The sequence below is a fragment of the Pseudomonas sp. MWU347 genome, from assembly GCF_017947305.1.
GTDB lineage: Bacteria > Pseudomonadota > Gammaproteobacteria > Pseudomonadales > Pseudomonadaceae > Aquipseudomonas > Aquipseudomonas putida_A.
In genome coordinates this window covers 1-109012 of sequence record NZ_JAFGZB010000015.1, presented here as the reverse complement: position 1 = coordinate 109012, position 109012 = coordinate 1, and the positions used below count along the sequence as shown (strand labels likewise).

Sequence of the window (109012 nt, the reverse complement as noted above, 5' to 3'; positions counted from 1 at the left end):
GTCTTTCAGGTCGATGTACAACTCGATACAACTCCGTAGGCTCCCTCTCCCTCCGGGAGAGGGCTGGGGTGAGGGTCCTCGTCTACAGTGAGATTTCCAGCCACTTCACAAGGATCGTGAAGCATGCAAAATCGCCTCACTCTCGCTCAGTTCGCCCGCCAGTTACGCAGCAGCCAAACCGATTGCGAACAATTACTCTGGCAAAAACTTCGTTCACGCCAAGTCGCCAATCTGAAATTCCGCAGGCAGTTTCCATGTCCGCCCTATGTCCTGGATTTTTACTGCGTAGAGCTGAAACTGGCGATTGAGCTGGATGGGGGTCAACACTATGAAATAACGGGCTTGATCCACGATCAACGTCGGACGCTTTTCCTGGAACGTCAGGGCATTGAAGTTGTGCGATTCAGTAATCTCGAAGTAATGCAGCAGATGGATGATGTACTGGAGCAAATCACAAGAATTGCCGCGAATCGAAAAACACCCTCACCCTCCAAGCGGTCCGACATTTCGGGAGGGCCGGGGTGAGGATTGTTTTTGATCTTCAAACTGGCTGCAGTTTCTGCTCGAAAACCGCTACCCCATTCAAATCCCGCAACACCACACTCATCTCCCCGCTCTGCCCTTCGATGTTCACCTCGCCAAAGAACTGAAAGCCGGCAAACGGTGAAGCGTTCTGCGTGGGTGGGGCCTTCTGGAACACCACTTCCGGGCCGAAGGTCTTGTCCAGCGGATTAGGACCGAAACTCCCGGCATTCAGCGGCCCGGCGACAAATTCCCAGAACGGTTCAAAATCCTGAAACGCCGCGCGATTCGGGTGGTAGTGATGCGCCGCGCAGTAATGCACGTCGGCAGTCAGGAACACGAAATTGCGCACCTGCTGCGCCCGCAGAAAACCGAGCAACTCGGCGACTTCCAGCTCACGCCCCTGCGCCGGGCCGGGATCACCGTTGGCCACCGCCTCCCAGCGCGCCACGCCCGGGCTGACTTCACCGTCGGGCACGCCGAGGCCGATCGGCATGTCGGCGGCGATCACCTTCCACTGCGCCTTGGAGTGCTTCAAGCCACGCTTGAGCCAGTCCAGTTGCTCGCGCCCCAAAAACGGTTTGGCCGCGCCGAGGTTGTCGTCGTTGGCCCCGCGATAACTGCGCATGTCGAGCACGAACACATCGAGCATCGGCCCGTAGCTGAGCTTGCGATAAATCCGTCCGCCGCCGTCTGCCGCCTGCAAACGCATCGGCGAATATTCCAGCCAGGCCTTGCGCGCGCGGCCGACCAGGGTGTGGATATCTTTTTCCTGATAACGCTCGTCGAGCTGCTTGCCCGGCGACCAGTTGTTGACCACTTCGTGGTCGTCCCACTGCCAGATCTGCGGGACTTCGGCGTTGAAACGGCGGATGTTTTCGTCCATCAGGTTGTAGCGATAATTGCCGCGATAATCGTCAAGGGTCTGCGCGACTTTGCTCTTGGCCTCGGTGGTGAGGTTGCGCCAGATACGTCCACCTTCGGTGGTCAGTTGTGCCGGCACCGGGCCGTCGGCGTAGATGGTGTCGCCGCTGTGGATAAAGAAGTCCGGCAGGCGCAGGCGCATGGATTCGTAGATGCGCATGCCGCCGATGTCCGGGTTGATGCCGAAGCCCTGGCCGACGGTGTCGCCACTCCAGACGAAACGGATATTGCGCCGCGCCTTCGGAGCGCTGCGCAAATGGCCGAGCCACGGCTCGCTGGCGACGCCGGATTGTGCGTCCTTGAAATACACCCGGTAGAAAATCGCCTGATCAGGGGGCAGCCCGGTGAGTTCGACGCGGGCGGTGAAGTCGGTGCGCGCATCGGCCAGTGCCGAGACTACACGGCGCGGGTGGCGAAACTGGCTACGGGTGTCCCACTCGACCACCATCCGTGCCGGGCGATCGCTGCGGCTCCAGATCATCGCGCGGTCGCCTTGCAAGTCGCCGGACTGCACGCCGTCGGTGAGTTGCGGCCGATCCTTGACCGACGCGATGACCGCCGGCGCCAGCCCCGGCATCAGCAGCCCGGCACCGACCACCTGCATGACCCGCCGACGCCCCGGATTGAAATCGCTCATGCGTGTTCTCCCTGAAAAAAGGAAAACTTAAGCACGCTCACATGACCCGGAAATGACACCAGACACACCACACAACCCATGTGGGAGCGAGCTTGCTCGCGAATGCGTCCTATCAGTCGAAATCTTATTCGCTGACACACCGCTTTCGCGAGCAAGCTCGCTCCCACAGGGTTCTGTGGAGCCAGTTAAGCCTTCGCCGGTTCCAGCGCCAACTCAACGGCTTCCGGACGCTTGACCGTCGCATAGACAACGGCCGTCAACAGACTTCCCGCGACAATCGCCAGCAGATACAGCAACGCATGATTGATCGCATTCGGGATCGCCAGCACAAACAAGCCACCGTGCGGCGCCATCAGTTTGCAGCCGAAGTACATCGACAACGCGCCAGTCAACGCACCACCGGCGATGCTCGCCGGAATCACCCGCAGCGGGTCTTTGGCGGCAAACGGAATCGCCCCTTCGGAGATGAAGCACAGCCCCAGCACCAGCGCCGCTTTACCGGCCTCGCGCTCGGTCTGGGCAAACTTGCGGCGAGCAATGAAAGTGGCAATGCCCAGCCCGATTGGCGGCACCATGCCGGCGGCCATGGTCGCGGCCATCGGTGCATAACTCTGCGAAGCCAGCAGCCCCACCGAAAACGCATACGCGGCTTTGTTGATCGGCCCGCCGAGGTCGACGCACATCATGCCGCCGAGCAACACACCGAGCAGAATCGCGTTGGTGGTGCCCATGCTGTCGAGGAAATGCGTGAGCGCCGCAAGCATCCCGGCAACCGGTTTGCCGACCACGTAGATCATCACCAGACCGGTGATCAGGCTGGCGAACAACGGAATGATCAGAATCGGTTTCAGCGCTTCAAGGCTCTGCGGCAACGCCACATAACGACTGATCAACTTGGCCGCATAACCGGCGATGAAACCGGCGACGATCCCGCCGATGAACCCGGCGCCCAGCGTACTGGCGAGCAAGCCACCAATCATCCCCGGCGCCAGGCCCGGACGGTCGGCTATCGAGTAAGCGATGTAACCGGCGAGCAGCGGCACCATCAGCTTGAACGCGGTTTCGCCGCCGATCTGCATCAGCGCTGCCGCCAGCGTGCCCTCTTCCTTGAACGCGGTGATGCCGAAGACGAACGACAAGGCGATCATCAGACCACCGGCCACCACCATCGGCAGCATGAACGAAACACCGGTCAGCAGGTGTTTGTAAACGCCGGTTTTCTCTTGCTTGGCCGGCGCCTTGCCGTCGCTCGCAGCGCTCTCCACCTGAGCTTCGGCGAGGGCTTTTTTCAGCGTCGCTTCGGATTGCTTGAGGGCAATGCCGGTGCCGCAACGGTAGATTTTCTTGCCGGCAAAACGCTCGGTGGCGACTTCGATGTCGGCCGCCAGCAACACCACGTCAGCCTCGGCAATCGCCGTTGCGCTGAGCGGGGTTTTCGCGCCGACCGAGCCTTGGGTTTCGACGTGCAGTTCATAGCCCAGACGCTTGGCCGTCTGCTGCAACGCCTCGGCCGCCATGAAGGTGTGGGCAACACCCGTCGGGCACGCAGTGATGGCGACGATGCGTGGCGCACGTGGCGCAGCGGCAACCGGGACGGCTTCGCTGGCGAGGTAAACTTCGGCCTCTTGCGCACCACGGCGCAGCACCGCTTCGACATCCTGCAGCGCTTGCGCCGGGGCGATGCGGAACACGCGCTTGCCGACGAAACGGCGCATGTCGACATCACCGGTGGCGACCAGCAACACCCACTCCGCCGCTTCAATGGTGGCAGCCGACAATTCGCGCTCCGGGTGCGCCGCATCGACCACTTCAACGCTGGTGCTCCAGCCCTGACGCTGGGCCGCTGCATCGAGCAGGCGGGCGCACAGCACACTGGTGACCATGCCGTTCGGGCAGGCCGTGACAATGGCTAATTTCATGACAAACCCTCTTATTGTTCTGTCAGGGGACGCACGCGTACGCCCTGTTCGAGCTGCGCCAGTTGCGCCGCATCGTTGATGCCGAAACCGATCTGCGTCACCGCCATCGCGGCAATCGCCGTGGCCGTGCGCAGGGTCTGCTCGGGCGTATCGGCACTGAGCAGACCGTGGAGCATGCCGGCCAGCAACGAGTCACCGGCACCCACTGTGCTGGCGACCGTAACCTTGGGCGGCGTGGCATGCAGCGCCGAGCCGACGCTGAACCAGTTCACACCGTCGGCACCGTGGGAGATCACTACGTGCTCGATACCCTTGGTGTGCAGGCACGCCGCAGCCTGAGCTTCGGCGGCGTGCGAAACCACATCGCAATCGAGCGCATCGGCGAGCTCTTCGGTGTTCGGCTTGATCAGCCACGGGCGCGCTTCAATCGCCGCACGCAAGGCTTCACCGCTGCTGTCGAGGGCGACTTTCAGACCGAGGCCGTTCAGGCGTTCGATCAGCTCGCGCAACCACTGCGCGGTGACGCCACGCGGCAGACTGCCGGCGACCACCACCGCGTCATGCCCCGGGGCGATCTGCAGCAGACGCTCGAGCAACGCCTGCTGCGCCGCCGCGTCGACCACCGGTCCCGGGCCGTTGATGTCGGTGATGCGCCCGTCGTGCTCGGCGACCTTGATGTTGCTGCGCGTCTCCCCCGGCACACGGATGAACGCGTCAACAAAACCGCGCTTGGCGAACAGGGTTTCGAAGGCTTGCAGATTGTCTTCGCCGAGAAAGCCGCTGACCGTCAGTTGATGCCCGAGGTCTGCGAGTACCTGGGCGACGTTCACGCCCTTGCCGGCGGCATGGGTGTGCATCTCGTCGCTGCGGTTGACCTGACCGGCCTCCAGGCGTGGCAGCTCAACCGTGAGGTCCAGCGCCGGGTTGAGGGTCAGGGTGAGAATCTTGGCCATTACAGGGCCTCCACTAATGCACGCACTTCGTTCGCGCTGCCCACGGTGAGGGCTTGTTGAGCAAGGGTTTGCGCCTGGGTCAGGCTGAGTTCGCGGATGCGCGCCTTGACCTCGGCGATGCTGCGCCCGGACACGCTCAGCTCATCGACACCGAGGCCGACCAGCACCGGCACCGCCAGCGGATCCGCCGCCAGCTCGCCGCACACGCCGACCCATTTGCCATGGGTATGCGCGGCGCGCACGGTGATGTCGATCAGTTGCAGCACCGCCGGGTGCAGGCCGTCAGCCTGGGCCGAAAGCGTCGGATGACCACGGTCGATGGCCAGGGTGTATTGCGTCAGGTCGTTGGTACCGACGCTGAAGAAGTCGACTTCCTTGGCCAATACCGGCGCCAGCAATGCAGCGGACGGTACTTCGATCATGATCCCCAGTTGCAAGTCCGCGACCGGGATTTCCAGGCGCAGACGCTCGGTCATGTCGCGGGCCTGACGCCACTCTTCAACGCTGCCGACCATCGGGAACATGATCCGCAGCGGACGGTTGTCCGCCGAACGCAGCAAGGCGCGTAGCTGCGCTTCCATGACCTGCGGACGCTGCAAGGTCAGGCGAATGCCGCGCACGCCGAGGAACGGGTTTTCCTCCTTGGTGATCGGCCAATACGGCAGCGGTTTGTCGCCGCCGACATCAAGGGTGCGCACCACCAATGGCCGCCCGGCGAGGCCATCGAGAACGCGACGGTATTCGGCCTCTTGAGTGGCTTCGTCTGGCGCTTGCGGGTGAGCCATGAAAATCAGTTCGGTGCGTAGCAGGCCGATGCCCTCGGCACCCTGCTCCACTGCGGCGGTGACACCGGCGCTTTCACCGATGTTGGCGAACACTTCCACGGCGTGACCGTCAGTGGTGTGCGCCGGTTGATGGCGTTGTTCGGCGGCAGCCTTGAGGCGCTGCTCGCGGGTGTCGCGTTCTTCGGCGGCGCGTTGCAGGGTCGCGGCATCGGCGTCGACGTGCAGGCGACCGCGCTGGCCGTCGAGCAGCAACGGCGTGCCCGGTTCCAGCAGCAACACCGCAGCGCCAGCTCCGACCAGCGCAGGAATCCCGAGAGCACGGGCGACGATTGCACTGTGCGCGGTGGCGCCGCCGCGCGCGGTGAGAATCCCCGCTACCCGCGCCGGATCGAGCCGCGCCACGTCGGATGGGCCGACTTCGTCCATCACCAGAATGTATGGCTGCTCCGGCTCGTTCGGCGTCTGCACACCACAGAGTTGCGCCAGCACCCGGCGCCCGATGTCACGCAGGTCCGCCGCCCGCTCGGCGAGCAACGCGTCCTGCAGCGATTCCTGTTGTTTGGCCGCTGCTTCAATCACCGCCATCCACGCCGCTTCGGCGCTTTCGCCTTGCTTGAGACGGGTGTCGACTTCGTCGGTCAGTTCCGGGTCGTCGAGCATTTCCTGGTGGGTGATGAAAATCTCGCGAATCGCCTTGGCCTTGCTGCGTTCGATCAGACCCTGAATGTCACGGCGCACATCGCTCAACGCTTGCTTGAGGCGCTCGCGCTCGATGGCGGCGGACTCGCCGCGCAACGGGTAATCGATAGCCTGTTGCACCTGAATGTGCGCCGGGCCGATGGCGATGCCCGGTGCAGCAGGGATCGCCTGCAACTGCGCGCCGGACGCCGGGGCGATCAGCACTTCGGCGATATCGGCGATGACTTCGCGTTGCTGACTCACGGCCGGCAGCGGTTCGACTTCTTCGCCGAGGCCTTCTTCGATAGCGGCCAGCAATGCAGGCAAGGCGTCAGCAGCGATGCTCGGTTCAGCGATCAACTCCAGCACCTGACCACGACGGGCGCCGAGGCTCAGCAATTTGCTCAGGCTTTTCACCGACACTGCACTGTCCGCGCTGTCGACGATGCGCACGCGGATTTCACCGTCAAAACTCTTCGCCAGTTGCGCAAGAATCTTCGCCGGACGTGCATGCAAACCGTGGGCGTTGGCCAGGGCAATACGTGCGCTCGGCCAGTCGGCGGGCAGTTCGCCGCCGAGCACTTCGAGGACTTTGCGGCTGCTGGTGGCCCGGCCCAATTCATGGCCGCGCCCTTCGATGAGCAGCGCGCACAGACGTTCGAGCAGCGCCTGATGCGCCTCACCCAGACTGGCCAGACAGAACAGACCGCTGAGCGGCTGGCCGAGATAACGCATCGGTTTGTCCGGGGTGACAAACGCCAGGCCCGGGCGCTTCACAGTTTGCTCGCTGTGCAGCCACCACAGGCCATCGCCCAGCGGCAGCGCCTCGACCTGCTGCAACACACCGGCAAAACCGTTGCTCACGCAATCGGCCTGCCGCAGCAGTCGTGCGCCACGCCAGACCAGTTCTTCGAAATCGTCAGCCGACACGCCAAGGCCGATCATCTGCGCATCCAGCGCCAGTTCCTGTGGCGCGCCTTGCAGCAGTTTCAGCAGCGCTTCCGGCGAGCTGGCGCGGCGCAGGGCCTGGCCCAGATCGGTCTCGCCGAGGGCGCGGGTCAGCAGTTGCAGCAGGCGCAGGTGTTCGTCGGATTTGGCGGCGATGCCGATCGCCAGATAAACGATCTGACCATCGCCCCAATCCACGCCCTCGGGAAACTGCATCAGCCGCACGCCGGTGGCGAATACCTGATCGCGGGTCTCGGGCGTACCGTGGGGGATGGCGATACCTTGGCCGAGAAAGGTCGAGCCCTGGGCTTCCCGGGCCTGCAATCCAGCGAGGTAGCCATCGGCGACCAGGCCATCGGCCACCAGGTGATGGGCAAGCAATTGCAGGGCGGCGGGTTTATCCACAGCCGATTGGCCCATGGATATCTGCTCTATAGTGAGCTCGAGCATGCGATCTCCTTTTTGGCACATGGATGCGCCAGGATATTGTTTTGAATGGTCACAGCTTAGGCGCTGGTCAGCCTGCTTTTCAGCGGCAGTTTTGGCGGTTTCACGGCAGAACCGGCCAAAGGCGTCTAAAACGTAGAAAATACGCTTGCTGAAACGTTTAATCTAGATTGATCGGCACGTTACTCGATAATGTCTCATCCTTGAAGTCCAACTTGTCGGATGCGCTGCGACAATAGTCGTCTGCCCGAATCGGGTAGGATTGGCGAAAATGTGGCGGCAAGCTCGAAAAAACAAGGAAATCCCGGGTTGAAACTCAGTGATATCGCGCGGTTGGCCGGAGTGTCCGTGACCACCGCCAGCTACGTCATCAACGGCAAGGCCGAACAGCAACGCATCAGCAACGCCACGGTCGAGCGGGTGCGTGCGGTCGTCGAACAGCACGGCTTCACCCCCAACCCGCAAGCGGCCGGGTTGCGCAGTCGGCACACCCGCACGTTGGGTTTTATTCTGCCGGACCTGGAAAACCCCAGTTACGCGCGGATCGCCAAACTGCTGGAGCAAGGCGCGCGGGCGCGGGGTTATCAGTTACTGATTGCGAGCTCCGACGATGCGCCGGACAGCGAGCGCCAGTTGCTGCAACTGTTCAAGGCGCGCCGTTGCGATGCGCTGATCGTCGCCAGTTGCCTGCCGGCCGGTGACGACAGCTACCGCCAGTTGCAGGCCAAGGGCTTGCCGATCATCGCCATCGACCGGGTCATGGAACCCGAGCACTTCTGCTCGGTGATCAGTGACGACCGCGAAGCCAGCCTGCACCTGACCCAAAGCCTGCTCAACCCGCAGCCGAAACAGATCGTGCTGCTCGGCGCACGTCCGGAGCTGAGCATCAGTCAGGAACGTGCTGCCGGCTTCAAGCAGGCACTGGTCGACTTCAAAGGCGAAGTGCTGATCGAGCACGCCGAGTCCTTCAGCCGTGAATGCGGCAAGCAACTGATGGAAGAACTCCTGCAACGCCTGGGGCATTTGCCGGATGCGCTGGTGACCACGTCCTACGTGCTGTTGCAGGGCGTGTTCGATGCGCTGCATGACTTCCCGCTCAAATCCCGCCCGCTGCGTCTGGGCACCTTCGGTGACACGCAATTGCTCGACTTTCTGCCGCTGCCGGTCAACGCCATGGCCCAGCAGCACCAGTTGATCGCCGACAAGGCGCTGGAACTGGCGCTGGCCGCCGTCGAGCAATCGCAATACAAGCCTGGCGTGCAGGCCATCGCCCGTACCTTCAAGCAGCGTATTCATCGGGACTGAACCGTGGAGCTGATCGACAGCCACACCCACCTCGACTTCCCCGACTTCGACGCCGATCGCTCAGCCTTGCTCGCCGAAAGCCGCGCCCTCGGGGTGCGGCGGATGGTGGTGCTGGGGGTTTATCAGGGCAATTGGCAACGGGTGTGGGAGCTGGTGCAGAGCGATGCCGACCTGTACGCGGCATTTGGTCTGCATCCGGTGTACCTCGATCAGCATCAACCCGAAGATTTAAGCGCACTCGGCGACTGGCTGACCCGGTTACGTGGCCATCGGCAGCTGTGTGCGGTTGGCGAGATCGGTCTGGATTACTTCATCGAGACCCTCGACCGCGAACGCCAGCAGGCGCTGTTCGACGCGCAGCTGCAACTGGCGGCAGATTTCGAACTGCCGGCGCTGATCCACGTGCGCCGCAGCCACGCCGCGGTGATCGCCACGCTCAAGCGCTTCAAGCTCAAGCGCGCGGGCATCATCCACGCGTTCGCCGGCAGCCGCGAAGAAGCACGCGAATACATCAAGCTCGGTTTCAAACTGGGTCTGGGCGGCGCGCCGACCTGGCCGCAGGCGTTGCGCATGCATCGGGTACTGGCGGATCTGCCGCTCGATTCGATCGTGCTGGAAACCGACTCCCCGGACATGGCCCCGGCGATGTTTCCCGGAGTACGCAATACCCCTGCGCACTTGCCGGCGATCTGTGCAGCACTGGCCGAGTTGATGAATGTCAGTGCAGAACGACTGGCCGCCGCCAGCACCGCCAACAGCTGCGAAGTGTTCGGCTGGTAATCAGTCGCCGTGGACCTTGGCCGCTTCGAGAATCAAGGTCATGTGCTGACGTTGACGGACAAAGCGTGCCAGTGCGAAGTAGATAAAAATCACGATCAACGACGCATTCAACTGTTCCGTCACGCTGAGCAGCCCGATCCATTCCATGACCAACGCCACCAGCAGCGCAGTGCACACGGTTACCGACGCGCTGAAGCGCAGCAATCCCAGCGAATCGAGGGACTTGAAGCGTTTGATCTGCACCGGACAGCGCAACTCCAGGGTTTTCTGGCAGTGATTGCAGGTAAACGGTTCATTGATTGCGATGGCATTGAGTTGCCAGGGTTTGAGCACCTGCGTGGTCTGGCAATGAGCACAACGGCCCTGAACTCCCAGGGTTACAACGGACATTCGCGGCCTCCTCAGCGCAACTAACTGATCAGGGATACTGGCTCAATAATGACGAAAAGCCAGCCGCCGGAAGAAAACAGGAATTGGCTTACAAGCGTAAGCATCAATGCATTACAAAATGTTCTGACATTACCGCCCTTGTAGGAGTGAGCCTGCTCGCGATCGCGGTGTATCAGGCAACCATTGAGTTGACTGACACATCGCCATCGCGAGCAGGCTCACTCCTACAGCATTCGCGCTCGATCAGACGCGGAACGCGCTGATCAGCTGTTTCAGTTCCACCACCTGCGCTGACAGTGCCCGGCTGGCGTCCTCCGTCTGGTGCGCCCCCTGGGCCGTGCGCTCGCCAGCACGGTTGATCTCGACGATGTTCTGGTCGATGTCATGGGCCACGGCAGTCTGTTGCTCCACGGCGGCGGCGATCTGCTGGTTCTGATCAACGATCATGCCTACCGCGCCGAGGATGTTTTCCAGCGCCTGCTGGACCTTTTCCGACTGCCCGACCGTGCCGTTGGCCATCTGATGGCTAATGCCCATGGCTTTCACCGCCGCGCCCACGCCGCCATGCAGCTTGCTGATCATCTGCTCGATTTCTTCGGTCGATTGCTGGGTGCGCTTGGCCAACGTACGCACTTCGTCCGCCACCACCGCAAATCCCCGGCCCTGCTCTCCGGCCCGGGCGGCTTCGATGGCGGCGTTGAGCGCCAGCAAGTTGGTCTGCTCGGCAATGCTCTTGATCACTTCCAGCATGCGGCTGATCGACTGGCTGTCGCTGGCCAACTGGTTGATCACCAGCACCGATTGATCGATCTCACTGGCCAGCGCAGCAATGCTGCCCTGCTGCGACTCCACCAGTGTGCGACCGCTGACGGTTTCATCGTTGACGCTGTGCGCGCTGCTGACCGCTGCCGCTGCGCTGCGTGCAACTTCCAGCGAGGTCGCCGACATCTGGTTCATCGCGGTCGCCACTTGCTCGATCTGCGTGCGCTGCCCGGCCACCGCCTGATTGCTTTGCGCCGAGACAGTTTCCACCTGCCCGGCCTGGCGCTCGACCTCAGCCACGGTCTGCCCGACTCGCTCGATCAGGTCATGGATTTTCCTCACGGTGCCGTTGAACACCTCACCCAGCTCGCCGAGTTCATCGCGGCTGTTGGCCTTGAAGTTGACCGTCATGTCACCGGCCGCGACCTTGTCCATCATCGCGCCCAGGCGCTTGAGCGTGGTGCGGGTCGAGGCGTAGAACCCGCCGTAGAGATAGAAAATCAGCACGAACACCACCGCCAGCGCCACCGCCTGCAACACCATGTGCGTGCGGTTTTGCGCCAGGCGCTGCTGCAGTTGGGTATCGAGAAATTTCAGGGTCGCGTCATTGAGCTGGTAGGTCTGCGCCATCAGCCCGGTGACCTGATCGTAGAACGCCTGCCACGGGGTATCGAGGGTCTCGGCCACCACGACTTTCGCCTCAAACAGTTCACTGGCCTGTTTGAGCGAAGCCTTGCTGCTGTCGGCCGGCGCGCTGAGACTGGCGCGCGCGGCCTGGCTGGAGTCGAGGGCGTCCTGCAGTTTCAACGCGTATTCAGCCTGGAGCTTTTCGATCTGCGCCAGCAACTCGTCGAAACGGCTGCTCGACGAACTGTTGAGAAAGCCCTGCCCCAACGAATACGAACCGATGGCCCGACCTTCGCCAAGCGTCTGGGTCACGGCCGGAGTGATGTTGGTGAGCAGCTCGCTGAGCTGGCGGATGTCGCTCTGGTTGTCGCGGCTCAGACCGGCCTGACTGGTGACGATCTGGCTGAAGATCTGCGCATTGCCGAGCAGTTTGCCGATCATCGCGCTTTTGCTTTGCAGGGAGCTTTCCGCCTGTTGAGCCTTGAACGCGCTGATCATTTCATCGCGTTTGCCGTCGAACAGTTTGATCTGCTCGGGATCGTCGGTCATCGCCTGCAAACCTTGCAGGCGCGCCAGCACGGATTGCTCCAGGCTGCTGATCTGCGCTTCGAGGTTGTCGGCTTTGCCGGACTGGCCGAGGGTGACGTTGATCTGCACCAGATTGTTCAGCGTTTCCAGATCCCGGCGCAGGCTCAGGCTGCTGCCCAGCAGATCGAGGCTCTGCAATTCGACCCGGGTGCCCTGGAATTCGCGATAGGAATCGCGCACCAGATAAAAATTGGTCACCAGCATCGGCACCAGGAACAGCACGCTGATCAAGCTGAACTTCATGCCGAAGCTCAGACGGTTCATCAGCGAGACGGCGGGATAGAGCAAGCTCTTCACTGGAAGTCTCCCTTGGCTTTTCTTGTTTTTATTGGCAGGTGCGGGGCGACAGCAGATAGCCACTATCGGGCGCTGTCTCTGTATAGCTCAAATCGAGGGGAGGTTTTGTAACTTAAGGTTAACGACTACTCTGCGCCGGTCATTGACCTGTGGCGAGGGGATTTATCCCCGATGGGCTGCGCAGCAGCCCCATTAAGATATTGGGGCCGCTGCGCGCCCCATCGGGGATAAATCCCCTCACCACAATGAATTTCACGGGCGAGTATCAGTGAATCAACACTGTCCACAAGGCAAACCCGGCATACCACAACACCGCCGCGCGCAGCAGCAGTTCCCACAGGCAGTCGAGAGTGTTGATGCCTTCAGACCCGACCACCGGCGGCGGGATCTCACCCGCAGCCAACCCGACCTTGTTGATCAACTGCGCGGCGCTGATGTTCCAGTTCAGCAGCTCATGCAACATCACCCGGCTGACCGCGACGAAATTGCCGACCAGAGCCAGACTGGCGGCGAGCAAGCGCACTGGCAACCAGTCAAAGGCGTGACGTAACTGTCCGGCACGTTCGGCGAGCGCCGGGTTCTGGCTGTGTTCTTCCGCCAATGCGAGCAAGCGATAAGCCAGCGCCGCGACCGGACCGAGCACGAAGTACCAGAAGATCACCGCGAAGAAACTTTGATAGGCCTGCCACAACAGGTGCCCTTGGACCCGATCCAGCAATTGCTCACCACTGTCGGCGCAGATATCCAGATCACGCTTGGCCACATGCGCGGCCGCTTGCAGGTCTTCGCGACGCCAGGCGTCACGAAACGGCCCGAGACCGCCGAGCAGATCACCGCGCCCCAGCGCATAAATCACCACCAGCAAATGCACCGGCAGCGCCAGCAAGCCGTAAGCGACGGGTTCCAGTACCACCAGCAACAAGGCAAGCAGCGCCACCGGCAGCAACACCAGAATCGTCAGCACCAGCCATGGTCGCTGGGCCAGGCGCGCGCTGGTTTCGAGTTTGTGCAGTTCGCGGATCCATCCGCCATCGCGTTGAACCCGATGGCGCAGGGCCGAGAATTTCTCGATCCAGACCGCCAGCAGTAACACCAGAAAACTCATTGTCCTTCCTCTTGTGCCAGGGCTGCGCGGTAACGCGCCCAGTCGAATGCCGGGCCAGGATCGGTCTTGCGCCCGGGTGCGATGTCGCTGTGCCCGCAGATACGGGCGCCGGTGATAGCCGGAAATGCTGTTTGCAGCTGACGCGTCAACGTGATCAGCGCCTGATACTGCGCATCGGTAAAGGGCAGATCATCAGTGCCTTCGAGCTCGATGCCCACGGAAAAATCGTTACAGGTTTCCCGGCCTTCGAACATCGACACGCCAGCATGCCACGCCCGCTCAAGACAGGAGACAAACTGGGTGACGCTGCCGTCACGTTCGATCAGAAAATGCGCCGAGACGCGCAGGTCGGCAATCCCTGCAAAATAGGGATGCTCGGTGACATCCAGACGATTCTGGAAAAATTCCTGCACCTTGCCGGTGGCGAACTGCGCCGGCGGCAGGCTGATGTTGTGGATCACCAACAGGGAGATTTCGCCCGCAGGGCGTTCATTGAAGTTGGGCGATGGGCAGACCTGTACCCCATGACACCACCCGCTAGCGGGATCCAACTGCATACCGATTCCTTCAACGCCGACTGTGTTGGCGCCCAGTATGCCGTGATCGGGCCCCGGCGCGCGATCACTTGCCGCGATTGAGTCGCCGCAGATTCCCGAGCACCGACTCCAGCGCCCGATCGAACAGCAAGGTGTCATCCAGCGCCCGCACCGCGCCACGGCGGAACTCAAGGGCCAGCTCGACGCGGCTGCGCTCCAGCACCTTCATCCCGGTGCGGTCGACAAACACGTATTTGCCGGTGGCTTCGATGATCGCTGCCAGTTTGCAGCGCAGGCTGTGCTCGTCGTCTTCCTGGAACGCCACCCAACTGCCCAGGCGCAGTTGCTCCAACTGACGCAGCCCCGGGTCGTCATGCGCCAGGCCGCTGGCATTCACGCCGATCGCGCCCTCGTCGGCGCTACGCAGGGTGATGTGCTGCGACACCTCCACCAACGCCGGCGCATCGGCCGGCGGCTGCTCGGTGAGCGGTTCAAGCACCCGCACATGCAGCGCTTCCAGCTCGCTGAAAAATTCGCTGGTGGCGAACGGATCAAACGCCGAACTGCTCAGGCCATCACGCAATGATTTGAGCAACCCTGGCACCAGCGCCAGCAACTGCAGATCGGCGTCCACCTCGTCGTGACGCTGTACGCTCCAGATCAATTGCTCCATGGTCTGCACATCGGCCTGCCATTCAGCGCAGTGGTCGCCATGTTTGAGGCAGGTCAGCAGCAGCACTTTGCTCCACGCATCACGCACAAAGGTCACCACCGACGGCGGCAGGACTTTACCCAGCAACGCCTGGTTCAGCACATGCTCGACTCGCTGCCGAGCCAGTTCAGTTTTCGCCCGCCCTTCCTCGGCATCGCGCAAACGCTGCTCCAGCAACTCGCTGCGCCGCCGCTCATCACTGGTGAACGCCAGGAAATCGGCGAGCAACTCGGAGAAAATCGCCGGGTCGTCGACGAAGTCGCTCAACAGGCGCTGCACCACTTGTTCGATGCGCAGATACAGGCTGTCACGCGCCTCGCCATTGCAATCGCCCCAGCCCATGGCGGCATCGGCGATTTCATTGAGCAGGCGCCGCGCCGGGTGGCTGCTGCGGCTGAAGAAACTCTTGTCGAGTACTGCCACCTTGAGCATCGGAATCTGCAAACGCGCGATCAACGCCTTGAGCGAATCCGGCAGGTTACGGTCTTCGAGGATGCAATCGAAGACCATGGCGATCAGGTTGATCACGTCTTCATCCGCGCCGTCGACAATGCGTGATTTGCCGCTCCTCACGCTGACCCGCGTCAGCAGCTGCTCAAGCTGATTGCGCAGATCGAAATCGTCCTGCGCCGCCAGTGCCGGGACGTATTGCTGCAAGTGTGAAAGCAGGCGCAGTAGATCGCGGGTGCTGATCGGTTGCGCCGCCGCACTCGGCTCCAGGGTCGGCGCGACGCTGCCGCGCACGTGCAGCAGCAGTTCCTGCAACGCGGCGAAGACTTCCTGCACGCCTTCATCGGCGGGCGCGGGTTCGTCACTATCTTCGCTGCTGATGCTTGCTGCCGCACGCTCGATTGCGCGGCGTGCGGGGGCCGGTTTCAACTCAGGCAACACGCCGGTGGCGACCAGCAATTGATTGGCTTCGGCATACAACTGCTCGGTATCGGCCAGCACGTAGCGTTCGAACAGCTTGAGCAGGATCAGCTTGACCTTGATCTCCACGCCCAGGTTACGTCCGGCCTGCAGAAAGAACTCGCAGAGCATCGCCGGGCCGAGCGGGTTGTGATGGTTATCGAAATCCTTGCCCAGCAACACGTTGAGCCGCGCAGTCAGTTGATCAAGAGCAAAGCCATCACGCTTGAGCACCAGCCCGACCATTGTCTCGACCGCCACGCTGCGCTCCATGTCATCGGTACGCGGTGCCGAATCCTCGAATATCAGCGTGCCGGACAATGTGGGTTGCACGACTTCGTATTGAATCAGCGCGACAAAGGCTTCGAAGAATTGCTCGAGAAAACCCCGCTCGATGTTTTTGCGCTTGAGGCGCAGGTCGCGCATGGCTTCGAAAAAGATGTTTTGTTCGACGTCATTACGCGCCCGGTCAGCCATTTCGAACAGGGTGTCGTCTGCGTTATCGAACAATTCCTGCAAGCCGTGGCGCAGTTGCTGGGCGGCCTTGTCGCGGACCTGAAGCAGAATCACAGGCAGGCGGGCGAGCGGCGAATGATTCGCCTGATCGGTAGCGGCCTTGTGCAAAGGCACTACATTCCCGTCGTTGTGCATCCAAGCCTCCTGAAACGGTGATTTCACTGGGCATTTACCGCGCAATTCCCTGTGGGAGCGGGCTTGCTCGCGAAAGCGGTGTGTCGTTCGCCAAAACTGTCACTGACAAACCGCTTTCGCGAGCAAGCCCGCTCCCACATCGGCGTCAAAGCCATGACGTCAAATGCAAGGCGGATTATCTTGCAAAACTTGTCACCGGCGCTATAGCCGTCAGGGTTTCCCCTATGCCCGCGACACCTTCCAGTGACCACGAAAAACGGCGCTTTGCTCACAGAAAATCGACCAATTGCAGTCAGGCACGCGCGTTCTCGCCTTGGGTTGGCTCTCGCCATGCCCCTATAATCGGCGCACTTAGTTTGTGGAGCCCGTTATGCCGAATCTACGTCTCGCCGATCTGACCGCCGAAATCGAAGCCAACGTGCGCCGTGCGTTGCTCGAAGATGTCGGCAGCGGCGACATCACCGCACAACTGATCCCGGCCGAACGTCTGGCCAAAGCCACCATCATCACTCGCGACGAGGCGGTTATCTGCGGCACGGCGTGGGTCGACACGGTGTTTCGCCAGCTCGATCCGCGCGTCGCGGTGCACTGGCAGGTACGGGACGGTGAACGGGTCAAACCCAACCAGCCGTTGTTTCATCTGGAGGGCCCGGCCCGTTCGTTGCTGACTGGCGAACGCAGCGCGCTGAACTTCCTGCAACTGCTGTCCGGCGTGGCCACGCGTGCGCAATATCTGGCGGACTTCGTGGCGCAAACCCAGGTCAAGCTGCTGGATACCCGCAAGACTTTGCCGGGCCTGCGTCTGGCGCAGAAATACGCGGTGACCTGCGGTGGTTGCCACAACCACCGCATCGGCCTTTACGACGCGTTCCTGATCAAGGAAAACCACATCGCCGCCAGCGGTGGCATCGCGCAAGCCATTGCTGCCGCGCACAAGATCGCGCCGGGCAAACCGGTGGAAGTCGAAGTGGAAAGTCTGGAAGAGCTGAAGGAAGCGCTGACTGCCGGCGCCGACATCATCATGCTCGACGAACTGAGCCTGGATGACATGCGCGAAGCCGTGCGCCTGAATGGCGGCAAGGCCAAACTGGAGGCCAGCGGCGGTATCAACGAAAGCACGCTGCTGCCGATCGCCGAGACCGGGGTGGACTACATCTCGATCGGTGCGATGACCAAGGATGTGAAGGCGGTGGACCTGTCGATGCGTCTGAGCCTCTGAGGCTGTCACGCCATAAAAAACGCCAGCCCGGTTGAGGCTGGCGTTTTTGTTTCAGACCACCAGATTGTTCATCTCGCAGTACTCGTCCCACTCGACGCCCAACACCTCGGCCGCCTCCTTGTGCAGCTCCAGGCGCTTGGCCTCAAACTCTTCAGGGGTGCTGGTGTACTTGAGCGTCAGCTCCCACGGCTGCAAGCCCTGGGCTTCGGCTTCGTCCTCGAACGCCCACTGGATCTGATCTTTCTGATCATCAGGGCTCAGGTCCTTGATCTCTTCTTTCAAGTCCGGTACGTCCAGAATGTACTTTGCCAACGCTTGTTCGTGTCGTTGCTCTTGAGTTAATTCGGTCATGGCGTTCTCGCTGATCGTAAGAATGGAGGATGGATCTGGATCATCAAGGATCTCTCTGACGCGGATTGTCCGGCCTTCGGAACCATTCGGGATCATCTGAAAACTGCTAAGCGATGCTCATGCAGGCACCGAATATAGGACGTTTGCATGACGAATTACACGGCTCTTTACATCTCTCGCACAAAAACTTTGACCTGGGAGACACAAATCGGGGAATGAGGAGGATGGTGCCCGAGACAGGAATCGAACCTGCGACCTTCGCGTTACGAGTGCGCTGCTCTACCGGCTGAGCTACACGGGCGGTGGGCTAAACCTAGCACCGGTCTTGAAGTCCGGCAACTTCAAAGCCTGTCCCGGCATTTCGCAGACAAAAAAATGCCCCGCCGTTTTCACGGCGGGGCATTTCATTGCGCTAAAGCTGTGGGCTGATTAAACGCCCGAAGCCTTGGCCGCTGCCACGTCTTTGATGGACAGCTTGATACGGCCGCGGTTGTCCACGTCCAGTACCAGCACTTCCACTTCCTGGCCTTCTTTCAGGATGTCGGTGACTTTCTCTACGCGAGCGTCGCTCAGCATCGAGATGTGCACCAGACCGTCCTTGCCCGGCAGGATGTTGACGAATGCGCCGAAGTCGACGATGCGTTCAACCTTGCCGACGTAGATCTTGCCGATCTCGGCTTCTGCAGTGATGCTCAGAACGCGCTGACGAGCAGCCTCTGCGGCATCCTTGGTTTCGCCGAAGATCTTGATCGAGCCGTCGTCTTCGATGTCGATCGAAGCCTTGGTTTCTTCGCAGATCGCACGGATGGTCGCGCCACCTTTACCGATAACGTCACGGATCTTGTCGGTGTCGATCTTCATCGCGATCATGGTCGGAGCGTTGGCCGACAGTTCGGTACGCGACTGGCCGATGATCTGGTTCATCTGGCCGAGGATGTTCAGGCGCGCTTCCAGGGCTTGGCCCAGAGCGATTTCCATGATCTCTTCGGTGATGCCCTTGATCTTGATGTCCATCTGCAGCGCGGTAACGCCTTTGGCGGTACCGGCTACTTTGAAGTCCATGTCGCCCAGGTGGTCTTCGTCACCCAGGATGTCGGTCAGGACGGCGAACTTCTCGCCTTCTTTAACCAGACCCATGGCGATACCGGCAACCGGCGCCTTCATTGGCACACCAGCGTCCATCAGGGCCAGGGAAGCGCCGCAAACGGAAGCCATCGAGCTCGAACCGTTGGATTCGGTGATTTCCGAAACCACACGGATGGTGTACGGGAACACGTCAGCGGCTGGCAGCATGGCCGAAACCGAACGACGGGCCAGACGGCCGTGACCGATTTCACGACGACCAGCGCCACCCATGCGACCACACTCGCCCACCGAGAACGGAGGGAAGTTGTAGTGCAGCATGAACGGGTCTTTTTTCTCGCCTTCCAGGGTGTCCAGCAGCTGTGCGTCACGGGCGGTACCCAGCGTCGCAACGACCAGGGCCTGGGTTTCGCCACGGGTGAACAGCGCCGAACCGTGAGTCTTCGGCAGAACGCCGACTTCGATGTTCAGCGGACGTACGGTGCGGGTGTCGCGGCCGTCGATACGTGGCTTGCCGTTAACGATGTTTTCGCGAACGGTGCGGTATTCGATTTCGCCGAAAGCGGCTTTGACGTCAGCAGCAGAAGGCTGGCCTTCTTCGCCGGACAGCTTGGCAACGACCTGGTCTTTCAGCTCGCCCAGACGTGCGTAGCGGTCAGCCTTGACGGTGATGGTGTAAGCCTGGGAGATCGCTTCGCCGAACTCGGCACGGATCGCGCCCAGCAGTTCGGTGGCTTCTGGAGCAGGAGCCCAGGTCCAGGTTGGCTTGGCAGCTTCAGCGGCCAGTTCTTTGACGGCGTTGATCACCACCTGGAACTCGTCGTGAGCAAACAGTACCGCGCCCAGCATCTGGTCTTCGGTCAGCTCTTTGGCTTCCGATTCAACCATCAGTACGGCGTCGGAGGTGCCGGCAACGACCATGTCCAGGCTCGAAGCAGCTTGCTGCTCGTAGGTCGGGTTGAGCAGGTAGCCGGTGCTTTCGTGGAAAGCGACGCGGGCGGCGCCGATCGGGCCGTCGAACGGAATGCCCGAGATGGCCAGGGCAGCCGAGGTACCGATCATCGCAGCGATGTCCGGATCGGTCTTCTTGCTGGTGGAAACGACGGTGCAGACAACCTGCACTTCGTTCATGAAGCCTTCCGGGAACAGCGGACGGATCGGACGGTCGATCAGTCGGGAAGTCAGGGTTTCTTTCTCGGAAGGACGGCCTTCACGCTTGAAGAAACCGCCAGGGATCTTACCGGCAGCGTAAGTCTTTTCCTGGTAGTGAACGGACAGAGGGAAGAAGCCCTTGCCTGGATCGGCTTGCTTGGCACCGACTACGGTCACCAATACGCTGACGTCGTCGTCAACGGTGACCAATACTGCGCCGGAGGCCTGACGGGCGATACGGCCAGTCTCGAGGGTAACGGTCGACTGACCGAACTGGAATTTTTTGATTACCGGGTTCACGGTGTCCTACCTTCTTTGTGGCTCTTGGGGGAACTGGTTTCTTGCGAAATTCTTGGGCAATGTCGGGAATCGGCCCGCTGACTGTCCAGGTAAAACGGTAGTGCAGATAAAACTTGAGGCTGGGAGCCTGCCAGCCACCAGCGGAAAACCGCTGATGCCTGACAGACAACCAACCTCATAGCGCAATCGCTGATTAGCGACGCAGACCCAGGCGGCCGATCAGAGCGCTGTAACGGCTCAGATCTTTGCCTTTCAGGTAATCCAGCAGCTTGCGACGCTGGTTTACCATGCGGATCAGACCACGACGGGAGTGGTGGTCTTTACCGTTGGCCTTGAAGTGACCTTGCAGTTTGTTGATGTTGGCGGTCAGCAGTGCAACTTGCACTTCTGGCGAACCAGTATCACCAACAGCTTGCTGGTAGTCGGCAACGATTTGAGCTTTTTCTTGAACGTCGAGAGCCATGAGGCAATCCTTTTATCAGGAAACTGTTTCAAAAACAGTTTCAACAGGCCAGGGACAAATCCCTGTATCTATAAATGAGTAGTGACCGTGCCTGTTAACAGCCACACTCGTTCGGTCATTCTGACCGAATCAGTCGACGCGGCGCGATGCGCCCGTCTTCGCTCACTTCACCGATACCGATGAAGCGACCATTGTGATCCTGTACCCGTACCATGCCGAACTTCGGAGCATCCGGGGCGCGTACCGGCTGGCCGTTGAGCCAGTAGAACGCACTCGCTTCGGAGAAGTGCAGCAGCGGCCAATCCTGCAGGCCGCTGTCCGATGGCATCAGGAAGCGGTCGACCGCTTCGTTGCCGCCTTCGGCATGTACCGCTTCCAGCTCTTCGAGGGTCACGGTCTGCGCCAGGGTGAAAGGCCCGGCCTGGGTACGACGCAGTTCCGCGACGTACGCACCACAACCGAGTTGCTCACCGATATCCTCCACCAGGGTGCGGATATAGGTGCCCTTGCTGCAATCCACCGCAAGACGCGCAGTATCGCCTTCGAAGGCCAGCAATTCCAAGCGCGCAATAGTAACAGAACGCGGTTCGCGCTCCACTACTTCGCCTGCACGGGCCAGCTTGTACAGCGGCTGACCGTCACGCTTGAGTGCCGAGTACATCGGCGGTATCTGACTGATTTGCCCACGAAATTTCGGCAGAACCGCTTCGACATCGGCGCGACCAACGGTCACCGGGCGCTCCTGCAAAACCTCACCCTCGGCGTCCGCCGTGGTAGTGGTCTTGCCCAGTTGCGCCAGGGTTTCGTAACCCTTGTCGGAATCGAGCAGGTACTGCGAGAACTTCGTTGCCTCGCCAAAGCACAGCGGCAATACACCGGTGGCCAGCGGGTCGAGACTGCCGGTGTGACCGGCCTTCTCGGCGTTGAGCAACCAGCGAACCTTCTGCAACGCGGCGTTGGAGGTGAACCCCAGCGGCTTGTCGAGCAGGATGATACCGCTGACGTTACGACGGATACGTTTGACCTGAGCCACCGAATTACTCCTTGGTGTCTTCAGGTGCAGCGGCCAGGTGCTGATTGTCCTCAGCCACGGCGCGCTCGATCAGGGCCGACAGGTGCGCGCCACGCACGACGCTTTCGTCGTAGTGGAAGTGCAATTGCGGCACGCTGCGCAGCTTCATTTCACGGGCCAGCTGCATGCGCAGGAAACCTGCGGCAGCGTTGAGCACCTTGATGCTTTGCGCGATGTCTTCAGCGTTGTCCTGCCCCATCACGGTGATGAAGATCTTCGCGTGACCGACGTCACGGCTGACTTCCACAGCGGTAATGGTGACCAGGCCGACGCGCGGGTCTTTGACTTCACGACGGATCAGCTGGGCCAGCTCACGCTGCATCTGATCGCCGATACGTTGGGTACGGCTGTATTCTTTTGCCATGATTTTGTTACCTGTTACTGCCCCACGGTGAAACCCGCAAGGTCTGAAAGCGGCAAACGCCCGGCCTGACAAAAGCCAGACCGGGCGTTGCGTTTAGAGTCCTGACGCCGTGGCGCGCATCTGCATGCGGCGGTTCGGCGTGGCCCTTGAAGTGCGCGAGTCAGAGGCTGCGAGCAACCTGAACCTTCTCGAAGACTTCGATCTTGTCACCGACTTTGACGTCGTTGTAGCTCTTCACGCCGATACCGCATTCCATGCCGGCACGTACTTCGGAAGCGTCATCCTTGAAGCGGCGCAGGGATTCCAGCTCGCCTTCGAAGATAACGATGTCTTCACGCAGTACACGGATCGGACGGTTACGGTGCACAACACCTTCGATCACCATGCAACCGGCGATCGCGCCAAACTTCGGCGAACGGAACACATCACGCACTTCGGCCACACCCAGGATGTTCTCGCGAACATCGCTGCCGAGCATGCCGGTCAGGGCTTTCTTGACGTCTTCGATGATGTCGTAGATCACGTTGTAGTAACGCATGTCCAGACCTTCCTGCTCGACGATCTTCCGTGCGCCAGCATCGGCACGCACGTTGAAGCCGAACAGTACAGCGTTGGAAGCCAGTGCCAGGTTGGCGTCGGATTCGGTGATACCACCGACACCGCCACCGACTACGCGCACTTGCACTTCGTCGTTGCCCAGGCCGTTCAGAGCGCCCTGCAAAGCTTCCAGCGAACCACGGACGTCGGATTTGAGGACGATGTTGAGCGTCTTCTTCTCTTCCTGGCCCATGTTTTCGAAGATGTTTTCCAGCTTGCCGGCGTGAGCGCGAGCCAGTTTGACTTCGCGGAACTTGCCTTGACGGAACAGAGCCACTTCACGGGCTTTCTTCTCGTCGGCAACCACGCTCATCTCGTCGCCAGCGTCCGGAGTACCGTCAAGACCCAGGATCTCGACCGGAATGGCCGGACCTGCTTCCTTGATCGGCTTGCCGTTCTCGTCGAGCATGGCGCGCACGCGGCCATAGTTCGAGCCGACCAGCACCATGTCGCCTTGACGCAGCGTACCGTCCTGAACCAGCACGGTGGCTACCGGGCCACGGCCCTTGTCCAGACGCGATTCAACGACAACACCACGGCCAGGAGCCGATGGAGTGGCGGTCAGTTCGAGAACTTCGGCCTGCAGCAGAACCGCTTCGAGCAGTTCGTCAACGCCGGTACCCATTTTCGCCGAAACCGGTACGAATGGAGTGTCGCCGCCCCACTCTTCGGAAGTCACGCCGTGAACCGACAGTTCGCTGCGGATGCGATCGAGGTCGGCACCCGGCTTGTCGATCTTGTTCACCGCAACCACCAGAGGAACGCCAGCCGCCTGAGCGTGCTGAACAGCCTCGATGGTTTGTGGCATCACGCCGTCGTCCGCCGCAACCACCAGGATCACGATGTCGGTCGCCTTGGCACCACGGGCACGCATTGCGGTAAACGCAGCGTGACCAGGGGTGTCGAGGAACGTCACCATGCCGCGGTCGGTTTCAACGTGGTACGCACCGATGTGCTGGGTAATGCCGCCGGCTTCGCCCGCTGCTACCTTGGCGCGACGGATGTAATCGAGCAGGGAAGTCTTACCGTGGTCAACGTGGCCCATTACGGTCACGACTGGCGCACGGGAAACTGCCTCACCTTCAAACTTCAGGGACTCGGCCAGGGAATCTTCCAGGGCGGTGTCGCTGACCAGGGTCACTTTGTGGCCCAGCTCTTCAGCTACCAGTTGAGCAGTTTCCTGATCGAGTACCTGGTTGATGGTCGCTGGAGTGCCCAGTTTGAACATGAACTTGATGATTTCAGCAGCTTTGACCGACATCTGCTGAGCGAGATCGCCAACAGTGATGGTCTCGCCGATCTTCACTTCACGCACGACAGGACCGGTAGGGTTCTGGAAACCGTGAGCGTTGCGTTTTTTCAGCTTGGCCTTGCCGCGACCACCACGACGGAAGCCATCGCTTTCTTCGTCGGTAGTGCGTGGCGCCACACGTGGAGCCGGCGCTTTTTCTTTGACCGATGCGCGATGCGGAGCGTTTTTGCGCTCGCCATCGCCACCACCGCCGCGACGATTGTTATCGTCGGCACGTGGCTTGTCCGGACGGCGCTGTTCGTCACGCTTGCGAGTGTCGGCAGCCGGCGCAGCAGCAACCGGCGCGGCGTCGCGCACGGGTTCAGCGACTGGCGCAGGTGCTGCAACAGCTTCGGCAGGAGCGGACGGCGCAGCAGCAGGCTGGCGACGCGCTTCTTCTTCAGCGCGCTGCTTGGCTTCTTCTTCAGCCTTCTGACGAGCAGCATTTTCTACTGCGCGACGCTCTTCCAGTTCACGCTTGCGCTCGGCTTCGATTTCTTCCGGGCTACGCTGTACGAAAACTTTCTTCTTGCGAACTTCAACGCTGATGCTCTTGCTACCAGCCACACGCAGGGTGCTGGTGGTTTTACGCTGCAGCGTGATCTTGCGTGGTTCTTCCACTTTCGCCTTGTGGCTGCTCTTCAAGTGAGTCAGCAGGGATTGCTTCTCACTGTCAGTCACATTTTCTTCGGCGGCGGTGTGCGGCAGACCTGCCTCACGCATCTGCTGCAACAGGCGCTCTACCGGTGTTTTGACCTCATCGGCCAGTTGTTTCACCGTGACTTGCGTCATGCACTTCTCTCCTCAGGCCGCGCCTAATTACTCGAACCAGTGGGCTCGGGCGGCCATGATCAACTTGCCGGCACGATCATCGTCAATGCCGTCGATGTCGAGCAGGTCGTCAATAGACTGCTCGGCCAGGTCTTCGCGGGTAATTACGCCGCGCACCGCCAGTTCCATCGCCAAATCCTTGTCCATACCCTCAAGCGAGAGCAGGTCTTCGGCCGGATGGGCGTCTGCCAGCTTTTCCTCAGTAGCGATGGCTTTGGTCAACAAACGATCCTTGGCACGAGCGCGAAGCTCGTTGACGATATCTTCGTCAAAGCCGTCGATGTTGAGCATTTCTTCCAACGGTACGTAGGCAATCTCTTCCAGGCTGGTGAAGCCTTCATCTACCAGCACCTGAGCCAGTTCTTCGTCGACTTCCAGCTCGTCGATGAAGTTGCGCAGGATGTCGCCGGTTTCTGCTTGCTGCTTAGCCTGGATGTCCGATTCGGTCATCACGTTCAGGGTCCAGCCAGTCAACTGGCTCGCCAGACGCACGTTCTGACCACCTCGACCGATGGCCTGAGCCAGGTTGTCTGCGCCAACGGCGATGTCCATTGCATGGGCATCTTCGTCAACGATAATGGCCGCCACTTCTGCCGGCGACATGGCATTGATCACGAACTGCGCCGGGTTATCGTCCCACAGGACGATATCGACACGCTCGCCACCCAACTCGCCCGACACGGCCTGGACGCGCGAACCGCGCATACCGATGCACGCGCCCTGCGGGTCGATGCGTTTGTCCTTGGAACGGACAGCGATCTTGGCACGCGAACCCGGATCACGGGACGCTGCCATTACTTCGATCAGGCCTTCAGCGATTTCCGGCACTTCGATACGGAACAGCTCGATCAGCATTTCCGGCGCGGTACGCGACAGGATCAGCTGCGGGCCGCGGTTCTCGGTGCGGATTTCCTTGAGCAGTGCACGCAGACGCACACCGACACGGAAGGTTTCGCGAGAAATGATGTCTTCACGGGCCAGCAACGCTTCGGCGTTGTTGCCCAGATCGACGATCACGTTGTCGCGGGTGACTTTCTTCACGGTGCCGGAGATGATTTCTCCCAGGCGCTCGCGATAGGCGTCGACCACTTGAGCGCGCTCGGCTTCACGCACTTTCTGCACGATGACCTGTTTGGCGGTCTGTGCAGCAATACGGCCGAACTCGATGGATTCGATCTTTTCTTCGACGACGTCGCCGACCTTGGCGCCCGGATGCGTTTCGGCAACCTTGCTTGGCCAGGTTTCGATCGCAGGATCGTCGAGATCATTCTCTTCGACGACTGTCCAGCGACGGAAAGTCTCGTAGGAACCGGTGTGGCGGTTAATTTCCACACGCAGGTCAACTTCGTCTTCAAAACGCTTTTTGGTAGCAGTGGCCAGAGCCAGCTCCAGCGCTTCAAAAATCACGCTTGCCGGTACGCCCTTTTCATTGGATACCGACTCAACAACCAGCAGTACTTCTTTGCTCATCGTACGCCTCGCCTTTCGCAAGCCATTGGATCCGCGGGATCCGCGTCTCAGTCAAAACTGGGAATAATGTTGGCCTTGTCGATCATATCGATCGGCAACAGGAATTCATGGTCATCTACCTGCACCACGACATCCTGTTCTTCTACACCGCGCAGAAGGCCCTGAAAGTTGCGTCGACCTTCAAAAGGCGAGCGCAGCTTGATCTTCACTTGTTCACCGGCAAATTTTGCAAACTGCTCAAGAGTGAACAGTGGGCGTTCCATGCCAGGCGAGGAAACTTCGAGGGTGTATTCAACGGAGATCGGATCTTCAACATCCAGGACACCGCTGATCTGACGGCTGACAATGGCGCAATCGTCCACCAGCACGCCACCCTCTTTATCGATATAAACGCGCAACATCGAGTGACGACCTTGAGCCGAAAACTCGATACCCCAGCATTCATAGCCTAGGGCCACGACCACCGGGGCCAACAAGGCCTGCAACTCTTCTAGCTTGCTCGACACCTGAACCCCCTCGTGCATGTAAATGCATGCGCTGCAAAATAAAAAAATGGGCGAAACGCCCATCCTTGAAACGCCGTCGAACATCGGCGTAGAAAGTGTCCAGCTAACAAAAAGCCCCTGAAAAGGGGCTCCTTAAACTGGTTGCGGGGGCCGGATTTGAACCGACGACCTTCGGGTTATGAGCCCGACGAGCTACCAGACTGCTCCACCCCGCGACAAAGCTGGGGCGGAAGTATACGACCGATCCCTTATAGGGTCAATGTAACCTTCCACCTGCAAGAAAGCCCGCAACAGCGGGCTCTCCTGACTAATTGGTACCGAGAAGGGGACTCGAACCCCTACACCCTATGGGCACAACCACCTCAAGGTTGCGTGTCTACCAATTCCACCACCTCGGCAAAACTACGTTTGAAACCCTTCTTACTTCTGCTCTTGAGCTGGAGGTACGTCAGTCGCTGGAGTAGCCGACTTTTGCTCTTGAAGCACCGGGACATCATCAGAAGCCGGTTGTTGTTGCTTAGGCACTTCCAACACTGCTGGATCTGGCAAACCTGCTTGAGTCAGCTGATGAGCCTTCTCTTTAGCAAAGTAACCTAACCCCAAGCTGGTTATGAAGAAACCGGCGGCAAGTATAGCAGTAAACTTACTAAGAAAGGTAGAGGAACCTTGGCTTCCGAACACAGTATTTGAAGCACCTGCTCCGAAAGACGCGCCAGCGTCCGCACCCTTACCCTGCTGCAGCAAAACCAGAGCAACTACGCCCAATGCACCCAGCAGATGAAAAACGACTACGACTGTTTCCAGCATTTTTTCAGTTTCCCGCGGCGCGACAAATCGCACCGAACTCATCTGCATTCAGGGAAGCTCCACCAATGAGCCCCCCATCGATATCCGGCATGCCGAACAGTTCGACCGCATTGGCCGCCTTCACGCTGCCGCCGTATAGAAGGCGCACACCTCGTGCGACTTCAGAATTCTCTGCCGCCAACTGCTCGCGAATGGCTTTATGCACATCCTGAGCCTGTTGCGGCGTTGCAGTCAGTCCGGTACCAATGGCCCAGACAGGCTCGTAAGCAATGACTGCCTTGGCAAAGGCACCAACACCCAGCTCCTCGATGATGCTGCCCAGCTGACGCCCGACAACTTCAAGAGTTTTTCCGGCTTCGCGCTGCTCGAGGGTTTCCCCTACACACAACACCGGAATCAAGCCACATGCCTGTGCCGCTGCGAACTTGCGATTCAGCATCCCGTCTCGCTCGCCCATTATCTGGCGGCGTTCGGAGTGCCCGACAAGCACCAGGGAACAACCTGCATCCACCAACTGACTAGGAGCAATCTCGCCAGTCAACGCACCTTGCATGGATTCCACCGCAGAATTTTGCGCACCGACCGAAATCGATTTGCCTTTCAAGCCATCAATCACTTGATTGATATGCAAGCAAGGCGGGAATACCGCGACATCAACACCGCTTGGCAAGGCCAGATGACGAAGGCCGTTGATCAGCTCAGCGACGCTGGCGCGGGTACCGTGCATCTTCCAGTTACCAGCTACCATAGGGCGACGCATGCTGTACCTCGTCGGTCAAAGTGGGCGCAGATGTTACCCAACACAATCATGGCTGGCAAGCCGAATCAGGCAGAAACTTCACTTACCAGTTTTGCCAGTTCTTCGGCGTAGCTGCGAACCTGAGTTTCATCCTCACCTTCGACCATCACACGCACCAAAGGCTCTGTACCGGACTTGCGCAGAAGTACCCGGCCACGCCCCGCCATTGCCTGGGTGACACGCGCACTGGCTTCCTTGACCGCCGGATGCTCAAGCGGACTTTCACCGCCACCAAAACGCACATTGATCAGCACCTGAGGACACTTGCGCAAGGCCTGACGCGTTTGCGCAAGACTTTCATTGCGGGCCTTCAGTGCCATCAGCACCTGGAGCGCAGCAATGATCGCATCACCGGTGGTGGTGTGATTGAAGCAGACGATATGCCCCGAGTTTTCACCGCCTACCAGCCAGTCGCGCTCCAGCAGTTCGGCGATCACATAGCGGTCACCGACATTGGCACGAATGAATGGAATCGAGAGCTCTGCCAGCGCGAGTTCAAGACCCAGGTTGCTCATCAGCGTACCGACTACGCCGCCCTGCAATTTGCCCCGCCCGTGCAGATCGCGCGCAATGATGAACAGCAACTCATCACCATCAACGATGGCGCCAGTGTGATCAACCATCAACACCCGATCACCGTCACCATCAAAGGCGATGCCCAGATCAGCGTGCTCGGCCAGAACCGCGGCCTGCAGCTGACCCATATGGGTCGAGCCGCAATTGTCATTGATGTTCAGACCGTTGGGCTGCGCCGACAGCACGACCACTTCAGCACCCAGCTCACGGAACACACTCGGAGCAACCTTGTAGGTCGCACCGTGCGCACAATCGATCACGATCTTCAAACCGGAAAAACTGGTACCGGTCGGCACACTGCTTTTGCAGAATTCGATGTAGCGGCCGGAGGCGTCATTGATGCGCGACACCTTGCCGATCTTGCTCGACTCAACCACAGTCATTGGGGTATCGAGCAGCTCTTCGATCATCAGCTCCAGCTCATCAGGCAGCTTTGTGCCCTTGCCGGAGAAAAACTTGATGCCGTTATCGTCATGCGGATTGTGCGAAGCACTGATCACGATCCCGGCTTCAGCCTGGAACGTGCGCGCCAGATAAGCAATGGCCGGCGTCGGCATCGGACCGAGCAGCATCACGTCCGCACCAGCCGAGGTCAGGCCTGCTTCAAGTGCCGATTCGAACATGTAGCCAGAGATGCGCGTGTCCTTGCCGACCAGCACCTTGCAGGCGCCCATCTTGCGAAAGGCCATACCCGCCGCCCAGCCGAGCTTAAGCATGAAGTCAGGAGTGATCGGATATTCACCCACACGACCACGAATACCGTCAGTACCAAAGTATTTCTTGCTCATAAGTGCTCCATCATTTTTATTCGGCTGATTCCACGGCCGCGAGCATGCGCACCACGTCTACCGTTTCCGCCACATCATGGACGCGCAATATACGCGCTCCTTTAACCGAAGCGAGTGCTGCGAGAGCCAGACCACCATAAAGACGCTCACCCACGAGGCGGTTCAATGCGTGGCCAATCATGCTTTTGCGTGAGACACCAACCAATAGCGGACGCCCCAGCGCATGCAGGGCTTCCATATGCTTGAACAAGCTTAGATTGTGCTGCAGGGTTTTCGCGAAACCGAAACCGGGATCAAGAATGATCCGTTCGGCAGGAATACCCGCCGCCGCACATTGAGTCATGCGCTCTGCCAGAAACTCACCCACTTCCCGGGTAACGTCCTGATAATGCGGATTGTCCTGCATGTCACCCGGCTCGCCGAGCATGTGCATCAGGCAGACCGGCAACCCGGTCGCGGCCGCGGCATCCAGCGCGCCATCGCGGCGCAGCGAGCGCACATCATTGATCAACCCGGCACCCAGGCGCGCCGTTTCACGCATCACCGCTGGCGTCGAAGTATCGACCGAGATGACCACATCCAGCTCGCGATTGATCAACTCCACGATCGGAGCTACGCGCTCCAACTCTTCCAACGGCGAAACCGCTCGAGCGCCAGGCCGGGTCGATTCGCCGCCGACATCGATCAGCGTCGCACCAGCAGCCACCATGGCCTCGGCGTGACGCAAGGCCACGTCGAGCTGGTTGTATCGGCCACCGTCGGAAAAGGAATCGGGAGTGACATTGAGAATACCCATGACATGCGTCTGGGCCAAATCAAGAACCCGGTTGCCGCAAGGCAACCGGGTCAGGGACTGTACAGAAGTCATTTCAAGCCTTAAACGTCAGCAGCCGGACCGCCGATCGGTGTTTCCGGGCGCTCATCCTGAATCACTGGAGGCGGGGGCGTACCCGTGCCACCGGTCCAGTCACGCGGTTCGCGAGGCGTACGACCCGCCATGATGTCGTCGATCTGCTCGGCATCGATGGTTTCGTACTTCATCAGCGCATCAGCCATGGCATCCAGCTTGTCACGGTTGTCCGTGAGGATCTGCTTGGCCGTGCCGTAGCACTGGTCAATGATGCTGCGCACTTCGGAGTCGATCAGCTTGGCAGTCTCACCGGAGAAACTTGCATTCTGACCGCCACCACCGCGACCGAGGAACACTTCACCCTCTTCTTCGGCGTACATCAGCGGACCGAGCTTTTCCGACAGACCCCACTTGGTCACCATGTTCCGCGCAATCTGACTGGCACGCATGATGTCGTTGGAAGCGCCGGTGGTCACACCGTCGAAACCAAGGGTCATTTCTTCAGCGATACGGCCACCGTACAGCGAGCAGATCTGACTGATCAACGCACGTTTGGACAGGCTGTAGCGATCTTCTTCCGGCAGGAACATGGTCACACCCAGCGCACGACCACGTGGAATGATCGAAACCTTGTAGACCGGATCATGCTCAGGTACGACGCGACCGACAATAGCGTGACCCGCTTCGTGATAAGCAGTGTTCTGCTTCTCTTTCTCGGACATGACCATCGATTTGCGCTCGGCGCCCATCATGATCTTGTCTTTGGCCAGCTCGAACTCTTTCATTTCGACGATGCGCTTGCCGCTGCGTGCAGCGAACAGCGACGCTTCGTTGACCAGGTTGGCCAGATCGGCACCAGAGAAGCCCGGGGTACCACGTGCGATAACGGCCGGGGCAACGTCGTCACCCATTGGCACTTTGCGCATGTGAACCTTGAGGATCTGCTCGCGACCACGGATATCCGGCAAACCTACAACGACCTGACGGTCGAAACGGCCCGGACGCAGCAGCGCAGGGTCGAGTACGTCAGGACGGTTGGTAGCGGCGATCACGATGATGCCGTCATTCATTTCAAAGCCATCCATCTCTACCAGCAACTGGTTGAGAGTCTGCTCACGCTCGTCGTGACCGCCGCCCATGCCGGCGCCACGGTGGCGACCGACGGCGTCGATTTCGTCGATGAAGATGATGCACGGCGCATGCTTCTTGGCCTGCTCGAACATGTCGCGAACGCGGCTTGCACCAACACCCACGAACATTTCAACGAAGTCGGAACCGGAAATAGTGAAGAACGGAACCTTCGCTTCGCCGGCAATCGCCTTGGCCAGCAAGGTTTTACCGGTACCCGGAGGGCCGACCATCAATACGCCGCGAGGAATACGACCACCCAGGCGCTGAAACTTGCCCGGATCACGCAGGAACTCAACCAGTTCGCCGACCTCTTCCTTGGCTTCGTCGCAACCTGCAACGTCAGCCAAGGTGGTTTTCACCTGATCTTCGGAAAGCAGGCGTGCCTTGCTCTTGCCGAAGCTCATCGGTCCGCCCTTGCCGCCAGCACCGCCCTGCATCTGGCGCATGAAGAACATGAACACCGCGATGATCACCAGGATCGGGAAGCTCGCCACCAGGAGTTGAGTCCAGATGCTTTGCTGTTCAGGCTGCTTGCCCTCAACCACAACGTGGTTGTCGACCAGGTCGCCGATCAGGCCATTGTCCTGGATCGCCGGACGAATGGTCTTGAAGCTGTCGCCATCGTTGCGCTTGCCGGTAATCACATAGCCGTCAACGGCTACGCGCTCGACCTTGCCATCCTTGACCTGCTGGATGAAGTCGGAATAGTTGAGGGTCTGCGGCTCGTTAGGGCTGGAGAAGTTGTTCATCACCGTCACGAGGACTGCCGCGATGATCAACCACAGGATCAGATTCTTTGCCATATCGTTCAATTAACTACCCTCTGAAGCAAGCTCCGCTACTGGCGCGCGCTTCGCATGATATTCACCGGCCTAACTTACTACATTACCTACAACTCTGGCAGGCGCCGTCTGTAACCCTTTGTGAAACACTTTCTACACAATATTCGCTTATGCACGCGGGGCAAAATACGAAAAACCTATCGCCCCGGCAAAAAACCTCGTTTTACTCGTTACCACCGCGGTAACCCCAAGCCAGCATATATTGCTCGCGGGAGCTGCCTCGGGAAGAATCCGGCTTGATCATCTGGATCTTGTCGAATTTCTTGCGAGCATCCTTCAGGTAAACATCGAAACCTTCACCCTGAAAGATCTTGATCACGAAATTTCCACCCGGCTTGAGTATCCGTTCCGCCAGATCAAGCGCCAGTTCGCAAAGGAACATGGCTTTCGGCATATCCACTTCAGGCGTACCACTCATATTGGGGGCCATATCGGAAATCACAAGGTCCACCTGCGAATTACCCACGGCCTCAAGGATTCGCGCGAGCACTTCGTCCTCGGTGAAGTCACCCTGAATGAAGGTAACGTCCGGGATGCTGTCCATTTCCAGAATGTCCGAAGCGATCAGACGCCCCTGACCGCCGATCAGCCGACTGGTGACCTGCGACCAGCCGCCGGGCGCTGCGCCCAGGTCGACAACGCTCATGCCGGAACGGATCAGCTTGTATTTCTCCTGGATCTCCAGAAGCTTGTAACTTGCACGCGAACGGTAGCCATCCTTCTGCGCCTGCTTCACATAAGGATCGTTGACATGTCGTTTCAGCCAACCAAGGCTTGTCTTGGAACGCGCCATTGGGCACCTCGATGATTAGGGTCGTGATTAATTGGGCGGATCCACGAACCCTCGGGTAAAATGGCCGCCATTTTACAGAATCCAGACGAAAGGGTCAGATTATGCCGCTCACTCCAGAGCAGAAGAAACAGTACAAATCCATTGGCCACCACCTGAAGCCGGTTCTGACGGTGGCGGACAACGGTCTGACTGAAGGTGTATTAGCCGAACTCGAACGCGCACTGGCGGATCACGAGCTGATCAAGATCAAGCTCAACATCCTCGATCGCGAGTCGCGCCTGGCGCACATTGCAGAGTTGTGCAAGGTCGGCAAGGCTGACCTGGTTCAGGTCATCGGCAAGATGGCACTGGTATATCGCAAGAACTTCAGCGTCAACAAGCAGCTGTCGAACGTTCATCGCTTCAAGTGATGACAAGGGTCAAGGGTGTGCTTCGCGCACCCTGCCACTCCATCCCGGCAGTGGCTGCAACACCAACACCACACCGGAGAAGCCCAACAGCAGAAAACTGAATTCCTGCCAGCGCTGCGCTTGCGGCCAGCCGACACGCACTGCAATAAACATCGCACACGCATACAACGCCATCAGCAACACCTGCCCGCGAAAATCCCGCCATAGACTGGCAAGGCCATCGGCCTGTACCAGCACCAAAGCCTGAAAAATCACGCATGCCGCGGCAAAACCCGCCACCGGCACTTCGAATGCATCGGCAACTTCATCGATCAGCAACGGTGCCAGGCCAATCTTGCCCAACACCGGTCGCAAACCGAGATGTATCAACCAGAAGCCGCCGACCCACAACATCTGGGTCAGCTGCCAAAGCATGGCGCCCGCACGTAGCGGGCGCCTGCCTTCAGATGTGACGGACTTCGACAATCTCGTACTCGATAACGCCACTCGGCGTTTTCACGGCGACCACATCACCCTCTTCCTTGCCGATCAAGGCACGGGCCAATGGCGAGCCGACCGAAATCTTGCCGAGTTTGAAGTCAGCCTCATCCTCACCCACGATGTGGTAAGTGACGCTTTCATCAGTCTCGACGTTGGCGATTTCGACGGTAGTACCGAAGATCACTTTGCCGGTGTGCGGGATAGTCGTGACGTCGATGATGACCTGATTCTGAATCCGGCCTTCGATGTCACGGATCCGCGCCTCGACCATGCCTTGCTGTTCGCGGGCGGCATGGTATTCAGCGTTTTCCTTCAGGTCACCCAACTCGCGAGCGGTACCGATGTCCTGGCTGAGCTTCGGACGAACGACCTTGGTCAGGTGAGCGTGTTCTTCTTCCAGGGCTTTCGCGCCCTGGACGGTCATTGGGTATTTGATCATGCCTTCAATCCTGCGTGTAGATCCTGCAAGCGGCGCACGGTCTTCTCGGGACCGAACTTCAGCGCTTCGCAGATAGCTTCGCCCGCAGCAATGGTGGTGGTGCAGTAGATCTTGTGCTGCAGGGCATTACGACGAATGGAGTAGGAATCAGCGATCGACTGACGGCCTTCGGTGGTGTTGATGATCAGAGTGACTTCGTCATTCTTGATCATGTCAACCACGTGCGGACGCCCCTCGGTCACCTTGTTCACACGGCGCACTTTCAGGCCTGCAGCTTCGATCAGCTTGGCAGTGCCGGCAGTCGCGACCACTTCGAAGCCCAAGTTGATCAGATCACGGGCCACGCCTGCAACCAGCGGCTTGTCATCATCACGCACGCTGATGAACGCGGTACCGCCGGTCGGCAGCACTTCGCTGGCGCCCATCTGGGCCTTGGCGAATGCTTCACCGAAGGTGTCGCCGACGCCCATCACTTCACCGGTGGACTTCATCTCTGGGCCGAGGATCGGGTCAACACCAGGGAATTTGGCGAACGGGAACACCGCCTCTTTCACGCTGTAGAAGTTCGGGATGATTTCCTTGGTGAAGCCGATTTCCTTCAGAGTCTTACCGGCCATGACGCGAGCCGCGATCATTGCCAGGGAGACACCGATGCACTTGGACACGAACGGCACGGTACGCGAAGCGCGCGGGTTGACTTCGATGACGTAGATGTCTTCGCCCTGCAGCGCCAGTTGCACGTTCATCAGGCCGACAACGCCCAGTTCCAGGGCCATTTTCTTGACCTGCTCGCGCATCTCGTCCTGGATGTGCGCCGGCAGCGAGTAAGGCGGCAGCGAGCACGCGGAGTCACCGGAGTGAACGCCCGCCTGTTCGATGTGCTGCATGATCGCGCCGATCACCACGTCTTTGCCGTCGCAGACCGCATCCACGTCCATCTCGATGGCGCAGTTGAGGAAGTGGTCGAGCAGCACCGGGCTGTCGTTGGAGACTTGCACCGCGTCACGCAGGTAGCGCTTGAGTTCGTCTTCCTTGTAAACGATTTCCATCGCGCGGCCACCCAGTACGTAGGACGGGCGCACCACCAGCGGATAACCGATTTTCGCGGCAGCGCGAACGGCTTCATCTTCGCTGCGCACGGTGGCGTTTGGCGGCTGACGCAAGTTCAGGCGTTCAACCATTTGCTGGAAGCGCTCGCGGTCTTCGGCGCGGTCGATGGCGTCAGGGCTGGTACCGATGATCGGCACGCCAGCGGCTTCCAGGGCACGCGCCAGTTTCAGCGGCGTCTGGCCGCCGTACTGGACGATTACGCCTTTCGGCTTCTCGACGCGGCAGATTTCCAGCACGTCTTCCAGGGTTACCGGCTCGAAGTACAGACGGTCGGAAGTGTCGTAGTCGGTGGAAACGGTTTCCGGGTTGCAGTTGACCATGATGGTTTCGTAGCCGTCTTCGCGCAGAGCGAGGGCAGCATGTACGCAGCAGTAGTCGAACTCGATGCCCTGGCCGATACGGTTCGGACCGCCACCCAGAATCATGATCTTGTCGCGACCGGACGGCGCGGCTTCGCACTCCTCCTCGTAAGTCGAGTAGAGGTAAGCGGTGTCGGTGGCGAACTCGGCGGCGCAGGTGTCAACGCGCTTGTAGACCGGGAACACTTCCAGTTTTTGACGGTGAGTACGCAGATTCTTCTCGGTCACACCCAGCAGCTTGGCCAGACGCTGATCGGAGAAGCCTTTGCGCTTGAGCTTGAACATCAGGTCGCGGTCGATGGCGGACAGACCGAGGGTCTTGACCTTCTCTTCGTCCTTGATCAGATCTTCGATCTGCACCAGGAACCACGGGTCGATCATGTTCATGCCGAAGATGTCTTCGACGGTCATGCCGGCGCGGAAGGCGTCCGCCACGTACCAGATACGCTCGGCGCCCGGCACGGTCAGCTCGCGCTTGAGGATGCTCATGCTTTCCGGGTTGCTCAGGTCGAGCTTCTCGTCCAGACCGCAAACACCGACTTCCAGACCGCGCAGGGCTTTCTGCAGGGATTCCTGGAAGGTGCGACCGATGGCCATGACTTCGCCGACCGACTTCATTTGAGTGGTCAGGCGTGCGTCTGCGTTGGCGAATTTCTCGAAAGCGAAACGTGGCAGCTTGGTCACGACGTAGTCGATCGACGGCTCGAAGGACGCCGGAGTCTTGCCGCCGGTGATGTCGTTCGACAGTTCGTCGAGGGTGTAGCCCACAGCCAGCTTGGCCGCGACTTTGGCGATCGGGAAACCGGTGGCTTTCGAAGCCAGTGCCGAGGAACGCGATACACGCGGGTTCATCTCGATCACGACCATGCGGCCGGTGTCCGGGCAGATGCCGAACTGCACGTTGGAACCGCCGGTCTCGACGCCGATCTCGCGCAGTACCGCCAGCGAGGCGTTACGCAGGATCTGGTATTCCTTGTCGGTCAGGGTCTGTGCCGGAGCAACGGTGATCGAGTCACCGGTGTGCACGCCCATCGGGTCGAAGTTTTCGATCGAGCAGACGATGATGCAGTTGTCCTTTTTGTCGCGGACAACTTCCATTTCATATTCTTTCCAGCCGATCAGCGACTCGTCGATCAGCAGCTCTTTGGTCGGCGACAGGTCCAGACCGCGGGCGCAGATTTCTTCGAACTCTTCACGGTTGTACGCGATACCGCCACCGGTGCCGCCCATGGTGAAGGACGGACGGATGATGCACGGGAAACCCAGACGCTCGAGGACGGCGTTGGCTTCTTCCATGCTGTGGGCGATACCGGAACGCGGGCATTCCAGGCCGATTGACTTCATGGCCTTGTCGAAACGCGAACGGTCTTCAGCCTTGTCGATGGTGTCGGCGTTGGCGCCGATCATTTCCACGCCGAACTTTTCCAGAACGCCTTCGCGCTCCAGGTCCAGGGCGCAGTTCAGAGCAGTCTGGCCGCCCATGGTTGGCAGCACGGCATCCGGACGCTCTTTTTCGATGATCTTGGCCACGGTCTGCCACTTGATCGGCTCGATGTACGTGGCGTCAGCCATGTCCGGGTCGGTCATGATGGTGGCCGGGTTGGAGTTCACCAGGATGACGCGGTAACCCTCTTCGCGCAGGGCTTTGCAGGCCTGGGCGCCGGAGTAGTCGAATTCGCAGGCCTGGCCGATAACGATCGGGCCAGCGCCGAGAATCAGGATGCTTTTAATGTCTGTACGTTTTGGCATGGGTTTGTCACTCAAATCCGCAGGTCAGTCGGCAAGCCGTCTTGATCGATTTCTGAAGCCCTGAGGGGCGCCACCGGTGTCGGGGCCGCCCTCGAGGGCTTCTCGCTACAGTCTCAAGGCGAACGCTTAGCGTCGCTTGGCCATCTCGTTGATGAAGCGGTCGAACAGGGGCGCCACATCGTTCGGGCCCGGGCTCGCTTCAGGGTGGCCCTGGAAGCTGAACGCGCTCTTGTCAGTGCGCTCGATGCCTTGCAGGGTGCCGTCGAACAGCGACTTGTGGATCGCACGCACGTTGGCCGGCAGGGTCGCTTCGTCAACCGCGAAACCGTGGTTCTGGCTGGTGATCATCACAACGCCAGTGTCCAGATCCTGTACCGGGTGGTTGGCACCGTGGTGGCCGTGACCCATTTTCAGGGTCTTGGCGCCGGAGGCCAGAGCCAGCAGTTGGTGACCGAGGCAGATACCGAATACCGGAATCTCGGTTTCCAGCACTTCCTTGATCGCCTTGATCGCGTAGTCGCAAGGCTCCGGGTCACCAGGGCCGTTGGACAGGAACACGCCGTCCGGCTTGAGTGCCAGCACATCGGCAGCCGGGGTTTGCGCCGGCACCACGGTCACGCGGCAGCCGCGCTCGACCAGCATGCGCAGGATGTTCAGTTTGACGCCGTAGTCGTAGGCAACCACGTGGTATGGCAGTTCGGAGGCTTCGATGGTCGCGTGGCTGTCGGTCTTCAAGTCCCAGACAGTGGAGCGCCATTCGTACTTTTCCTTGGTGCTGACGACTTTCGCCAGATCCATGCCCTTCAGGCCCGGGAAGCCTTGCGCGGCGGCAATTGCAGCTTCTTCGGAGATGTTGTCGCCGGCCATGATGCAGCCGTTCTGTGCGCCTTTTTCACGCAGGATGCGGGTCAGGCGACGAGTATCGATACCAGCGATTGCCACAACGTTGTTGGCTTTCAGGTAGTCGGACAGGGACATCGTGTTACGCCAGTTGCTCGCTACCAGCGGCAGGTCACGAATCACCAGGCCTGCGGACCATACGCGGTCAGACTCGGCGTCTTCCGGCGTGGTGCCGGTGTTGCCGATGTGCGGGTAAGTCAGGGTAACGATCTGCTGGGCGTAGGAAGGATCGGTAAGGATTTCCTGATAGCCGGTCATTGCGGTGTTGAACACCACCTCACCAACGGTTTGACCGTCGGCTCCAATGGCTTCGCCGCGAAAAATGCTGCCATCAGCAAGGGCGAGTATGGCTGGCTTAGTCAAGAAGACCTCCCGTAAATAACGCATGAAAGGGCAATCGCAGGTTGTAAAAAAGCGGAGTGACGTATGGACACGTCACCCCGCTTCTTCACCGAATTATTCTGCGCGCTTTTAGTGGACACACTAAAGCTGTAGCTTACAGAAAAAGGCTTTTTTGGTCCACCGCTAAAGAGCCTAAAAGGCCGGAGAATGCGACAGGCCGTCGCGCGGTGCAGAAAAACCAGCGCAAACCGGGCGTTTGCGCTGGGTAAAGCAGTCAATTAATGCAGGTCGAGCACGTCCTGCATGTCGTACAGACCCGGCTCGCGACCATCCAGCCACAACGCCGCACGCACCGCACCCTTGGCGAATGTCATGCGACTGGAAGCCTTGTGCGTGATCTCCAGGCGCTCGCCTTCGCAAGCGAACAGCACGGTGTGATCGCCGACCACATCACCACCACGCACGGTAGCGAAACCGATGGTTTCCCGCTCGCGCGCACCGGTGTGGCCTTCACGACCATAGACCGCAACCTTCTGCAGATCACGATCCAGCGCATCGGCAATCACCTCGCCCATGCGCAGGGCAGTACCCGAAGGCGCATCGATCTTGTGCCGGTGATGCGCCTCGATGATCTCGATGTCCGCATCATCGCCCAGCACCCGGGCGGTCATTTCGAGCAGCTTCAGCGACAGGTTGACCCCGACACTGAAGTTGGCCGCGAAGACGATCGGAATATCCTTGCCCGCCTCGGCCAGCAGTTGCTTCTGCGCAGCATCCAGCCCCGTGGTGCCGATGACCATGGCCTTGCCAGCCTTGCGACAGAACGCGAGGTTTTTCAGCATGACTTCCGGCAGGGTGAAATCGATCAGCACATCGAACTCTTCAGCCACCGATTCGAGATTGCCGGACAACGGCACACCGATGCGACCCAGCGAAGCCAGCTCACCGGCATCCACCCCGATCAGCGTACTGCCGGGACGAACGATCGCCGCGGTCAGGCCGGTCAGCGGCGCGCGCTGTTGCACGGCCTCGACCAGAATCTTGCCCATGCGCCCGGCGGCGCCCATCACAGCTATACGTCGCATGCCGACTCCTTACAGATCGCCGAAGAAGCGCTTCACGCCATCGAACCAACCGGTGGTTTTTGGCGAGTGACTGTTGTCATCCGCCAGCGAGCTGCGGAACTCTTCGAGCAATTCGCGCTGACGACGATTCAGATTGACCGGGGTCTCGACCGCTACACGGCACATCAAGTCGCCCGCACCACCGCCCCGCACCGGCGCCACGCCTTTGCCGCGTACACGGAACTGCTTGCCGGTCTGGGTGCCTTCAGGGATTTTCAGTTTGACGCGACCGTCGAGGGTCGGGATTTCCAGCTCGCCGCCGAGCGCCGCATCAACAAAGCTGATCGGCACTTCGCAGAACAGATGTTTGCCATCGCGCTGGAAGATGTCGTGTTCGCGCACGTTGATCACCACGTACAGGTCGCCGGTCGGGCCGCCCTGGGTGCCCGCCTCGCCCTCGCCAGACAGACGAATGCGGTCGCCGGTATCAACGCCAGCCGGCACCTTCACCGACAGGGTCTTGTACTCTTCGACGCGACCGTCGCCGTGGCAGGAATCGCACGGATCGGAAATGATCTTGCCTTGGCCATGGCAGCGCGGGCAGGTCTGCTGCACCGAGAAGAAGCCCTGCTGCATACGCACCTGGCCGATGCCGCCGCAGGTCGGGCAGGTTGATGGCGACGAGCCTTTCTTCGCACCGGAACCATCGCATGGCTTGCAATTGACCAGTGTCGGAACGCGGATATTCACGGTAGTGCCGCGCACCGCTTCTTCCAGATTCAGCTCCAGGGTGTAGCGCAGATCGCTGCCGCGCTGGGCGCCGCCACGGGAACCGCCACGACCGCCACCGAAGAAGTCACTGAAGACATCGCCAAAGATGTCGGAGAAGTTCTGCCCGCCGAAACCGGCGCCACCGCCACCCATGCTTGGGTCGACGCCAGCATGACCGTACTGGTCGTACGCCGCGCGCTTGCTCGAATCGGACAATACTTCGTAGGCCTCGTTGGCCTCTTTGAACAGTTCTTCCGACGCTTTGTCATCGGGATTACGGTCCGGGTGATGCTTCATCGCCAGACGACGATAGGCCTTCTTCAGGTCTGCATCGCTTGAACCACGCTCTACACCCAATACTTCGTAATAGTCACGCTTTGCCATAAGTCTTTTGCACTCTTGAGGACGTTCGGCAAACCCCTCCTGAGGATGGCCAAACTCGTTGAGCCCCAATACAGGCCCGGACCCAACTCACGTCAATTCAACGATCCTGGTCTTTGTTTCTTTTGGTACTTGCGGCGCGAAAAGCAGGAGCATTCCCGGCCATACCAGCAGCAGGCGAACCTTGTCGCATGCTGTAAAAATTCGTGTATTCCAGATACGCCAACGCGGGAGCAAGCTCCCGCGCGGCGACATCCTACCAGTCACCGCCGCAAGGCAGTCAACCGGCCGACCAACAACTTACTTGTGGTCTTTGACTTCTTCGAACTCGGCATCGACAACATCGTCAGCCTTTTCAGCTTTCTCGTCGTGCGGCGCCGCGCCTTCAGCAGGCTGAGCCTGTTCGGCGTACATCTTCTGAGCGACCGGAGCCGAGACTTTCGACAGCTCTTCGATCTTCGCTTCGATGGCAGCCTTGTCGTCGCCTTTCACAGCGGCTTCCAGTGCAACCACAGCGGCTTCGATCGCGGTCTTCTCTTCAGCGCTGACCTTGTCGCCCGCTTCGGTAACCATTTTGCGAGTCGAGTGAACCAGTGCATCACCCTTGTTACGGGATTCAGCCAGTTCAGCGAACTTGCGGTCTTCCTCGGCGTTCAGCTCGGCATCGCGAACCATCTTCTGAATTTCTTCATCCGACAGACCGGAGTTGGCCTTGATGGTGATCTTCTGCTCTTTACCGGTCGCCTTGTCTTTCGCACCAACGTGCAGGATGCCGTTAGCGTCGATGTCGAAGGTCACTTCGATCTGCGGCACGCCACGTGGAGCTGGTGGAATGTCGGCCAGGTCGAACTTGCCCAGGGACTTGTTCTGTGCGGCTTGCTTACGCTCACCTTGCAGAACGTGAATGGTCACAGCGCCCTGGTTGTCGTCGGCAGTCGAGAACACTTGCGATTTCTTGGTAGGAATCGTGGTGTTTTTCTCGATCAGCGCGGTCATCACGCCACCCATGGTTTCGATACCCAGGGTCAGCGGGCTGACGTCGAGCAGCAGAACGTCTTTCACGTCACCGGCCAGAACGGCGCCCTGGATCGCAGCACCCATGGCAACCGCTTCGTCCGGGTTCACGTCTTTACGTGCTTCTTTACCGAAGAAATCGGTCACCAGCTTCTGTACCAGCGGCATACGGGTCTGACCGCCGACCAGAATCACGTCGTTGATCGCGCCAACGTCGATACCGGCGTCTTTCATAGCGATACGGCAAGGCTCGATGGTGCGCTGAACCAGGTCTTCAACCAGTGCTTCGAGCTTGGCACGCGAAATCTTCACGTTCAGGTGCTTAGGACCGGTAGCGTCTGCAGTGATGTACGGCAGGTTGACGTCGGTCGACTGCGCGGACGACAGCTCGATCTTGGCTTTCTCAGCGGCTTCTTTCAGGCGCTGCATGGCCAGCGGGTCACCTTTGAGGTTCATGCCGCTTTCTTTCTTGAATTCGTCAACGAGGTAGTCGATCAGACGAATGTCGAAGTCTTCACCGCCGAGGAAGGTGTCACCGTTGGTGGCCAACACTTCGAACTGGTGCTCGCCGTCAACTTCAGCGATCTCGATCACCGAAACGTCGAAAGTACCGCCACCCAGGTCATAAACGATCACGGTGTGATCGCCCTTGGCCTTGTCCATACCGTAAGCCAGAGCAGCTGCGGTTGGTTCGTTGATGATACGTTTAACGTCCAGACCGGCGATGCGGCCGGCGTCTTTGGTCGCCTGACGCTGGCTGTCGTTGAAGTAGGCCGGAACGGTGATTACCGCTTCGGTCACGGGCTCGCCGAGGTAGTCTTCGGCGGTCTTCTTCATCTTCTTCAGAATTTCAGCCGAGATTTGTGGCGGCGCCATTTTCTGGCCGTTCACTTCAACCCAGGCGTCGCCGTTGTCAGCCTTGGCGATTTTGTACGGGACCATCTTGATGTCTTTCTGTACGACTTCTTCGTCGAACTTGCGACCGATCAGACGCTTCACCGCGTACAGGGTGTTGTGCGGGTTGGTCACTGCCTGACGCTTGGCCGACTGACCAACGAGGATTTCACCATCGTTGGCGTAAGCGATGATCGACGGCGTGGTACGCGCGCCTTCGGCGTTTTCGATAACTTTGGCTACGCCGTTTTCCAGCACGGAGACGCAGGAGTTGGTAGTCCCCAGGTCGATACCGATAATTTTGCCCATGTTCACTCTCCCGAAACTTTGGATTTTGTTGCCGCAGCAGTGGTGGCTAACTGCGGTAATACTTAAACGCTTGACTTCTAAATGGGGGCCTTGCGGCTAATTTCAAGCCTTCTCGTCAATCGAAGGCGAAATTGGCGCCGGCGCCTTGCTGACCACAACCATGGCCGGACGCAACAGGCGGCCATTGAGCTGGTAGCCCTTCTGGAACACCTTCAGAACGCTGTTCGGTTCGACGTCGGCGCTTTCCTGCATGGCCATCGCCTGATGGTGAACGGCATTGAACGGTTCGCCATGCGGATCGATCGCTTCAAGCTGGTAACGCTTGAGGGTGTCGTGGAACATTTTCAGGGTCAGCTCGATGCCTTCGCGCATCGGACGGATGCTTTCGTCGTCCGGGCTCGACAGTTCGAGGCCGCGCTCCAGGCTGTCAACGATCGGCAGCAAGTCACCGGCGAACTTTTCCAGCGCAAACTTGTGCGCCTTCTCGACATCCTGCTCGGCACGACGGCGGACGTTCTGCAGATCGGCAGCTACGCGCAGCGACTGATCCTGCGCGGCGGCCAACTGCTCTTCGAGCACTTGTACACGGGTCGCCAGGTCGTCACCCAAAGTTTCGGGCGCCTGATTGGCTTCTGGATTTTGCGTATCTACTGTCTGTTCGTCAGCCATAGAATTCTCCTTTCAATTACGTCCGCGAGCTGTACTCGCGCTTCTGCCCCGATATATGGGGCCGCAAAATCAGGCTTCAAGGGCCTGCAATGATTAACCCTACAAAAAAGTGCTGCATTGTCATTCCCGCTCGGACTAAGCATTTGATCGGATCAAGCAAATCGAGCTAAGCGAGGGCATTGTCAGCCTGAAACAAAACACTGTATAAATAACCAGACCTAAAGCCTGGGAGCGGCCTTTATGCTGGTGCACCTGTCCGTACATAACTACGCCATCGTTGAACATCTCGATCTAGAACTCGATCGCGGGATGAGCGTGATCACAGGGGAAACCGGCGCCGGCAAGTCGATCATGCTCGACGCCCTGGGCCTGACCCTGGGCGATCGCGCCGACAGCGGCGTGGTTCGCCCAGGCGCCGACAAGGCCGACATTCTGGCCACCTTCGATCTGGTCGACATTCCCGAAGCCCATGCCTGGCTGGCCGAACGCGATCTCGAAAACGACGGCCCATGCATCCTGCGTCGGGTGATCACCGCTGAAGGCCGTTCACGCGGCTATATCAATGGCACGCCCTGCCCGCTCGGCGATCTCAAGGCCCTCGGCGAACTGCTGATCGATATCCACAGCCAGCACGAACATCAATCGCTGCTGAAAACCGATACCCATCGCCGCCTGCTCGACGAATACGCCGGCGCTACCGACCTGGCCCGTCAGGTCCAACTCGCCGCGCAGCGCTGGCGTCAAACCCGCCAGGAGCTGGAGCGCCTCTCCAATTCTGGCGACGAACAACGCGCGCGCCACCAACTGCTCAGCTACCAGCTTGAAGAACTGGAAAACCTCGGCCTCGGCGACAACGAGCTGGAACAGCTGGAGCAGGAACACAAGAATCTGACCAATGCCGAAACCCTGCTCGGCATCTGCCGACAGGTGGTCGAGCAGTGCAGCGAAAGCGATTCCGGCAATGTGCTGAATGCACTGACCGCCAGCCTCAATCGCCTGTCGAGCGTGAACAACTCGGTTGGCGCACTGGGCGAAGCCAGCAGCCTGCTGACCAGCGCGCAGATCCAGGTCGAAGAAGCCGTGGGCGAACTCAATCGCTTCCTCGACAACTTCGATGCCGATCCGGCGCGCCTGCAGTATCTGGAAGAACGCCTCGACGCAATTTACACCCTGGCCCGCAAGCACCGGATCCAGCCAACCGAAGTCGCCGAGATGCAGCAGAAGTTGCTGGATGAGATCGAAACCCTTAACGCCAACGACGAATCTATCGAGCGCCTGGGTGAAGAACTGGCGTCCTACGCACGCCATTATCAAGAGAAGGCCCGAGAGCTGAGCGACTTGCGTCACCAGGCCGCCGGCAGCCTTGCCAGCGCCGTGGAGCAGGAAATCCAGCGCTTGGGCATGCCGGGCGGGCGCTTCACCATTGAATTGCGCGCCAATAGCAGCGACGAACTGCTGCCCAATGGTCTGGAACAGGTTGAACTGCTGGTCAGCGCCAACCCCGGCCAGCCACTGAAGGCGCTGGCCAAAGTGGCCTCCGGCGGCGAGCTGTCGCGGATCAGTCTGGCGATTCAGGTGATTACCGCGCAGACCTCAAGAGTGCCGACCCTGGTATTCGACGAAGTGGACGTGGGTATCGGCGGGCCGACCGCCGAAATCGTCGGCCAGTTGTTGCGACGTCTTGGCGATCGCGGGCAGGTACTGACCGTGACGCACTTGCCGCAAGTGGCAGCGCAGGGTCATCAGCATTTGTTCGTGCACAAGGTACGGGGCGAACAGGCGACTCACACCGCCGTGTCCAAGCTGAGCAAGAACGACCGTATAGAAGAAGTGGCGCGGATGCTGGGCGGCATCGACCTGACCAAAGAGTCTTTGGCTCACGCAAAAAAAATGGTGGTTACCGCAAAAGTTTAAGCACAGCAGAAAGCACGAAGGCGACCCTTGGGTCGCCTTCGTTCGTTTCGCGAACCTGAAATTCGCGCGACATGCTTACTTTTTCTTGCGTACGTACAGCACCAGATTGTGATCTACCAGATCAACACCGTGCTCCTCGGCAATTGCCTTCTGGAGCTTTTCGATTTCCGGACTGACGAATTCGACGACTTCACCGGTTTCCACGTTGACCATGTGGTCGTGGTGGCCACCGTCGGCCAATTCGAATACCGCGTGGCCACCGTCGAAGTTGTGACGGACCACGAGGCCAGCGGCTTCGAACTGGGTCAGAACACGGTAAACCGTGGCCAGACCGACGTCCTCGCCCGCTTCCATCAACGCCTTGTAGACGTCTTCGGCACTCATGTGACGCTGCTCGGTAGAGTCGAGCATTTGCAGGATCTTGACCCGTGGCAGGGTCACTTTGAGGCCGGCTTTGCGTAGTTCGCTATTTTCAACCATGGTCAGCTTTCTCGCGATGCTGCTTCGCAGCTTCTCTTAATGCGGGTATGATCGGCGTTTACGTTGTCCCAGCCAAGATAGTGGAAGTCGCCCACCGATGCAAAACACCAAGCTCTTGCTAACCAGTTTCACCTTTGTGGGACTGCTCGCACTCGCCGGTTGTTCATTCCCCGGGGTTTACAAAATCGACATCCAGCAGGGCAATGTCGTCACGCAGGACATGATAGACCAGTTACGCCCGGGAATGACCCGTCGGCAAGTACGGTTTATCATGGGTAACCCTCTGCTGACCGACACGTTCCATGCCGATCGCTGGGATTATCTGTACAGCCTGCAACCTGGTGGCGGTGAACGCCAACAGGAACGCGTGAGTGTTAACTTCAACTCCAACGACCAGCTTGTCAGCCTGTCCGGTGACTTCATGCCGGGCGTGAGCCGTGACGAAGCCATTCTCGGCAAGGACAGTGGCACCAGCGTGACCGCCCCTGCTGAAAACGCCGAGAAGCCGAAGCCGGAACAACCAGCCAAACCGGGCTCCTTGCTGGATTCGATCCAGAAGGATGTGGACGGTGTTGAAACCGTTCCGGTTCCGACGCCTGAACCGCTGGACACCTCGCCGCAGTAATGTGCGAGGCAATAAAAAACCCGGAATTTCCGGGTTTTTTATTGCCTGCGATTTGCTCGTCCTACTGATTTCGCGCCTTGGCTTCGGCAGCCTTGGCCGCCCGCAAGCGCCGAACCTCTTTCGGATCTGCCAATAGCGGCCGGTAGATCTCGATGCGATCCCCTGCCTGAATCAAGCGAACCTGTGAATCAGCCACCACCTTGCCGAAGATTCCCAGCGGACATTCGTTCAGGTCCAGCTCCGGAAATTCATCGCCAATACCTGACTTGAGCACCGTCTCACGCACTGTCGTCCCTTCAGGAACGCTCAAAGTGCGCAAGATCTGACGATCCACGGCGGCATACACCACCTCAATCTCGATCACCGGCTCAACCATGCATCTGCTTGGCGCGCTGGCAGAACGCATCCACCAACGTATTCGCCGCCTGATTGAACAGCGGGCCGAGCGTCGCGCGCACCAGCGGGCCGGCGTAGTCGAAAGACAGGTCAAGACTGATCTTGCAGGCCTTCTCGTTCAACGCTTTGAAGACCCAGACGCCATGCAGTTGGTTGAACGGGCCTTCTTCCAGGTTCATCTCGATCGATTGCCCCGGCACCAGCGTATTGCGCGTGACGAAGTGCTGACTCAGACCGCCCTTGGCCACGCCAACGCTGGCACGCATGTGCTCGGGCGAACTCTCCAGCACCTCGGCGGACGAGCACCATGGCAAGAATTCCGGGTAACGCGCGACGTCGTTGACCAGGTCGTAGAGGAATTGCGCCGGGTATGGCAGCAACGCCGAACGTTGAATATGTGTCGTCATGTAAGCGTTACTTCCAGAGCTGAGCGGCAAACACTACAAGAATGCCGATAGGCGCCACGTAGCGCATCAAGAACAAGGACAGGGCAAACAGCGCCGGGTTACGAATCGACAACTCGTCACGCACCGCCTCACGCCCCATCACCCAACCGGCAAACAGCACGAAGCACAAGCCACCGAGCGGCAACATGATCCGCGAGGTGAAGAAATCGATCACGCCGAAGAAGTCCAGACCGCCTGCCGCCCCCCATTGGTAGAGATGAAACAGCCCGCCATCGTTCACGAAAAATTTGGCTTCCTTCCAGATATTGAAGGAGAAAACCGTACCCAGACCGACGAACCAGCAAATAAATGCCAGCCAGAAAGTCACCCAGCCACGGCTGATTTTCGTGCGTTCAACCAAATAGGCAACCATCGGTTCGAGCAGGGAAATCGCCGAGCTCCAGGCGGCAATTGCCACCAGGACAAAGAACACCACGCCCATCAACTGGCCGAAAACCACGTTACCGAAGGCAAATGGCAGACTGACGAACATCAGGCCCGGACCTTCGCTAGGGTTCAAACCGCCAGCAAACACAATCGGAAACAATGCCAGACCGGCCACCAGCGACACGAAGGTGTCGAGCAGTGCCACACCGACCACGGTGCCGGACAACGAGGCCTCCTTGGTCATGTAAGCGCCGTAGATCATGATCGAGCCGACGCCCACGCTCAGGGAAAAGAACGCATGGCCCATGGCGGGCAGCAAGCCGTCGAGGACTTTTTCCGGGTGGAAATCGAACATGAAATGCACGCCTTCCATGAAATGCCCGGTGGTCATGCTGTAACCCAGCAACACCAGCACCATCACGAACAGCAGCGGCATCATGATCCGCAGACTGCGCTCAAGCCCGGCAACCACGCCTTTGGCGATCACCACGGCCGACAACAGCATGAAAACTGTGTGCCAAAGTGTCAGGCGCCAGGGATCGGAGATGACATTGCCGAAATAAGCGCCGACCTGCTCCGCCGTGGCGCCCTGGAAGTCGCCGCGCCCCATGTCGATGATGTAATCCAGCGACCAGCCGCCAACCACACTATAGAAAGACAGGATCAGCAACGCCGTGATCATCCCGGCAAATGCGCCCCACGACCACTTGCCCGAATGCCCGGCTTCCAGCGCCAGCACCTTCAGGGCGTTCGCCGGACTTTGCCGTGCGCGGCGGCCGATCAGGGTTTCAGCCAGCATGACCGGGATCCCGATCAGGGCGATGCAGGCCAGAAACATCAGCACGAAGGCGCCGCCGCCGTAGACCCCGACCATGTAGGGGAATTTCCAGATGCTGCCCAGTCCCACGGCCGAACCGGTCGCGGCGAATATGAAAACCCAGCGGCTAGCCCAACTGCCGTGGACAGAAACCTTGTCTGTCGACATTGAATATCACGCCCAAGCGTTAGAAAAAGAGGCCGCATTGTCCGGGATTCACTCAACGTGCTCAAGCACGCAGCATCACCGTAGCCGAGGACCGTTTATCTCCATATAATGCCGCCCCTATGGCTAAACAGAAGAAACACCCAACAGGGACCATCGCGCAGAACAAAAAGGCGCGACACGATTACTTCATCGAACATCGTTTCGAGGCTGGTCTGGTCCTGGCCGGCTGGGAAGTAAAAAGTCTGCGGGCAAGCAAGCTGCAACTGGTCGACAGTTACGTGCTGCTCAAGGATGGCGAAGCCTGGCTCCTCGGCAGTCACATCACGCCGTTGATGACCGCCAGCACCCACGTCATCGCCGATCCGACCCGCACCCGCAAACTGCTGCTGAACAAGCGCGAGCTGGAAAAACTCGCCGCTGCCGTGCAACAGAAAGGCTACGCCTGCGTGTGCCTGTCCTTCTACTGGAGCAAGCACATGGTCAAGTGCGAAATTGCTCTGGGCAAGGGCAAGAAGGAATACGACAAGCGTGACACCGAGCGCGAACGCGACGCTGGTCGAGAGCTGCAGCGCGCCGTGCGCAACAAGGGCAAGGAAGAATAATTTTCCTGCTTTAAAAGATCGCAGCCTGGGGCAGCTCCTACACAGGAATGAGAATTTCCCTGTAAGAGCTGCCGAAGGCTGCGATCTTTTTGCCTCTAAAAGCTACATTCCCTTGCGCCGCTCCGCCCGAGCCATGCGCTGAACTTCCTGCCGTACCTCCTCCAGCACTTCCTGCACATACAGAATGTGCCGACTGGAAACCTCCCGCGCCTGCTCCGCACGCCCCTCGATAATCGCCAGATACAGCTCCCGGTGCTGAGAGATCAGCATGTCGCGGGTTTCCGTGCGCTGCTTGTACATGCCGCCAATGTTGGTCACCACGTTGCGCTTGAGCAGATCGAACAACCCGCGAATGGTGTGCAGCAGCACTGCGTTGTGGCTGGCTTCGGCGATCGCCAGATGAAACTTCGCATCCGCCGCGCCCTCTTCCGCCCGGCTCACTTCGTCATGCCGCGTATAGCAATCCTGCAACTCATTGAACGCAGCAGTCAGACGCTCCCGATCCACATCCGTGGCGCGCAATGCTGCGTAATAGGCGCACGATGCCTCCAGAGTGTGCCGAAACTCAAGCAAGTCGCGCTGCGCCTCGGGATTGCTCTCCAGCAGCAATAGCAGAGGATCACTGAAGGTCGAGCCGAGCGTTTCCACCACATAATTGCCGCCGCCCTGGCGACTGACCAGCAAGCCCTTGGCCGCCAGTTTCTGAATCGCTTCGCGCAAAGACGGACGCGACACGCCGAACTGCTCGGCCAAAGCGCGCTCGGCCGGAAGCCGCTCACCGGACTTCAGCGTGCCCTCGAGGATCATCCCCTCGAGGCGCTCGACAATATCGTCAGACAAACGGCGCTGACGAATCTGATCAAACCCCATAACTCATTTCTCCACGATCCCGACCGCTCGCCGGGCTCTCTATTCTGGCCTATCGGCGCCCCGCCGACACCTGTCAGCGCACATTCGCCCGACCGGATCAGATGCCCTCTGCACCGCTTATTCGACAAAAGTTTCAGGGCGACAAATTGACACACCGACATCAAGGCTTTTACCCTAGCCAACAGCGATTGTAAATTGGTATTACCAATTAACCAAGAACGCTGACAGTGCCTGACCAACAACAATTAGGGGCCACCCCATATGCAAACCTGGCAACAGCTCTATACCCCGCTCGGCAGTCTCGGCGTCTCCGCTCTTGCGGCCGTCATCCCCATCGTTTTCTTCTTTCTCGCGCTGGCGGTGTTCCGCCTCAAGGGTCACGTGGCCGGCAGCATCACGCTGGCCCTGTCGATTGCCGTGGCGATTTTCGCCTTCCACATGCCGGTCGACATGGCCTTCGCCGCGGCCGGATACGGCTTTGCCTACGGTCTGTGGCCGATTGCCTGGATCATTGTCGCGGCGGTGTTCCTCTACAAACTGACGGTCAAGAGTGGTCAGTTCGAGGTCATTCGCAGTTCGGTGCTGTCGATCACCGACGACCAGCGTCTGCAGGTGCTGCTGATCGGTTTCTGCTTCGGTGCATTTCTTGAAGGTGCCGCCGGCTTCGGCGCGCCAGTGGCGATTACCGCTGCGCTGCTGGTCGGTCTCGGGTTCAACCCGCTGTACGCCGCCGGCCTGTGCCTGATTGCCAACACCGCGCCAGTGGCGTTTGGCGCACTGGGCATTCCAATCATTGTTGCCGGGCAAGTGACCGGCATCGACGCGTTCAAGATCGGCGCCATGACCGGCCGCCAACTGCCACTGCTGTCGCTGTTCGTGCCGTTCTGGTTGGTGTTCATGATGGACGGCCTGCGTGGCGTGCGTGAAACCTGGCCGGCAGCACTGGTCGCAGGCCTGAGTTTCGCAGTGACCCAGTACTTCACTTCGAACTTCATCGGCCCGGAGCTGCCGGACATCACCTCGGCCCTAGCCAGCCTGATTTCCCTGACTCTGTTCCTTAAAGTCTGGCAGCCAAAACGCACCGCCGGTGCACAGATCGCCGGCGCCACCTCGAGCGCAGCGATTACCGCCAGCGTCGGCGGTTTCGGCCAGAAGCGCACCACCGTGGCTTCGCCTTACAGTCTTGGGGAAATTTTCAAGGCGTGGTCGCCGTTCCTGATCCTCACCGTGCTGGTGACCATCTGGACCCTCAAACCCTTCAAAGCCATGTTCGCCGCCGGCGGATCGATGTACGCCTGGGTATTCAACTTCGCCATCCCGCACCTTGATCAACTGGTGATCAAGACCGCGCCGATCGTCGCCACCCCGACCGCGATTCCGGCGGTGTTCAAGCTCGACCCGATCTCGGCGACCGGCACCGCGATTTTCTTCTCGGCGCTGATCTCGATGCTGGTGCTGAAGATCAACTTCAAAACTGGTCTGACCACTTTTAAAGAGACCTTCTACGAACTGCGCTGGCCAATCCTGTCGATCGGCATGGTGCTGGCCTTCGCCTTCGTCACCAACTACTCGGGCATGTCTTCGACCATGGCTCTGGTATTGGCCGCGACCGGCGCAGCCTTCCCGTTCTTCTCACCGTTCCTCGGCTGGCTCGGTGTGTTCCTCACCGGTTCCGATACTTCGTCGAACGCCCTGTTCAGTTCGCTGCAAGCGACCACCGCACACCAGATCGGCGTCAATGACACCTTGTTGGTAGCCGCCAATACCAGCGGCGGCGTGACCGGCAAGATGATCTCGCCACAATCGATCGCCGTGGCCTGCGCCGCGACCGGGCTGGTAGGTAAGGAATCGGATCTGTTCCGCTTCACTCTCAAGCACAGCCTATTCTTTGCCACGATTGTCGGCCTGATCACTCTGGCCCAGGCCTACTGGTTCACCGGCATGCTGGTGCACTAAACCTATAAACAAAACGGAAATAACCGACGCCGGCTGGTGATTCCGGCGTCAGCAATTCACACCCCGGTCTGTAAGGCTGCTGAAAGCAAGGCTCTTTATATTCAGCAGTCTCAACAGACGGATAACCGGGCCCACCCGGAGACACGCCTGATGAGCGAGCTTTTTTACAACGCTGTGCCCAACGCCACCCGCGTCGCACCGCCACTGCCCGAACCTCGGCAGTACCCCAGCGAGAAACCGTCGCGGGTCTATCTGTTCGGTACCTGCGTGGTCGACCTGTTCTACCCCGAAGCCGGGATGGACGCGATCCACTTGCTCGAGCGTGAAGGGATCAAGGTCGAGTACCCGCAAGGGCAGAGCTGCTGCGGACAACCGGCCTACACCTCGGGTTACACCGAGCAGGCGCGGACGGTAGCGCGCTCGCAACTGGCGCTGTTTGCCGGGAATTATCCGGTGGTGGTGCCGTCCGGCTCCTGCGCGGGCATGCTGCGCGAGCACTATGCCGACTTGTTCAAGGACGAGCCGGAAACACTGAAACAGGTTAAGGCCCTCGCGGCCCGCACCTATGAGCTGGCCGAGTTCCTGCTGTTCGTCTGCAAGGTGCAGCTCAAGGACAGCGGCGAGCCGGTCAAAGTTGCGCTGCACACCTCGTGTTCGGCACGCCGCGAGATGAACACCCACCTGCACGGCCGCGAGTTATTGGCGCAGTTGAGCAACGTGGAACGGGTCAACCACGACCACGAAAGCGAGTGCTGTGGCTTCGGTGGGACATTCAGCGTCCGTATGCCAGACATTTCCGGCGCGATGGTGGCGGACAAGACCCGCGCGTTGAAGGATTCCGGCGCGCACAAAGTGTTGAGCGCCGACTGCGGCTGTTTGATGAACATCAATGGCGCATTGGAGAAACAAAAAGAAGCGCTGCGCGGGCAACATCTCGCCAGCTTTCTGTGGCAACGAACCGGAGGTGCGCAATGAGCACCTCGACGATTATTCCTACGGTTGCCGTAGAAGAAGATTTCCGTACTCGGGCGCACAACGCCCTGGGTGATCAGCAGCTACGGAACAACTTCCGCACTGCGATGGATTCACTGATGACCAAGCGGGCAGCGGCTTTCAGCGATGCCCACGAAAGAGAACACTTGCGCGCCCTGGGCAACTCGATCAGGGCGCGTGCGCTCTCCAAGTTGCCCGACCTGCTCGAGCAACTGGAACAGAACCTGACCCGCAACGGTGTGACAGTGCACTGGGCGGAAACGGTGGACGAGGCCAATGGCATCGTCCTTTCGATCATCCGCGCTCACGAGGCGCGGCAAGTGATCAAGGGCAAATCGATGGTCAGCGAAGAGATGGAGATGAACCATTTCCTCGAGGCTCAAGGTGTTGAATGCCTGGAGTCCGACATGGGGGAATACATCGTCCAGCTCGACCACGAGAAGCCTTCACACATCATTATGCCGGCGATCCACAAGAATGCCGGTCAGGTCGCGTCCTTGTTCCACGACAAACTTGGCGTGGAGTACACCAAGGACGTTGACCAACTCATTCAGATCGGTCGCAGGGTCCTGCGGCAGAAATTCTTCGAAGCGGACATCGGCGTTTCCGGCGTCAACTTCGCCGTAGCCGAAACCGGCACCCTGCTGCTGGTGGAAAACGAAGGCAACGGACGCATGACCACCACCGTGCCGCCGGTGCACATCGCCGTCACCGGCATCGAAAAGGTCGTGGAAAACCTGCGCGACGTGGTGCCGCTGTTGTCGCTGCTGACCCGCTCGGCGCTGGGCATTCCGATCACCACCTACGTCAACATGATCTCCGGCCCGCGCAAGGAACATGAACTCGACGGCCCGCAAGAAGTGCATCTGGTGCTGCTCGATAACGGTCGCAGCCAGGCCTTTGCCGACAGCGAACTGCGCCAGACCCTCAACTGCATCCGCTGCGGTGCCTGCATGAACCATTGCCCGGTCTACACCCGCGTCGGTGGTCACACCTATGGCGAGGTGTATCCGGGACCGATCGGCAAAATCATCACGCCGCACATGGTCGGTCTGGCGAAAGTCCCGGATCACCCGAGCGCTTCGTCGTTGTGCGGTGCCTGCGGTGAAGTGTGCCCGGTGAAAATTCCGATCCCTGCCCTGCTGCGGCGATTGCGCGAAGAAAACGTCAAAGCCCCGGACAGTCCGCATCAAGTGATGCGCGGTCAGGGCAGCAAGTATTCGCGCAAGGAACGTTTCATCTGGAACGCCTGGGCGAAACTCAACAGCTCGCCGACGTTGTATCGGTTGTTCGGTTTCTTCGCCACGCGCCTGCGTGCGTTAACGCCGAGCAATGTCGGCCCGTGGACACAAAACCACAGCGCACCAAAACCCGCCGCCCGCTCACTGCACGACATGGCCCGCAAGCATCTGGGCAAACAGGGAGACCGCTGATGAGCGCCAAGCAAAATATCCTCGCCAAGCTACGGAAAAGTCTGACCGGCACCACACCGATTGCCGACGACTTCGACGTCGATCTGGTGACCCAGCCTTACACCTACAGCGCCGAGCAACGCATCCCGCAGCTGCGCAAACTGATGGAAGCGGTACACACCGAGATCCATCTGACTACCGGCGCAGACTGGCCGACGCTGCTCGCGCAATTGCTGCGTGACCGGCAGCTACCGAGCCTGCTGATCGCACCGACTACGCCTCACGGGCAGCGCATCTCACAACACTGGGCGAACAATCCTGATCTGCCGACACTGAAATCCTACAACCGGCCGATGGAAGAATGGAAAGCCGAGCTGTTCAACGACACCCCGGCCAGCCTCACTGGCACTCTCGGCGCCATCGCCGCGACCGGCAGCCTGATTCTCTGGCCCACTCGTGAAGAGCCGCGATTGATGAGCCTGGTGCCGCCGGTGCATTTCGCCCTGCTCAAGGCCAGCGAAATCCGCGACAACTTCTATCAAGTGCAACAGGAATTCGAGTGGGCCCAAGGCATGCCGACCAACGCGCTGCTGGTGTCCGGCCCGTCGAAAACTGCCGACATCGAACAAGTACTGGCCTACGGCGCCCACGGCCCGAAAGACCTTGTGGTGCTGATCCTGGAGGACCAATGACGCTTCCAGTGAATTTCCTGCGCGACGCGCAGCAACTGATTCCAGCGGATCGCCGCTTCGACGATCCGCTGTCGACCTTGGCCTTCGGCACCGACGCCAGTTTTTATCGGCTGATTCCCAAACTGGTGATCCGCGTCGAGTCCGAAGATGAAGTGGTAGCGCTGTTGAAACTGGCCCAGCGCGATCAAGTCCCGGTGACCTTCCGCGCCGCTGGCACCAGTTTGTCCGGGCAGGCGATCAGCGATTCGGTGCTGATTGTGCTGGGGGATAACTGGAACGCTCGCGAGATTCGCGACCAAGGCATGCAAATCCGCCTGCAGCCGGGCGTGATCGGCGCGCAGGCCAACGCATGGCTGGCACCGTTCGGGCGCAAGATCGGTCCGGACCCGGCGTCGATCAACGCCTGCAAGATCGGCGGCATCGTCGCCAACAACGCCAGCGGCATGTGCTGCGGCACGGCGCAAAATACCTATCACACCCTGGCCGGGATCCGTCTGGTACTCGCCGACGGCACCCGTCTCGACACCGAAGACGCCGCCAGCGTCGCCGCTTTTCGCGTAAGCCACGAAGATCTGCTGGAGCGCCTGGCAGCATTGGGCCGCGAGACCCGCGCCAATGCCGAACTGGCTGCGCGAATCCGCCACAAATATCGTCTGAAAAATACCACCGGTCTGTCACTCAACGCCCTGGTGGATTTCGACGAGCCTGTGGATATCTTGAGCCACTTGCTGGTCGGTTCCGAAGGCACCCTTGGCTTCATCAGCGCGGTGACCTATGACACGGTGATCGACCATCCGAACAAGGCGTCGGCGCTGATCGTGTTCCCGGATGTGGAAACCTGCTGTAACGCGGTCACCGTGCTGAAAAGCCAACCGGTGTCGGCGGTGGAATTGCTCGATCGGCGCAGTTTGCGCTCGGTGCAGGACAAACCGGGCATGCCGGATTTCGTACAGCATCTGTCGAATAATGCCTGCGCGCTGCTGATCGAATCCCGCGCCGCCTCTTCCACTTTGCTGCAAGAACAACTGGCGCAAATCATGGCTTCGCTGACCCGTTTCCCGGTGGAAAAACAGGTCGATTTCACTGAAGACCCGGCCGAGAACGCCAAGCTTTGGGCCATCCGCAAGGACACCTTCCCCGCCGTCGGCGCCGTGCGCAAAACCGGCACCACGGTGATCATCGAAGACGTGACCTTCCCGGTCGAGCAACTGGCTATCGGCGTCAATCGCCTGATCGCGCTGTTCGACAAACACGCCTACGACGAAGCGATCCTTTTCGGACACGCTCTGGAGGGTAATCTGCACTTCGTTTTCACCCAAGGCTTCAACAGTCCGGAAGAAGTCGCACGCTATCAGGCGTTCATGGACGACGTGGCGCAACTGGTGGCGGTGAAATTCGGCGGTTCGCTCAAGGCCGAACACGGCACCGGGCGCAACATGGCGCCGTTCGTTGAGCTGGAATGGGGCAGCGATGCCTATCAGTTGATGTGGCAGCTCAAACGTCTGCTCGACCCCAACGGCATCCTCAACCCCGACGTGGTGCTCAGCGAAGATCCGCAGATCCACCTCAAACACCTGAAGCCGCTGCCGGCGGCTGACGAGATTGTCGATAAATGCATCGAGTGCGGCTTCTGCGAACCGGTCTGCCCGTCGAAAGGTCTGACCCTCAGCCCGCGCCAGCGCATCGTGATCTGGCGTGACATTGAAGCGAAGAAACGTGCCGGCGTTGACACCACCGAGCTGGAACAAGCCTACGAGTACCAAGGCATTGAAACCTGCGCCGCGACAGGCCTGTGCGCGCAGCGTTGCCCCGTAGGCATCAATACCGGCGAACTGGTGAAAAAGCTCCGCGCCCGCAACGCCACGCATCAGAAAACCGCTGACTGGATCGAAGGAAATTTCGCCAAGACCCTGCAAGGCGCACGCTTCACCCTGCACGTGGCCAACGGCGCACGGATGCTGCTCGGCGCACCGCGCCTGGCGAAGCTGTCGGCAACCCTGACACGTTTGTCCAAAGGCCAGGTGCCGCTGTGGACCAGCGCGATGCCGCAACCGGAAAAAGCCATTCGCTTCAGCCCGAGCGTGTCCGACGAACGCCCACGCGTTGTGTATCTGGCCGCCTGTGTTTCACGGGTGATGGGCCCGGCAGCGGGCGACAAGGAGCAGATGTCGCTGTACGACAAGACCCGTGGCCTGCTGGAAAAAGCCGGTTACCAAGTGGTATTCCCGGACAATCAGGACAACCTCTGCTGCGGTCAGCCGTTTGCTTCCAAAGGCTACGCCGAACAGGCCGAGCACAAGCGTCAGGAGTTGATCAGCGCGCTGCTGCACGCCAGTCGCGGTGGACTCGATCCGATCTATTGCGACACCAGCCCGTGCACCTTGCGCCTGGTGCAGGACGTGGGAAATGTTCGCCTGGATCTGTATGACCCGGTGCGCTTCATCCGTACGCATCTTCTCGATCGACTGGAGTTCACCCCGCAAGAAGCACCGATTGCAGTTCATGTGACCTGCAGCACCCAGCATCTGGGCGAAAGCCAGGCGCTGATCGAACTGGCACGCAAATGCAGCAAAACCGTGGTGATTCCGGAAGGTATTCATTGTTGCGGGTTTGCCGGTGACAAGGGTTTCACCACGCCGGAGCTGAACAGCCACTCGCTGCGCACACTCAAGGACGCGGTGCAACATTGCAACGAGGGGATTTCCACCAGCCGCACCTGTGAGATCGGCCTGACGCAGCACGGCGGCATCGACTATCACGGACTGGTCTATCTGGTGGATCGGGTCACTCGAGCGAAGGCCTGCTAAAAGAAAGTTAGAACCCTTGAGCGAGGCGGTAGTCCACAGAACAAGCCCCGAACACGCGGGGCTTTTCCTCCTTTCGCAGGCCTGCTCTGACGGTCAGCGAGAGTCTGGATTCCTCAGTGCAAGGAGATACTCATGAAGCATTCTGTACTGTTTGGTCTGTTCGTTACTGCCTCGATGATGGCTTCTACTTCGTTCGCCGATGGCAAACCTGCCGACTTGTGCGAGGCGAATCTGCAAAAGATCGAAAGCGCCAAGACGCAATATCAGACGTCGCCGGATCTGAATTCGCGCGTCTCGGCAAGCGTCAGCAAAGCCCAGGCCCTTAAGGCTCAGGGCAGGATCGACGACTGCCTGGCGGAAACCCAGCAAACCCTTCTGGTAATCCAGAACTCGACGGGGGATACCAAGAAATAAACCTCGGGACGACCAGTCTTCAGGTGGCGTGATGCAGCGCGGTTCGGGTTGACGGGCCACGATGTAAAAAAAACCGAATTCCTGCGTGCGGCCGCGGTCGATTGAACAGGCCCACTACCAAACACGGCCTGTTACGACCTCGGCATCGCCGCCAGACCGTCCGGCAGCACCGAGACCAACCGTTCAAGGAGATACCCATGAAGCATTCTGCAATTGCTGGTTTGTTCATCGCTGGTGCCCTGCTGACGTCGCCGGTGTTTGCGGCAGACAAAGACCTTTGTGCCGGGAATCTTCAAACCATCAAAGACTTCGTTACCAGTCAGCCGTCAATTCCCGAGACGTCCATGAACAACGTCAAGGAAGCGCAGAAAAAAGCTGAAGACGCGCAGGCGGCCGGCAATGACAAGGATTGCGTTGAGGTCACCTCTTCCTTGATAACCAAAATGCAAATCCGCAATCCAACGCGCAATTGATATGCCACGAGGCCAACCTTCGGGTTGGCCTCGCCGGCCGTTTGGCGTACACTGCGCAGGCTTGTTGCCTCACCTGATGTACGAGGCAATGAGTTCGGGGCCGATTAGGATTCGACGCCGGTGACGAAACTTTAGGTGCATGCCGACTTGGTAACAGAAGTCGTAAATCCACTGTTGCAACTTCTTATAGTTGCCAATGACGACCAATACGGTGCTGCTCTCGCTGCTTAATTGCAGCTGACATGCACTCCTGGTGCCTTCGGGCCCAGCAATCATCAGGGGATGTCTGTAAACCCGAAATGATTGTCATATAGAACAGAATCGCCGTGCAGTACGTTGTGGACGAAGCGGCTAAAACTTACACAACTCGCCCAAAGCACCCTGCCCGTCGGGTCGCTGAGGGTTAACTTAATAGACACGGCTACGCATGTAGTACCGACAGCGGAGCACTGGCGGACGGGGGTTCAAATCCCCCCGGCTCCACCAACTCTCGACGACAAAGCCCGCCTTGTGCGGGCTTTGTCGCATTTGCACATCAGCCAAACCGGGCACACAAACCCACAGCCTGCAGGCGATCAAACTCGATAACCCTGGCAATGCTCTGCCTACTCACAAAAAAGGACGACACGATGTCGTCCTTTTTCGTACCCGCATTCATCAAAATCAATGAACCGCGCTGAGCAGATCCGGGCGGCTGGATTTGAGCATTGCCTCATTGACCTTGCCTTGAATCGAGCAGGTAAACATCCCCTTGCTGCCAGTCGTCAGCTCTTGCGGAGCAGGCTCGATCAGGAACACGCGCTCGGCACTGTCGACAACCAGCTTGCCCGCCGTTGCGGATGGGTCTTCCGGCTGCCAGTTGGATTTGTCGTGGGACCAGATTTCCGCGCGTGCGTAGAGTCCCTGCGACATGTCCATACGCGGCCCACCCGCTTTTTCCAACTGGGTGTGGAGTTCATTCGGCGTCTGTTTGGCGTAGAACCCCCAACTGATGATGCGAGTGCCCATCAGGTCTGTATCTTCGGCGTAGAAGCCGGTCAACGACATGCCGTCAATTTCGACCGGCTTGGCGAACATCCAGCGCTGCCCCATATCGCTCTTGGTGCCGCCGGACAATTTGATCTGGCCATTTTCGACAGTGCTCGGCACCAGATTCTTGAACAAAGGTGATTGCACGACTGCCAGGGAGTGATCGTCACAAGCGGCAAACGACGCCACCGGCGAAGGTGCAGCGGCAACGCTGAAAGCAGAAAAAAGGGCCGCAATGGGCAACAGCAGGAAAATTGGTTTCATGGAATGACTCGAATGAAAGACTGAAGAAATCGACAGAGACGATATCACAATGACATCAATCAACAGACTTCAGAGTTTCAATCAATGCCCATGCCGATGATGCACATCCGGAAAATGCGCATGACTGTGCCGCATCGGCGTGTGCACATGCGGATGGCTATGCGGCTCCACCCCATCCCACTCAAACCCATGCGTATGTTGATGATGCTCATCGTGTGTATGCCGATGATCATGCTCAAGCGGTTCGTGCTGATGCTCATGAACATGGTTTTCCATCAGATGAATCCATACCCCCACGGCCATTAACGCCGCTGCGAGCAGAAACATCAGCGATATCGACTCGCCGAGCAGCAGAATCGAGATGCCTGCGCCGAGAAACGGTGCGGTGGAAAAGTAGGCGCCGGTGCGTGCGCTGCCGAGGCCGCGCAGGGCGAGGACGAACATTACCAGGCTGACGCCGTAGCCGAGAAAGCCGACCAGCATGATCGGCACCAGCGAGGTGGCGACGGGTAGTTGGGTGCCGATGAACAGGGCCAGTGTGCAGTTGACCAGCCCCGCCACCAGGCCTTTGCTGCCGGCGATGAACAGTGCGTCCGAGGCCGAGACTTTACGGGTCAGGTTGTTGTCGATGGCCCAGCAGAAGCAGGCGAAAGCGACGGCCAACGGGCCGCTCCAGTCTTGCGCCGAGACGGCCTCTTGTGGCCAGGACAGCACGACGCCACCGGCGACGATGGCGAGCATGCCGATCACGATTCGTCGGTCGGCATTTTCCTTGAACACCACCCACGCCAGCAGCGCCGTGAGCACTGATTCAAGGTTGAGCATCAGTGACGCGCTCGCGCCGGACGTTCGGGTCAGACCGAACATCAGCGCCACCGGCGCCAGCACTCCGCCGAAGCCGATGGCGCCGAGCAGCCATGGCCATTCACCGGTGCCGAGCCCGGAGGGCTTCCAGCCACGATCGCGGACAAAACGCAGGGCGGTCAAGCCCAGACCGCTACCGAGATAGAGCAACCCGGCCAGCAGAATCGGCGAAACCTGTACCCCCAACAGTTTGGCGAGAGGCGTACTGGCGCCAAACAGCGCCGCCGCAATCAATGCGTGGAGAACGCTCACATTCATGCTGGGATCACTCGCTGGGGCCGATGGAATACCGGCGCCCATCATCGCAAAACTCAGGTGAGAATTATGTGAACAGCTGATTCGTGTCAGCGAACATCATCTCTGGCTTGTGCTCAAATCCAGCAACATTTAATCCGCGCAATCTCTGGGCGGTCGCTCGAAGCAGGCTCTATGCTGCGAACATCGAGATGCAATGGAGTTGAAGATGAAAAGCTGGATTGCCGTAGCGCTGGCCGCGCTGATTTCCTTGTCCGTCCATGCGGCCGACGCCCCCACTGTGCGCGTCGAACCGATCGCGTTCACAACCAGTGCCGACAGCATCCAGCGCAAACAGTCGATCAAGGGGGACCAGACCGCGCAGTACACATTCAACGCCAAGGCCGGCCAGATACTGACCGTCGACTTCAAACCGTCCAACACCTCCGCTTACTTCAACATCCTCGCCAAGGGTGCGGATTACGCGCTGTTCAACGGCTCGATCATGGGCAATCACTTTCTCGGTCCACTGCCCGGCGATGGCGAGTACACGGTTCAGGTCTACCTCATGCGCAACGCCGCCCGGCGTAATGAAGTGGCCAACTATCAGTTGTCGCTGAGGCTGCTCGATGGCGATGCCATCAGCCGGCAGCAGCCATTCGATCAGACGCTGGAATTGCACGGCATCGCTTTTCACGTCAGCACCGAGCAGGTCGATGGCAAACCGACGCTGCGCATCGCTCCCAAGGGGCTGGAGATCGACAACACGGTCATCAGCCAGGCGCTAACGGGTGATGTGGTACGCGCCGAAGTCGCCGACATCAATAACGACGGCTCCCCCGAACTCTACGTTTTTACCCGCTCGCCCGAGCGCGGCATGCCGGGCGAACTGATCGCCTATTCAGCCAACAACAAGAAGTCCCTGAGCGCAATCTACTTGCCTCCGGTCAGCGACAACCCGAAGACCGCGTCGGGCTATCAGGGCGAGGACTCGTTTGCGGTGGTGGAAAGCACCCTGGTGCAACGTTTCCCGGTGTATGACAGTGCCGACGCTGGCGCCGGGCGTACTGGGAAGATGCGTCAGGTTCAGTACAAGTTGGTGGCGGGTGAAGCCGGGTGGATTTTGCGCGAGGACAAGGTCACGGAATTCTGAAATGACCTGGCTCGTTACGGCCGACCCGGAAGCCGATTTCGCCGCGGATCATCTGCCCTGAGGCGTTGCAGAGCGGTCGCCGCCGAGATGAATTTTTCTTCACTGCCCCCGTTCGATCAACACGGTACAGTCCGCTCGCTCATTCAAGAAACTACGGTTCGCCCGCGCTCTCCCGCGGGCTTTTTTTTGCCTGGCATTTGCTGCTGAAGCGATACACCCAAGTGTCCTGCACGCCGCGCTGCTGCAATTGCCGCGCCTGTGGGTGAACCCTGATCAGCGCAAACCCCGCCGCTTCAGCCAGACGCTGACTGCGGCTGTTGGCCGACGATGTGGTCAGGTAAAAGGTGCACTCAGGCAGGCGCCTGACCAGTTGCTGGAGCACTTCGCGCATGTAGCCCTTGCCGGCAAACGCGCTGTTGGCCCAATAACCGACGACATAACGCTTGCGCCGACGCGGCACCAGGCCGATGCAGCCAACGACGGTTTGTCCGTCTTCAGTCACGATGAATAGGCGCCGCTCACCGGTCTCGCTAGCGAAATCATCCCTTGCTCGCAGCATGGACGACAGCGCCCGCCCCTCACTGGTGTGTTCAACCGCCCACTCGAGAAAAGGCGCATGCTCGCGGTAACTGGCGTTCAACGCCTCGCGCACCGGAGCGACCAGCGCTGGGTCCGGCGCCCGAACACGCAGCGCCAACCCGTTCACCGTCAATGCAAATTCCATTGCTTGTTCCTCCAATCCCGGAAATGCCGCAGTCGATAACCCTGTGCACTCAACCAAAGAAATTTACAGAGCGCCAGCGCGGTTTGTTTTTTTCCATCTCCTAGGCAATCCTGTCCCTCGACCCTGCCAACCGGAGCCGCCGATGTCACTGCTGAGCCTGCCCTGCCAACGCCTGACGCTCGCCATCCTCGCCCCGGAACAGGCCGAGCTGGAAAGTGACTTCTATGCACGCAACCAGCGCCATCTCGCCCCTTGGTCGCCGATTCGCACCACCGAATACTTTTCCAGCGAGCAGATTCGCCGACGCCTTGAAGTCCAGGCCAGTGCCTACGAGGCCGGGCTGGCGATGCATTTCGCTCTGTTGACGCCGGATGGCCAGCAAATGATCGGCGCGTGCAATTTCAGCGGGATCATTCGCGGAGCGTTTCAGGCCTGTTATCTGGGTTATCACATCGACCACGCGCATCAGGGCCAAGGCTTGATGCAGGAAGGTCTGGAGGCTGGCATCGGCTATATGTTCGACACGCAGAACCTGCATCGGATCATGGCCAACTACATGCCCGGTAACGAGCGCAGTGCGCGATTGCTGGAGCGTCTGGGTTTCGAGCGCGAGGGCTATGCCAAGGCTTATCTGAATATCGCCGGACGTTGGCAGGATCATGTGCTGACGGCGCTGGTCAATCCGTTGTTCGAAGCACCGGAACAGCGCTGGTCGCGCCAATTAGCGTGAGTTTCACAATTTGTTAAGCATTGGCGAAGTATGCTCAAGGCTCCTGCCCTTTCCGGTTGCCTGAAATCCATGCCGCGTGCCGCCACTTCACTGTTTCTACTCGCCGCCCTGCTGTTTTTTTTCGCTTTGGGTAACCACCAGTTGCAAGGCTCCACCGAAGCTCGGGTCGCCGGGATCGCCATGGAGATGCATCTGGACGATGACTGGGTGACGCCGCGCCTGTTCGGCGAACCATTTCTGGAAAAACCACCGCTGAGCCTGTGGCTGGATGCCGGCGCCATGCGCGTATTCGGCGTTTCGCCGTGGGCGGTGCGGCTGGCGTCGGCGGTAGCCGGGCTGCTCAGCGTGATGCTGCTGTACGGCATGCTGCGCCGTTTCGGCCGCCCGAAAGCGGTCGCCTGGACGGCGGGGATTCTGCTGGCGACCATGGCCAGTTACTGGAGCAACGTGCGCGGGGTCGGCGAAGATGCGTTGCTGGCGCTCGGCGTGACCACGGCGCTGCTGGCGTTCTTTCAGGCACAACGCGCACCGAACGCGGCTAACTCGCTGCTGTTTATCGTCGGCATCGCCGTCGCCACTTTGAGCAAGGGCGTGCTCGGCCTGGCAATGCCGGGGGTGGTGATTTTTGCCTACCTGCTGGCTGATAACCTGATCGACAAACGCCTGAAGGTCGGCGCGTGGCTGCGTCCTGGCCTGCTCACGGCCGTAGGCCTGATTCCGTTGCTGATCTGGCTCGCCGTACTCTATCAGCGCGGTGGCTCGCACGCCGTCGCTGAAGTGTTGCTGACCAACAGCGTCGGTCGCTTCAGCGGCTCGTTCGTCGAGGCCGGGCATTATGAGCCGTTCTATTACTATCTGGCCAAACTGCCGGAAGCGTTTCTGCCTTGGAACATTCTGGTGTACCTGGGCCTATGGCATTTCCGCAAGGATCTGAAGGCCAACCGTTACCTGCTGTTTTTCAGCCTGTGGATCGTTGCGCAGTTCATTATGCTGACCCTGGCCTCGAGCAAGCGCACGGTGTACCTGATGTCGATGACCCCGGCGGCTGCCGTGATCGCCGCGGAGTACGCGCGCGTGTTGTTCGAGCGCTTGCAGGCGCGCGAAACCACCGACCGCTTCATCGGAAAAGTCGCCCGTCATCGTCAGGCGATTGCCGCAGGACTGCTTACGGTGGTGATCGCCAGCTACCTCGGCGCGGCCCAGTGGGCACTGCCCAACGCCGACAAGGAGTTGTCGTTCCTGCCTTTGACCGAACACATTCAGAGCTTGCAGGCCAACGGTCAGCAGGTCGCACTGTTCCAGGCCAATGAACGGGTCGGCGGCGCCAGCGTGTTCTACACCCAAAGCGTGCTCAAGGGGCTGGATACTGACGCGCAACTGCACGACTTCCTCAGCGCTTCCCCCTCGAACGTCGCGGTGATCTCGGCAGACAGCGAACCCGCCGCACCACTCAAAGTGCTCAAGACCATGATGGTCGGGCGTCAGGCGTATTACTTCGTCGGCTACTGACGTCCTTCGCACCAGACAATAAAAAACCCGCCGTCACTGGCGGGTTTTGTTTGCGCTGAAGCTTGGCAAACGTCAGTTCATCGGGTGCTCACGGAGTGCCAGTCGGAGGCTTCGATGAAGCCAAGCACCCGCGGGTCTGCTTTGTTTGCGGCAGACACAAACAGTGAGGAACCGTAGCCAGGGTCAGAAACCGGTGTATTCAAGTCCTTTTCCAGCTCCGCCATGCATTCGCTGTGGGTCACCAGGATCAGATTGCGCCCGGGGAGCTTGTGCGCCAGCGCTTCCTGCAGGATGTGGCCCTTGCAGCTGATTAGCCAATCTTCGCCGCTGGCCGCGCGGTTGAACATGTAACCGGCGGTCTGCACCGTGCGCAGCATCGGGCTGTTGTAGATGTCAGCGTTATTCAGGCCCAGATGCTCAAACTGTGCACCGACACCGACCGCAACACTGCGCGAGCGGTCGGTGATGCCGTCGTCGCCACTCAGGCACGGCGCCGGCGAGTGATCGCAGCGCTCGACGTGACGCACCAGCACAATCATGTCGCCCTTGGCCCACCCGGCCGCCAGCGCGCGGGCTCCGGACACATTGCCATGGGCCAGATCCGGCACCGCCGCCGGGGCGAGCAGCCACAGTGTCAGCGGAATCACCAGCAGCGACGCGCCGAGCACCACCCAGGTATTGCGATAGCGGGCCAATCCGCTCAGGGAAATCGAGCGTTTGACGCCGAACAGACTCAGTCTCAACTCCACATCGGGCCGCCTCGTCGGCATGCATCAAAGTCAATACGATGCGGCGAGAGTAAGGAAGCGGGCGTAAGTGGCGAGTGAAACGCATGTGAAAAAAGTCTTGAAGCGCCCTTGTTACAAATTCCGTAGGACAAAAACCTTTCAGCTCTCGTGTTTGCGGCCGATACAGACCTGCTAACACCCTTGCTGGCTCAAAAAAACAACAATCTTCCAGCCTGACCGACGATCAAGTAGCTCTACGTTCCTGGAGGAATTGTGATGAATAGCTGGTTCGGCAACATCAGCGTGAACATGAAATTGGGCCTGGGCTTCGGCCTGGTCCTGGCCCTGACCTGCGTGCTGGCCCTGACGGGCTGGACCAGCCTCGGCGGCCTGATTGACCGCAGCAACTGGATGAGCGACATCACCCAGCTCAATGCCGGTCTGACCAAGCTGCGCGTGGTGCGCCTGCAATACATGCTGACCAACGGCGACGAAACCGCCGCGCAGAATGTACAAACCACCCTCGAAAGCTTCGCCGCGCAACAACAGGCGCTGATCAACAAGTTCAAGAGCCCGGAAAACGTCAAACTGCTGAAAGAGCAGGCCGCGACTATCGCCGAATACCAGACCTCGCTGAACAAGATGCGCAACGCCTACCGCACCGGCAACAGCGCCCGCGACGTGATGGGCACTAACGCCGACACCGCTTACAACCTGATCGAAACGATCAGCAAGCGCGTGCAGCAAATGGACATGAGCGAGCAGCGCTTCGAGCAGTTCCAGGCCATCACCCAGGCCAAGGAAGCCTTCATCCTCGCGCGCTATGAAGTGCGCGGCTACACCGCCACCACCAACGCCGAAACCGAGCAGAAAGCCGTCGGCCAACTGGACGCGGCGATCGCCAGCCTCAAGCAGCTGAACGTGCATTTCGCCGCCACCCAGCAAGACGCCCTGCGTCAGCTGGAAACCGCTTTGACCAACTACCGCAGCGCGTTGCAGGCGTACAAGAACGCCAACAGCGAAGCGGTGCAGGCGCGTAAAGAGATGACCGATCAGGGCACCGCGATCGTCAACACCAGCGAGCAGCTGTACCAGATCCAGCTCGACCGCCGTGACATCGAAAGCGCCCAGGCCCGTACCTTCCAGCTGATCAGCACCCTGCTGGCGCTGTTCGTCGGTGTGATTGCCGCAGTGATCATCACCCGTCAGATCACCCGTCCGCTGCAAGAAACCTTGGCCGTGGTCGAGCGCATTGCCAGCGGCGACCTGACCCAGAACGTCACGGTCACCCGCCGCGATGAACTCGGCGTGCTGCAACAGGGCATCGCGCGCATGGGCGTGACCCTGCGCGACCTGATCAGCGGCATCCGCGACGGCGTCACCCAGATCGCCAGCGCCGCCGAAGAACTCTCGGCCGTGACCGAGCAGACCAGCGCCGGTGTCAACAGCCAGAAGGTCGAGACCGACCAGGTGGCCACCGCCATGCACGAGATGACCGCCACCGTGCAGGAAGTCGCGCGCAACGCCGAGGAAGCATCGCAAGCCGCAGCCGCCGCTGACGGCGAAGCCCGTGAAGGCGACAAAGTGGTCAACGAAGCCATCGCGCAGATCGAACGTCTGGCCAGCGAAGTGGTGCGTTCCACCGAAGCCATGAGCGTGCTGCAACAGGAAAGCGACAAGATCGGCAGCGTCATGGACGTGATCAAAGCCGTGGCCGAACAGACCAACCTGCTCGCGCTCAACGCCGCGATCGAAGCGGCGCGTGCCGGTGAAGCCGGTCGCGGGTTTGCCGTGGTCGCCGACGAAGTCCGTGGTCTGGCCCAGCGCACGCAGAAATCCACCGAAGAAATCGAAGGTCTGGTCGCCGGTCTGCAGAATGGCACCCAGCAAGTGGCGGCGGTGATGAACAACAGCCGCGCCCTGACCGACAGCAGCGTGGCCCTGACCCGCAAGGCTGGCGACTCCCTGGAAAACATCACCCGCACGGTGTCGAACATCCAGTCGATGAACCAGCAGATCGCCGCCGCGGCCGAACAGCAAAGCGCCGTGGCCGAAGAAATCAGCCGCAGCATCATCAACGTGCGCGACGTGTCGGAACAGACCGCCGCGGCCAGTGATGAAACCGCCGCGTCCAGCGTTGAACTGGCGCGCCTGGGCGGTCAGTTGCAGCAGATGGTCAGCCACTTCCGCGTCTGATCTTCAGTCAGCGCCAAAGGGTAAATCCAATCGCGGGCAAGCCCGCTCCCACAGGAAACGAGTCGAACACGGAATATGTGAACGACCGAAAAACCTGTGGGAGCGGGCTTGCCCGCGATTGCGTCAGATTTACTGCCACTGAAAATTGGCGATGCCGAGAAAATACTGGCTTCAGCGTGAAGGCACATCCAATTCAACGTCACCGACATTATTAAATCGTCTATGAATTCGAGTCCCCAAGCCAGCGGCAGATTGATTCTGCTCGAGCGCTTTCTGCAACATCACACGCGCGTGCTCTTCAATCGAACGATTATTAATATCTGCCGCTAACTGCAGTTCTTCATAGAGCTGAAGGTCAAGATTGCTGATAGTCAAACTCGCCACAATGTACTCCAGCGATACAGCCATCGAAGCAGCGAGACTACCACTCGATTTACGAATCTTCGTTTTCAGGTTGTAACGCCATTTGATCGAGCCTTTGTAGGAGCTGCCGCAGGCTGCGATCTTTTGATCTTGTTTTTAAAATCAAAGTCAAAAGATCGCAGCCTGCGGCAGCTCCTACAGGGGTTGCGTTGGATCAGCAGGCCGGTGCGCGTGTTGCCTGACTCTAGCGTGTCCCGCGCTGGCGCAACGCCGAGGGCATGAAATACGCGTCTTCCGGCACCGGTTGCGAGAAGTCCACGGTGGAGGCTTCTTCGTTATCGAGGTTCTGCACGTAGTAACGGCGGGCCTGCAGGTCGTGGAACACGTCCAGTGCGCTCCAGGTGGTCGGCAGGTCGTAGAAGTTTTTCAGGTAGGCCATCGACACCCGCCACAACTCCCCTCGCCCATCGTATTGATCAACCAGCGCCGCGCCCCAGCTGTCCTCGTCGAGGAACAGCACGCGCTTGGAATAGATATGCCGCGCGCCCGGTTTCAGGTTGCCTTCAACCACCCACACGCGGTGCAGTTCGTAGCGGGTGAATTGCGGGTTGAGGTGGCCGGGGGTCAGCAGTTGGGCATACTTCACGTCGGGGCTGCCGACCTTGTAGTTGTTGTAGGGAATGTAGATTTCCTGCTTGCCCTTGAGCTTCCAGTCGTAGCGGTCCGGCGAGCCGTTGAACAGGTCGGTATCGTCCGCCGTGCGCAGGCCATCGGATGAGGCGATCGGCGTGTCATATGCCAGGTTCGGCGCGCGGCGCACACGGCGTTGGCCGGCATCGTAGACCCAGGCCTGACGCGGGTCCTTGAGCTGATCGAGCATCTCGTGCACCAGCGCCGCACCGCCGGCCAGCCGCGCCGGACTTTTCACGAAGGCGAGGTAGTAGAACAGGATGTTTTTCAGGTCGGCGTACTGCCCGCCCGGACGGTAGAAGTTGAACAGCGCTTCCTGCTGCGAGGTCACCAGCGCAAAGCTGCCGTTGCGCTGCACCGGGGCTTCGGACGCGCGACGTACCACGTAGATTCCGCGATAACGGGTGATGTGGTTCCACAGCACTTCGATGCCGTCCTTGGGCACCGGGAACGGTACGCCGCCGTAGGCATCGGCGAATCCGCTGCCGCCCTCCAGCAGCTTGGCCGAGGTCGCGTTCTTCAGGGTGTTGTCATACAGCCACTGCGGCGCCGAACCCGAGCGACGCGACGGGTAGACCGGCATCTGGAACGTGTCCGGGTAGCTGTTGAACAGCGCAATCTGACCGGGGCTGAGGTGGGCCTTGTACTGGTCGAGATTGGCCTTGGTAATGGTGAACAACGGCTTGTCCGCCGCATATGGATCCGGGTGATGTTGGCCCGGTTTGTAGCCGGCGGGCGCCTGGGTGATGCCGCCGGTCCAGGCGGGAATGGTGCCGGCGGCGTTGCCGGCGCGCTCGGCGCCCATAGGCGTGAGGGTGGTTTTCAGTTGTTCGGCTTGTTGTGGGGTGATGGCGGCGAGGGCGCTGCCGGCGGTGAGGCCCAGAACCAGCGCCAGCATGGTTTTGCTGAATCGTGATGCGTAAAACATGATCGATCTCCGAGATGGGAGTGAGGTCTGAGAATCACCGCAAGTCCCTTGTAGGAGTGAGCCTGCTCGCGATAGCGGTGTGTCAGACAACATTTACCGCGACTGAAAATCCGCTATCGCGAGCAGGCTCACTCCTACAAGGGGGTGCGCCTGTGTTCTGGATATCAAAGAAAATACTTGAGATTGAACCCGACGTTGTCGCGGTCGCGAATCCCGTTGTTCTGTCCGCCGCCCCAGAAGTTGGTGTATTGCACCTCGGCTTCGAGCTTGTTCTGGTAGTTGGCCTTGATCCCCAGGGTGTAGGCCTTACGCCCGTCGATGGTGTTGCCGGCTTGATAGCTGTTGCCCTTGAAGTCGTCCTTGTAGACGACGTAAGGCGAGACGTTGACCCCGGCGTACACGTCGTTCCAGGTGCCGTTGAACATCACCGTGTAGCTGTAGGAGTTGCGGTTGACCTGATCATCACGATCACCGCCGGAGACATAAGAGGTGTTGCCGGTACCGGCGTAATAACGCGTGCTGCCGTCGTAGGCGGTGTATTGCAGACTGCTGCCGCGCAGGTGTTCGGAGGCCAGTTCGAAGATGCCGAACATCGAGTCGAACGACAGCGTCGGGCCGAAGTTGTAGATGCTGCCCAGCGAGGTGTTGAACGCCTCGACGCGCTCGGCGTTGTTGATCTCGCTGTCGAGGGTGACCATCTGCCCGCCAACGTTGACCGCCTTACCGGTCACCGCCACAGCGGCACCGTTGGCCAGATCGCCGATCAAGTCGTTAGTCGCGGCGATGCCGATCGGCAGGTTCGGCCGGTAGGCAATCTCGCCGAACACCGAGGCCTGGCCCAAAGTGGTATTGAAGCTGAAACCGTACATGCGGATGTCTTCGGCATAGCGCCGATGCGCCTGAATATTGCCCATCACGTCGGCTGTCGCCAGACCATTCGCCAGCGCCCCAGCCTGACTGCCAGCGACGCTGGAGAGCATGTTGGTCAGGGCATTCATGTCGATGCCTTTGTAGCCACCGAGATCAGCGGCGATGGTCGGTTCCTTGGCGTGGTAGTTGACCAGGTACAGGCCGAACTCGGTGCTGTTGAGTTCTTCGGCGATGTAGCGGAAGGCGAAGCCGAACTGGCCATCGTTGCGCGCGTTGTAGTCCTTGCCGATCGACGCCACTTTCAGCGTGTTGCCGTAGGCCGGGGTCACACCGTTGGCGTACAGGCCGGTGCTTTTCAGCGCCGGGCCGAGCAACGGATTGTTGCCCAGTGCGCTGTACAGGCCGATGACGTTGCCGAAGCCCGGCACAGGGGTGTCGAGCGCAGTGCCGCTGAAGTTGTTGTAACCGGTGTTGCCGCCATCGGCGAACAGGTCGGTCTGCGAGTAGAACGTGCCGACCGGGTCGATGCGGGTTTCCTTCCAGTTGGTCTGGTAGAAGCTCTCGAGGGTCAGCGAATCGCTGAGGCCGATGTTGAAGCTCACGGCCTCCACCGGCATCAGCACTTCCTTGACCTCGGCGCCGGGCAAACGGTATTTCGCCGCGTCCACCGGGTTGGTGGTGTTGATCCCGCCGCGATAGAAAATCCCCTCGCCCCAGTTGAACACCTGACGCCCGACCCGCGCGGTGACCGGCATCTGCGCCACGTCCCAGTTGCCGTAGACATAGGCGTCGAGCATCTCGATCCGGCTGCCGGCGATGTCGCGGGTCTGGCTGGTGAAGCGGTCGTCCTGCGGGTAACTCTGGCTCGGCTGCGACGGGTTGTTGTTGCGGTAGTAATCGTTGCGTTTGTCCATCAACTGGGTGTCGTAGAACGCCGTGCCGCGCAGGAACATCCCGTAGTTCTGGTAGTTGGCTTCCAGCTCCGAAGTGATCTTGTACACCTCGGAAACCAATCCGGTGTCGAAGTTGCGATTGCCGTCGTTGGTGTTGACGTCATCGTTGTTCTTGTCGCGGCCCTGCACCCGCCACAAACGCCCATAGGAAAGGGTCGTGTCAATCGAGCCGGTGACTTGATTGTCCAGCACGCTGAACTCCGCAGCCTGCAGCGCATCCACCGCGCAGAGTTGCAGCAGCCCTGCCAGGCCGACACCGGGAAGTGCCACGCCGGTGAGGCGCAATCGAGTGTTGATCATGGGTTCCTCCTTCCTTGTTCTTATTGTTTTTTGCGTGGCCGCGATGGCTACGGTGCCAGTCCCGCACGGACATAAGTCCGGCTGTGCGCGCCGAAATGGCCGAGCAGTTTGAACAGCTGCTGATTGAGTGCCGGATGCTCGAACGTCTCGCGCTGCAACTGATTGCCGCTGCTGAAATCGCTGGTCACCGGAGCCGTCTCCAGCCACTGACCGATGGCTTCATCGAACGCTGTCGAGTCCTCGACCGACTCGGCGCTGACCACGTCGCGCAGGTAGTCCACCGAGTACGGCGGATAGTGTTGGTCTTGAGCGACATCGGCGTAGGCCGCGAGCATCGGATGCGCCTGACCGGTACGCAGCACGCGGCGCAGCCAGGTCGACTGGTACTTCTCGATTTCCATATGGCGGGTGGCGACGCGTTCGATCGAGGCTTTTTTATCATCGGCAAAACCGGCCAGCGCCTTGCCTTCCAGCAACAACAGACTCGGCAGCTCGACCCCGGGCAGCGGCTTGGCGTGATACGGCTGGGTCAGGTCCTGCACGTGGTGCACGCCCCATCCGAGGAACCGGTAGCCCCAGTAAGGATGGCCACTGGCGAACGCCAAACGCGCCAGCCCCAGGTACTGATAGGCGCGCCAATCCGGCCAACTGCGCTGAAGAAATCCGGCAGCGGCATACACCACCGGGCTTTCATGGAAGAATCCCATGTGGAACGGCGCCTGCGAGCTGTACTGAAAACGCGCATCGCCAAACGGCTGCGGGCCGAAGCCATACAGCGCGCCGACCTCGCCGGGGTTATCGCTGAACAGGTTGATGTCGTGACCGTAATCCGGCTCGTCGGCGGCGCTCGCCAGTACCGCCAGCGCCGCGACTTTATCGCCGTCCGCCACGCAAATGAAACGCTGACGATTCCATGGCGAAAGCGTCTGTTCGACCATCACCTGATCGGCACTGAGATGTTCGCGCTCGGGCAGGTCTTGACCCGGCAGCGGTTGAATGACCATCGCCAGATGAATGCGCGGATTGAGCCGCAACGCGGTGAGAAAGTCGTGGCGCAGATTGTCACTCGGCACCGCAAGCAGCTTCAGGTTGTCGGGGCGCGGCGGGTACTGGGTGAAGTGTTCACGGGCGAAGCTTTCCTGTTGCTCCAGCAATGCGGCCACGGCCGGATATTGCTCGGCGAGAAAACGCTCCAGCGGCTCGACCTCGACCAGCGGCGCATCGCGCAGCGCCGGCAGTTCCTGCAACGCCAGATAGCTGCCCACCGTGTGGTTCGACCAGCCCCACGCCGTCGGGGCCATTGCACAAAGCAGCAACAGGAGAAATGTCAGCTTCATTGCTTTTAATTCTTATTGGATGTGCTGTGGGGGTTGAGCCTAACAACCGCGCCCGGCGCTGACACTGTCCGATCTCACCAGAAAAAGTCTCCGATAGCGCCATGTGCGAATCACCACGCCCCCTGTAGGAGTGAGCCTGCTCGCGATGGCGGTGGGTCAGTCAAACAGGTGCAAGCTGACACACCGCCTTCGCGAGCAAGCCCGCTCCCACAGGGGATTTCTGGTGTCTGGTCAGGCGGGGTAACCGGTGATTTTGCGGATGCTCTGATACAACGGCTTGAGCTGGCTATACATGCGCAGGTACACCTCGTTGTACAAACGCTCATAGACCTGCTGCGCCTCGGGCTGCGGTGTGAACACCGCGCCCACCCGCGTCATCGCAGCGATCGCCGTGGGGAAATCCGCATACAAGCCCAACCCCACCGCACAACAGATCGCCGCGCCCAGCCCGGACGCTTCGTACACATGCGGACGCTCCGCCGGCAGACCAAAAATATTCGCCGTCAGCTGCATCGCCGCATCACTCTGCGAACCGCCACCGGCCACTCGCAGGCGCTTGATCGACACCTTCGAGCGCTTCTCGATGTTCTCCAGGCCTTGGCGCAACGCATACGCCAGCCCTTCCAGAATCGCCCGGTAAATATGCGCGCGGGTGTGCACGTCGCCGAAGCCGATCATCGCGCCTTTGGCTTCGACACCCGGCTCACGAATCCCTGGCGACCAGTACGGTTGCAGCATCAGCCCCATCGATCCCGGCGGCACCGCGTTGACCAGCGCATCGAACAGTTGCTCGGGTTCAATGCCCTGCTCTTGCGCCTGCTGCATCTCGCGCAGGCCGAACTCGTTTTTGAACCAGCTGACCATCCAGTAACCGCGATAAATCATCACCTCGCAGTTGTACTGATCCGGCACCGCCGAGGGGTACGGCGGGATCAGCGGGACAATTTCCAGGTAGCGCGAGCGAGTGCTGGTGATCGTCGCCGTGGTGCCGTAGGACAGGCACACCGTGCTCGCATCGACCACGCCGGAGCCGACCACTTCGCAGGCCTTGTCAGCGCCCGCAGCAATCAGCGGCAAGCCCTCCGGAATCCCGGTGTGACGGCTAGCTTCGGCGCTGATGTAGCCAAGGGTTTCACCGGGTTTGTGCAAGGTCGGCAATTGCGCGGGACGCACCGCCAGCGCCTGCCATTTCCAGTCACTGGGCGCGGCCCATTTCAGGCGTTTGAAGTCGAACGGCAAATAGCCGACGCAGCAACCCACCGAGTCGACAAAGCGCCCGCACAGACGATGAGTGAGAAACCCCGAGAGCAGCAGAAACTTGTCGGTCGCCGCCCATACTTCAGGCTGGTGTCTGGCGATCCAGTTGGCCTCGGCCTGAGCGCGAAAATAATCCACGGTGGCCTGCGCGCCGACCAGTTTGAACAGCCAGCCCCACGGCCCCTTGATCCCGCCCTCGACTTCGCTCTGGCGCTGATCGAGCCACAGAATGGCCGGGCGCAGCGGCTTGCCCTGAGCATCGACGTTTATCACCGTGCCGCGCTGAGTGGTCAGCGACACCCCGGCAATCTGCGAGCGATCAATCCCGGTTTGCGCCCATACCTGCTGACAGGCTTCGCCGAGTTTCGCCCAGTAATATTCCGGGTCCTGTTCGGCCCAGCCCGGTTGCGTCGAGTAGTACGCCTGCAACTCGACCTTGCCTTTACCGAGCAGATTGCCCTGCAAATCGAAGAGCAATGCGCGCACGCTCTGGGTGCCGTTGTCGATCGCCAGCAGGTAGCGCTTGTTCGCGTGGTTATCCATGGCGCTCTCTTCAAGGGGCATCAAGGCGTGGCATCCGGCAGACCGTGATGGCGTTGCCACAACGCCCGGTAACGCTGCAGCTCTTGCTGCCAGTGTGCATCGTCCCAGCCCAGTCTTGGCTGGCAGAGTTGGCGGATAGCAGCGAAATATTCTTCACCACCGCGCGCCAGCAACAGGCCCAGACGGGTGCGGCGCAGCAACAGATCATCGAGGTGCAGCACCATTTCCGCTTCGCAGGCAAAGGCCAGCTCTGCCCACAAGGTGTCGGTGTTGCCGACCGTTTCGTGACCCAACTCGGCGATCAACTGCGCCAGTCGCGGCAGGTCACGCCCGTGGCGTCCGGCCAGACGTCGCCACTGTTGCGGGCTGAGTCCGGGGATCGGCAGTGGCACTACAGCGGCAAAAACCGCTGCGCCGTGATCTTCGAAATCGCGGCCAAGCATGTCAGCGCAGGCCTTGAGCACTTCGATGGCTTGCGGGCGAAACGTCGTCAGTTTGCCGCCAGCCAACGTGACGCACCCCGGCTCCTGCCACAGCACATGTTCACGGGTTTCATTCGACGGTTTGCCTTGCTGCTCACCCGCCGCGCTGCCCACCACCGGACGTACGCCGGACCAGGTCGACAGCACATCGCTCGCCGTCACTTCGGCACCTGGAAATTGTTGCGTGCAGGCCGCCAGCAGATAGTCGAGTTCGTCAGCGCTGATGCTCGCGCTCTGGTCCAGATTCTCGCGATGATCGAGGTCGGTGGTGCCAACCACCGTCGCCCCTTCCCACGGAAAAACGAACACTGGCCGACGGTCGCGCGCATGCAGAAACGTGAAGGCCTGCGCCACCGGCAAGCGCCAGCCCGGCAACAGCAGATGGCTGCCGCGCAATGGCCGCAACTGTCGTGGCGCCTCGGGCAAACGCAGGCGCTCAGCCCACGCCCCGGTCGCCACCGCCAGCACGCCGCAACGCAATTGCAGCGATCCACCCGCTTCGCAGTCCTCTATCTGCACCCCACACACCCGACCGTTTTCGCGCAGCAAATGTTCGACGCGCACCCCGTTGAACACCGCCGCGCCATCGGCCCGCGCTTCGTGCAACACGCGCATCACCAGCCGTGCGTCATCGGTCAGCGCATCGACAAAACAGGTGCCGCCGAGCAGGTGATTTTCCTTCACCCCCGGCGCCAGAAAACGCAGTTGCTGCGCGTCATGAAAACGATGGCTGCGGCGTCCGGCCAACGCGTCGTACACCGACAACAAGCCACCGAACACACGCGGCCCGGGAAAGCCACCGCGATAGTGCGGCATCATGAAACTCATCGGCTCCACCAGCCCCGGCGCTTCGTCGAGCAGACGCTGACGCTCGCGCACCGAATCGCGGGTCAGGCGCCACTGGCCCTTGGCGATGTAACGCAAACCGCCATGAACCATTTTCGACGATCGGCTGGAGGTGCCCCAGGCGAAATCCCGTTGTTCCAGCAGCAGACAACGCCAGCCACGCCGTGCCGCTTCGCGCAGGATGCCGGCACCGCTGATGCCGCCGCCGATGACGATCAGATCCCAGCTTACGTCGGCCAATGTCGGCAAGGTTTGCTGGCGCCACGCGGCGTTCCAGTCCGGGTGCATGACCGTCACTCCTGCAACAGCGTGCCGGGGTTGAGGCGCCCGGCCGGATCGAAGTGCTTGCTCAGCGCCTGCAAAGCGTCCATCGCCAGCGCGCCTTTTTCGCGCGGCAGGTACGGCGCGTGATCCTTGCCGACCCCATGCTGGTGGCTGATGGTGCCGTGATTGTCGACGATGGTCTGGCTGGCCGCGTGCTTGAGTGCCTGCCAGCGCGCCAGCGTCGCCGGATAATCCGCCGCCGGGCGAAACACGTAAGTGGTGTAGATGCTCGAGCCTTCGCCGTAAACGTGGGACAGATGGGTGAACACATGCACCCGCTCGCCCTGCGCTGCCAAGGCATCGCGCAGGCTGTTTTCGATCAGGTTGAGCAGGTGGTCGACGTTGCTCCAGTCGGTGGCGGTTTCCAGGGTGTCGACCACGTAACCGGCGTTCCACAGGTTCTCGCGCAGGTAGGGGAAACGGAAGCGGTTCTGCGCCCATTTCTTGCCGAGCAAGGTGCCGGTGAACACGCCACCGAAGGCTTTCAGATGCTGGCGCGCCTGGCTCAGCGACAGCGCGTTTTGCCGACGGTTGCCGGTCACGCCGAAGGTCAGCAGGCATTTGCCTTCACCGGCACCGCGCAGGCTCAGGTACTTTTCCAGCCAGGCGATTTGCTGCGGATGCCCAGACAGCGCCAGTTGGGTTTCGGTCTCCACCGCGTTCGACAGGCGCAGCATCGACAGCGGCACCCGCGCCTGGGCCAATTGGCGAATCGCTTGCAGCGCCTTGCTCCAACTGGGCAGGAACACTCCGTAAAAACGCTCATCGGCCGGCAGCGGACTGACCCGCACTTTGACCTCGGAAATGATTCCGAAACGACCCTCACAACCGAGCACCACTTCGCGCAGATCAGGCCCCGCCGCCGAGGCTGGGAACGTCGGAATTTCCAACGGCCCGGCGAAAGTTTCCAGGGTGCCGCCAGCGAACAATTGCTCGATGCGCCCGTAGCGCAACGACTGCTGACCGCTGGAGCGACTGGCCACCCAACCGCCCAGCGTCGACAACTCCCACGACTGCGGGAAATGCCCCAGCGTATAGCCGCGAGCGCGCAGCTGACTTTCCACCTGCGGGCCACTGGCGCCGGGGCCGAACGTCGCCAGTTGGCTCTGCTCGTCGAGGTCGATCAGGCGATTCATCCGCGCCAGCGACACGGTCACCACCGGTCGCGTCGAATCCGGCGGGTTGATGTGCCCGGCCACCGAAGTGCCGCCGCCGTAGGGAATCAGGCACAGGTCCTGCTCATGGGCAAGCGCCAGCAACTGGCGGATCTGTTCGGCAGTTTCGGGAAACGCCACCGCATCGGGATAGTTGCCCAGCGCGCCTTCGCGCAGCGCCAGCCAGTCCGGCAGGCTCTGGCCCCTGGCGTGCAGCAGACGGTCATGGGCGTCGACGCTGTACAAGGTGTGCGCCGCCAGCCGCGAGAGCGGCACCCGCGCCAATGCCGACTCCAGCGTGGCATCGGGCAATACGTGCCCGGCCCCCAGTCGTTCATGGAGAAAACTCGCGCCCTGGGCCGGCAGTTCGACCACCGTTGTTGCCTCTCCCCAGCCGTTCCAGCGTCGCATGCGTGTGTCCTTCTTATGCAGTCTGATCAGTGATGTGGCAGGCCTCCATACTAGTCAGCGGCCAAAAAGTGTCACGGTCGCATCCGGCCAGTTCGAGTAGCCAATTGAGTCAAACGTCGCGCAAGTGCCAGCCATTTACTTTAGTCGGGGTTTCAAATTACCTTTCAGGCATTCATTCGCTCACGCAGGCCTTGATCAAGGGATTCGGATCATGCAATCGCTCGGCTTCACCTCGGTTCCGCCGCTGCTCAAATACGTGCGCCATGCCGAGCAACTGGGCATGGCCATCGAGCCGGCGTTGGCGGCAGCCGGATTGCAGGCGCAGCAACTGAGCGACAACAGCCTGCGCCTGCCGGGCGAAACCCATGAACGCCTGCTCGATTATTTCTGCGAGCACTCGGGCGATCCGCTGTTTGGTCTCAACGCGGCCAATTTCGTCCTGCCCAATTCCTGGAGCGTGCTCGGTTACATCACCATGAACTGCGCGACCCTGGGCGATGCCATGAGCCGGATCATGCCGTTCGAAAAACTGGTGGGCGACATGGGCGTCAGCCGCGCTGAGGTGCAGGACGGTCATGTGCACCTGATCTGGACTTGCCGCTATCAACGCCCCAGGATTCGCCGGCATCTGGTGGAAAACGTCCTTGGCTCGTGGCTGCAATATGCACGCTGGATTGCCGACACACAGATGTCGCCCGCCGCTGTGTGGCTGGAACATCCATGCCCGACAGACGCCACCCAGGCGCAGTACGAAGCTTTTTTCGATTGCCCGGTGCTGTTCGAGCAGGCCTATTCAGCGCTGATCGTGCCGTTGGCGTATCTGCAATTACCGCTGCGCCAGGCCGATGCGCAATTGCTGCGTACGCTGGAAGAACACGCGATGGGCTTGATGGCGACGCTGGAGGATGCGTCGCTGGAACAACGGGTCAAAAGCATCCTGCGCCAGTTGCTCAAGGAAGGCTTGCCGCGCAAGGAACAGGTGGCCGAGCAGCTCGCGGTGTCGGTGCGCACGTTGCAGCGCCAGTTGCATCAGGCGGGGACGTCGTATCAGCAGATTCTGGATGATTTGCGTCAGGAGCTGGCGGAGCATTATTTGCTCAACAGCACGTTGCCGATTCAAGACATTGCGCAGTATCTGGGGTTTACCGAGCCGAGGTCGTTTCATCGCACGTTCAAGAGCCGGCGCGGGATGCCACCGGGGGAGTTTCGGCAGATGCATCGGGGATGACGGGACTGGCCTCTTCGCGAGCAAGCCCGCTCCCACAGGGGATTTGTGTCGTACACAAAATCTGCATTCACTGAAGATCCACTGTGGGAGCGGGCTTGCTCGCGAAGGCGCCAGTCGCCTCACCTCAATCCGACAGACAAATCCTCCGCTCCTGTAGTGCAATAAACACTTTCCAGCACGCCTGTTTAAAGACACTCAGTGTTACGCCCTACTGCCTACAATTCCTTGCGCCGCTACCTACGGCTAAGCCAGAATCCGCCGGCTTGTGCGCCCCGGAGGCCGTCGGTAACTTGAGTCCGTCACTGATTTCCAGTGATCGGGTTTAGTAGCCCGAGGTTTTTGGGGCGTATCGCTCATCAGACAGTCAGGTCTTTGCCTGAACGTTATGGTGGCTGTGCGCAGGGCGCCCTCGGGCGCGCCGGTTTCCCAGATCCCCGGTCTACTAACCTGCGCACGGCTGCCTCCATTTCTTTTAGTAGGGAAACGGTGGCCAGCCCTCAATGAGGATCTGGCAAATGTTCAAAGTTACACCCAACCCGCCGCCCACCGACGCGGCCTCCCCCTACGAATCCCCCGAATCAAGGAAATTCCACGAAGCCGCCGAGCGCGCCCTCGACCACTACCTCGGCCCACCGAGGCCCGCGATCATGGCCACCCCGTACCAGCCCAATCGTCTCTACATGGCCAACCCGGCCAGCGGCACCGAACCGTTGCTGGCCGACGCCAGCGAAACCCTGGGCTCGGCCACCGTGATGCTCAACGACTTCGCCGGCCTGCTTGAAGGCTCACACCGCAAGACCCTGCAAGGCATCGCTCAGGTGGTGATGGTGGCGGAAATCGCCGTCAATCGGGTGCTGGATCAGTTAGTGCCAACCGAGTAACGAAAAAGCCCGCGGCAAAACCTTAGTGGTTTGGCAGCGGGCTTTTTTGTATGGCGTGAATCTTTTTCCCTCACCCCAACCCTCTCCCGGAGGGAGAGGGGGCCGATCGAGGGATGCTCGCGAGACACACCGACCTGAAAATGCTGCTGTGAATGCACAATCGCAGCGGATCATTCAGGTCGATGTACAGCGCAAGACACCTCGGTCAGTCCCCTCTCCCTCTGGGAGAGGGTTAGGGTGAGGGGCTCTTCTCAGCTCAAACACTGATCGCATTGGTAAACACCAACCGATTACCAAACGGATCAGCAATCGTCATGTCCTGACTGCCCCACGGCATCGCCTGAATCTGTGGGTGCGAGAACTTGTAATCCTTGGCTTGCAACTGCTGCTGAAAAGCCTCCAGTTCGTCGGTCTCGATACGCAACGCCGAACCCGGCGTCGCATCGCCATGATGCTCGGACAGGTGCAGCACGCACTCACCACGGGACACCTGCAGATACAGCGGGAAGTTCGCTTCGAAACGATGCTGCCAGTCGATCTTGAAGCCGAGGAAGTCGACGTAAAATTCCAACGCCTTGGCTTCATCGAAGATCCGCAGGATCGGGGTGGTTTTGCCGAAGCTCATGGGGTGCTCCCTGACTGGTTGGCCCAAAAGTGTAGACGGGCTGGATGTCAGCAATTCGGCTTGGCGGTGGCTTTCTTTAATTGCAATGTGCCACCACTGTGACGCACTCCGCGAAACGTCAGCGAAAGTTGTTGCGCAAATCCCCGTCCCGCGCCAGAAACCGCCCTTCCCGGCGACCATTCGCCTGCCCATCGCGATAACTCAACACACCATTGACCCACACCCCATCAATCCCCTGTGCCGCCCGCTGCGGATCAGTGAAATCCGCCACATCGCGCACGGTCGCCGGATCAAACAGCACCAGATCCGCCCAGTGCCCCTCGCGAATCTCGCCGCGCTCTTTCAAGCCAAACCGCGCCGCCGACAGGCCGGTCATCTTGTGTACCGCCGTGTGCAGCGGAAACAGCCCGAGATCGCGACTGAAATGGCCGAGCACTCGTGGGAAAGCGCCCCACAGGCGTGGATGCGGGAATGGGTCTTCCGGCAGTCCGTCAGAACCGACCATCGACAGCGGATGCGCGAGGATTTTTCGGACGTCCGCCTCGTCCATGCCGTAGTACACCGCGCCCGCCGGTTGCAGGCGTTTGGCGGCGTCGTGCAGTGGCACGTTCCATTCGGCGGCGATGTCGATCAGGTCGCGGCCGCTGACTTCAGGATGCGGCGTCGACCAGGTGATGGTGATGCGGTGGGCGTCGGTGACCTGCTTCAGATCCAGCGTCGAAGAACTCGCCGCGTAGGGATAGCAATCGCATCCTACGTGCTGGGTTTTCGCTGCTTCCTCCAACGCCGCGAGCAACTGCGGACTGCGCCCCCAATTACCGACACCGGCGCATTTGAGGTGGGAGATGATCACCGGGGATTGTGAGTGACGGCCGATGCTGAACGCTTCCTCCATCGCCTCCAGCACCGGCTCGAACTCACTGCGCAGGTGGGTGGTGTACACCGCGCCAAATGCGGTCAGTTCTTCGGTCAGTTGCTTCACTTCGTCGGTGGAGGCGTTAAAGGCGCTGGCGTAGGCCAGGCCTGTGGATAAACCGAGCGCGCCGGCTTCAAGGCTTTCACGCAGTTGCTCACGCATGGCGGCGATTTCGTCTGGCGTGGCAGTGCGAAACAGGTCGTCGAGGTGATTGCTGCGCAGTGCGGTGTGACCGACCAGTGCGGCAACGTTTAACGTGGTGTTCGCCGCTTCGACGGCGGCGCGGTAATCGCTGAAACGTGGATAGACGAACGCCGCTGCGCTGCCGAGCAGGTTCATCGGGTCCGGCGGATCGCCTTTCAGACTGACCGGCGAAGCACTGATCCCGCAGTTGCCGACAATCACCGTGGTCACGCCCTGGCTGAGCTTGGGCAGCATCTGCGGCTGGCGAATGACCACGGTGTCGTCGTGGGTGTGCACGTCGATGAAACCCGGGGCGAGCACGCGGCCGGTGGCGTCGATTTCTTCGGTCGCACTGGCATCGCGCAAGTCGCCGATGCGTTCGATGCGCCCGTCGAGAATCGCCACATCGGCACGGTAGCCGGGCGTATTGTTGCCATCGATGACGGTGGCGTCGCGGATCAGCGTGTCGTACAGCATGTCAGTCTCCCAGCGGCAGGTGATCGTCGCCGCCACGGTATTCGTCGAGGGCGAGTTTGATCCGCCGCAGACGTTCTTGATTGTCTTCAGGGTTGGCCAGCGCCAGCTCGGTGGCGAGCACATCAATAGCGAGCAACATGCCGTAGCGCGCCGCCGTCGGTTTGTAGATGAATGAGGTTTCCGCGCCTTGCAGCGGCAGGACGATGTCGGCCAGTTCGGCCAGCGGCGAGTCGGCGCGGGTGATGGCCAGAATGCGCGCGCCATAGTTGCGCGCCAGCTCGACAGTTTCCAAAAGCTCCGGGGTGATGCCGGTCAGCGAGCAGACGATCAGCACTTGCTCGGCGTTCAGGCTGGCAGCGGTGACGCGCATCATCACCGCGTCGTGGCACACCGCAATCGGGTAGCCGAGGCGCACCAGGCGTACCTGCAATTCATCGCTGCACAGGGTCGAGCAGCCGCCCATGCCGAACGCGTGAATCATCCGCGCCTGGCCGAGCATTTTCACCGCGTCGGCGAAGCGCGATTCGTCAAACCCGGCCAGATGCTGGCGCAGCGTGGTTTCGATATCGCCGACAATCTGGCCGTAGAACGCCGACTGTTCAGGTGTGCCCGCCGGGTCGAGAAAACGGCTGCCGACGCCGCTGGCCTGAGCCAGTTGCAGCCGCAGATCACGCAGGTCGCGACAGCCCACCGTGCGGGCAAAACGCGACAACGTGGCGGTGCTGACTTCGGCCCGTTGCGCCAGCTCTTCGAGGCTGGCAGAGGCGGCAAAACCGACATCGTCGAGCATCAGTCGGGCGATACGGCCCTCGCCGGCGCTGAAGGAGTCCTGACGGGCGCGGATCTGATAAAGGATGTCCATGGCGGCTGGCTCCGGTTACAGCAAATAAGAAAGGCCGACGGTCAGAGCGAAAGCGACCAGCGAGATCAGGGTCTCAAGCACGGTCCAGGTCTTGAACGTCTGCGCGACCGTCATGTTGAAGTATTCCTTGATCAACCAGAAGCCGCCGTCGTTGACGTGGGAAAAGATCACCGAGCCGGCGCCGGTCGCCAGCACCAGCAATTCCGGGTGTGGATAACCCAGACCAATGGCCACCGGTGCGACCACGCCGGACGCGGTGGTCATCGCGACGGTGGCCGAGCCGGTGGCAACCCGCATCAACGCGGCGAACAGCCAGCCCATGATCAGCGGCGACAGGTGAAATTCGTGGGCCAGCCCGACGATCTGATCGGTGACTCCGGCATCCACCAGAATCCGGTTCAGGCCGCCACCGGCGCCGACCAGCAAGGTGATACTGGCGGTCGGTGCCAGGCACTCGTTGGTGAATTTGAGGATCGATTCACGATTGAAACCCTGGGCGATGCCCAGCGTCCAGAAACTCAGCAAGGTCGCCAGCAACAGCGCAATCACCGAGTTGCCGATGAACAACAGGAACTGGTTGAAACCACTGCCCGGCGTGGAAATCAGGTTGGCCCAGCCACCGATCAGCATCAGCACCACCGGCAACAGAATGGTCGCCATGGTGATGCCGAAACCCGGCAGCTTGTCGCGCGGTTCGCGGTCGAGAAATTGTTTTTCCAGCGGGTTATCCGCCGGCAGCTGAATGCGCGGCACGATGAATTTGGCGTACAGCGGCCCGGCGATGATTGCGGTGGGAATACCGATGGCAATCGCATACAGCAAGGTCTGCCCGACCGAGGCCTGATACGCCTGCACCGCGAGCATCGCCGCCGGGTGCGGCGGCACCAGCGCATGCACCACCGACAGACCGGCAACCATCGGCAAGCCGACCATCAGAATCGACACGCCCACCCGCCGCGCCACGGTAAAGGCGATGGGTACCAGCAACACAAAACCGACTTCGAAGAACAGCGGCAGCCCCACCAGAAACGCGATGCAAACCATCGCCCAGTGCGCGTTCTTCTCGCCGAATTTTTCGATCAAGGTGCGGGCCATCTGCTCCGCGCCGCCGGACTCGGCCATCATCTTGCCAAGCATCGTCCCCAGCGCCACCACCAGCGCAATATGCCCCAGCGTCTTGCCCACCCCGGCCTCATACGCCCCCACCACGCCCGACGGCGGCATCCCCGCCACCAGCGCCAGACCAATGGAAATCAGGGTGATGACAATGAACGGATTGAGCCGGTAACGCGCGATCAGCACGATCAAGGCGATGATGGCGACGGCGGCATACATCAGCAGCCAGTAGCCGAAGGAAGGCGTCATGCGGTACTCCTCGAAAGGGTCACGTTCGAATGGGTTGTGAAACTCATAAATCATTTCGAGATCGAGTTTTCAAACACCATGAAAGTAATTTTCGTGGAGAGGTAAGGCGTGTCGCTGTTGGATATGTCTTGTCGCGATTAATGAAAATCGCGGGGTGGGATTTACATGGTTCTCAGGCAAACACAAAAACTTGTGGGAGCTGGCTTGCCAGCGATGGCGGCTGCCCATTCAAGATCTCTGCCGACTGATCCACCGCTTTCGCGAGCAAGCCCGCTCCCACAGTTTGATTGCATTCCTTCAGCAAGAATGCGGTCATCAACCTGTGGGAGCGAGCTTGCTCGCGAATGGCTTCACACGGTGTAGCGCGGGCTCACACCATCTCGTTACGAATCCAGTCCACCACCGACGTACGCTTCGGTACCCAGCCCAGCAGTTCACGAGCATGTTTGCCGCGTACCCGGCTGTTGGAGCCAAGGCCGTAGTTGGCCATTTCGTAACCCCACTCGGCTTCGGCATCTTGCAGTGGCCAGTCTTGTGGTTCGCCGAGATTCAGCGCTTCAGCCATGGCAGTGGTCATGTCGATGAACGAGGCCTCACCGCTTTCAACGAAGTAGAAGGTACCCGGTACGTTTTTGGTCAGCGCCAGCAGGTACAGGGCGACGACGTCTTCGATGTGCACGTTGGACCAGATGTTCTGGCCAGTGCCGACATGGCGCACCACGCCGCTTTTGCGCGCTTGTTTGAGCAGACGCGGCAACTGCACGCTGTCGCGATTGACGCCCAGGCTGTGACCGTAGATCAGGGTGTTGCAGATCACCGCCGAGTTCACGCCGTCCTGTGCGGCAGAGAGGATCAGGTTGTCGATGGCCACACGGGCAGCCTTGTCGACGGTGGGTTCCGGCAGGTTGTCTTCGTAGTAGATGACGTCGCTGGACTTGCCGCCCGAGGCATCGCCGACGATGCTCGAACCGCTGGTGTGCAGGAACACTTTGTTCGAACCGCGCAGGGCATCGAGCAACGCTTCGACCGCGCCGCGATGGTCGCTGCTGGCGGCGTTGATCACCGCATCGGCGGCGCGGGCCTGTTCAGCCAGCAATGTGCTGTCTTCGAGGGTGCCGATCACCGGGGTGATGCCCAGTACTATCAGCTCATCAGCCTGTTCGGCGCTACGCACCAGACCCGTGACGGTGTGGCCGGCCCGAACCAGACCGGTGGCGATGGAACCGCCGATGAATCCGGCAGCGCCGGTGATGAATACGTTCATGGAGAAACTCCCTGCGTGAATAAGTGATGCAGCGAGTATCGACCGCTAACCCCGGTGGAAAAACCCGCGATCACCCAAATCACTGTTGCGCAGGGATCACGAATCAACCCTTGAAATCGGCGCTGGCGTAGGCCGCAAGTTTGCTCTGGATGAAGTCGAGGAAGCACTGAATGCGCAGCGCCAGTTGCGAGTTCCGGTAGTACACCGCGTTGATCGGCTGGCGATAACCGCTGTTGAATTCCGCCAGCAGCACCTTGAGGCGCCCGGCGCGGATGTCGTCGATGGTCATGAAGTGCGACAGGCAGGCAATGCCCTGGCCTTCCAGCGCCAGATGGCGCACGGTCTCGCCGCTGGAGGCGCTGATGGCCGGAGTGATTGGCCAACGGTCGCCATGCACGTAGCGCAAAGGCCACTGGTTGAGGCCTTCGTTGTGGGTGAAACCGAGCAGGGTGTGGTCACTCAAGTCGGCGACCTGCTGCGGCGCGCCGTGCTTTTCCAGATACGCCGGACTGGCGACGATCAGCAACGGGCTGCAACCTAGCGAGCGCGCATGCAAGGTCGAATCGGCAAGGGTGCCGATGCGGATGGCGACGTCGGTGCTTTGTTCCAGCAGGTCAATGATCAGGTCATTGCTGTTGAGTTCGAGCTGGATGTCCGGGTACAGGCCACGGAATTCGTCGATGTACGGCACGATGGCGTGCAGCATGAACGGCGACGCGGCGTTGATTCGCAGGCGTCCGGACGGGGTTTGCTGGCGTGAGGACAGTCGCTCTTCGAGGGCGTCCATCTGATCGAGAATCAGCTTGGCCTGCTCGAAGAAATACTTGCCCTCCTCGGTCAGGTCCATGCGCCGCGTGGTGCGGTTGATCAGCGTGGTGTCGAGCTTGGCTTCCAGCCGCGACAGTGTGCGGCTGACCGCCGAGGGGGTCTGGCCGACCTGCTCGGCAGCGGCGGAAATCGAACCGCATTCGATCACGCAGACGAAAATCTGCAACTCATCGGATCTGGCTTTCACGGGTGTTCCTTATTGATCGGCTGCACAAAATCCATTGTGGAGAGAGAACACCCCTGTGGCGAGGGGATTTATCCCCGATGGACTGCGCAGCAGGCCCCGCTTTTCGAGATCAAGATCGGGGGGCCGCTGCGCGACCCATCGGGGATGAATCCCCTCACCACATTTAAAACCCTCACCACAGTTACAACCGTAACCACATGAAATCACTTCACGCCTTGAGAGCAAACACCTGTTTCAGATGCTGCTCATACCGCGCCACATCATTCTCGATGTTCGGGCGCTTCATCACGTCCACACAGAGGAACGTCGGCAGCCCGCTCATGCCCAAGAACTCATTGGCCTTGTGGAACGGGAAATACACCGCATCCACACCCTTTGCTTCAAAGAAATCGCTCGGGTCATCAAACGCCTGCTGCGGTGCGTTCCAGGTCAGCGACAGCATGTATTGCTTGCCCTGAATCAGGCCGCCGCTGCCGTACTTCTGCGACGCATCGGAACGGGTCCGACCATCGCTGGCATAGAGGCTGCCGTGGCCTTCGGTGAAGACTTCGTCGATGTACTTTTTCACCGTCCACGGCGCGCCCATCCACCAGCCCGGCATCTGATAAATGATCACATCGGCCCAGAGGAATTTGGCCACTTCTCCGGCGACGTCGTAGCCCTCGTCGATGAACGTGGTTTTGACATCCAGACCACCGCGATCCAGCACGCTCAGCGCGGTTTCGTGCAGGGTGGCGTTGTAACGACCGTCGGAGTGGGCGAATTTCTTGCCACCATTGAGCAACAACACTTTTTTCATCGGAACGCCTCGCGCAGCCATTGGGCTGGAGAAAGATGGGAAAACGAATGGCGGCAGGTTAACCATCCATCTCGCGCGGAATAAGCCGCGTCGGCGCAAAATACATTTGATCAAAAAGCACGAATCGAATGCCGATTGTTGCAATAGCATTCCCGGCCATCTGCATTTGAGGAGTTGTTTCGATGAGTGAACGCCACGGTTTCATCCTGCATGCCAAGACCCGCCCGGAAAAAGCCGAGACTTTCGAAGCGCTGTTTCGCGCCTATGTCGAGCCGAGCCGAGCCGAGCCAGGCTGCATCGAGTACCACATGCTGCGCGACAAGGAAGACCCGACGCTGTTCATCTTTTACGAGATCTGGGAAAGCCAGGCGCACCTCGACGTGCATTCGAACCTGCCGCACATGCGCGAGTTTTTCGACAACCGCATGACGTATCTGGAGCGCGATTTCGATATCCGCCGGATCGAGATGCTCAGCGCCTCGTCGGCTAGCCGCTGATCAGCAGATGGGCGCCGAGCGCGCCCAGTCCGACGAAAAATACTCGCTTGAACAGCACGGCACTGATGCGCTGACGCAGCCATTGGCCGAACCCCATGCCCAGCATCGCCGGGATCAGCACCAGCAGCGACGCACTCAATTCGCCACTGCCCAGTGCGCCACGCCAGAACAGGCCGCCGGCTAGCGCCAAGGTCGACACGGTGAACGACAGGCCCAGCGCCTGCACCAGCTCATCGCGACTCAAACCCAGCGCCTGCAGGTACGGCACCGCCGGAATAACGAACACACCGGTGGCCGAAGTGATAACCCCGGTGATCAGCCCGCACAGCGGGCCGAGCCACGGTTCATGCCGGGGATTGACCTGCAGCGTTGGCAGCAACAACCCGCTCAACGCATACAGCAGCAACGCCGCGCCCAGCCCACGCACCACCCAATGCCCGCCTACCATGCCGATCGACAACGTGCCGACGGCGGTGCCGAGGAAGATCATCAGCAACAGCGGCCACAGGCGTTTGAGCAGCCCTTTCAGATGCCCGCCGAACGCCAATTGCCAGACATTGGTCAGCGTCGCCGGAATGATCAGCAACGCGGCTGCCTGTGACGGCGCCATAGCCAGACCGAGCAGGCCCATGGCGACGGTGGGCAGACCGAGGCCGATCACGCCTTTGACCAGCCCGGCCATGATGAAAGTGGCGATGACCAGCAGGGACAGAGCCAAGCCGAGGTTTTGATAGAAGTCTGCAAATGCGTTCATGGCGCTACTGTGCGCTTTGGCGGGTGCGTTGAAAATCTGCCATATACTGAGGCTGCCTCTGCCGGTACAAGAGGCTGTTAATTGCGTTGCGGCTGATGGCCCCTTCGCGAGCAAGCCCGCTCCCACAGTTTTGGATTCACCACTGATCCACTGTGGGAGCGGGCTTGCTCGCGAAGAGGCCCGCCCAGACACCACAACAACCACAGGCGGCCCCATGCACTTCGACCTCACCGACCTGCGCCTCTACCTGCACATCCTCGACACCGGCAACATCACCGCCGGCGCCGCCCGCAGCCATCTTTCGCTCGCCGCCGCCAGTGCGCGCATTCGCGCCATGGAAGCCTCGCTGGGCACCGAGTTCCTGCATCGCGGCCGCCGTGGCGTGAGCCCGACGCCCGCTGGCAAGGCACTGGCCCACCACGCGCGCATCCTCCTGCAACAGGCCGAACGCATGCAGCAGGATCTGGCCGACTACGCGCAGGGCGTCAAAGGACAGGTGCGACTGTTGTGCAACACCACGGCGATCACCGAATACCTGCCGGAAGTGCTCGCGGACTTTTTGCGCGAGCATCCCAACCTCGACATCGATCTGCAGGAACTGCCCAGCGCCCGCATCATCCACGCCTTGCGCCAGGGCGCAGCCGATATCGGCATCGTCTCCGATGCAGTGGACACCTCCGATTTACAGACTCAGCCCTTTCGCGATGATCCGTTAGTGCTGATCGTGCCGCGGGAACATCCACTGGCCAACGCCGCCGAAGTCAGCTTCAGCGACGCCCTGCATCACGATTTTGTCGGCCTGAGCACCGACAGCGCGCTGGCGATCTACCTCGAAGAACAGGCGCTGCACAGCGGCTCGCGCATGCAGGTGCGGATCCGCGCCGACGGTTTCGAAGGGGTGCTGCGCATGGTCGCCCGAGGCGCCGGCCTCGCCATCGTGCCGCTGGCGGCCATTGAACGCGCGACGCCGCGCTCATTCAACAGCATCACCCTCAACGAGCCATGGGCGCGCCGCACGCTGATGCTCTGCGCCCGGGATTTCAGCGCCCTGCCCGGTTATGCCAAAGCCTTGCTGCAAGCCTTGACTCTCCCCTGAGGGGCAGACTTCATCCTTGGCGTTCAACGGCAAGGAGCATGACCATGGGCAAACGCATTCTGCTGATTCTCGGCCATCCCGGCGCGACGAGCTTCTGCGCCGCACTCGCCGAGCGCTATGCACAATCAGCGCTCGATGCCGGACACCAGGTGCGTCAGCTACGCCTGGGAGAGATGGCTTTTGACCCGGTGTTGCGCCAGGGGTATCAACAGGTTCAAGCGCTGGAAGAAGACTTGAGCCGCGCGCAATCCGACATCCTTTGGGCCGAACATCTGACGCTGGTCTACCCGATCTGGTGGGGCGGCATTCCAGCGCTGCTCAAAGGTTTTTTTGATCGGGTGTTGCTGCCGGGATTCGCTTTCAAATACCGAAAAGGCAAACCCTTTCCCGATCAGTTGCTCAAGGGGCGCACCGCGCATTTGCTGGTGACGATGGACACGCCACTCTGGTATTACCGCTGGATCTACCGGATGCCGGGACTGCATCAGGTGCGCAAGACCACCCTGCAGTTCTGTGGTATCAACCCCCTGCGCACGCTGACCTTCGGCCCGCTGCTTGAGTCCAGCGACCGGCAGCGCCAGCGCTGGCTGCAACAGGCGCACGCTATCGCCCGCCGCTAAGTCTGCCGATAATGCGCCGCACGGATTCACATTGAAAAAGGACTTTTATGTACATCGGCCAAGCCGCGCAACGTGCCGGCACCACCATCAAAAGCATTCGCCACTACGAGTCGATCGGTTTGCTGCCCACGCCCCGGCGCCAAGGTAAATATCGCCTCTACGACCAACAAAGCATCGAACTGCTGATCTTCATCAAATGCGCAAAAGAGATGGGCTTCAGGCTCCGGGAATTGCAGACGATTTTTGCCGCGCATCATGGCGAGGCCATGCCATGGGATCTGGCCCAACAGGCTATCGAGGCAAAAAAACGCGAGATCAACAGCAGCATCGCTGAGCTGACGCGGCAATACGCGCAACTGGAAGGTTTCGAAATCGACCTTGAACGGGCGCGGGTCGAATGCCCGCTGGAAAACCTTTGACGGTTTGCGCGTTTCTGAGCAGCTCGATGTCGAGCACAGACAACTGAGCGGCAACCGGGCGCTATAGGGTGCGAGTTGGTTTCTTTGCCATCCGCCCACTGCCCGGAGTTCTCATGACCGCGACCGCCCCCATCACCGTTCTGCGCGACACCCACCCGCTGCCGGTACTCGATGCCTGCAAATGGGAAAAACTCGAAGGTGACCCGCACACCGTCAACCTCAACGCTTACACCAGCGAAGACGGCAGCAAGATCATGGGCACCTGGATCTGCACCCCGGGCAAGTGGCGGGTCGATTATGTGAAGTGGGAGTACTGCCACTTCCAGGAAGGCTACTGCATCATCACCCCGGACGGCATGGCGCCAATCCACCTGCGAGCCGGCGACATCTTCGTGGTTGAACCGGGGATGAAAGGCACCTGGGAAGTGGTCGAGACCGTACGCAAATATTTCGTCTTCGCCTGATGCAAAAAAAGCCGGGAAACCACCCGACGTGATTTCCCGGCAACACCTACTGCATTCTGGCTGACGCCATGGTTGTGGCGCCTGTGAGATTTGTGGCGAGGGGATTTATCCCCGATGGGCGCAAAGCGCCCCCCCGCATTGTGTCAGTTGAAACGCAGGCTCAGTGGTTGCGACTGCTACACAGTCGATCGGGGATAAATCCCCTCACCACAAAGTCTCCGTTGCCACAAAAAGTATTGATGTCCAAGTTACTGTGGCTTGCGATAGCTGTTGATAATCGCCGAGAAGTCCTTGCCACCCTCCCCGCGCTGGCTCATCGCCTGATACAACTGCTGCGCCACCGCGCCGAGCACCACCGGTTGATGCGCCTGACGCGCTGCTTCGGTCGCCAGCCCCAGATCCTTGAGCATCAGTTCGGCACCAAACCCACCGGTATAACCGCGCGAGGCCGGCGCCGTTTCGACGATGCCCGGCCACGGGTTGTACATTTCCGAACTCCAGCAACGCCCGGTCGAGCTGTTGATGATCCCGGCCAGCACCGAGGTGTCGATCCCCAGTGCATCGCCCAGCGCCATGGCTTCGCTGACGCCGACCATCGAGATCGCCAGCAGCAGGTTGTTACAGATCTTGGCGATCTGCCCGGTGCCGACTTCGCCGCAATGCACGATGTTGCGGCCCATCTGCGCCAGCACCGGTTGCAGGGTGACGAACAGTTCCGGAGTGGCGCCGACCATGAAGGTCAGCGTGCCGGCGGTCGCGCCGCCAGTGCCGCCGGAGACCGGTGCATCAGCCATGGCCACGCCTTGTTTGGCAGCAGCGGCGGCCACATCGCGGGCGGTCTGCGGATCGATGGTGCTGCAATCCACCGCCGGCACACCTTTGCCGATACCGGCGAGCACACCGTCCTCACCGAGCCAGACGCTGCGCACATGCACCGCCGCCGGGAGCATGGTGATCACCAGCTCGGCGTCTTCGGCGGCCTCACGGGCCGAGGCGCGGATAGTGCCGCCCAGTTGCTCAAGCTCCGCCAGCACCGTCTTGTTCAGGTCGACCAGATTCAGTGAATGGCCGGCCTTGATCAGGTTGCGCGCCATCGGCGCGCCCATGTTGCCCAGACCGATAAATGCGATTTTCATGGCCAGTCCTCAGCGCAGGTTGATGGTGGTGTTCACGCCGTCGTTGACGCTGTCGTCATCGAACCAGCGCGCTGTAACCGTTTTGGTCTGGGTGTAGAACTGCACCACTTGCTTGCCGTACGGACCGAGGTCGCCGAGTTTCGAACCACGGGAACCGGTGAAGCTGAAGAACGGCACCGGCACTGGAATCGGGATGTTGATGCCGACCTGGCCGACGTCGATTTCCGTCTGGAATTTGCGCGCCGCCGCACCGCTCTGGGTGAACAGGCCCGTGCCGTTGCCGAACGGGTTGGCGTTGACCAGTGCGATGGCCTGATCGAGGGTGTCGACTTCCAGCACCACCAGCACCGGGCCGAAGATTTCCTGGGTATAGATCTGCATGTCAGTGGTCACGCCCGAGAACAGGGTCGGGCCGACGAAGTTGCCTTGTTCGTAGCCCGGCACCTTGATGTCGCGACCATCGAGTTCAAGCTTGGCGCCTTCCTTGATGCCGCTTTCGATCAGATCGAGAATCCGCGCCTTGGCTTTCTTCGAGATCACCGGGCCGACATCGGTGCCCGCCTCGCTGCCGGCGTTGACCTTGAGTTTCTGCGCCAGCGCTTTCAGATCCGGCAGCCATTGTTTCGCCGCACCAACCAGCACCACCACCGAGGTGGCCATGCAGCGTTGCCCTGCCGCACCGAAACCGGCGCCGACCAAGGCATTCAGCGCTTGCTCGCGGTTGGCGTCCGGCAGCACCACGGCATGGTTCTTCGCACCCATCATCGATTGCACGCGCTTGCCGTGCTTGCCGGCCAGGTCGTAAACGTGCGTACCGACGGCGGTCGAACCAACGAACGATACGGCTTTGATGTCCTTGTGGGTGCACAGGCCATCGACGACGTCCTTGCCACCGTGCACGACGTTGAGCACGCCCGCCGGAACGCCCGCCTCAATCGCCAGCTCCACCAGCAGCATGGTCGACAGCGGATCCTGTTCCGAAGGCTTCAGGACGAAAGTGTTGCCGCAGGCGATCGCCATCGGGAACATCCACAGCGGAATCATCGCCGGGAAGTTGAACGGGGTGATGCCGGCGCACACGCCGATTGGCTGGCGCAGGGTGTAGGTATCGACGCCGCCGGCCACGTTTTCGGCGAACTCGCCCATTTGCAGGGTGCCGATGGAACAGGCGTGTTCGACCACTTCCAGGCCACGGAAAATATCGCCCTCGGCGTCGGCAATAGTCTTGCCCTGCTCGGCGCTCAGCACTACGGCGATGCGCTTGGAGTGCTCGCGGATCAGTGCCTGCAGCTTGAGCATGATGCGCATCCGCGCGCCGATCGGGGTCAGTTTCCAGGTCTGGAACGCGCGGTGCGCGGCACTGATGGCGGCGTCGACTTCAGCGGCAGTGGCGAACGGAACCTTGGCCAGCACTTGCTGGGTCGCCGGGTTGACGATGTCGTGCCACTCGGTGGTCTGCGATTCGACCCACTCGCCGTCGATCAGCAACTTGACCTTCTGGACCGTGGTTTCGTTGGGCGTAAGCGATGCGTTCATGCTGGTCTCCGAAACTTGTTTTTATCGTAGGAGCCAAGGCGAAAGGGTTCGCCTTGAGATGAGGCGTGTGTCACGAATTGGTTGTCGGACTGTTTTTGGAGTATAGATGTGCAAACTTCTAATAAGAACGCACATATAAGCCCGTCCATCATGCAAAAAAACATCACCTCCTTGGGGTCGCTGAACTGGGACGACCTGAAGTTTTTCCTCGAAGTCGCCCGCACCCGCAAGGCCAGCACCGCGGCCAAACGGCTCGCCGTCGACTACACCACCGTGTCGCGGCGCATCAGTTCGCTGGAAGCGGCATTGGGTACGTTGCTGTTCGAAAAATCGCGCACCAGCGGTTTTGTCCTGACCACTGAAGGCCTGCGTTTGCTGGGCTATGCCGAGTCGATTGAAAGCACGTTGCACATGGCTTGCGAGCAGGTCTCGGGCTCTGGTGTGGCACTTTCCGGGCATGTACGCATGGGCTGCACCGAAGGTTTCGGCAGTTTTTTCATCACCCCGCAGCTGAGCCACTTCGTCGACGCCTACCCAGCGATCTCGGTGGACATCCTGCCGCTGCCGCACTTCATCAGCCTGTCCAAGCGCGAGGCCGATATCGTCATCGCTTTGGAACGCCCGGAGCACGGCCCGTACGTGTGCTGCAAACTCTGCGACTACCGCTTGCAGCTGTACGCAACCCAGGACTACCTCGACCAACACCCACCGATCCGCCGCCCGGCCGATTTGGGCAAGCATCAATTCATCAGTTATGTGGATGACCTGGCGTTCAGTTCGGAGCTGCTGTACCTGGCGAATGTGCTGCCCGGCGCCAGCGCAAACCTGCGCAGCACCAGCGTCATCGCGCAGTTCGTCGCGGCGCAGCAAGGGCGTTCACTGGCGATTCTGCCGTGCTTCCTCGCGGCGCAGGATCCGCGCCTGCTGCCGGTGCTGCCCGAAGAAATCGACATCACCCGACAGTTCTGGATGTACTGCCGGGAGGACTTGCGCAAGTTGAAGCGGATCACCCTGTTGTGGGATTACATCCGTGAGGTGACCGAGCGTAATCAGGGTCTGCTGATGGGGCAGACCCGCGAGATGCGGTTTGCCGATTAATCGGCGCTGACCACAATCGACACCCGGCGATTTTCGGTGCGTCCGGCGGCAGTGTCATTGGACGCCACCGGCTCGCTGCTGCCCAGTCCGCGCAGCTGAATGTTCTCTTCCTTCATGCCGACGGTGGTCAGCACTTTGGCCACGCTTTTGGCCCGACGCAGCGACAGTTGCTGGTTGTAGGTTTCCTTGCCCGAGGCATCGGTATGACCGTCGACCCGCACCCGCTCGATACCGACGCCGAGCAGTGCCTTGCCGATGCGCTCGACGATTTCGGTGCTCTGGTTGTTCAGGCTTTCGATATCGCTGCCAAACAGCACTTTGCCGGACAGGCCAAACTCCCAGCCCTCGTCGGTCGCTTCGAAGCCTTGTTGTTTGAGTACGGCGATCTGCGCCGGGGTCAGGCCTTTTTGCGGTGCGGTCTGGCACCCGGTCAGCGCCAGTACGGCGATCATCAGCAAGGCGGAAAACAGTCGAGCGGGAAATGTGAACACGGAATCAGCTCCTGGTTTGCAGATTGACGACCGGGCTCTCCGACCCGGCAGTGAATTGAGCGCCACGCGACAGGCGCTTGGCCTGATACATCGCGGCGTCGGCGGCGTTGAGCAAAGCACCTGGCGTGGCGCCATGATCGGGGAAAACCGCAATGCCGATACTGAGCGACGTCACCACACTGGTGTCGCCCGGCAGCGCGATGGGCATGTCCATGCTGGCGAGAATCTTGTCAGCAATGCGCTCGGCGTCCTCGATCTTGTGCAGCGGCGCGAGCAGTACGGCGAACTCGTCGCCGCCGAGCCGCGCCACCAGATCCTCTTCACGCAGTTGCGCGCGGATCCGATTGGCGACCGCCACCAGCACCGCGTCGCCAGCGGCGTGACCGAAGTTGTCATTGATGCCTTTGAAGCGGTCGCTGTCGAGAAACAGCACCGCCACCCGCTCATTGAGCTTGCCGGCGTTGCGCAAGGCGCGAATCAATCGCCCCTCGAAAAACGCCCGGTTGGGCAAACCGGTGAGGCTGTCGTGGCTGGCCTGATGGGCGAGGGTTTCGTTCTCGCTTTGCAGATGGGTCTGCCAGGATTCGAGTTCATCGAGCAGGGCATTGAAGTCGTTGCCGAGGTTGTCGAGCTCGGCGATCTGCGCCGGCGGTACCCGGCGATCCAGTGCTCGCTCGCTGCGGGCAGCGTGGGCCACCGCCGCGAGGCTGCGAAGCGGGCCGGTAATGCTGCGCAGCTGTCGGCGCGCCAGATACAGCGCGACCCAGGCACTGATTGCGGTGCAGAGAATGATCCCCGCCAGACCGCTGAGCAAGAAGCGCATCAGGCTACCGCCGTGACCGACCAGCAGGATGCGTCCGATTTCACGATCCTGATGCACGATCGGCAGGCTGATCGGCTTTTCCAGAATGGTCCGGGCAGCCTGCATTTCCAGTTGGGAAAACAGACCGTTTTCGGGCCGCTGCCAACGCGCCAGCAACTGCCCCTGTGTGTCGAACACCTGGGCATCCGCCACCTCTTCGGTGGACGCGATCAAGGCCAGCGCTTCGGTGGCGGCGTCCTTATCGTTGAACACCACCGCCGCTTCCACGGTGTAGCTGATCGAACGTGCAATCAGATGCAGGTTGTGATCGGCGTACACCCGCAGCGCGAGAACGCCCAGCAGGGTCAGCGACACGCTGGCCATCGTCACGGCCACCAGCGCGACAATCAAATGGCCGCGGCCGATGACCGAGCCCAGTGTCGGGCGGCTCCTGGAACGAAACAGCTTCATGGTGCCGCCGGTTTGCGGCGCGACAACTGCAGTACGCTCGGGTGGATGCGTACACCGCTGCGGGCGACGGAGTCGAGATTGACCTCGAAGGAAACCTGCTGATCGCCGACCCGCAGGCAGAACAGGCTGCCGACCGTGCACTGATCGCCCCCTTCGCTGATGCTCAGCACCGGATGGCCGATCAATGAGGTGAACAGCCGACTGCGTTCATCTGCGGTGAGTTTGCCGATGTACACCGCATCGCATTCGCTGACGATCGCCGGGTTGTCGGCCAGCAGTCGGCGCACAGCGACCGGACGACCGGTGGCTTGCGTAGTGCCTTTGACCAGGTCATCGGTGTATTCGGTGGGGCCGACGATGCACAGGCGCAATTGTGCGGGTTCCACCGGCCAGCGCGCGTAACTGAGGATGCCCAGCACAACCTGCGTCACCGACTGGGCGCGCTGCTCGGCCATGCCCACCGGCGTCTGTGCCTGCGCCATGGCGGCGCCGGTCAGCAAACAGAGCAGACCGACAAGCAATGCGTGCTTGCAGCGAACCACGCGCTCTGTCGCCCAGACAGCCACCTTCATGCAGGGATTCTCTTGGATCGTACCGAAATGATGCCGCAACGATAGCACAGCGGAGTAACACCAGCGAGACAGCAGCTGCTGACCAGTTGGTCAGTAATCGGCACCGAACATCAGGCTATTTCATTCCCGAACCTCGCCACCTTCCTCCAGTTCCAGCATCAATCCGCTCAGGCGCTTGACCTTGCGCTGCACCGCCTCTTCAAACACGCCAGCCCGGGGTTCGATCAAAGTGAACCAGTGTTTGGCCCGGGTAATACCGGTATAGATCAATTCCTTGGTCAACACCGGATTCAAGGCATCCGGCAGGATCAGCGCGGTGTGGGCGAACTCGGAGCCCTGGGATTTGTGCACCGTCATCGCGTACACCGTTTCCACATCGTTGAGCCGGCTCGGCAGCACGAAACGCACACCGCCCTGCCCGTCGTTACGCGGAAAGGCCACGCGCAGCACCGGTTTGCCGGCGTCCGGGCCTTCGCGCTCGGGCAACTTGAGGGCAATGCCAATATCGCCGTTCATCAGACCCAGACCGTAATCGTTGCGCGTCATCAGCACCGGCCGGCCTTCGTACCATTGCTGGTCATGCTCGATCAGGCGTGCCTTGACCAGCGTTTCGGTGATCCGCAGATTCAACCCTTCAACGCCCCAAGGCCCCTTGCGCACAGCACACAACAACTGGAAGGTGTCGAACGCCTGCAGCACTTCCCGCGCCCAGTTGATCCAGTCCGGATGCTCCAGCGGTCTTTCCGCTGGCGGGCGTTGTTGGCGCAGGATATTCAGATAGTGGCGATAACCCTTTGGACCTTCCCCATGACCGTCGAGCAGCAGCCGCTCGAACGTGTGATCGTGTTCGCCCTTGAGCGGCAGGGAAAACACGTCATCATAGTGACCGGCCGCCAGCAACTGGCGCGCCTCCTCCGGCAACTGCTGATTGACCCGCCGCGCCAGCTGACCGATGCCGCTGCCTTCACCGAAGCGTCGGGAATGGCGCAGCATCACCAGTTGCTGAGCCAAAGGATGCGAGCCGTCGTGGTCCTCGTGCAGGCCACTGTCCTGTAATGACTCACCACTGACCGACTCCAGCCACCGCCGGGTCTGCGGGTTGTACCAGCCTGCCTCGGCATCGCGGCACAGATCGCCGAGCACCGCCCCGGCCTCTACGGAGGCGAGTTGATCCTTGTCACCGAGCAACACCAGACGCGCATGCGCCGGCAACGCATCGAGCAGGTTAGCCATCATTTCCAGGTCGATCATGGAAGCTTCATCGACCACCAGCACGTCCAGCGGCAAGCGGTTGCCGGCATGGTGGCGGAAGTGTCGGGTGCCGGGCCGGCTGCCCAACAAACGATGGACAGTGGTCACGTCGCAGGGGATCTTCTCGCGCACGTCTTCGGTGACTTGCAGCGACTGCACTTGCTGGCTGATGGACTCGGTCAACCTCGCAGCAGCCTTGCCCGTGGGCGCCGCCAGACGAATGCGCAACGGCTGACCGGCTTCCACCGCCGGCGCCTGAAGCAGCGCGAGCAGACGCACCACCGTGGTGGTTTTGCCAGTTCCCGGGCCGCCCGTGATGATGCTGAAGGCTCCCCGAGTGGCAAGCGCGCAGGCGAGTTTCTGCCAGTCGATCACTGCTCCGGGCCTGGCGGGGCCGAACAATTCATCGAGACGCTGGGGCAAGTCATCCGGCGGCGTTTCGCCTTGGGCCAGACGTGTGCGTAACGCCGCATCGATACGCCGCTCATAGGCCCAGTAGCGCCGCAGGTACAGACGCTTGCCGGACAGCACCAACGGTCGCTGATGCGCCGCTTCGCTATTGTCCGCAGCCAGTGCAACCAGAGCGCTGCTCGCCAGCACCTTGCACCAATGGGCGCCATCCAGCGTTTCAAGCAGCTGCGACGGCAGGAGCAAGACATCACTTTGCTCATCGCCTTCAGGAGGTAAAGACAGGGCGAAATCCGGGGCCTTGAGGGTTTCGAACAGGTCGAGGCAGACATGTCCGTGACCCAGTTGATGGCTGGTCAGTGCGGCAGCGAGCAACACCAGTGGATCGGACTGGGGTGCGAGTTCGTACAGAAAACTGATAAAGGCCTTGTCCAGCGAACGAAGCCAGCCTCGCTCGACCCAGCGACCAAGCAAGATCAGCAGATCCGAGGCACTGGTCAGTGGCGCCAGGCTCGACGGGTTGTCGATAGCCGATGACAGATCGGCGAAGGTACGGCTCATAGCAGGACTCCCTGTTCCCATGCGGGTTCGGCCTTGGGTTCCGGCTTACCCTGGAAAAGACGATCCAGGCGCTCGATCAGTTCGCGCGGCGGCCGCGCAAAATACACCCCGCGACTGTCTGCCCGGGTCCCGCGCAGAAACACATACAACGCACCACCGACATGCCGATCGTAATCGTAGTCAGGCAACCGCGCCTTCAGTTGTCGATGCAACGCCAGCAGATACAACACGTATTGCAGGTCATAACGGTTGTCGAGAATCGAGCGCTCCATGGCTTGCTCGGTATAGGCCGCATCGTCGACACCCAGCCAGTTGGATTTGTAGTCGGCCACGTAGTAGCGCCCTTCATGTTCGAAGGTCAGGTCGATGAAGCCTTTGAACATGCCGTTGAGCTGTACTGGCTCGGCGGCTACTCGTGCCACACCGTTGTGGGTGTACTGGCGCACCCACTCATCGAGTTTGAGAACATCGACCTTGTGGCTGGCGAACCAGAACTCCATCTCGACGCGGTACTGTTTCAGTTGCTCGAGAACCACCGGAGGCTGTCCGCCACCTGCTGGCAGCGACGACTTGAGCAAGTGTTGCAGCCAGTCACTCAGGGTGGTGATCCACCCCTCCCAACCACGCAGGTTGCAGCGCCGGCCAATCGCATCCTTGAGCGTTTCAAAAGGAACGGCAAAACCTTCGTCTCCGGCCCATTCGAGCAGACCATGAAGAAAGGTTCCCGGATTCGGACCGCGAGGAAAACGATGAATATCGGCGCCACCGGCGACGATCTCGCGTGGCGCATCCGGGTTGAGACGCTCATCATCAAACAGCTTTTGCGCTTGTGGACTGTCCGGCGCCTCATCGCTGCCCAGGCTCAATACGTCACTGATGCGCAAAGCACTGTAAGAGGCAATCCACCAGTTTTCGCTGGCCTTGCGCTTGGGCACCAATGTAGCGCTGAGGATCGCTTCGTTACGCTCGGGCCGGTAGATCTCCTGAGTGGCTTGAGGCAACTCCCCCAAGCTGATGGCCGTGCAGTTCTGCTGCAAATCCTGCAGCCAGCGGCTCAGACCGGTTGACTCATCCAGCCTTGCGCCGCCACCCAGCAGATAGCCAAGCGCCGAAAGATGAAGCACCGAACCGTTGTTATTACCGCGTTTGAGGTCCGTGACACCCAGCCAGCAGGCATGTTGCGCGCGAGTCAGGGCGACGTAGAGCAGACGCAGGTCCTCGGCCAGACGCTCGTCATCCGCCAGGGCGATCAATTCGGCGGTCGGCTTCAGTGTCACCTGGGCTTCGCCGGAGGCATCGTGGTAATGCAGCGGCAAGCGACTGCCATCCACCGGTTTTGCCGAGCAGATGAACGGCAGGAACACCAGTGGATACTCAAGCCCCTTGGACTTGTGAATGGTCACGACCTTGACCAGTTGCTCGTCACTCTCCAGACGCAATATCTGCTCTTCGCCGGCCTGACCGGACAACGCCAGAAGCTCGGCCAGATGACGAATCAGCGCTTGCTCGCCATCAAGCTCAGCGGCAGCCTGCTGCATCAGTTCCGACAAGTGCAAAAGGTTGGTCAGTACCCGCTCGCCATCACTGCGTGCGATCAGGGTCTGCGGCAGGTGAAAGTCGTGCAGCAGGCGCCGTAACATCGGCAACACACCTTGCTTGCGCCACAGTTCGCGATAGCCACGAAACTGCATGACCCGGGCTTCCCAGACCAACTCGTCCTGATTCAATCGTTCCAGTTCAGCCAACGGCAGATTGAGGGTGATGCAGGCCAGCGCAGCCTTCAGAGAGCGCTCGACATCCGGCTCCGCGCAGGCCTTGAGCCAGGAGAACAGGTCATGCGCTTCCTGGGCGGCGAACACCGAGTCCTTGTCCGACAGGTAAACGCTGCGCACGCCACGGGCCGCGAGTTCTGCGCGTACGGCTTGGGCCTCTTTGCCGTCGCGTACCAGAATCGCAATGTCAGAGGGTCGCAAGCCTATGAAGTCTTCTCCGTCGCGGACAAATCCCGCCGCACCGGTTTGCCCGCCATTGAGCAACGCGGTGATTTCGCTGGCACAGGCCGCCGCCAATTGCTGGCGATAGACCGCGCCTGACAGCGGCTGCTCCGTCGACAGGTGCCAGACATTCAGTGCCGCGACATCGTGCCCCGCAATCTGCAGCCGCTCTTTACGCCCCTGAGACTCAACAGGCTGGAACGGCACCGGGTTTTCCCCGGTTTTTTCCCGAAACAAAAACGCGCCGCGTCCCTGCTCGCGGGACTCGGCGCGTTCGAATACGTGATTGACCGCGTTGACCATGCCATGGCTGGAGCGGAAGTTGGTGCCCAGCGTATGCAGGCGGCCGGCAGTGGCCTGACGCGCACGCAGGTAGGTGTAGATATCGGCGCCACGGAACGCGTAGATCGCCTGCTTGGGGTCACCGATCAGGAACAGACCGGTATCCGGACTGTTGTCCTCGATGCGGTAGATGCTCTCGAAAATCCGGTATTGCACCGGGTCGGTGTCCTGAAACTCATCGATCAGAGCAACCGGAAACTGCTCGCGGATCACCGCAGCAAGGCGCTCGCCGCTGTCGGATTGCAACGCCGCATCGAGGCGCAACAGCATGTCGTCGAACCCCATTTCCGCACGACGACGCTTCTCTTCCTCAAAACGCGCGCCCACCCATCTCGCCGCATGTTGCAATACGGCGGCATCGGGGGTGGGAAGCGCGTCGAGGCTCGACTTGAGCCCCGGCATCGCGTCGAGACCCGGATGACTCGGTGCCTGGCCCTTCCAGGCTTCGGCCATTCCGTCAGGGGTCAATCGGGTGAAACCGGTGCCGATGTCCAGTTGTTCCATAGCCTCGTCTTCGGCCCACGCCTTGAGTTTCTCGAACCAGGGCTCGAAGTAGCGCGCCTGCATCTTGCGTCCGTCGACGGCTTTGCTCGCAACGCCTTCGTGACAGATCACCAGCAGCTCATCGGCCCACTGACGCCACGGCATCTTCAGCTCGAGCAACGCGGCACGCCGTTCTTGCAGACACTCGTCGATCAGCTCTGCGGGGACCTTGCCGTCATCACTGTCGCGCTCACTGCCAAACAGGCCGCGCACTCGTGGCAACAACGCTGCCGGCCCACCCCAGTTAGCGCGAACCCAGTTCAGCGCGTCGCCCTGCATCGGGTAACAGAACAGTCGCCAGTAATCGCGCAGTACTTCACCGAGCAGATCGCTGTGATCGGTTTCCAGGGACTGGGTAAACAGGCTGCCGCTGTCGAACGCGTGTTCGCGCAGCATGCGCTGGCACCAACTGTGGATGGTGGAGACGGCCGCTTCATCCATCCATTGCGCGGCGATGTCCAGGCGATTGGCGCAACCGGGCCATTGTGCCGGGTCAAACTGCTCGCGCAGCTCGGCAATCAAGCCATCCGGCGCCGGGGTTTCTTCACGGAAAAACCGCGCAGCCTCGGCCAGCCGCGTACGGATTCTTTCACGCAGCTCCTTGGTGGCGGCATCGGTGAAGGTCACCACAAGAATCTGCGGGGGCAGCAATTCACGGCCGAAGCCGCTCGATTCGCCGCCGTGGCCAAGGATCAGCCGCAGATAGAGAGCAGAAATGGTAAAGGTCTTGCCGGTACCCGCACTGGCTTCGATGAGTTGACTGCCGTGCAGCGGGAAGGCCAGAGCCAGCGGTGTTTTGGTACTCATGCGCGTGCCCCTTCGCTGGCCAACGAGCGCCATGGCGCTTCCAACAGGGGGCGATACAACGCGTCGCACCAACCGGAGAATGTTTCGTCGGCACTCAATGCGTCAAAGTCAGCGAATTGGCGTGACAGCGCAGGGCTTTCACGGCGCTCACCGTCACTGGTCTGGCCGTCGCCTTCGTAGGCTTTTCTGGCAGCCGCCTCAGCCTTGAGCGGATCAGTCTGCGCAAGCCAGGCGAAGGCCGTCTTGACCGCGATCGGCAGCGGCTGGCGCATGCCGACCTGCCAGGCGAGCAGCAGATCACCCAGAAAACGAACCGCTCGGTCCTTCTCCGTCGGCTCAAGCAGCAGCGTATCGTCACTCGCCACCAGTGCCGTGGTCAGGATAAGTCCGCTGGCGCAGGCCACCAGGTGATTGACCCACGGCTTGATCAACCGATGCCATTTCCGACTTTTGATCGAGCCGATGCTGTTGGGAATGGTCGTGACCGACAACACGCCACCGTCAGCGCGTTGATGCAAACCGGCGAGCCAGCCTTCAACACGCACGCCCTGCAACTCAAGACTGACCGGGAGCGCGCTGGTCAATGGTGTCGGCCATAACGCCAGAAGGTGTTGGTAACGTTGCAGCAAGTCAGGTAACGGCTCGATCAACTCTCGTTGCAGGCATTCGCCGAAGCCGGCCATGGGCAGCAATCCGCTGTTTTGCAAACGCCGCGCCTGATCTTCGAGTGCCCGATTGATATTGTCCGGCTGCCGGAGTGCGGCTTCGAGCAGGCTGTCGCTCAGTGTGTAGCGTTGCAATGCGTCCAGCACGAACGGTTCTTCGTCAGCCAGGGGCGCCTCGGCGGCCTCGAAGTACACTTTGAGGCGCTGCGTGAAAAAGTGCCGGACCGGGTTACGCAAGAAATCCTGCAGCAGAGCCAGACTCAGCGGCTCCTCCTGAACATGGGGCGCGAGTAGCTCCATCTCATGTTGTGGCGCATGCACCTGGTGCAAGACCTGCCATTCACGGGCATAACTGAATAGTTGATCGCCTTCATGGAAATAGCGCGAACTGAACGGTTGCAGGGGGTGCTCCTCGGTCATGGAGGTCAACAGATCCTGATGCTCATCGAGCGACCGCCAGCCACTGGCGAGGTGATCGCGCAACTGCCCGATCAGCACTGAAGCAGGCCGTTCACTGTTGTCGCGAATGCTGCGTCCGACCCAACTGATGTAGAGCTGATCGCGCGCAGACAGGAGCGCCTCGAGCAACAGATAGCGATCGTCTTCACGCCGGGAACGGTCCCCTGGCCGGTAGTCACTGCCCATGAGGTCGAAGTCCAGCGGGGGTTGCGCCCGGGGATAATCGCCATCGTTCATCCCCAGCAAACAGACAAGCTTGAACGGGATCGCCCGCATGGGCATCAGCGTGCAAAAGTTTACTGCGCCGGCGAGAAAACGCTGGGACAGACGCCCCTGATCCAGCCCCGCGAGCCAGGCTTCACGAACCACCGTCAGCGGCAATTCATCGACCAATCCAACGGATTCACAGGTCTGCAGCCAGGTTTCGCGCAACTCCTCAAGTTGCGTGAGCAGATAATCGTCGTGCTCGTTACTGGCCTTGAAAAACAGCTGCATCAGGATTTGCAGGCGCTGGCCCCACACCTTGGGCTGAGCGACTTGAGTGAGTTCGTGATGGGCCAGTTCCAATGCATCGAGCAGGGCAACCAACGGACCGATCAACGCAGCATCCAGACCACCGATTTCATCGTAGGGTTCGATACCGGCACAGGCGCTGGAGCTGCCAACTGCGTACCCCAACAACATCCGCCGCAAACCGAAATGCCAGCTGTTCTGTTCAAGCTCATCCGGCAAGCCCAGGCCGGCACGTTGCCCGGCGTTCATTCCCCAGCGCACGCCTGCTCCTTCGATCCAGCGATGCAGAGTAGGCAAATCACGCTCTTGTACGCCAAATCGGGCGCGCAACGCAGGGACGTCGAGCAGATCGAGGATCTCGCTCACCGGGAAACGACTATCGGGCAGCTTCAGCAGGTGCTCGACAGCAATCAGCAACGGATCGCGGCCCCGCTGGCCCTGGTCGGCCAAGGTAAATGGAATGAAGCGTGGATCATGTCGATCCAGTTGTCCGAACACCGCCCGGATATGCGGCGCATAGCTGTCGATGTCCGGCACCATCACAATTACATCTCGTGGGCGCAGATCTGGATTGGCGCTGAAGCGTGCGAGTAACTGATCGTGAAGGATTTCCACTTCGCGCTGGGCACTGTGGGCTATGTGGAAGCGGATCGACCCATCCTGCGTCAAGTCAACGGCAGGCCAGCGCTCACGCGTTTCATTGAGTGGCCGCAACTCGAGGATGTCGTCCTGAAGTTGGTTGAGCATGTTATGTGGCTGATTTTCGCTGAACAGATCAATGCGCCCGTCACGAAACGCCGCGCGATAGCTGTTGGGGTCATCGTAACTGTCGAGCAGGTTGATATAGTCGCGGCCTTGCTTGCCCCAGGCGGCGAGCAGCGGATGAGCATGTTGGTGCAACGTTTCAGGATCGAGTACGACCGGCATGCCGTTCTTGCGGCTCTGACGCTTGTATTGATGACGCAGCAGATCCTTGTCGGCGACGATATCGGCCCAGTGGTGTCGGCAAGGGTTGTGTACACACAACAGCACCTGACTGAAACGTGCGAGTCCGGCCAACGCTTCAAGCACCTGGGCGGGCAACGAGGATATACCGAACACGATCACCCGCGAGGGTAGTCCTGCTGGTGCATGTTCGAGGGAATTTATGCACTCGATAAATCGTTGATGAACACCGGCGCGGCTCTGGGCCATGCCTTGCTCACCGACATCTTCCAAAAGAGCACGCCACAGCTCAGCCTGCCAGCAACTGACTGGAGGCAGTGGCTTTATCTCGCCTCGAACATTACGTAACTGATGCCGGCCCTCGGCCCAATCTTCGAGCCAGTCGGCCCGATACACCTGATATTGGTCAAACAGGTCTGCCAGGCGCTCGGACAACTGGTAGCGCTTGCGCAAGTCGGTGTCATGGGTGAGGAAGCGTTGTAGCGGTTCGAAATGGGGGCGATCAATCACTTGCGGCAACAGGCGCATCAGCCGCCAGGTCAGGGGAGCCTTGTCGAGCAGGGATGTGGCGGGGATTTCGTCTCGGCCCAACACCATACGGTAGAGCTGCCACATGAAACTGCCTGGAAGCTGCACATCGATGGCAGCGGCTATTCCGCAACCACCGAGATCGTCCTCTTCAGGATCTTCTGCCAATGCCAGCTTGAGCCATTGGGCGATACCGTTGCTTTGGACCAGAGCGATTTCGTTCTCCAAGGGAGCCAATGGGTAGCGCCGCATGATGCTGACCACCAGGCTGCGCAGCTCGTCCAGGCTATTGCTCTGAACCACCATGAATGCAGCGTTGAGGGACGAGGCGTCCGGCATAAAAGCTTCCTTGGAAAAGTACAAAAGCCAAGGCAGAACCTTAGCACTGTCGGCAGGCTGTGACAGCCGGAAGGGCCTACCGCATGCTGTAGGA

90 protein-coding genes, 3 tRNA genes and 1 other RNA gene are annotated in these 109012 nt (G+C 60.3%); 28 read left to right on the top strand and 66 right to left on the bottom strand.

Features of this window, described 5'->3' with window-relative positions; genetic code table 11:
• Positions 1 to 123: 123 nt before the first annotated feature.
• Positions 124 to 525 (top strand): endonuclease domain-containing protein, encoded by a 402-nt coding sequence (locus tag KCG87_RS25795; RefSeq protein WP_210559126.1) that lies wholly within the window; start codon positions 124 to 126, stop codon positions 523 to 525.
• Between the two features lie 16 nt (positions 526 to 541).
• On the opposite strand, the gene KCG87_RS25790 is transcribed toward KCG87_RS25795, so the two are convergent.
• The 4 genes from KCG87_RS25790 to ptsP all read right to left on the bottom strand — a co-directional run bounded on the left by KCG87_RS25790 (position 542) and on the right by ptsP (position 7816).
• Positions 542 to 2083: an alkaline phosphatase D family protein gene (locus KCG87_RS25790; RefSeq protein ID WP_210559125.1), complete on the bottom strand. Its 1542-nt coding sequence runs from the start codon at positions 2081 to 2083 to the stop codon at positions 542 to 544.
• Between the two features lie 185 nt (positions 2084 to 2268).
• Entirely contained in the window at positions 2269 to 4002 is a 1734-nt protein-coding gene (locus KCG87_RS25785; protein ID WP_210559124.1) for a PTS fructose-like transporter subunit IIB, read from the bottom strand.
• Between the two features lie 11 nt (positions 4003 to 4013).
• The gene (gene pfkB, locus KCG87_RS25780) at positions 4014 to 4955 is read right to left on the bottom strand and encodes a 1-phosphofructokinase (protein WP_210559123.1); all 942 of its coding nucleotides are present in this window, start codon (positions 4953 to 4955) and stop codon (positions 4014 to 4016) included.
• Positions 4955 to 7816: a phosphoenolpyruvate--protein phosphotransferase gene (gene ptsP, locus KCG87_RS25775; RefSeq protein WP_210559122.1), complete on the bottom strand. Its 2862-nt coding sequence runs from the start codon at positions 7814 to 7816 to the stop codon at positions 4955 to 4957. Before ptsP ends, pfkB begins: the two co-directional genes overlap by 1 nt.
• 306 nt (positions 7817 to 8122) lie before the next feature.
• Here ptsP and cra point away from each other — a divergent pair, with 306 nt between their 5' ends.
• Together cra and KCG87_RS25765 are read left to right on the top strand one after the other, a co-directional pair.
• Positions 8123 to 9118, top strand: coding sequence for a catabolite repressor/activator (cra, locus tag KCG87_RS25770; RefSeq protein ID WP_096795320.1), 996 nt, complete (start codon positions 8123 to 8125; stop codon positions 9116 to 9118).
• 3 nt (positions 9119 to 9121) lie between these two features.
• Positions 9122 to 9898 carry a TatD family hydrolase gene (locus tag KCG87_RS25765; RefSeq protein WP_210559121.1) on the top strand — a complete coding sequence of 259 codons (777 nt, stop codon included), beginning with the start codon at positions 9122 to 9124 and terminating at the stop codon, positions 9896 to 9898.
• Here KCG87_RS25765 and KCG87_RS25760 read toward each other — a convergent pair whose 3' ends face one another.
• The 5 genes from KCG87_RS25760 to KCG87_RS25740 form a co-directional block, all read right to left on the bottom strand.
• On the bottom strand, positions 9899 to 10288 hold the full coding sequence (locus KCG87_RS25760; protein WP_098967165.1) for a hypothetical protein: 390 nt from the start codon (positions 10286 to 10288) through the stop codon (positions 9899 to 9901).
• Between the two features lie 243 nt (positions 10289 to 10531).
• Positions 10532 to 12562, bottom strand: coding sequence for a methyl-accepting chemotaxis protein (locus KCG87_RS25755; RefSeq protein WP_098967163.1), 2031 nt, complete (start codon positions 12560 to 12562; stop codon positions 10532 to 10534).
• Between the two features lie 265 nt (positions 12563 to 12827).
• The gene (gene ampE / locus KCG87_RS25750; protein ID WP_210559120.1) at positions 12828 to 13667 is read right to left on the bottom strand and encodes a regulatory signaling modulator protein AmpE; all 840 of its coding nucleotides are present in this window, start codon (positions 13665 to 13667) and stop codon (positions 12828 to 12830) included.
• On the bottom strand, positions 13664 to 14224 hold the full coding sequence (gene ampD, locus KCG87_RS25745) for a 1,6-anhydro-N-acetylmuramyl-L-alanine amidase AmpD (protein WP_003221563.1): 561 nt from the start codon (positions 14222 to 14224) through the stop codon (positions 13664 to 13666). The genes ampE and ampD overlap by 4 nt, the downstream gene beginning before the upstream one ends.
• 64 nt (positions 14225 to 14288) lie before the next feature.
• Positions 14289 to 16475, bottom strand: coding sequence for a DUF1631 domain-containing protein (locus KCG87_RS25740; protein WP_210559119.1), 2187 nt, complete (start codon positions 16473 to 16475; stop codon positions 14289 to 14291).
• 370 nt (positions 16476 to 16845) lie between these two features.
• On the opposite strand from KCG87_RS25740, the gene nadC reads away from it, so the two are divergent.
• A complete protein-coding gene (gene nadC / locus KCG87_RS25735) occupies positions 16846 to 17694 on the top strand; it encodes a carboxylating nicotinate-nucleotide diphosphorylase (RefSeq protein ID WP_027610785.1) in 849 nt (282 codons plus the stop codon).
• Positions 17695 to 17745: 51 nt separating this feature from the next.
• Here the strand turns inward: nadC and KCG87_RS25730 are convergent, their stop codons facing one another.
• From KCG87_RS25730 to rlmE, 17 genes are all read right to left on the bottom strand, one after another.
• Positions 17746 to 18045 (bottom strand): DUF6388 family protein, encoded by a 300-nt coding sequence (locus tag KCG87_RS25730; protein ID WP_098967158.1) that lies wholly within the window; start codon positions 18043 to 18045, stop codon positions 17746 to 17748.
• Between the two features lie 225 nt (positions 18046 to 18270).
• Positions 18271 to 18346: transfer RNA gene (locus KCG87_RS25725), tRNA-Thr, on the bottom strand.
• Positions 18347 to 18474: 128 nt separating this feature from the next.
• Positions 18475 to 20580 (bottom strand): polyribonucleotide nucleotidyltransferase, encoded by a 2106-nt coding sequence (gene pnp / locus KCG87_RS25720; RefSeq protein WP_007961443.1) that lies wholly within the window; start codon positions 20578 to 20580, stop codon positions 18475 to 18477.
• Between the two features lie 193 nt (positions 20581 to 20773).
• Entirely contained in the window at positions 20774 to 21043 is a 270-nt protein-coding gene (gene rpsO / locus KCG87_RS25715) for a 30S ribosomal protein S15 (RefSeq protein ID WP_003221553.1), read from the bottom strand.
• A gap of 115 nt (positions 21044 to 21158) precedes the next feature.
• On the bottom strand, positions 21159 to 22076 hold the full coding sequence (truB, locus tag KCG87_RS25710) for a tRNA pseudouridine(55) synthase TruB (RefSeq protein ID WP_024011571.1): 918 nt from the start codon (positions 22074 to 22076) through the stop codon (positions 21159 to 21161).
• 4 nt (positions 22077 to 22080) lie between these two features.
• Positions 22081 to 22479 carry a 30S ribosome-binding factor RbfA gene (gene rbfA / locus KCG87_RS25705; RefSeq protein WP_003221549.1) on the bottom strand — a complete coding sequence of 133 codons (399 nt, stop codon included), beginning with the start codon at positions 22477 to 22479 and terminating at the stop codon, positions 22081 to 22083.
• 160 nt (positions 22480 to 22639) lie between these two features.
• Positions 22640 to 25159, bottom strand: coding sequence for a translation initiation factor IF-2 (infB, locus tag KCG87_RS25700; RefSeq protein ID WP_139055473.1), 2520 nt, complete (start codon positions 25157 to 25159; stop codon positions 22640 to 22642).
• A gap of 27 nt (positions 25160 to 25186) precedes the next feature.
• Positions 25187 to 26668: a transcription termination factor NusA gene (gene nusA, locus KCG87_RS25695; protein ID WP_003221546.1), complete on the bottom strand. Its 1482-nt coding sequence runs from the start codon at positions 26666 to 26668 to the stop codon at positions 25187 to 25189.
• A 47-nt stretch (positions 26669 to 26715) separates the two neighbouring features.
• Positions 26716 to 27174 (bottom strand): ribosome maturation factor RimP, encoded by a 459-nt coding sequence (gene rimP, locus KCG87_RS25690; protein WP_007915250.1) that lies wholly within the window; start codon positions 27172 to 27174, stop codon positions 26716 to 26718.
• Between the two features lie 138 nt (positions 27175 to 27312).
• Positions 27313 to 27389, bottom strand: a tRNA-Met gene (locus KCG87_RS25685).
• Positions 27390 to 27486: 97 nt separating this feature from the next.
• Positions 27487 to 27572 (bottom strand) — tRNA-Leu (locus tag KCG87_RS25680).
• 22 nt (positions 27573 to 27594) lie between these two features.
• Positions 27595 to 27981, bottom strand: coding sequence for a preprotein translocase subunit SecG (secG, locus tag KCG87_RS25675; protein WP_027610782.1), 387 nt, complete (start codon positions 27979 to 27981; stop codon positions 27595 to 27597).
• Positions 27982 to 27985: 4 nt separating this feature from the next.
• Positions 27986 to 28741 carry a triose-phosphate isomerase gene (gene tpiA, locus KCG87_RS25670; RefSeq protein WP_008088336.1) on the bottom strand — a complete coding sequence of 252 codons (756 nt, stop codon included), beginning with the start codon at positions 28739 to 28741 and terminating at the stop codon, positions 27986 to 27988.
• A 65-nt stretch (positions 28742 to 28806) separates the two neighbouring features.
• Complete coding sequence (gene glmM, locus KCG87_RS25665; RefSeq protein ID WP_210559118.1) at positions 28807 to 30144, bottom strand: phosphoglucosamine mutase; 1338 nt, start codon at positions 30142 to 30144, stop codon at positions 28807 to 28809.
• A 16-nt stretch (positions 30145 to 30160) separates the two neighbouring features.
• Positions 30161 to 31012 (bottom strand): dihydropteroate synthase, encoded by an 852-nt coding sequence (folP, locus tag KCG87_RS25660; protein WP_098967152.1) that lies wholly within the window; start codon positions 31010 to 31012, stop codon positions 30161 to 30163.
• Positions 31013 to 31020: 8 nt separating this feature from the next.
• Positions 31021 to 32928, bottom strand: coding sequence for an ATP-dependent zinc metalloprotease FtsH (gene ftsH, locus KCG87_RS25655; protein ID WP_027610779.1), 1908 nt, complete (start codon positions 32926 to 32928; stop codon positions 31021 to 31023).
• A gap of 202 nt (positions 32929 to 33130) precedes the next feature.
• Positions 33131 to 33760 (bottom strand): 23S rRNA (uridine(2552)-2'-O)-methyltransferase RlmE, encoded by a 630-nt coding sequence (rlmE, locus tag KCG87_RS25650; RefSeq protein WP_003221536.1) that lies wholly within the window; start codon positions 33758 to 33760, stop codon positions 33131 to 33133.
• Positions 33761 to 33861: 101 nt separating this feature from the next.
• On the opposite strand from rlmE, the gene KCG87_RS25645 reads away from it, so the two are divergent.
• Positions 33862 to 34170 (top strand): YhbY family RNA-binding protein, encoded by a 309-nt coding sequence (locus KCG87_RS25645; RefSeq protein WP_003221534.1) that lies wholly within the window; start codon positions 33862 to 33864, stop codon positions 34168 to 34170.
• Between the two features lie 9 nt (positions 34171 to 34179).
• Here KCG87_RS25645 and KCG87_RS25640 read toward each other — a convergent pair whose 3' ends face one another.
• The 8 genes from KCG87_RS25640 to grpE all read right to left on the bottom strand — a co-directional run bounded on the left by KCG87_RS25640 (position 34180) and on the right by grpE (position 44651).
• On the bottom strand, positions 34180 to 34584 hold the full coding sequence (locus KCG87_RS25640; protein WP_027610778.1) for a hypothetical protein: 405 nt from the start codon (positions 34582 to 34584) through the stop codon (positions 34180 to 34182).
• A 28-nt stretch (positions 34585 to 34612) separates the two neighbouring features.
• Positions 34613 to 35089, bottom strand: a complete 477-nt coding sequence (greA, locus tag KCG87_RS25635; RefSeq protein WP_003221530.1) for a transcription elongation factor GreA — start codon at positions 35087 to 35089, stop codon at positions 34613 to 34615.
• Positions 35086 to 38307 carry a carbamoyl-phosphate synthase large subunit gene (gene carB, locus KCG87_RS25630; RefSeq protein ID WP_007961429.1) on the bottom strand — a complete coding sequence of 1074 codons (3222 nt, stop codon included), beginning with the start codon at positions 38305 to 38307 and terminating at the stop codon, positions 35086 to 35088. The genes greA and carB overlap by 4 nt, the downstream gene beginning before the upstream one ends.
• Positions 38308 to 38433: 126 nt before the next feature.
• The gene (gene carA, locus KCG87_RS25625) at positions 38434 to 39570 is read right to left on the bottom strand and encodes a glutamine-hydrolyzing carbamoyl-phosphate synthase small subunit (protein ID WP_027610776.1); all 1137 of its coding nucleotides are present in this window, start codon (positions 39568 to 39570) and stop codon (positions 38434 to 38436) included.
• Between the two features lie 257 nt (positions 39571 to 39827).
• Complete coding sequence (dapB, locus tag KCG87_RS25620) at positions 39828 to 40634, bottom strand: 4-hydroxy-tetrahydrodipicolinate reductase (protein WP_003221523.1); 807 nt, start codon at positions 40632 to 40634, stop codon at positions 39828 to 39830.
• A gap of 9 nt (positions 40635 to 40643) precedes the next feature.
• Positions 40644 to 41768, bottom strand: a complete 1125-nt coding sequence (dnaJ, locus tag KCG87_RS25615) for a molecular chaperone DnaJ (protein ID WP_003221522.1) — start codon at positions 41766 to 41768, stop codon at positions 40644 to 40646.
• A gap of 297 nt (positions 41769 to 42065) precedes the next feature.
• Complete coding sequence (gene dnaK, locus KCG87_RS25610; protein WP_003221521.1) at positions 42066 to 43982, bottom strand: molecular chaperone DnaK; 1917 nt, start codon at positions 43980 to 43982, stop codon at positions 42066 to 42068.
• A 102-nt stretch (positions 43983 to 44084) separates the two neighbouring features.
• A complete protein-coding gene (gene grpE, locus KCG87_RS25605; RefSeq protein ID WP_210559117.1) occupies positions 44085 to 44651 on the bottom strand; it encodes a nucleotide exchange factor GrpE in 567 nt (188 codons plus the stop codon).
• A 240-nt stretch (positions 44652 to 44891) separates the two neighbouring features.
• Between grpE and recN the strand changes: the two genes are divergently transcribed.
• A complete protein-coding gene (recN, locus tag KCG87_RS25600) occupies positions 44892 to 46565 on the top strand; it encodes a DNA repair protein RecN (RefSeq protein WP_210559116.1) in 1674 nt (557 codons plus the stop codon).
• A 75-nt stretch (positions 46566 to 46640) separates the two neighbouring features.
• Here recN and fur read toward each other — a convergent pair whose 3' ends face one another.
• Entirely contained in the window at positions 46641 to 47045 is a 405-nt protein-coding gene (gene fur, locus KCG87_RS25595) for a ferric iron uptake transcriptional regulator (protein ID WP_003221515.1), read from the bottom strand.
• A gap of 97 nt (positions 47046 to 47142) precedes the next feature.
• Here fur and KCG87_RS25590 point away from each other — a divergent pair, with 97 nt between their 5' ends.
• Positions 47143 to 47670 (top strand): outer membrane protein assembly factor BamE, encoded by a 528-nt coding sequence (locus KCG87_RS25590; protein WP_027610774.1) that lies wholly within the window; start codon positions 47143 to 47145, stop codon positions 47668 to 47670.
• A gap of 61 nt (positions 47671 to 47731) precedes the next feature.
• On the opposite strand, the gene KCG87_RS25585 is transcribed toward KCG87_RS25590, so the two are convergent.
• Genes KCG87_RS25585 through KCG87_RS25575 form a run of 3 tightly spaced genes read right to left on the bottom strand, consistent with a single transcriptional unit; the run spans position 47732 to position 49884 of the window.
• Positions 47732 to 48046, bottom strand: coding sequence for an RnfH family protein (locus KCG87_RS25585; protein ID WP_183784723.1), 315 nt, complete (start codon positions 48044 to 48046; stop codon positions 47732 to 47734).
• Entirely contained in the window at positions 48039 to 48473 is a 435-nt protein-coding gene (locus tag KCG87_RS25580; RefSeq protein ID WP_003221509.1) for a type II toxin-antitoxin system RatA family toxin, read from the bottom strand. Before KCG87_RS25580 ends, KCG87_RS25585 begins: the two co-directional genes overlap by 8 nt.
• Before the next feature lie 7 nt (positions 48474 to 48480).
• Complete coding sequence (locus KCG87_RS25575) at positions 48481 to 49884, bottom strand: sodium-dependent transporter (protein ID WP_007961408.1); 1404 nt, start codon at positions 49882 to 49884, stop codon at positions 48481 to 48483.
• A gap of 119 nt (positions 49885 to 50003) precedes the next feature.
• On the opposite strand from KCG87_RS25575, the gene smpB reads away from it, so the two are divergent.
• Positions 50004 to 50486: an SsrA-binding protein SmpB gene (smpB, locus tag KCG87_RS25570; RefSeq protein ID WP_003221505.1), complete on the top strand. Its 483-nt coding sequence runs from the start codon at positions 50004 to 50006 to the stop codon at positions 50484 to 50486.
• A gap of 102 nt (positions 50487 to 50588) precedes the next feature.
• Here the strand turns inward: smpB and KCG87_RS25565 are convergent, their stop codons facing one another.
• On the bottom strand, positions 50589 to 51356 hold the full coding sequence (locus KCG87_RS25565) for a GntR family transcriptional regulator (RefSeq protein ID WP_027610772.1): 768 nt from the start codon (positions 51354 to 51356) through the stop codon (positions 50589 to 50591).
• Positions 51357 to 51617: 261 nt separating this feature from the next.
• On the opposite strand from KCG87_RS25565, the gene KCG87_RS25560 reads away from it, so the two are divergent.
• From KCG87_RS25560 to ssrA, 8 genes are all read left to right on the top strand, one after another.
• The gene (locus KCG87_RS25560; RefSeq protein ID WP_210559115.1) at positions 51618 to 53312 is read left to right on the top strand and encodes a lactate permease LctP family transporter; all 1695 of its coding nucleotides are present in this window, start codon (positions 51618 to 51620) and stop codon (positions 53310 to 53312) included.
• 150 nt (positions 53313 to 53462) lie between these two features.
• Positions 53463 to 54287 carry a (Fe-S)-binding protein gene (locus KCG87_RS25555; RefSeq protein WP_098967140.1) on the top strand — a complete coding sequence of 275 codons (825 nt, stop codon included), beginning with the start codon at positions 53463 to 53465 and terminating at the stop codon, positions 54285 to 54287.
• Positions 54284 to 55738 (top strand): LutB/LldF family L-lactate oxidation iron-sulfur protein, encoded by a 1455-nt coding sequence (locus KCG87_RS25550; protein WP_210559114.1) that lies wholly within the window; start codon positions 54284 to 54286, stop codon positions 55736 to 55738. Before KCG87_RS25555 ends, KCG87_RS25550 begins: the two co-directional genes overlap by 4 nt.
• Positions 55738 to 56409 carry a lactate utilization protein C gene (locus tag KCG87_RS25545; RefSeq protein ID WP_135294930.1) on the top strand — a complete coding sequence of 224 codons (672 nt, stop codon included), beginning with the start codon at positions 55738 to 55740 and terminating at the stop codon, positions 56407 to 56409. The genes KCG87_RS25550 and KCG87_RS25545 overlap by 1 nt, the downstream gene beginning before the upstream one ends.
• Complete coding sequence (locus tag KCG87_RS25540) at positions 56406 to 59216, top strand: FAD-binding and (Fe-S)-binding domain-containing protein (protein ID WP_210559113.1); 2811 nt, start codon at positions 56406 to 56408, stop codon at positions 59214 to 59216. The genes KCG87_RS25545 and KCG87_RS25540 overlap by 4 nt, the downstream gene beginning before the upstream one ends.
• A gap of 132 nt (positions 59217 to 59348) precedes the next feature.
• Positions 59349 to 59630 (top strand): hypothetical protein, encoded by a 282-nt coding sequence (locus KCG87_RS25535; RefSeq protein WP_027610766.1) that lies wholly within the window; start codon positions 59349 to 59351, stop codon positions 59628 to 59630.
• Between the two features lie 197 nt (positions 59631 to 59827).
• Complete coding sequence (locus KCG87_RS25530) at positions 59828 to 60103, top strand: hypothetical protein (protein WP_027610765.1); 276 nt, start codon at positions 59828 to 59830, stop codon at positions 60101 to 60103.
• A 96-nt stretch (positions 60104 to 60199) separates the two neighbouring features.
• Positions 60200 to 60589: a transfer-messenger RNA gene (gene ssrA, locus KCG87_RS25525) on the top strand.
• 177 nt (positions 60590 to 60766) lie between these two features.
• On the opposite strand, the gene KCG87_RS25520 is transcribed toward ssrA, so the two are convergent.
• Both KCG87_RS25520 and KCG87_RS25515 read right to left on the bottom strand, forming a co-directional pair.
• A complete protein-coding gene (locus tag KCG87_RS25520) occupies positions 60767 to 61396 on the bottom strand; it encodes a hypothetical protein (RefSeq protein WP_098967136.1) in 630 nt (209 codons plus the stop codon).
• Positions 61397 to 61477: 81 nt separating this feature from the next.
• Positions 61478 to 62518, bottom strand: coding sequence for a DMT family transporter (locus KCG87_RS25515; RefSeq protein WP_210559112.1), 1041 nt, complete (start codon positions 62516 to 62518; stop codon positions 61478 to 61480).
• A 205-nt stretch (positions 62519 to 62723) separates the two neighbouring features.
• Here KCG87_RS25515 and KCG87_RS25510 point away from each other — a divergent pair, with 205 nt between their 5' ends.
• Positions 62724 to 63647, top strand: coding sequence for a hypothetical protein (locus KCG87_RS25510; protein ID WP_210559111.1), 924 nt, complete (start codon positions 62724 to 62726; stop codon positions 63645 to 63647).
• Positions 63648 to 63798: 151 nt separating this feature from the next.
• Here the strand turns inward: KCG87_RS25510 and KCG87_RS25505 are convergent, their stop codons facing one another.
• Positions 63799 to 64371, bottom strand: a complete 573-nt coding sequence (locus tag KCG87_RS25505) for a GNAT family N-acetyltransferase (RefSeq protein WP_210559110.1) — start codon at positions 64369 to 64371, stop codon at positions 63799 to 63801.
• 142 nt (positions 64372 to 64513) lie between these two features.
• Between KCG87_RS25505 and rimJ the strand changes: the two genes are divergently transcribed.
• Together rimJ and KCG87_RS25495 are read left to right on the top strand one after the other, a co-directional pair.
• On the top strand, positions 64514 to 65101 hold the full coding sequence (gene rimJ / locus KCG87_RS25500; RefSeq protein ID WP_210559109.1) for a ribosomal protein S5-alanine N-acetyltransferase: 588 nt from the start codon (positions 64514 to 64516) through the stop codon (positions 65099 to 65101).
• 30 nt (positions 65102 to 65131) lie between these two features.
• Positions 65132 to 66610, top strand: a complete 1479-nt coding sequence (locus KCG87_RS25495; protein ID WP_246881843.1) for a glycosyltransferase family 39 protein — start codon at positions 65132 to 65134, stop codon at positions 66608 to 66610.
• 77 nt (positions 66611 to 66687) lie between these two features.
• Here the strand turns inward: KCG87_RS25495 and KCG87_RS25490 are convergent, their stop codons facing one another.
• Positions 66688 to 67359 (bottom strand): histidine phosphatase family protein, encoded by a 672-nt coding sequence (locus KCG87_RS25490; RefSeq protein ID WP_098967127.1) that lies wholly within the window; start codon positions 67357 to 67359, stop codon positions 66688 to 66690.
• A 255-nt stretch (positions 67360 to 67614) separates the two neighbouring features.
• Between KCG87_RS25490 and KCG87_RS25485 the strand changes: the two genes are divergently transcribed.
• Positions 67615 to 69534 (top strand): methyl-accepting chemotaxis protein, encoded by a 1920-nt coding sequence (locus KCG87_RS25485; protein WP_210559108.1) that lies wholly within the window; start codon positions 67615 to 67617, stop codon positions 69532 to 69534.
• Between the two features lie 171 nt (positions 69535 to 69705).
• On the opposite strand, the gene KCG87_RS25480 is transcribed toward KCG87_RS25485, so the two are convergent.
• The 7 genes from KCG87_RS25480 to KCG87_RS25450 form a co-directional block, all read right to left on the bottom strand.
• Complete coding sequence (locus KCG87_RS25480) at positions 69706 to 69942, bottom strand: plasmid stabilization protein (RefSeq protein ID WP_217436894.1); 237 nt, start codon at positions 69940 to 69942, stop codon at positions 69706 to 69708.
• Positions 69943 to 70141: 199 nt separating this feature from the next.
• Entirely contained in the window at positions 70142 to 71515 is a 1374-nt protein-coding gene (locus tag KCG87_RS25475) for a DUF1329 domain-containing protein (RefSeq protein ID WP_098967121.1), read from the bottom strand.
• Between the two features lie 164 nt (positions 71516 to 71679).
• A complete protein-coding gene (locus KCG87_RS25470) occupies positions 71680 to 73638 on the bottom strand; it encodes a DUF1302 domain-containing protein (RefSeq protein ID WP_210559107.1) in 1959 nt (652 codons plus the stop codon).
• A gap of 47 nt (positions 73639 to 73685) precedes the next feature.
• The gene (locus tag KCG87_RS25465; RefSeq protein ID WP_210559106.1) at positions 73686 to 74975 is read right to left on the bottom strand and encodes a phospholipase; all 1290 of its coding nucleotides are present in this window, start codon (positions 74973 to 74975) and stop codon (positions 73686 to 73688) included.
• Positions 74976 to 75206: 231 nt separating this feature from the next.
• A complete protein-coding gene (locus KCG87_RS25460; protein WP_098967115.1) occupies positions 75207 to 76775 on the bottom strand; it encodes an FGGY-family carbohydrate kinase in 1569 nt (522 codons plus the stop codon).
• A 20-nt stretch (positions 76776 to 76795) separates the two neighbouring features.
• Positions 76796 to 78391 (bottom strand): glycerol-3-phosphate dehydrogenase/oxidase, encoded by a 1596-nt coding sequence (locus KCG87_RS25455; RefSeq protein ID WP_098967114.1) that lies wholly within the window; start codon positions 78389 to 78391, stop codon positions 76796 to 76798.
• A gap of 5 nt (positions 78392 to 78396) precedes the next feature.
• A complete protein-coding gene (locus KCG87_RS25450) occupies positions 78397 to 79992 on the bottom strand; it encodes an FAD-binding oxidoreductase (protein ID WP_210559105.1) in 1596 nt (531 codons plus the stop codon).
• 211 nt (positions 79993 to 80203) lie between these two features.
• On the opposite strand from KCG87_RS25450, the gene KCG87_RS25445 reads away from it, so the two are divergent.
• Both KCG87_RS25445 and KCG87_RS25440 read left to right on the top strand, forming a co-directional pair.
• Positions 80204 to 81220, top strand: a complete 1017-nt coding sequence (locus tag KCG87_RS25445) for an AraC family transcriptional regulator (RefSeq protein ID WP_210559104.1) — start codon at positions 80204 to 80206, stop codon at positions 81218 to 81220.
• Positions 81221 to 81735: 515 nt separating this feature from the next.
• The gene (locus tag KCG87_RS25440; RefSeq protein WP_098967109.1) at positions 81736 to 82101 is read left to right on the top strand and encodes a hypothetical protein; all 366 of its coding nucleotides are present in this window, start codon (positions 81736 to 81738) and stop codon (positions 82099 to 82101) included.
• A 256-nt stretch (positions 82102 to 82357) separates the two neighbouring features.
• Here the strand turns inward: KCG87_RS25440 and KCG87_RS25435 are convergent, their stop codons facing one another.
• From KCG87_RS25435 to KCG87_RS25405, 7 genes are all read right to left on the bottom strand, one after another.
• On the bottom strand, positions 82358 to 82726 hold the full coding sequence (locus KCG87_RS25435; protein ID WP_041066674.1) for a glyoxalase superfamily protein: 369 nt from the start codon (positions 82724 to 82726) through the stop codon (positions 82358 to 82360).
• 118 nt (positions 82727 to 82844) lie between these two features.
• Positions 82845 to 84302, bottom strand: a complete 1458-nt coding sequence (locus KCG87_RS25430) for a D-aminoacylase (protein ID WP_210559103.1) — start codon at positions 84300 to 84302, stop codon at positions 82845 to 82847.
• Position 84303: 1 nt separating this feature from the next.
• A complete protein-coding gene (locus tag KCG87_RS25425) occupies positions 84304 to 85164 on the bottom strand; it encodes a MurR/RpiR family transcriptional regulator (protein WP_115987650.1) in 861 nt (286 codons plus the stop codon).
• A 15-nt stretch (positions 85165 to 85179) separates the two neighbouring features.
• Positions 85180 to 86529: a GntP family permease gene (locus tag KCG87_RS25420; protein WP_047291229.1), complete on the bottom strand. Its 1350-nt coding sequence runs from the start codon at positions 86527 to 86529 to the stop codon at positions 85180 to 85182.
• A 370-nt stretch (positions 86530 to 86899) separates the two neighbouring features.
• Entirely contained in the window at positions 86900 to 87793 is an 894-nt protein-coding gene (locus KCG87_RS25415) for an NAD-dependent epimerase/dehydratase family protein (protein ID WP_135294912.1), read from the bottom strand.
• Between the two features lie 103 nt (positions 87794 to 87896).
• Positions 87897 to 88808, bottom strand: coding sequence for a LysR family transcriptional regulator (locus KCG87_RS25410; RefSeq protein ID WP_135294911.1), 912 nt, complete (start codon positions 88806 to 88808; stop codon positions 87897 to 87899).
• A 208-nt stretch (positions 88809 to 89016) separates the two neighbouring features.
• A complete protein-coding gene (locus tag KCG87_RS25405; protein WP_134785387.1) occupies positions 89017 to 89607 on the bottom strand; it encodes an NAD(P)H-dependent oxidoreductase in 591 nt (196 codons plus the stop codon).
• A gap of 182 nt (positions 89608 to 89789) precedes the next feature.
• On the opposite strand from KCG87_RS25405, the gene KCG87_RS25400 reads away from it, so the two are divergent.
• A complete protein-coding gene (locus KCG87_RS25400; RefSeq protein WP_210559102.1) occupies positions 89790 to 90104 on the top strand; it encodes a putative quinol monooxygenase in 315 nt (104 codons plus the stop codon).
• On the opposite strand, the gene KCG87_RS25395 is transcribed toward KCG87_RS25400, so the two are convergent.
• A complete protein-coding gene (locus KCG87_RS25395; protein WP_210559101.1) occupies positions 90094 to 90858 on the bottom strand; it encodes a sulfite exporter TauE/SafE family protein in 765 nt (254 codons plus the stop codon). The two genes, KCG87_RS25400 and KCG87_RS25395, sit on opposite strands and share 11 nt — an antisense overlap.
• A 214-nt stretch (positions 90859 to 91072) precedes the next feature.
• Between KCG87_RS25395 and KCG87_RS25390 the strand changes: the two genes are divergently transcribed.
• The 4 genes from KCG87_RS25390 (at position 91073) to KCG87_RS25375 (ending at position 93457) form a co-directional block, all read left to right on the top strand.
• A complete protein-coding gene (locus tag KCG87_RS25390) occupies positions 91073 to 91954 on the top strand; it encodes a LysR substrate-binding domain-containing protein (RefSeq protein WP_135294910.1) in 882 nt (293 codons plus the stop codon).
• A 44-nt stretch (positions 91955 to 91998) separates the two neighbouring features.
• Positions 91999 to 92574 carry an NAD(P)H-dependent oxidoreductase gene (locus KCG87_RS25385; protein WP_096795292.1) on the top strand — a complete coding sequence of 192 codons (576 nt, stop codon included), beginning with the start codon at positions 91999 to 92001 and terminating at the stop codon, positions 92572 to 92574.
• Positions 92575 to 92621: 47 nt separating this feature from the next.
• Positions 92622 to 92993, top strand: a complete 372-nt coding sequence (locus KCG87_RS25380) for a MerR family transcriptional regulator (protein ID WP_086793657.1) — start codon at positions 92622 to 92624, stop codon at positions 92991 to 92993.
• 113 nt (positions 92994 to 93106) lie between these two features.
• Positions 93107 to 93457 (top strand): cupin domain-containing protein, encoded by a 351-nt coding sequence (locus KCG87_RS25375; protein WP_003221437.1) that lies wholly within the window; start codon positions 93107 to 93109, stop codon positions 93455 to 93457.
• A 248-nt stretch (positions 93458 to 93705) separates the two neighbouring features.
• Here the strand turns inward: KCG87_RS25375 and mmsB are convergent, their stop codons facing one another.
• Complete coding sequence (gene mmsB, locus KCG87_RS25370; protein ID WP_098967092.1) at positions 93706 to 94593, bottom strand: 3-hydroxyisobutyrate dehydrogenase; 888 nt, start codon at positions 94591 to 94593, stop codon at positions 93706 to 93708.
• A gap of 9 nt (positions 94594 to 94602) precedes the next feature.
• On the bottom strand, positions 94603 to 96129 hold the full coding sequence (locus tag KCG87_RS25365; protein ID WP_007962100.1) for a CoA-acylating methylmalonate-semialdehyde dehydrogenase: 1527 nt from the start codon (positions 96127 to 96129) through the stop codon (positions 94603 to 94605).
• 150 nt (positions 96130 to 96279) lie between these two features.
• On the opposite strand from KCG87_RS25365, the gene KCG87_RS25360 reads away from it, so the two are divergent.
• Positions 96280 to 97227 (top strand): LysR family transcriptional regulator, encoded by a 948-nt coding sequence (locus KCG87_RS25360; protein WP_098967090.1) that lies wholly within the window; start codon positions 96280 to 96282, stop codon positions 97225 to 97227.
• Here the strand turns inward: KCG87_RS25360 and KCG87_RS25355 are convergent.
• The 6 genes from KCG87_RS25355 to recC all read right to left on the bottom strand — a co-directional run bounded on the left by KCG87_RS25355 (position 97224) and on the right by recC (position 108918).
• Positions 97224 to 97679 (bottom strand): OmpA family protein, encoded by a 456-nt coding sequence (locus tag KCG87_RS25355; RefSeq protein ID WP_171061906.1) that lies wholly within the window; start codon positions 97677 to 97679, stop codon positions 97224 to 97226. The genes KCG87_RS25360 and KCG87_RS25355 overlap by 4 nt on opposite strands.
• A gap of 43 nt (positions 97680 to 97722) precedes the next feature.
• Entirely contained in the window at positions 97723 to 98991 is a 1269-nt protein-coding gene (locus tag KCG87_RS25350; RefSeq protein WP_097090438.1) for a diguanylate cyclase, read from the bottom strand.
• A complete protein-coding gene (locus KCG87_RS25345; protein ID WP_027614152.1) occupies positions 98988 to 99563 on the bottom strand; it encodes a YfiR family protein in 576 nt (191 codons plus the stop codon). The genes KCG87_RS25350 and KCG87_RS25345 overlap by 4 nt, the downstream gene beginning before the upstream one ends.
• A gap of 120 nt (positions 99564 to 99683) precedes the next feature.
• Positions 99684 to 101783 (bottom strand): exodeoxyribonuclease V subunit alpha, encoded by a 2100-nt coding sequence (recD, locus tag KCG87_RS25340; RefSeq protein ID WP_098967089.1) that lies wholly within the window; start codon positions 101781 to 101783, stop codon positions 99684 to 99686.
• On the bottom strand, positions 101780 to 105469 hold the full coding sequence (recB, locus tag KCG87_RS25335) for an exodeoxyribonuclease V subunit beta (RefSeq protein WP_210559100.1): 3690 nt from the start codon (positions 105467 to 105469) through the stop codon (positions 101780 to 101782). The genes recD and recB overlap by 4 nt, the downstream gene beginning before the upstream one ends.
• Positions 105466 to 108918, bottom strand: coding sequence for an exodeoxyribonuclease V subunit gamma (recC, locus tag KCG87_RS25330; protein ID WP_210559099.1), 3453 nt, complete (start codon positions 108916 to 108918; stop codon positions 105466 to 105468). Before recC ends, recB begins: the two co-directional genes overlap by 4 nt.
• Positions 108919 to 109012: the final 94 nt, after the last annotated feature.

What these genes read in the sequence shown, in the direction of transcription:
- KCG87_RS25795 (WP_210559126.1), top strand. Translation starts at nt 124, where the DNA reads ATGCAAAATCGCCTCACTCTCGCTCAGTTCGCCCGCCAGTTACGCAGC.
- KCG87_RS25790 (WP_210559125.1), bottom strand. Translation starts at nt 2,083, where the DNA reads ATGAGCGATTTCAATCCGGGGCGTCGGCGGGTCATGCAGGTGGTCGGT.
- KCG87_RS25785 (WP_210559124.1), bottom strand. Translation starts at nt 4,002, where the DNA reads ATGAAATTAGCCATTGTCACGGCCTGCCCGAACGGCATGGTCACCAGT.
- pfkB (WP_210559123.1), bottom strand. Translation starts at nt 4,955, where the DNA reads ATGGCCAAGATTCTCACCCTGACCCTCAACCCGGCGCTGGACCTCACG.
- ptsP (WP_210559122.1), bottom strand. Translation starts at nt 7,816, where the DNA reads ATGCTCGAGCTCACTATAGAGCAGATATCCATGGGCCAATCGGCTGTG.
- KCG87_RS25760 (WP_098967165.1), bottom strand. Translation starts at nt 10,288, where the DNA reads ATGTCCGTTGTAACCCTGGGAGTTCAGGGCCGTTGTGCTCATTGCCAG.
- ampE (WP_210559120.1), bottom strand. Translation starts at nt 13,667, where the DNA reads ATGAGTTTTCTGGTGTTACTGCTGGCGGTCTGGATCGAGAAATTCTCG.
- ampD (WP_003221563.1), bottom strand. Translation starts at nt 14,224, where the DNA reads ATGCAGTTGGATCCCGCTAGCGGGTGGTGTCATGGGGTACAGGTCTGC.
- KCG87_RS25740 (WP_210559119.1), bottom strand. Translation starts at nt 16,475, where the DNA reads ATGCACAACGACGGGAATGTAGTGCCTTTGCACAAGGCCGCTACCGAT.
- nadC (WP_027610785.1), top strand. Translation starts at nt 16,846, where the DNA reads ATGCCGAATCTACGTCTCGCCGATCTGACCGCCGAAATCGAAGCCAAC.
- KCG87_RS25730 (WP_098967158.1), bottom strand. Translation starts at nt 18,045, where the DNA reads ATGACCGAATTAACTCAAGAGCAACGACACGAACAAGCGTTGGCAAAG.
- rpsO (WP_003221553.1), bottom strand. Translation starts at nt 21,043, where the DNA reads ATGGCTCTCGACGTTCAAGAAAAAGCTCAAATCGTTGCCGACTACCAG.
- rbfA (WP_003221549.1), bottom strand. Translation starts at nt 22,479, where the DNA reads ATGGCAAAAGAATACAGCCGTACCCAACGTATCGGCGATCAGATGCAG.
- infB (WP_139055473.1), bottom strand. Translation starts at nt 25,159, where the DNA reads ATGACGCAAGTCACGGTGAAACAACTGGCCGATGAGGTCAAAACACCG.
- nusA (WP_003221546.1), bottom strand. Translation starts at nt 26,668, where the DNA reads ATGAGCAAAGAAGTACTGCTGGTTGTTGAGTCGGTATCCAATGAAAAG.
- secG (WP_027610782.1), bottom strand. Translation starts at nt 27,981, where the DNA reads ATGCTGGAAACAGTCGTAGTCGTTTTTCATCTGCTGGGTGCATTGGGC.
- tpiA (WP_008088336.1), bottom strand. Translation starts at nt 28,741, where the DNA reads ATGCGTCGCCCTATGGTAGCTGGTAACTGGAAGATGCACGGTACCCGC.
- glmM (WP_210559118.1), bottom strand. Translation starts at nt 30,144, where the DNA reads ATGAGCAAGAAATACTTTGGTACTGACGGTATTCGTGGTCGTGTGGGT.
- folP (WP_098967152.1), bottom strand. Translation starts at nt 31,012, where the DNA reads ATGACTTCTGTACAGTCCCTGACCCGGTTGCCTTGCGGCAACCGGGTT.
- ftsH (WP_027610779.1), bottom strand. Translation starts at nt 32,928, where the DNA reads ATGGCAAAGAATCTGATCCTGTGGTTGATCATCGCGGCAGTCCTCGTG.
- rlmE (WP_003221536.1), bottom strand. Translation starts at nt 33,760, where the DNA reads ATGGCGCGTTCCAAGACAAGCCTTGGTTGGCTGAAACGACATGTCAAC.
- KCG87_RS25645 (WP_003221534.1), top strand. Translation starts at nt 33,862, where the DNA reads ATGCCGCTCACTCCAGAGCAGAAGAAACAGTACAAATCCATTGGCCAC.
- KCG87_RS25640 (WP_027610778.1), bottom strand. Translation starts at nt 34,584, where the DNA reads ATGCTTTGGCAGCTGACCCAGATGTTGTGGGTCGGCGGCTTCTGGTTG.
- greA (WP_003221530.1), bottom strand. Translation starts at nt 35,089, where the DNA reads ATGATCAAATACCCAATGACCGTCCAGGGCGCGAAAGCCCTGGAAGAA.
- carB (WP_007961429.1), bottom strand. Translation starts at nt 38,307, where the DNA reads ATGCCAAAACGTACAGACATTAAAAGCATCCTGATTCTCGGCGCTGGC.
- dapB (WP_003221523.1), bottom strand. Translation starts at nt 40,634, where the DNA reads ATGCGACGTATAGCTGTGATGGGCGCCGCCGGGCGCATGGGCAAGATT.
- dnaJ (WP_003221522.1), bottom strand. Translation starts at nt 41,768, where the DNA reads ATGGCAAAGCGTGACTATTACGAAGTATTGGGTGTAGAGCGTGGTTCA.
- dnaK (WP_003221521.1), bottom strand. Translation starts at nt 43,982, where the DNA reads ATGGGCAAAATTATCGGTATCGACCTGGGGACTACCAACTCCTGCGTC.
- grpE (WP_210559117.1), bottom strand. Translation starts at nt 44,651, where the DNA reads ATGGCTGACGAACAGACAGTAGATACGCAAAATCCAGAAGCCAATCAG.
- recN (WP_210559116.1), top strand. Translation starts at nt 44,892, where the DNA reads ATGCTGGTGCACCTGTCCGTACATAACTACGCCATCGTTGAACATCTC.
- fur (WP_003221515.1), bottom strand. Translation starts at nt 47,045, where the DNA reads ATGGTTGAAAATAGCGAACTACGCAAAGCCGGCCTCAAAGTGACCCTG.
- KCG87_RS25590 (WP_027610774.1), top strand. Translation starts at nt 47,143, where the DNA reads ATGCAAAACACCAAGCTCTTGCTAACCAGTTTCACCTTTGTGGGACTG.
- KCG87_RS25585 (WP_183784723.1), bottom strand. Translation starts at nt 48,046, where the DNA reads ATGGTTGAGCCGGTGATCGAGATTGAGGTGGTGTATGCCGCCGTGGAT.
- KCG87_RS25580 (WP_003221509.1), bottom strand. Translation starts at nt 48,473, where the DNA reads ATGACGACACATATTCAACGTTCGGCGTTGCTGCCATACCCGGCGCAA.
- KCG87_RS25575 (WP_007961408.1), bottom strand. Translation starts at nt 49,884, where the DNA reads ATGTCGACAGACAAGGTTTCTGTCCACGGCAGTTGGGCTAGCCGCTGG.
- smpB (WP_003221505.1), top strand. Translation starts at nt 50,004, where the DNA reads ATGGCTAAACAGAAGAAACACCCAACAGGGACCATCGCGCAGAACAAA.
- KCG87_RS25565 (WP_027610772.1), bottom strand. Translation starts at nt 51,356, where the DNA reads ATGGGGTTTGATCAGATTCGTCAGCGCCGTTTGTCTGACGATATTGTC.
- KCG87_RS25560 (WP_210559115.1), top strand. Translation starts at nt 51,618, where the DNA reads ATGCAAACCTGGCAACAGCTCTATACCCCGCTCGGCAGTCTCGGCGTC.
- KCG87_RS25555 (WP_098967140.1), top strand. Translation starts at nt 53,463, where the DNA reads ATGAGCGAGCTTTTTTACAACGCTGTGCCCAACGCCACCCGCGTCGCA.
- KCG87_RS25550 (WP_210559114.1), top strand. Translation starts at nt 54,284, where the DNA reads ATGAGCACCTCGACGATTATTCCTACGGTTGCCGTAGAAGAAGATTTC.
- KCG87_RS25545 (WP_135294930.1), top strand. Translation starts at nt 55,738, where the DNA reads ATGAGCGCCAAGCAAAATATCCTCGCCAAGCTACGGAAAAGTCTGACC.
- KCG87_RS25540 (WP_210559113.1), top strand. Translation starts at nt 56,406, where the DNA reads ATGACGCTTCCAGTGAATTTCCTGCGCGACGCGCAGCAACTGATTCCA.
- KCG87_RS25535 (WP_027610766.1), top strand. Translation starts at nt 59,349, where the DNA reads ATGAAGCATTCTGTACTGTTTGGTCTGTTCGTTACTGCCTCGATGATG.
- KCG87_RS25530 (WP_027610765.1), top strand. Translation starts at nt 59,828, where the DNA reads ATGAAGCATTCTGCAATTGCTGGTTTGTTCATCGCTGGTGCCCTGCTG.
- KCG87_RS25520 (WP_098967136.1), bottom strand. Translation starts at nt 61,396, where the DNA reads ATGAAACCAATTTTCCTGCTGTTGCCCATTGCGGCCCTTTTTTCTGCT.
- KCG87_RS25515 (WP_210559112.1), bottom strand. Translation starts at nt 62,518, where the DNA reads ATGAATGTGAGCGTTCTCCACGCATTGATTGCGGCGGCGCTGTTTGGC.
- KCG87_RS25510 (WP_210559111.1), top strand. Translation starts at nt 62,724, where the DNA reads ATGAAAAGCTGGATTGCCGTAGCGCTGGCCGCGCTGATTTCCTTGTCC.
- KCG87_RS25505 (WP_210559110.1), bottom strand. Translation starts at nt 64,371, where the DNA reads ATGGAATTTGCATTGACGGTGAACGGGTTGGCGCTGCGTGTTCGGGCG.
- rimJ (WP_210559109.1), top strand. Translation starts at nt 64,514, where the DNA reads ATGTCACTGCTGAGCCTGCCCTGCCAACGCCTGACGCTCGCCATCCTC.
- KCG87_RS25495 (WP_246881843.1), top strand. Translation starts at nt 65,132, where the DNA reads ATGCTCAAGGCTCCTGCCCTTTCCGGTTGCCTGAAATCCATGCCGCGT.
- KCG87_RS25485 (WP_210559108.1), top strand. Translation starts at nt 67,615, where the DNA reads ATGAATAGCTGGTTCGGCAACATCAGCGTGAACATGAAATTGGGCCTG.
- KCG87_RS25480 (WP_217436894.1), bottom strand. Translation starts at nt 69,942, where the DNA reads ATGGCTGTATCGCTGGAGTACATTGTGGCGAGTTTGACTATCAGCAAT.
- KCG87_RS25475 (WP_098967121.1), bottom strand. Translation starts at nt 71,515, where the DNA reads ATGTTTTACGCATCACGATTCAGCAAAACCATGCTGGCGCTGGTTCTG.
- KCG87_RS25470 (WP_210559107.1), bottom strand. Translation starts at nt 73,638, where the DNA reads ATGATCAACACTCGATTGCGCCTCACCGGCGTGGCACTTCCCGGTGTC.
- KCG87_RS25465 (WP_210559106.1), bottom strand. Translation starts at nt 74,975, where the DNA reads ATGAAGCTGACATTTCTCCTGTTGCTGCTTTGTGCAATGGCCCCGACG.
- KCG87_RS25460 (WP_098967115.1), bottom strand. Translation starts at nt 76,775, where the DNA reads ATGGATAACCACGCGAACAAGCGCTACCTGCTGGCGATCGACAACGGC.
- KCG87_RS25455 (WP_098967114.1), bottom strand. Translation starts at nt 78,391, where the DNA reads ATGCACCCGGACTGGAACGCCGCGTGGCGCCAGCAAACCTTGCCGACA.
- KCG87_RS25450 (WP_210559105.1), bottom strand. Translation starts at nt 79,992, where the DNA reads ATGCGACGCTGGAACGGCTGGGGAGAGGCAACAACGGTGGTCGAACTG.
- KCG87_RS25445 (WP_210559104.1), top strand. Translation starts at nt 80,204, where the DNA reads ATGCAATCGCTCGGCTTCACCTCGGTTCCGCCGCTGCTCAAATACGTG.
- KCG87_RS25440 (WP_098967109.1), top strand. Translation starts at nt 81,736, where the DNA reads ATGTTCAAAGTTACACCCAACCCGCCGCCCACCGACGCGGCCTCCCCC.
- KCG87_RS25435 (WP_041066674.1), bottom strand. Translation starts at nt 82,726, where the DNA reads ATGAGCTTCGGCAAAACCACCCCGATCCTGCGGATCTTCGATGAAGCC.
- KCG87_RS25430 (WP_210559103.1), bottom strand. Translation starts at nt 84,302, where the DNA reads ATGCTGTACGACACGCTGATCCGCGACGCCACCGTCATCGATGGCAAC.
- KCG87_RS25425 (WP_115987650.1), bottom strand. Translation starts at nt 85,164, where the DNA reads ATGGACATCCTTTATCAGATCCGCGCCCGTCAGGACTCCTTCAGCGCC.
- KCG87_RS25420 (WP_047291229.1), bottom strand. Translation starts at nt 86,529, where the DNA reads ATGACGCCTTCCTTCGGCTACTGGCTGCTGATGTATGCCGCCGTCGCC.
- KCG87_RS25415 (WP_135294912.1), bottom strand. Translation starts at nt 87,793, where the DNA reads ATGAACGTATTCATCACCGGCGCTGCCGGATTCATCGGCGGTTCCATC.
- KCG87_RS25405 (WP_134785387.1), bottom strand. Translation starts at nt 89,607, where the DNA reads ATGAAAAAAGTGTTGTTGCTCAATGGTGGCAAGAAATTCGCCCACTCC.
- KCG87_RS25400 (WP_210559102.1), top strand. Translation starts at nt 89,790, where the DNA reads ATGAGTGAACGCCACGGTTTCATCCTGCATGCCAAGACCCGCCCGGAA.
- KCG87_RS25395 (WP_210559101.1), bottom strand. Translation starts at nt 90,858, where the DNA reads ATGAACGCATTTGCAGACTTCTATCAAAACCTCGGCTTGGCTCTGTCC.
- KCG87_RS25390 (WP_135294910.1), top strand. Translation starts at nt 91,073, where the DNA reads ATGCACTTCGACCTCACCGACCTGCGCCTCTACCTGCACATCCTCGAC.
- KCG87_RS25385 (WP_096795292.1), top strand. Translation starts at nt 91,999, where the DNA reads ATGGGCAAACGCATTCTGCTGATTCTCGGCCATCCCGGCGCGACGAGC.
- KCG87_RS25380 (WP_086793657.1), top strand. Translation starts at nt 92,622, where the DNA reads ATGTACATCGGCCAAGCCGCGCAACGTGCCGGCACCACCATCAAAAGC.
- KCG87_RS25375 (WP_003221437.1), top strand. Translation starts at nt 93,107, where the DNA reads ATGACCGCGACCGCCCCCATCACCGTTCTGCGCGACACCCACCCGCTG.
- mmsB (WP_098967092.1), bottom strand. Translation starts at nt 94,593, where the DNA reads ATGAAAATCGCATTTATCGGTCTGGGCAACATGGGCGCGCCGATGGCG.
- KCG87_RS25365 (WP_007962100.1), bottom strand. Translation starts at nt 96,129, where the DNA reads ATGAACGCATCGCTTACGCCCAACGAAACCACGGTCCAGAAGGTCAAG.
- KCG87_RS25360 (WP_098967090.1), top strand. Translation starts at nt 96,280, where the DNA reads ATGCAAAAAAACATCACCTCCTTGGGGTCGCTGAACTGGGACGACCTG.
- KCG87_RS25355 (WP_171061906.1), bottom strand. Translation starts at nt 97,679, where the DNA reads ATGATCGCCGTACTGGCGCTGACCGGGTGCCAGACCGCACCGCAAAAA.
- KCG87_RS25350 (WP_097090438.1), bottom strand. Translation starts at nt 98,991, where the DNA reads ATGAAGCTGTTTCGTTCCAGGAGCCGCCCGACACTGGGCTCGGTCATC.
- KCG87_RS25345 (WP_027614152.1), bottom strand. Translation starts at nt 99,563, where the DNA reads ATGAAGGTGGCTGTCTGGGCGACAGAGCGCGTGGTTCGCTGCAAGCAC.
- recD (WP_098967089.1), bottom strand. Translation starts at nt 101,783, where the DNA reads ATGAGCCGTACCTTCGCCGATCTGTCATCGGCTATCGACAACCCGTCG.
- recB (WP_210559100.1), bottom strand. Translation starts at nt 105,469, where the DNA reads ATGAGTACCAAAACACCGCTGGCTCTGGCCTTCCCGCTGCACGGCAGT.
- recC (WP_210559099.1), bottom strand. Translation starts at nt 108,918, where the DNA reads ATGCCGGACGCCTCGTCCCTCAACGCTGCATTCATGGTGGTTCAGAGC.